The sequence below is a fragment of the Salinarimonas sp. NSM genome, assembly GCF_052380005.1.
Classification (GTDB): Bacteria; Pseudomonadota; Alphaproteobacteria; order Rhizobiales; family Beijerinckiaceae; genus Salinarimonas.
Genome location: NZ_JBQTCJ010000002.1, coordinates 1 through 110,243 on the forward strand (window position 1 = coordinate 1; position 110,243 = coordinate 110,243).

103 protein-coding genes, 2 tRNA genes and 1 pseudogene (1 of these 106 running past the window's edge) are annotated in these 110,243 nt (G+C 72.2%); 43 read left to right on the top strand and 63 right to left on the bottom strand.

Annotated features, from left to right (window positions below):
- Both ACTZWW_RS01315 and ACTZWW_RS01320 read right to left on the bottom strand, forming a co-directional pair.
- Positions 1-737 (bottom strand): annotated as a pseudogene (locus tag ACTZWW_RS01315) (DUF418 domain-containing protein); the annotation flags it as partial.
- A gap of 103 nt (positions 738-840) precedes the next feature.
- A complete protein-coding gene (locus tag ACTZWW_RS01320) occupies positions 841-1,473 on the bottom strand; it encodes a TetR/AcrR family transcriptional regulator (RefSeq protein WP_444779126.1) in 633 nt (210 codons plus the stop codon).
- A gap of 216 nt (positions 1,474-1,689) precedes the next feature.
- Here ACTZWW_RS01320 and ACTZWW_RS01325 point away from each other — a divergent pair, with 216 nt between their 5' ends.
- The gene (locus ACTZWW_RS01325; protein WP_444779127.1) at positions 1,690-3,075 is read left to right on the top strand and encodes a class II 3-deoxy-7-phosphoheptulonate synthase; all 1,386 of its coding nucleotides are present in this window, start codon (positions 1,690-1,692) and stop codon (positions 3,073-3,075) included.
- A gap of 75 nt (positions 3,076-3,150) precedes the next feature.
- Here ACTZWW_RS01325 and ACTZWW_RS01330 read toward each other — a convergent pair whose 3' ends face one another.
- The 3 genes from ACTZWW_RS01330 to htpX all read right to left on the bottom strand — a co-directional run bounded on the left by ACTZWW_RS01330 (position 3,151) and on the right by htpX (position 6,188).
- On the bottom strand, positions 3,151-3,498 hold the full coding sequence (locus ACTZWW_RS01330) for a phage tail protein (protein ID WP_444779128.1): 348 nt from the start codon (positions 3,496-3,498) through the stop codon (positions 3,151-3,153).
- Between the two features lie 368 nt (positions 3,499-3,866).
- Positions 3,867-5,255, bottom strand: a complete 1,389-nt coding sequence (locus ACTZWW_RS01335) for an RsmB/NOP family class I SAM-dependent RNA methyltransferase (RefSeq protein ID WP_444779129.1) — start codon at positions 5,253-5,255, stop codon at positions 3,867-3,869.
- A gap of 15 nt (positions 5,256-5,270) precedes the next feature.
- A complete protein-coding gene (htpX, locus tag ACTZWW_RS01340; protein WP_444779130.1) occupies positions 5,271-6,188 on the bottom strand; it encodes a zinc metalloprotease HtpX in 918 nt (305 codons plus the stop codon).
- A gap of 123 nt (positions 6,189-6,311) precedes the next feature.
- On the opposite strand from htpX, the gene ACTZWW_RS01345 reads away from it, so the two are divergent.
- Entirely contained in the window at positions 6,312-6,584 is a 273-nt protein-coding gene (locus ACTZWW_RS01345; RefSeq protein WP_444779131.1) for a DUF1674 domain-containing protein, read from the top strand.
- A gap of 94 nt (positions 6,585-6,678) precedes the next feature.
- A complete protein-coding gene (ubiG, locus tag ACTZWW_RS01350) occupies positions 6,679-7,455 on the top strand; it encodes a bifunctional 2-polyprenyl-6-hydroxyphenol methylase/3-demethylubiquinol 3-O-methyltransferase UbiG (protein ID WP_444779132.1) in 777 nt (258 codons plus the stop codon).
- A 69-nt stretch (positions 7,456-7,524) separates the two neighbouring features.
- Here ubiG and rpsU read toward each other — a convergent pair whose 3' ends face one another.
- From rpsU to ACTZWW_RS01395, 9 genes are all read right to left on the bottom strand, one after another.
- Entirely contained in the window at positions 7,525-7,767 is a 243-nt protein-coding gene (rpsU, locus tag ACTZWW_RS01355) for a 30S ribosomal protein S21 (RefSeq protein ID WP_444779133.1), read from the bottom strand.
- 265 nt (positions 7,768-8,032) lie between these two features.
- Positions 8,033-8,533: a DUF1178 family protein gene (locus ACTZWW_RS01360; protein ID WP_444779134.1), complete on the bottom strand. Its 501-nt coding sequence runs from the start codon at positions 8,531-8,533 to the stop codon at positions 8,033-8,035.
- A gap of 52 nt (positions 8,534-8,585) precedes the next feature.
- Entirely contained in the window at positions 8,586-9,425 is an 840-nt protein-coding gene (locus ACTZWW_RS01365; RefSeq protein ID WP_444779135.1) for a carbon-nitrogen hydrolase family protein, read from the bottom strand.
- A 10-nt stretch (positions 9,426-9,435) separates the two neighbouring features.
- Entirely contained in the window at positions 9,436-9,693 is a 258-nt protein-coding gene (gene grxC, locus ACTZWW_RS01370) for a glutaredoxin 3 (protein ID WP_444779136.1), read from the bottom strand.
- Positions 9,694-9,761: 68 nt separating this feature from the next.
- On the bottom strand, positions 9,762-11,087 hold the full coding sequence (locus ACTZWW_RS01375) for a branched-chain amino acid ABC transporter permease (RefSeq protein WP_444779137.1): 1,326 nt from the start codon (positions 11,085-11,087) through the stop codon (positions 9,762-9,764).
- Positions 11,084-12,097: a branched-chain amino acid ABC transporter permease gene (locus tag ACTZWW_RS01380; RefSeq protein ID WP_444779138.1), complete on the bottom strand. Its 1,014-nt coding sequence runs from the start codon at positions 12,095-12,097 to the stop codon at positions 11,084-11,086. The genes ACTZWW_RS01375 and ACTZWW_RS01380 overlap by 4 nt, the downstream gene beginning before the upstream one ends.
- A gap of 6 nt (positions 12,098-12,103) precedes the next feature.
- Positions 12,104-12,808 carry an ABC transporter ATP-binding protein gene (locus ACTZWW_RS01385; RefSeq protein WP_444779139.1) on the bottom strand — a complete coding sequence of 235 codons (705 nt, stop codon included), beginning with the start codon at positions 12,806-12,808 and terminating at the stop codon, positions 12,104-12,106.
- Positions 12,805-13,647, bottom strand: a complete 843-nt coding sequence (locus tag ACTZWW_RS01390) for an ABC transporter ATP-binding protein (protein WP_444779140.1) — start codon at positions 13,645-13,647, stop codon at positions 12,805-12,807. The genes ACTZWW_RS01385 and ACTZWW_RS01390 overlap by 4 nt, the downstream gene beginning before the upstream one ends.
- Positions 13,648-13,706: 59 nt before the next feature.
- Positions 13,707-14,900, bottom strand: a complete 1,194-nt coding sequence (locus tag ACTZWW_RS01395; RefSeq protein WP_444779141.1) for an ABC transporter substrate-binding protein — start codon at positions 14,898-14,900, stop codon at positions 13,707-13,709.
- 513 nt (positions 14,901-15,413) lie between these two features.
- On the opposite strand from ACTZWW_RS01395, the gene rpsA reads away from it, so the two are divergent.
- The gene (gene rpsA / locus ACTZWW_RS01400) at positions 15,414-17,114 is read left to right on the top strand and encodes a 30S ribosomal protein S1 (RefSeq protein ID WP_444779142.1); all 1,701 of its coding nucleotides are present in this window, start codon (positions 15,414-15,416) and stop codon (positions 17,112-17,114) included.
- Between the two features lie 106 nt (positions 17,115-17,220).
- On the opposite strand, the gene ACTZWW_RS01405 is transcribed toward rpsA, so the two are convergent.
- Positions 17,221-18,165, bottom strand: coding sequence for a LysR family transcriptional regulator (locus ACTZWW_RS01405; protein WP_444779143.1), 945 nt, complete (start codon positions 18,163-18,165; stop codon positions 17,221-17,223).
- 245 nt (positions 18,166-18,410) lie between these two features.
- On the opposite strand from ACTZWW_RS01405, the gene sppA reads away from it, so the two are divergent.
- From sppA to ACTZWW_RS01430, 5 genes are all read left to right on the top strand, one after another.
- Complete coding sequence (sppA, locus tag ACTZWW_RS01410) at positions 18,411-19,406, top strand: signal peptide peptidase SppA (protein WP_444779144.1); 996 nt, start codon at positions 18,411-18,413, stop codon at positions 19,404-19,406.
- 26 nt (positions 19,407-19,432) lie between these two features.
- Positions 19,433-19,792, top strand: coding sequence for an integration host factor subunit beta (gene ihfB / locus ACTZWW_RS01415; protein ID WP_444779145.1), 360 nt, complete (start codon positions 19,433-19,435; stop codon positions 19,790-19,792).
- Between the two features lie 82 nt (positions 19,793-19,874).
- Complete coding sequence (locus tag ACTZWW_RS01420) at positions 19,875-20,216, top strand: lipopolysaccharide assembly protein LapA domain-containing protein (RefSeq protein WP_444779146.1); 342 nt, start codon at positions 19,875-19,877, stop codon at positions 20,214-20,216.
- Positions 20,213-21,196: a bifunctional Delta(1)-pyrroline-2-carboxylate/Delta(1)-piperideine-2-carboxylate reductase gene (gene lhpI / locus ACTZWW_RS01425; protein WP_444779147.1), complete on the top strand. Its 984-nt coding sequence runs from the start codon at positions 20,213-20,215 to the stop codon at positions 21,194-21,196. The genes ACTZWW_RS01420 and lhpI overlap by 4 nt, the downstream gene beginning before the upstream one ends.
- 67 nt (positions 21,197-21,263) lie before the next feature.
- Positions 21,264-21,785 carry a DUF6650 family protein gene (locus ACTZWW_RS01430; protein ID WP_444779148.1) on the top strand — a complete coding sequence of 174 codons (522 nt, stop codon included), beginning with the start codon at positions 21,264-21,266 and terminating at the stop codon, positions 21,783-21,785.
- 83 nt (positions 21,786-21,868) lie between these two features.
- Here the strand turns inward: ACTZWW_RS01430 and ACTZWW_RS01435 are convergent, their stop codons facing one another.
- On the bottom strand, positions 21,869-23,113 hold the full coding sequence (locus ACTZWW_RS01435) for a flavin monoamine oxidase family protein (protein ID WP_444779149.1): 1,245 nt from the start codon (positions 23,111-23,113) through the stop codon (positions 21,869-21,871).
- Between the two features lie 479 nt (positions 23,114-23,592).
- Here ACTZWW_RS01435 and proV point away from each other — a divergent pair, with 479 nt between their 5' ends.
- The 3 genes from proV (at position 23,593) to proX (ending at position 27,008) form a co-directional block, all read left to right on the top strand.
- Positions 23,593-24,852, top strand: a complete 1,260-nt coding sequence (gene proV, locus ACTZWW_RS01440; protein WP_444779150.1) for a glycine betaine/L-proline ABC transporter ATP-binding protein ProV — start codon at positions 23,593-23,595, stop codon at positions 24,850-24,852.
- A gap of 4 nt (positions 24,853-24,856) precedes the next feature.
- On the top strand, positions 24,857-25,825 hold the full coding sequence (proW, locus tag ACTZWW_RS01445) for a glycine betaine/L-proline ABC transporter permease ProW (RefSeq protein ID WP_444779151.1): 969 nt from the start codon (positions 24,857-24,859) through the stop codon (positions 25,823-25,825).
- 154 nt (positions 25,826-25,979) lie between these two features.
- The gene (gene proX / locus ACTZWW_RS01450; protein ID WP_444779152.1) at positions 25,980-27,008 is read left to right on the top strand and encodes a glycine betaine/L-proline ABC transporter substrate-binding protein ProX; all 1,029 of its coding nucleotides are present in this window, start codon (positions 25,980-25,982) and stop codon (positions 27,006-27,008) included.
- A 198-nt stretch (positions 27,009-27,206) separates the two neighbouring features.
- Here the strand turns inward: proX and ACTZWW_RS01455 are convergent, their stop codons facing one another.
- Together ACTZWW_RS01455 and ACTZWW_RS01460 are read right to left on the bottom strand one after the other, a co-directional pair.
- The gene (locus ACTZWW_RS01455) at positions 27,207-27,707 is read right to left on the bottom strand and encodes a universal stress protein (protein ID WP_444779153.1); all 501 of its coding nucleotides are present in this window, start codon (positions 27,705-27,707) and stop codon (positions 27,207-27,209) included.
- A 105-nt stretch (positions 27,708-27,812) separates the two neighbouring features.
- A complete protein-coding gene (locus ACTZWW_RS01460) occupies positions 27,813-28,490 on the bottom strand; it encodes an HAD family hydrolase (protein ID WP_444779154.1) in 678 nt (225 codons plus the stop codon).
- Between the two features lie 172 nt (positions 28,491-28,662).
- Between ACTZWW_RS01460 and ACTZWW_RS01465 the strand changes: the two genes are divergently transcribed.
- Together ACTZWW_RS01465 and ACTZWW_RS01470 are read left to right on the top strand one after the other, a co-directional pair.
- Positions 28,663-29,157 carry a hypothetical protein gene (locus tag ACTZWW_RS01465; protein WP_444779155.1) on the top strand — a complete coding sequence of 165 codons (495 nt, stop codon included), beginning with the start codon at positions 28,663-28,665 and terminating at the stop codon, positions 29,155-29,157.
- A gap of 108 nt (positions 29,158-29,265) precedes the next feature.
- Complete coding sequence (locus ACTZWW_RS01470; protein ID WP_444779156.1) at positions 29,266-30,009, top strand: sulfite exporter TauE/SafE family protein; 744 nt, start codon at positions 29,266-29,268, stop codon at positions 30,007-30,009.
- A gap of 15 nt (positions 30,010-30,024) precedes the next feature.
- On the opposite strand, the gene ACTZWW_RS01475 is transcribed toward ACTZWW_RS01470, so the two are convergent.
- From ACTZWW_RS01475 to ACTZWW_RS01495, 5 genes are all read right to left on the bottom strand, one after another.
- Positions 30,025-30,804 (bottom strand): EAL domain-containing protein, encoded by a 780-nt coding sequence (locus tag ACTZWW_RS01475; RefSeq protein WP_444779157.1) that lies wholly within the window; start codon positions 30,802-30,804, stop codon positions 30,025-30,027.
- Between the two features lie 170 nt (positions 30,805-30,974).
- A complete protein-coding gene (dgcN, locus tag ACTZWW_RS01480) occupies positions 30,975-31,982 on the bottom strand; it encodes an N-acetyltransferase DgcN (protein ID WP_444779158.1) in 1,008 nt (335 codons plus the stop codon).
- Between the two features lie 59 nt (positions 31,983-32,041).
- Positions 32,042-32,878, bottom strand: coding sequence for a universal stress protein (locus tag ACTZWW_RS01485; protein ID WP_444779159.1), 837 nt, complete (start codon positions 32,876-32,878; stop codon positions 32,042-32,044).
- A 55-nt stretch (positions 32,879-32,933) separates the two neighbouring features.
- Positions 32,934-34,217, bottom strand: a complete 1,284-nt coding sequence (locus tag ACTZWW_RS01490; RefSeq protein ID WP_444779160.1) for a glycosyltransferase — start codon at positions 34,215-34,217, stop codon at positions 32,934-32,936.
- A 107-nt stretch (positions 34,218-34,324) separates the two neighbouring features.
- Positions 34,325-34,927, bottom strand: a complete 603-nt coding sequence (locus tag ACTZWW_RS01495; RefSeq protein ID WP_444779161.1) for a RecX family transcriptional regulator — start codon at positions 34,925-34,927, stop codon at positions 34,325-34,327.
- Positions 34,928-35,061: 134 nt separating this feature from the next.
- Here ACTZWW_RS01495 and ACTZWW_RS01500 point away from each other — a divergent pair, with 134 nt between their 5' ends.
- Entirely contained in the window at positions 35,062-35,637 is a 576-nt protein-coding gene (locus tag ACTZWW_RS01500; RefSeq protein ID WP_444779162.1) for a hypothetical protein, read from the top strand.
- A 124-nt stretch (positions 35,638-35,761) separates the two neighbouring features.
- Positions 35,762-37,399, top strand: a complete 1,638-nt coding sequence (locus ACTZWW_RS01505) for a CYTH and CHAD domain-containing protein (protein WP_444779163.1) — start codon at positions 35,762-35,764, stop codon at positions 37,397-37,399.
- A gap of 25 nt (positions 37,400-37,424) precedes the next feature.
- On the opposite strand, the gene ACTZWW_RS01510 is transcribed toward ACTZWW_RS01505, so the two are convergent.
- A complete protein-coding gene (locus tag ACTZWW_RS01510) occupies positions 37,425-37,973 on the bottom strand; it encodes an invasion associated locus B family protein (protein WP_444779164.1) in 549 nt (182 codons plus the stop codon).
- 226 nt (positions 37,974-38,199) lie between these two features.
- On the opposite strand from ACTZWW_RS01510, the gene ACTZWW_RS01515 reads away from it, so the two are divergent.
- From ACTZWW_RS01515 to ACTZWW_RS01555, 9 genes are all read left to right on the top strand, one after another.
- Positions 38,200-38,766, top strand: coding sequence for a sigma-70 family RNA polymerase sigma factor (locus ACTZWW_RS01515; RefSeq protein WP_444779165.1), 567 nt, complete (start codon positions 38,200-38,202; stop codon positions 38,764-38,766).
- 37 nt (positions 38,767-38,803) lie between these two features.
- Complete coding sequence (locus ACTZWW_RS01520) at positions 38,804-39,778, top strand: NADPH:quinone oxidoreductase family protein (protein ID WP_444779296.1); 975 nt, start codon at positions 38,804-38,806, stop codon at positions 39,776-39,778.
- Positions 39,779-40,051: 273 nt separating this feature from the next.
- Positions 40,052-40,963, top strand: coding sequence for a LysR substrate-binding domain-containing protein (locus ACTZWW_RS01525; RefSeq protein WP_444779166.1), 912 nt, complete (start codon positions 40,052-40,054; stop codon positions 40,961-40,963).
- A 100-nt stretch (positions 40,964-41,063) separates the two neighbouring features.
- Positions 41,064-42,302: an aspartate kinase gene (locus ACTZWW_RS01530; RefSeq protein WP_444779167.1), complete on the top strand. Its 1,239-nt coding sequence runs from the start codon at positions 41,064-41,066 to the stop codon at positions 42,300-42,302.
- A gap of 167 nt (positions 42,303-42,469) precedes the next feature.
- On the top strand, positions 42,470-44,686 hold the full coding sequence (ptsP, locus tag ACTZWW_RS01535) for a phosphoenolpyruvate--protein phosphotransferase (protein WP_444779168.1): 2,217 nt from the start codon (positions 42,470-42,472) through the stop codon (positions 44,684-44,686).
- A gap of 1 nt (position 44,687) precedes the next feature.
- The gene (prfA, locus tag ACTZWW_RS01540) at positions 44,688-45,770 is read left to right on the top strand and encodes a peptide chain release factor 1 (protein ID WP_444779169.1); all 1,083 of its coding nucleotides are present in this window, start codon (positions 44,688-44,690) and stop codon (positions 45,768-45,770) included.
- On the top strand, positions 45,767-46,654 hold the full coding sequence (gene prmC, locus ACTZWW_RS01545; protein ID WP_444779170.1) for a peptide chain release factor N(5)-glutamine methyltransferase: 888 nt from the start codon (positions 45,767-45,769) through the stop codon (positions 46,652-46,654). Before prfA ends, prmC begins: the two co-directional genes overlap by 4 nt.
- A 388-nt stretch (positions 46,655-47,042) precedes the next feature.
- Positions 47,043-48,062, top strand: a complete 1,020-nt coding sequence (locus ACTZWW_RS01550) for a DUF4167 domain-containing protein (protein WP_444779171.1) — start codon at positions 47,043-47,045, stop codon at positions 48,060-48,062.
- Between the two features lie 223 nt (positions 48,063-48,285).
- The gene (locus ACTZWW_RS01555) at positions 48,286-48,813 is read left to right on the top strand and encodes a hypothetical protein (protein ID WP_444779172.1); all 528 of its coding nucleotides are present in this window, start codon (positions 48,286-48,288) and stop codon (positions 48,811-48,813) included.
- Positions 48,814-49,020: 207 nt separating this feature from the next.
- Here the strand turns inward: ACTZWW_RS01555 and otsB are convergent, their stop codons facing one another.
- Together otsB and ACTZWW_RS01565 are read right to left on the bottom strand one after the other, a co-directional pair.
- Complete coding sequence (gene otsB / locus ACTZWW_RS01560) at positions 49,021-49,773, bottom strand: trehalose-phosphatase (protein WP_444779173.1); 753 nt, start codon at positions 49,771-49,773, stop codon at positions 49,021-49,023.
- Positions 49,770-52,019, bottom strand: coding sequence for an alpha,alpha-trehalose-phosphate synthase (UDP-forming) (locus ACTZWW_RS01565; protein WP_444779297.1), 2,250 nt, complete (start codon positions 52,017-52,019; stop codon positions 49,770-49,772). The genes otsB and ACTZWW_RS01565 overlap by 4 nt, the downstream gene beginning before the upstream one ends.
- Positions 52,020-52,303: 284 nt before the next feature.
- On the opposite strand from ACTZWW_RS01565, the gene ACTZWW_RS01570 reads away from it, so the two are divergent.
- The 6 genes from ACTZWW_RS01570 (at position 52,304) to clpX (ending at position 57,749) form a co-directional block, all read left to right on the top strand.
- Positions 52,304-53,542, top strand: a complete 1,239-nt coding sequence (locus ACTZWW_RS01570) for a flavin monoamine oxidase family protein (protein ID WP_444779174.1) — start codon at positions 52,304-52,306, stop codon at positions 53,540-53,542.
- Positions 53,543-53,618: 76 nt separating this feature from the next.
- A complete protein-coding gene (locus ACTZWW_RS01575) occupies positions 53,619-53,762 on the top strand; it encodes a hypothetical protein (protein WP_444779175.1) in 144 nt (47 codons plus the stop codon).
- 143 nt (positions 53,763-53,905) lie between these two features.
- Positions 53,906-53,990, top strand: a tRNA-Leu gene (locus ACTZWW_RS01580).
- Between the two features lie 125 nt (positions 53,991-54,115).
- Positions 54,116-55,510, top strand: coding sequence for a trigger factor (tig, locus tag ACTZWW_RS01585; protein ID WP_444779176.1), 1,395 nt, complete (start codon positions 54,116-54,118; stop codon positions 55,508-55,510).
- Positions 55,511-55,599: 89 nt separating this feature from the next.
- On the top strand, positions 55,600-56,226 hold the full coding sequence (locus tag ACTZWW_RS01590) for an ATP-dependent Clp protease proteolytic subunit (RefSeq protein WP_444779177.1): 627 nt from the start codon (positions 55,600-55,602) through the stop codon (positions 56,224-56,226).
- A gap of 257 nt (positions 56,227-56,483) precedes the next feature.
- Positions 56,484-57,749, top strand: a complete 1,266-nt coding sequence (gene clpX, locus ACTZWW_RS01595; RefSeq protein WP_029032747.1) for an ATP-dependent Clp protease ATP-binding subunit ClpX — start codon at positions 56,484-56,486, stop codon at positions 57,747-57,749.
- A 606-nt stretch (positions 57,750-58,355) separates the two neighbouring features.
- On the opposite strand, the gene coaA is transcribed toward clpX, so the two are convergent.
- From coaA to trxA, 4 genes are all read right to left on the bottom strand, one after another.
- The gene (coaA, locus tag ACTZWW_RS01600) at positions 58,356-59,348 is read right to left on the bottom strand and encodes a type I pantothenate kinase (RefSeq protein WP_444779178.1); all 993 of its coding nucleotides are present in this window, start codon (positions 59,346-59,348) and stop codon (positions 58,356-58,358) included.
- A complete protein-coding gene (locus ACTZWW_RS01605) occupies positions 59,345-59,713 on the bottom strand; it encodes a phosphoribosyl-ATP diphosphatase (RefSeq protein WP_444779179.1) in 369 nt (122 codons plus the stop codon). Before ACTZWW_RS01605 ends, coaA begins: the two co-directional genes overlap by 4 nt.
- A 25-nt stretch (positions 59,714-59,738) precedes the next feature.
- Positions 59,739-60,515 (bottom strand): imidazole glycerol phosphate synthase subunit HisF, encoded by a 777-nt coding sequence (gene hisF / locus ACTZWW_RS01610; RefSeq protein ID WP_444779180.1) that lies wholly within the window; start codon positions 60,513-60,515, stop codon positions 59,739-59,741.
- A 96-nt stretch (positions 60,516-60,611) separates the two neighbouring features.
- The gene (trxA, locus tag ACTZWW_RS01615) at positions 60,612-60,932 is read right to left on the bottom strand and encodes a thioredoxin (RefSeq protein ID WP_188913960.1); all 321 of its coding nucleotides are present in this window, start codon (positions 60,930-60,932) and stop codon (positions 60,612-60,614) included.
- Positions 60,933-61,183: 251 nt separating this feature from the next.
- On the opposite strand from trxA, the gene ACTZWW_RS01620 reads away from it, so the two are divergent.
- Together ACTZWW_RS01620 and ACTZWW_RS01625 are read left to right on the top strand one after the other, a co-directional pair.
- Positions 61,184-62,518, top strand: a complete 1,335-nt coding sequence (locus ACTZWW_RS01620) for a M16 family metallopeptidase (protein ID WP_444779181.1) — start codon at positions 61,184-61,186, stop codon at positions 62,516-62,518.
- Between the two features lie 39 nt (positions 62,519-62,557).
- Positions 62,558-63,832: a M16 family metallopeptidase gene (locus ACTZWW_RS01625; RefSeq protein ID WP_444779182.1), complete on the top strand. Its 1,275-nt coding sequence runs from the start codon at positions 62,558-62,560 to the stop codon at positions 63,830-63,832.
- 25 nt (positions 63,833-63,857) lie between these two features.
- On the opposite strand, the gene ACTZWW_RS01630 is transcribed toward ACTZWW_RS01625, so the two are convergent.
- Positions 63,858-64,682: a LysR family transcriptional regulator gene (locus tag ACTZWW_RS01630; RefSeq protein WP_444779183.1), complete on the bottom strand. Its 825-nt coding sequence runs from the start codon at positions 64,680-64,682 to the stop codon at positions 63,858-63,860.
- Positions 64,683-64,887: 205 nt separating this feature from the next.
- Between ACTZWW_RS01630 and ACTZWW_RS01635 the strand changes: the two genes are divergently transcribed.
- Entirely contained in the window at positions 64,888-65,940 is a 1,053-nt protein-coding gene (locus tag ACTZWW_RS01635; protein WP_444779184.1) for an aldo/keto reductase, read from the top strand.
- A gap of 9 nt (positions 65,941-65,949) precedes the next feature.
- Here ACTZWW_RS01635 and ACTZWW_RS01640 read toward each other — a convergent pair whose 3' ends face one another.
- Genes ACTZWW_RS01640 through ACTZWW_RS01675 form a run of 8 tightly spaced genes read right to left on the bottom strand, consistent with a single transcriptional unit; the run spans position 65,950 to position 73,839 of the window.
- Positions 65,950-66,369, bottom strand: a complete 420-nt coding sequence (locus tag ACTZWW_RS01640; RefSeq protein WP_444779185.1) for an RbsD/FucU domain-containing protein — start codon at positions 66,367-66,369, stop codon at positions 65,950-65,952.
- A gap of 39 nt (positions 66,370-66,408) precedes the next feature.
- The gene (locus ACTZWW_RS01645) at positions 66,409-67,059 is read right to left on the bottom strand and encodes an HAD-IA family hydrolase (RefSeq protein ID WP_444779186.1); all 651 of its coding nucleotides are present in this window, start codon (positions 67,057-67,059) and stop codon (positions 66,409-66,411) included.
- On the bottom strand, positions 67,056-67,739 hold the full coding sequence (locus ACTZWW_RS01650) for an HAD family hydrolase (protein ID WP_444779187.1): 684 nt from the start codon (positions 67,737-67,739) through the stop codon (positions 67,056-67,058). Before ACTZWW_RS01650 ends, ACTZWW_RS01645 begins: the two co-directional genes overlap by 4 nt.
- Positions 67,736-68,647 carry a carbohydrate kinase family protein gene (locus tag ACTZWW_RS01655; protein ID WP_444779188.1) on the bottom strand — a complete coding sequence of 304 codons (912 nt, stop codon included), beginning with the start codon at positions 68,645-68,647 and terminating at the stop codon, positions 67,736-67,738. Before ACTZWW_RS01655 ends, ACTZWW_RS01650 begins: the two co-directional genes overlap by 4 nt.
- On the bottom strand, positions 68,644-70,296 hold the full coding sequence (locus ACTZWW_RS01660) for an alpha-amylase family glycosyl hydrolase (protein WP_444779189.1): 1,653 nt from the start codon (positions 70,294-70,296) through the stop codon (positions 68,644-68,646). The genes ACTZWW_RS01655 and ACTZWW_RS01660 overlap by 4 nt, the downstream gene beginning before the upstream one ends.
- Entirely contained in the window at positions 70,293-71,531 is a 1,239-nt protein-coding gene (gene glgA, locus ACTZWW_RS01665; RefSeq protein ID WP_444779190.1) for a glycogen synthase, read from the bottom strand. Before glgA ends, ACTZWW_RS01660 begins: the two co-directional genes overlap by 4 nt.
- A complete protein-coding gene (locus ACTZWW_RS01670) occupies positions 71,528-72,586 on the bottom strand; it encodes a zinc-dependent alcohol dehydrogenase (protein ID WP_444779191.1) in 1,059 nt (352 codons plus the stop codon). The genes glgA and ACTZWW_RS01670 overlap by 4 nt, the downstream gene beginning before the upstream one ends.
- A complete protein-coding gene (locus ACTZWW_RS01675; RefSeq protein ID WP_444779192.1) occupies positions 72,583-73,839 on the bottom strand; it encodes an aspartate aminotransferase family protein in 1,257 nt (418 codons plus the stop codon). Before ACTZWW_RS01675 ends, ACTZWW_RS01670 begins: the two co-directional genes overlap by 4 nt.
- Before the next feature lie 146 nt (positions 73,840-73,985).
- Here ACTZWW_RS01675 and ACTZWW_RS01680 point away from each other — a divergent pair, with 146 nt between their 5' ends.
- Entirely contained in the window at positions 73,986-75,146 is a 1,161-nt protein-coding gene (locus ACTZWW_RS01680; RefSeq protein WP_444779193.1) for an MFS transporter, read from the top strand.
- A 10-nt stretch (positions 75,147-75,156) separates the two neighbouring features.
- Here the strand turns inward: ACTZWW_RS01680 and ACTZWW_RS01685 are convergent, their stop codons facing one another.
- From ACTZWW_RS01685 to ACTZWW_RS01715, 7 genes are all read right to left on the bottom strand, one after another.
- Positions 75,157-75,777 carry a GntR family transcriptional regulator gene (locus ACTZWW_RS01685; RefSeq protein ID WP_444779194.1) on the bottom strand — a complete coding sequence of 207 codons (621 nt, stop codon included), beginning with the start codon at positions 75,775-75,777 and terminating at the stop codon, positions 75,157-75,159.
- Positions 75,778-75,924: 147 nt separating this feature from the next.
- Entirely contained in the window at positions 75,925-77,085 is a 1,161-nt protein-coding gene (locus ACTZWW_RS01690; RefSeq protein ID WP_444779195.1) for a Gfo/Idh/MocA family protein, read from the bottom strand.
- Positions 77,082-77,876, bottom strand: a complete 795-nt coding sequence (locus tag ACTZWW_RS01695) for a sugar phosphate isomerase/epimerase family protein (protein ID WP_444779196.1) — start codon at positions 77,874-77,876, stop codon at positions 77,082-77,084. The genes ACTZWW_RS01690 and ACTZWW_RS01695 overlap by 4 nt, the downstream gene beginning before the upstream one ends.
- Before the next feature lie 30 nt (positions 77,877-77,906).
- Complete coding sequence (locus ACTZWW_RS01700; RefSeq protein ID WP_444779197.1) at positions 77,907-78,998, bottom strand: ABC transporter ATP-binding protein; 1,092 nt, start codon at positions 78,996-78,998, stop codon at positions 77,907-77,909.
- A gap of 9 nt (positions 78,999-79,007) precedes the next feature.
- On the bottom strand, positions 79,008-79,928 hold the full coding sequence (locus ACTZWW_RS01705; RefSeq protein ID WP_444779198.1) for a carbohydrate ABC transporter permease: 921 nt from the start codon (positions 79,926-79,928) through the stop codon (positions 79,008-79,010).
- Positions 79,925-80,758 (bottom strand): carbohydrate ABC transporter permease, encoded by an 834-nt coding sequence (locus ACTZWW_RS01710; protein ID WP_444779298.1) that lies wholly within the window; start codon positions 80,756-80,758, stop codon positions 79,925-79,927. Before ACTZWW_RS01710 ends, ACTZWW_RS01705 begins: the two co-directional genes overlap by 4 nt.
- A gap of 234 nt (positions 80,759-80,992) precedes the next feature.
- A complete protein-coding gene (locus tag ACTZWW_RS01715) occupies positions 80,993-82,249 on the bottom strand; it encodes an ABC transporter substrate-binding protein (RefSeq protein ID WP_444779199.1) in 1,257 nt (418 codons plus the stop codon).
- A 184-nt stretch (positions 82,250-82,433) separates the two neighbouring features.
- Between ACTZWW_RS01715 and ACTZWW_RS01720 the strand changes: the two genes are divergently transcribed.
- Together ACTZWW_RS01720 and ACTZWW_RS01725 are read left to right on the top strand one after the other, a co-directional pair.
- On the top strand, positions 82,434-83,459 hold the full coding sequence (locus ACTZWW_RS01720) for a LacI family transcriptional regulator (RefSeq protein ID WP_444779200.1): 1,026 nt from the start codon (positions 82,434-82,436) through the stop codon (positions 83,457-83,459).
- A complete protein-coding gene (locus ACTZWW_RS01725) occupies positions 83,456-84,475 on the top strand; it encodes a Gfo/Idh/MocA family protein (protein WP_444779201.1) in 1,020 nt (339 codons plus the stop codon). Before ACTZWW_RS01720 ends, ACTZWW_RS01725 begins: the two co-directional genes overlap by 4 nt.
- A 15-nt stretch (positions 84,476-84,490) precedes the next feature.
- On the opposite strand, the gene ACTZWW_RS01730 is transcribed toward ACTZWW_RS01725, so the two are convergent.
- From ACTZWW_RS01730 to ACTZWW_RS01790, 13 genes are all read right to left on the bottom strand, one after another.
- Complete coding sequence (locus ACTZWW_RS01730) at positions 84,491-84,814, bottom strand: hypothetical protein (RefSeq protein WP_444779202.1); 324 nt, start codon at positions 84,812-84,814, stop codon at positions 84,491-84,493.
- A 62-nt stretch (positions 84,815-84,876) separates the two neighbouring features.
- On the bottom strand, positions 84,877-85,917 hold the full coding sequence (locus ACTZWW_RS01735; protein WP_444779203.1) for a TerC family protein: 1,041 nt from the start codon (positions 85,915-85,917) through the stop codon (positions 84,877-84,879).
- 145 nt (positions 85,918-86,062) lie between these two features.
- Positions 86,063-86,839: a mechanosensitive ion channel domain-containing protein gene (locus tag ACTZWW_RS01740; RefSeq protein WP_444779204.1), complete on the bottom strand. Its 777-nt coding sequence runs from the start codon at positions 86,837-86,839 to the stop codon at positions 86,063-86,065.
- A 16-nt stretch (positions 86,840-86,855) separates the two neighbouring features.
- Complete coding sequence (locus ACTZWW_RS01745) at positions 86,856-87,275, bottom strand: VOC family protein (RefSeq protein WP_444779205.1); 420 nt, start codon at positions 87,273-87,275, stop codon at positions 86,856-86,858.
- On the bottom strand, positions 87,272-87,928 hold the full coding sequence (locus ACTZWW_RS01750; protein ID WP_444779206.1) for an HD domain-containing protein: 657 nt from the start codon (positions 87,926-87,928) through the stop codon (positions 87,272-87,274). Before ACTZWW_RS01750 ends, ACTZWW_RS01745 begins: the two co-directional genes overlap by 4 nt.
- 71 nt (positions 87,929-87,999) lie before the next feature.
- On the bottom strand, positions 88,000-89,778 hold the full coding sequence (locus tag ACTZWW_RS01755) for an AMP-binding protein (protein WP_444779207.1): 1,779 nt from the start codon (positions 89,776-89,778) through the stop codon (positions 88,000-88,002).
- Positions 89,779-89,788: 10 nt separating this feature from the next.
- Entirely contained in the window at positions 89,789-92,137 is a 2,349-nt protein-coding gene (locus ACTZWW_RS01760; protein WP_444779208.1) for an amidase, read from the bottom strand.
- Between the two features lie 2 nt (positions 92,138-92,139).
- Positions 92,140-92,853: an ABC transporter ATP-binding protein gene (locus ACTZWW_RS01765; RefSeq protein ID WP_444779209.1), complete on the bottom strand. Its 714-nt coding sequence runs from the start codon at positions 92,851-92,853 to the stop codon at positions 92,140-92,142.
- Positions 92,846-93,886 carry a branched-chain amino acid ABC transporter permease gene (locus ACTZWW_RS01770; RefSeq protein WP_444779210.1) on the bottom strand — a complete coding sequence of 347 codons (1,041 nt, stop codon included), beginning with the start codon at positions 93,884-93,886 and terminating at the stop codon, positions 92,846-92,848. Before ACTZWW_RS01770 ends, ACTZWW_RS01765 begins: the two co-directional genes overlap by 8 nt.
- A complete protein-coding gene (locus ACTZWW_RS01775; RefSeq protein WP_444779211.1) occupies positions 93,883-94,749 on the bottom strand; it encodes an ABC transporter permease subunit in 867 nt (288 codons plus the stop codon). Before ACTZWW_RS01775 ends, ACTZWW_RS01770 begins: the two co-directional genes overlap by 4 nt.
- A 40-nt stretch (positions 94,750-94,789) precedes the next feature.
- The gene (locus tag ACTZWW_RS01780) at positions 94,790-96,019 is read right to left on the bottom strand and encodes an urea ABC transporter substrate-binding protein (protein ID WP_444779212.1); all 1,230 of its coding nucleotides are present in this window, start codon (positions 96,017-96,019) and stop codon (positions 94,790-94,792) included.
- 79 nt (positions 96,020-96,098) lie between these two features.
- Positions 96,099-97,700, bottom strand: coding sequence for a flotillin family protein (locus ACTZWW_RS01785; RefSeq protein WP_444779213.1), 1,602 nt, complete (start codon positions 97,698-97,700; stop codon positions 96,099-96,101).
- A gap of 224 nt (positions 97,701-97,924) precedes the next feature.
- Positions 97,925-99,043 (bottom strand): substrate-binding domain-containing protein, encoded by a 1,119-nt coding sequence (locus ACTZWW_RS01790; protein WP_444779214.1) that lies wholly within the window; start codon positions 99,041-99,043, stop codon positions 97,925-97,927.
- A gap of 122 nt (positions 99,044-99,165) precedes the next feature.
- Here ACTZWW_RS01790 and ACTZWW_RS01795 point away from each other — a divergent pair, with 122 nt between their 5' ends.
- The 4 genes from ACTZWW_RS01795 (at position 99,166) to ACTZWW_RS01810 (ending at position 104,672) form a co-directional block, all read left to right on the top strand.
- Positions 99,166-99,609 (top strand): MarR family winged helix-turn-helix transcriptional regulator, encoded by a 444-nt coding sequence (locus ACTZWW_RS01795; RefSeq protein ID WP_444779215.1) that lies wholly within the window; start codon positions 99,166-99,168, stop codon positions 99,607-99,609.
- Positions 99,610-99,848: 239 nt separating this feature from the next.
- Complete coding sequence (locus ACTZWW_RS01800) at positions 99,849-101,837, top strand: flavin monoamine oxidase family protein (protein WP_444779216.1); 1,989 nt, start codon at positions 99,849-99,851, stop codon at positions 101,835-101,837.
- A gap of 7 nt (positions 101,838-101,844) precedes the next feature.
- Positions 101,845-103,593: a glycosyltransferase family 4 protein gene (locus ACTZWW_RS01805; RefSeq protein ID WP_444779217.1), complete on the top strand. Its 1,749-nt coding sequence runs from the start codon at positions 101,845-101,847 to the stop codon at positions 103,591-103,593.
- Complete coding sequence (locus ACTZWW_RS01810) at positions 103,587-104,672, top strand: glycosyltransferase family 4 protein (protein ID WP_444779218.1); 1,086 nt, start codon at positions 103,587-103,589, stop codon at positions 104,670-104,672. The genes ACTZWW_RS01805 and ACTZWW_RS01810 overlap by 7 nt, the downstream gene beginning before the upstream one ends.
- On the opposite strand, the gene ACTZWW_RS01815 is transcribed toward ACTZWW_RS01810, so the two are convergent.
- The 3 genes from ACTZWW_RS01815 to ACTZWW_RS01825 form a co-directional block, all read right to left on the bottom strand.
- Positions 104,659-105,678: a peptidoglycan -binding protein gene (locus ACTZWW_RS01815; protein WP_444779219.1), complete on the bottom strand. Its 1,020-nt coding sequence runs from the start codon at positions 105,676-105,678 to the stop codon at positions 104,659-104,661. The two genes, ACTZWW_RS01810 and ACTZWW_RS01815, sit on opposite strands and share 14 nt — an antisense overlap.
- 4 nt (positions 105,679-105,682) lie before the next feature.
- Positions 105,683-106,699, bottom strand: a complete 1,017-nt coding sequence (locus ACTZWW_RS01820; RefSeq protein ID WP_444779220.1) for a flagellar motor protein MotA — start codon at positions 106,697-106,699, stop codon at positions 105,683-105,685.
- A 107-nt stretch (positions 106,700-106,806) separates the two neighbouring features.
- On the bottom strand, positions 106,807-107,460 hold the full coding sequence (locus ACTZWW_RS01825; protein ID WP_444779221.1) for a class I SAM-dependent methyltransferase: 654 nt from the start codon (positions 107,458-107,460) through the stop codon (positions 106,807-106,809).
- Between the two features lie 104 nt (positions 107,461-107,564).
- On the opposite strand from ACTZWW_RS01825, the gene ACTZWW_RS01830 reads away from it, so the two are divergent.
- The gene (locus tag ACTZWW_RS01830) at positions 107,565-108,443 is read left to right on the top strand and encodes a LysR family transcriptional regulator (protein ID WP_444779222.1); all 879 of its coding nucleotides are present in this window, start codon (positions 107,565-107,567) and stop codon (positions 108,441-108,443) included.
- Positions 108,444-108,607: 164 nt separating this feature from the next.
- On the opposite strand, the gene ACTZWW_RS01835 is transcribed toward ACTZWW_RS01830, so the two are convergent.
- A tRNA-Arg gene (locus tag ACTZWW_RS01835) sits at positions 108,608-108,684 on the bottom strand.
- A 265-nt stretch (positions 108,685-108,949) separates the two neighbouring features.
- Between ACTZWW_RS01835 and glmM the strand changes: the two genes are divergently transcribed.
- Positions 108,950-110,243 carry the 5' portion of a phosphoglucosamine mutase gene (glmM, locus tag ACTZWW_RS01840; RefSeq protein WP_444779223.1) on the top strand. 47 nt of this gene lie beyond the right edge of the window, so only the first 1,294 of its 1,341 coding nucleotides appear in the window; it begins with the start codon at positions 108,950-108,952; its stop codon lies off the right edge, out of view.

Here is a 110,243-nt window from a genome sequence, read left to right on the forward strand (position 1 = left end):
AGCGCGAGCGGCGCGCGGCGTCGCCAGGCGGCGAGCCGCGCCGGGCTCGGCGGGAACGCGCCGGAGCGCGCGGCGAGCCGGCCGGCGAGCACCATGGCGAAGGCGGCCGGGCCGTTGAAGGCGAGCAGGAAGACGAGGGCGCTCGGCAGGTCCGCCAGCCGCACCGCCACCGTCTCGCCCAGCCCGCCGAGATAGCCGACGCCGGCGATCCGATCGATCGGCCCGAGGGGCGCGGTCTCGCCGAGCGCGAGCGCGATGATCCCCGCCTGGGCGCAGACCGCCAGCGCGAGGCTCCCCGCCGCCATCGCCGCCAGCCGCCGGGGGGATGCGTCCCGCAGGGCGACGAGCGCGACGCCGAGCAGCGCGTAGAGCATCAGGATGTCGCCGTAGAACAGGAGCGTCGCATGCGCCACGCCGATGGCGAGGAGCGCCACGAGCCGCCGGCGCAGCGGCGCGCCCGATCCGCCCGGGCGCGCCGCGCGGTCCAGCGCGACCGAGAGGCCGAAGCCGTACAGGAAGGAGAAGATCAGGAAGAACTTGCCCGCGCCGAAGGCGAGCGTCGCCCAGGCCGCGATCCGGTCGGCCGGCGTTGCGAGCGCGGGGCCCGCGTCGATCGGCATGGCGAAGATCGGCGCGTTGACCACGATGACGCCCATCAGCGCGAAGCCACGCAGGGCATCGATGCTGCGATCGCGATGAGCGGCGAGGGTCTCGGGTGTGGCGGCGGGCGGCGTCATCGAAGGCTCCAAGTCGGCTGCGGAAAGAGGGCGCGTGTCGATTTGTGTGTAAGCGAGGCCTCGCTCACAAAATTCTGGCTCGTGTGAGGTCGTGTCGAGCGGCTCACCGTCCCGGCGCGAGCGCACGGCCGAGGAGGAGTCGCGTGCGCCGCGCCGCGCGCGCGCCGTCGAGCAGGTCGAGGCCGCCGGCGGAATAGATCCCGTCGGCGAGCGCGAACAGGAGGATGCCGACGTCACGTGCGGTCATGCCGTCGGCGAGCGCGATCTCGCCGCGCGCCTGCGCGGCCGAGACCCGCTCGGAGAGCGCAGCCACGAGCCGCTCCTGCGAGGTCGCCAGCGCCTCGTGGACGCGCGGGTTGCGCAGGGCCTCGGCGAAGATCTCCGCCCGCAGGCCGAGCTCGCGGCGCTCGCGGCCCGCGTGCGCGAGCGCCGCGAGCGCGGCCTCGACGCAGGCGAGGAAATCGGCGCCGCGAAAGAGATCGGCGAAGAAGGCGAGGTCGGATTGCAGGTCCTCCTCCACCATCGCCAGCACGAGCTCCTCCTTCGAGGCGAAGTACTGGTAGAGGTTTGCGACGCTCACCCCCGCCTCGCGGCTGATGTCGGCGGTGCTCGCCCCGTGGAAGCCGCTGGACAGGAAGCGCCGCCGAGCCGCCGCGAGGATGTGGGCGCGGCGCTCGGCGCGCGCCCGCTCGTCGACCGGGCGGCCGCGGCGGCGGGAGGGTGACGGCGTGATCATGCACGTTTTATACATGAGCGATCGCTCGTGTAAAGAGGTGGTGTTCCATGCATGAAGAGCTCGCCCCTCGGTAGTATTCCGCAACAGCGCGACGAAGGCTCGCATCGGCTCCCCAAAGCGGCTATAACGCCGCGGCGTCCGGCCGGCCGGGCGCATCCCGTCACGAGGGACGACACGGCACGCGCGGGGACGCGCGGAATTCGAGGAGCGAGGACGATGAGCGAGCGCTGGACGCCCGACAGCTGGAGGGGCAAGCCCATTCGGCAGGTGCCGGCCTACGAGGACCAGGACCTGCTGCGCGAGGTCGAGGGTCAGCTCGCGGGGTTTCCGCCCCTCGTTTTTGCAGGTGAGGCGCGCAAGCTCAAGGCGAGCCTCGCGTCGGTCGCGCGCGGGGAGGCCTTCCTGCTCCAGGGCGGGGACTGCGCCGAGAGCTTCGCCGAGCATTCCGCCGACAACATCCGCGATTTCTTCCGCGTCTTCCTGCAGATGGCGGTCGTCCTCACCTTCGCCGGATCCTGCCCGGTGGTGAAGATCGGCCGCGTCGCCGGCCAGTTCGCCAAGCCGCGCTCGTCGGACGAGGAGACGGTCGACGGTGTGACGCTGCCGAGCTACCGCGGCGACATCGTCAACGACATCGCCTTCACGCCGGAGAGCCGCAGGCCGGACGCCCGGCGCCAGCTCGATGCCTACCGCCAGTCGGCGGCGACGCTCAACCTGCTGCGCGCCTTCGCCACCGGCGGCTTCGCCAACCTCGAGAACGCGCATCGCTGGATGCTCGGCTTCATCAAGGACAGCCCGCAGAGCTCGCGCTACGCCGACGTCGCCGAGCGCATCACCGAGGCGATCGCCTTCATGAAGGCGATCGGCATCGAGGCGGACCGGCATCCGGAGGTGAAGAACACCGAGTTCTACACGAGCCACGAAGCGCTGCTGCTCGGCTACGAGGAGGCTCTCACCCGCGTCGACTCCACCTCCGGCGACTACTACGCCACGTCCGGCCACATGATCTGGATCGGCGACCGCACGCGGCAGGCCGATCACGCCCACGTGGAATACGCGCGTGGCGTGAAGAACCCGATCGGCCTCAAGTGCGGCCCCTCGCTGGCGGCGGACGACCTGCTCCGGCTCATGGACGCCATCGACCCGAAGAACGAGCCCGGGCGTCTGACGCTGATCTGCCGCTTCGGCGCCGACAAGGTGTTCGACCACCTGCCGGCGCTGGTCCGCGCGGTGAAGAAGGCCGGTCGCACGCCGGTCTGGTCCTGCGACCCGATGCACGGCAACACGATCAAGGCGGGCTCCGGCTACAAGACACGGCCCTTCGACCGGATCATGCAGGAGGTGCGCAACTTCTTCGCCGTGCACCAGGCCGAGGGGACGCATGCCGGCGGCATCCACCTCGAGATGACGGGCAAGAACGTCACCGAATGCACCGGCGGCGCGCGCGGGCTCGGCGATGCGGACCTCTCGGACCGCTATCACACCTATTGCGACCCGCGGCTCAACGCCGAGCAGGCGCTCGAGATCGCTTTCCTGACTGCGGAGCTGATCAAGCGCGAGCGGCTCGGGCGCGAGCGGCCGCAGGTCGAGGCCGCAGAGTGACGTCTGCGACGTGACCTGATCGGGAGGGTGCGCCGCGACGGCGCGCCCGCCCGAGACGCGCTCGGGCGGGCGCGCTCAGGCCGGCTCCGGGAAACGGCCGTCGATGCAGATGACGTAGTTCACGGCCAGCGCACCACGCAGGAGCCCGCATCCGGGCGTCTGCCCGCCGCGCAGCACGGGGCTCGACGCGCCGAGCGCGATCTCCTCGCCGCTGCCGAGCAGCCCTGCTCCGACGGGGGTGCGGCCGACGAAGTCGGGCAGCCGAAAGCGCGTGTCGCCGTTTCCGCCGAAGGTCTCGCGGAGCATCACGAACAGCGCCCGGTGCTGGCGCCCGTCGAGGTCTTGGCCGTGGCAGAACGCCCAGCCGCGTGGCGCGTGATCCGCCGCCCACATCATGATCGTCCCGAGATACGGGCTGTCCATCGATCCGTTCTCCTGCCCCGAGACACCGTCGTCCGCCGTGCCATCCGCGAAGGTAGCTTGCGCAGCAGCGACTTTCCGTCAACCCTCGAATTCGGGACATAACTTTTACTTTCGTGTAGAATAAAGCAACAACTCTACCCGCGATCGATTTGTTGAAGTTCCCAGGCGGAGAGTACCGCGACAGCCTACGTCCGCGCTCATCGGAGCAGACCATCGGGCAGGGGCTCCTGGTCGGTCACTTCGGCAACGAACCGGCGCAGGATCGCTTCCACGATGTACGCGCAAGCCCGCCGCAGGTCCGGGTCACCACAGTGCGCACACTCGCCGATCAGCCTGGGGCGGCGCAGCAGGCGCCGCGACCTTTCGCCTCACGATGCGTCGGCGGGGGCCGTGCGCATGAAGCGCGCGGCGAAGAATCCGTCGAGCCCCGGCGCATCGGGAGCAACCCCAAGGTGTGGAAATACACGCAGGTTTCCCGCCGCATCGACGAGCGCCGCCGCGCCGCCGATCTCCTCGGCCCGCACGGGATCGCGCGCGAAGTCCGGGTTGCGCGCGAGGAAGGCGCTCGCCTGGGCCTCGCCCTCCTCGGGCTCGAGCGAGCACGTGCAGTAGACGAGGCGGCCGCCCGGGCGGGTGAGCGTCGCCGCCGCATCGAGGAGCTGCGCCTGCAACGAAGCGAGCTTCGCGACGTCCGCGTTGCCCTTGGTCCAGGCGACGTCCGGATGGCGGCGCAGCGTCCCGGTCGAGGAGCAGGGCGCATCGAGGAGGACGGCGTCGAACGGGGCGTCCGGCTCGAGCGCGAGCGCATCCACCGCCCTGGTCTCGGCGTCGAGCTCGAGGCGCGCGAGGTTCTCGGTGAGCCGCGCGAGCCGCTTGGCCGACCGGTCCACCGCGAGCACCCGGGCGCCGGTCGCCGCGAGCTGGGCGGTCTTGCCGCCGGGCGCCGCGCACAGGTCGACGACGCGCTCGCCGGCGCGGGCCCGGAGCAGACGCGCGGGAAGGGCGGCGGCGGCGTCCTGCACCCACCAGGCGCCTTCGTCGTAGCCCGGGAGCTCCGGCACCGGCGCGCGGGCGCGGACGCGCAGCGTCCCGGTGGGCAGGAGGCGGGCGTCGAGCCGCTCCGCCCAGATCGCGGGGTCGGCCTTGGGCGTCAGGTCGAGCGGCGCCTCGCTCCGGTGCGCCCGGGCGATCGCCGCCGCGGTCTCCTCGCCCCATGCGGCGCGCCAGCGTGCCGCGAGCCAGCCGGGCACGTCGCGCATCGCGTCCGCCTCGGCCTCGGCGAGGATCGTGTCGCGCTCGCGCACCACGCGGCGCAGCACGGCGTTGATGAGCCCGCCCGCCTTGGCGAGCCGCTTCTCCTCGCGCGCCAGATCGACCGCGGTGCCCACCGCGGCGTGGTCCGGGACGTCGAGGAACAGGACCTGCGCGGCGCCGACGACGAGGAGCGCCTCGAGCCGCGGATCGCTCACCGGCGCCGACAGCCGCTCGGCGAGCGCGACGCGGATCGTGCCGAGGCGCCGCAGCGCGGTCACCGCGATGGCGCGGGCGAGCCCGAGGTCGCGCGCATCGAGGGCCGCCGCGGGGGCGCGGGCGGCGAGCACGTCGTCGAGGGCGCGGCGCGCCCGCAGCGTCTCCTCGATCGATGAGAAAGCGAGCCGGCGTGCGCCGAGGCCCGGCTGGGTATCCGCCAAGATGGGTCCGTCTCCCGATCGGTTCGTGCGTCGCCCCCGCGCGTGGCGCGGAAGCGATCGCTCCATGCCGTCCCCTCTAGCTCATCCCCACGGCCCGCGCGAGCGCGCACCGCCCCACGGCCCCGCCGACGTCGGCGCCGCAGCCGTGGGCGCATCCGGGCCGATCCCCGCCTCGCGCGCCATGGCGACGAGAGCGGCGACGCGATTCGCCGTCGCCGGATGGGTCGAGAACAGGCCGTCGATGGCCCCGCCCTTCAGCGGGTTGACGATGAAGAGCGGCGCGGTCGCCGGGTGGTTCTCCGCGTCCGGGTTGACGGTACGCGCGACGCCGCCGGCGATCTTCTCCAGCGCCGAGGCGAGCCAGAGCGGGTTGCCGCAGATCTCCGCACCGATTCGGTCGGCGTCGTATTCCCTCGCCCGCGAGATCGCCATCTGCACGATCATCGCGCCGAGGGGGGCGAGGATGATCATCGCGATGAGCGCGAGCGGATTCTGGCGCTCGCGCCCGCCGAACAGGAAGCCGAACTGCGCGAGCGTGGCGAGCGCGCCGGCGAAGGTGGCGCTCACCGTCATGATCAGCGTGTCGCGGTTCCTCACGTGGGCGAGCTCGTGCGCCATCACGGCGGCGACCTCCTCGCGCGAGAGGGCTCGCAGGAGGCCCGTCGTCGCCGCGACGGCCGCGTTCGCGGGATTGCGGCCGGTGGCGAAGGCGTTCGGCTGGGGATTGTCGATCAGGTAGACCCGCGGCATCGGCAGACCGGCGCGGCGGGCGAGCTCCTCCACGAGCCCGACGAGCTCGGGCGCGGTACGCGCGTCGACCTCGCGGGCGCGGTGGGCCTTCAAGGCGAGACGGTCCGAGTTCCACCATGCGTAGAGGTTCGTCGCCGCCGCGAGGCCGAGCGCGATCAGCATGCCCCCCGAGCCGCCGATCCAATAGCCGACGACGCCGAAAAGCGCGGTCAGCGCGGCGAGGAGCAGGGCCGTCTTGACGACGTTCATCGCGGTGTACCTCCGGGCACGCACGCCTATATCTAGGCCAGACCCGAAATGTGGGATCGAGGCGTCGGTTCCGGCAAGGCCCCGCTCGACGGGCGCCGGCCCGGGCACGCGAGAGGGAGAGCGATGCAGGACGCGAAGGACGAGGCGGCGCGCGCCGCGGCGACGAACGGCGGCTCGGCGGGTGACGCCGCAGCGGCGCTGCCGGGCGCCGCGCCGGGCAAGGCACTCTCACCCGCCGCGCGCCGCGCGCTGGAGGAGGCTGCCGCGCGCCGCGCGGCGATAGACGCCCGTGCGGCCGAGATCGCCGCCGAGCCCGAGACGGCGGGGCGCGGCGGGCTCGAGCCCGTGCGCTACGCGGACTGGGAGATCAGGGGCATCGCCTGCGACTTCTCGTGAGCGAAGCAAATCCTGCAGGCCCATCCTGCACGCCCTTGACCGCGGGGGACGTGCGGGCGAGACGAGGCGCGGTCCCGTTCGAGGAGATCCCGCCATGAATTCCGCCGCGCACGACGCCGCCCGAGACGCCGAGCACGACGCCGCCGTCGACCCGCAGGAGGTGGCCCGCTTCGAGAAGATCGCGCGCACCTGGTGGGATCCGAAGGGGCCCATGCGCACCCTCCACAAGTTCAACCCTGTGCGCCTCGCCTACATCCGCGACCACGTCGCCGCCCATTTCGGGCGCGACCCGAAGGACGCCGCGCCGCTCGAGGGCCTGACGCTGCTCGACGTCGGCTGCGGCGGCGGGCTGCTGACCGAGCCGCTGGCCCGGCTCGGCGCCCGGGCACGGGGGCTCGACCCGGCGCCGACCAACGTCGAGGTCGCGCGCCTCCACGCCGAGCGCGCCGGCGTCGGCGTCTCCTACGCGCAGGAGACGGTGGAGGCGGTCGTCGCCCGGGGCGAGCGCTTCGACGTGGTGATCTCGATGGAGGTCGTGGAGCACGTGCCCGATCCCGACGCCTTCGTGCGCACGTGCGCGCAGGCGGTCGCCCCGGGCGGGCTCCTGTTCATGGCGACGCTCAACCGCACGCTCAAGGCGTGGGGACTCGCCATCGTCGGGGCGGAATACGTCCTCGGCTGGCTGCCCAAGGGCACCCACGAATGGGACAAGTTCGTCACGCCCGCCGAGCTCGAGGCGTCGATGCACGCGGGCGGTCTCGCCGTGCGCGAGGTCACCGGCGTGACGTACAATCCGCTCGCGGACGCCTGGCGCCTCTCCCGCGACACGGCGGTGAACTACATGGCGTACGCGGAGCGGCGGGCCGGGTGAAGCGCGCCGTCGCGCCGCCGGCCGGGCCGGCGGGGCGGACGCTCGATTGCGGGGCTCGGCCCGATCGCCTCAGCGGCGGCCGCCGACGGCCGCCTTCTTGCGCACGGGCAGGAGCCCCTCGCGCTGGGCCTGCTTGCGGGCGAGCTTGCGGGCGCGGCGAACGGCCTCCGCCTTCTCGCGGGCACGCTTCTCGGAGGGCTTCTCGAACGAGCGGCGCTTCTTCATCTCGCGGAAGACGCCTTCGCGCTGCATCTTCTTCTTGAGCACGCGCAGTGCCTGGTCGACGTTGTTGTCGCGAACGAGTACCTGCAAAAACTCTCTCCTCGGTTTGCGCGGCGCCGGGCGCCGACGGAATCGATGACGATCGCGCTCCCGGCGTCTGCCGGGCGGCCGGACTCGGATGAGCGAACGAGTCGAGGCGCGGGCGGGGTCCGACGGACCCGGATCGGAGCCGGTCACGGCTCCAGCCGGCGACGCGAGGCGAGCCGGCATTCGGCCCGCGCGACGAGAGGCCGTGCGGGAAACCTGGATTATGGCCCTTCGGGCGAGAAATGCAAGCCGCGCAGCAGGCCCGCCCTCAGTTCCGCTCGTCCGGCAGGATCGGCAGCGGAGCGATGGGTATGCCCTCCTCGATCAGCTCGGCGACCTCGTCGGGGTCCGCCTGGCCCAGGATCGGCCGGTCGGGGGCGTCGCCGGCGTGGATGCGGCGCGCCTCGTCTGGGAAGGCGCGCCCGACGTTCTCGGTCGTCGCCTCGATGTGGGCACGCAGGCGCCGGAGCGCCTCGCGCATCTCGCGCTGCGCCTCCGAGAGGAGGGCGACCGGCGGCGGTGGCGCCGTCGGCACGGGCGCCGGCGGCGGGGCGGGGAGCGCGTCCGGCTCCGCCGGAATCGCGGTCTCCCGCGGTCCGCGGTCGGTACGGGCGACGGAGGGGGCCATGATCTGCTTCTCGACGCGCGTCGCCCCGCAGACCGGGCACGCGACGAGCCCGCGCGCCGCCTGCTCCTCGAAGGACGCCGAGGAGGGGAACCAGCTCTCGAAGGGATGGCCGGACGAGCAGGCCAGCGCGTAGCGGATCATGTCCGGAGCATGCGCGACGTCGGCGAACAAATCCTGAAGCGGCGTGCGTGCCTCATGCCGGCGCCCCACCGGTCTCGACGAGCGGCGCCGCACGCCCGTGGCGCAGGCTCGGCACGCGTCGGCGCGCCTCCGTCACCGCCTCGCGGTCGATCTCGGCCAGGACGAGGCCCGGCTCGGTGTCGCCTTCGGCGAGGACGCGCCCCCACGGGTCGACGACGATCGAGTGACCGAAGGTCTCGCGCCCGTCCTCGTGCCGCCCGCCCTGCGCGGCGGCGACGAAGAAGGCGCCGTTCTCGATGGCGCGCGCCCGGGCGAGCGTGTGCCAGTGCGCCTCCCCCGTCTGCCGGGTGAAGGCGGCGGGCGCGGTGAGGATCTCGGCGCCGGCCTCGGCATAGGCCCGGTAGAGGTAGGGGAAGCGGATGTCGTAGCAGACCGACAGCCCGATGGCGCCCACCGGCGTGTGCGCCAGCACCGCGCGCTCGCCGCCGACGTAGGTCGCGCTCTCGCGCCAGGTCTCGCCGTTGGGGAGATCGACGTCGAAGAGGTGGATCTTGTCGTAGGTGGCGACGATCTCGCCGTCGGGCCCGATGAGCACGGCGCGGTTCGCCACCTTCTCGCCGACGCGGATCGCGAGCGAGCCGATGTGGACGGTGACCGCCCGGGCGCGGGCGACGGCGCGCAGCGCCGCGATGGTCTCGTCCTCGTCCTGCGTGCGGATCTTGTCGAACAGCGCGGCCTTGTCGCGCTCGAGCAGCCCGGTCATCTCCGGCGTCTGGACGTAGGCCGCACCGGCGTCCGCCGCCGCGACGACGCCGGCGATCGCGGCCTCGCGGTTCGCAACGGGATCGCGTCCGGAGCGCATCTGGACGCAGGCGACGACGAGACGGCTCATGCGGGCCTCCTCACGCGACGAGAAGCGGGTCGAGCCGCCCGGCGCGGTCGAGCGCGGAGAGGTCGTCGAAGCCGCCGACATGCGTCTCGCCGACGAAGACCTGCGGCACCGTCGTGCGGCCGCCGGCGCGATCGATCATCTCGCGCCGGCGCTCGGGCTCGCGTTCGATGTCGATGACGGTGTAGGCGGCGCCCTTCTCGTCGAGGAGCGCCCTCGCGGCGGTGCAGTAGGGGCACCAGGAGCGCAGGTAGATCTCGATCGGCTTCATCGCGGCCTCGTTCGTGCTCTCGGCCCCACCATATAGGCGGCCGCGGCCGCCACGCCAGCGTCGCCCGCTCAAGCCCGGGGCCGCGCGACCCCGGTCTTCTCCGGTAGGATGCCGCGCGGCGAGAAGCGCAGCACGGTGAGCAGGATCACGCCCATCAGGAACAGCCGCAGGTGCGGCGCGGAATCGAGCAGGTGCCGGCGCAGCGCGTCGCCCTGCTCCATGCCGGCGGTGAGCGTGTTCATCAGCCACAGGCCGGCGGGCTCCGCCTGGACCCAGACGAACCAGATCACGAAGGCGCCGAGGACCGAGCCCATGTTGTTGCCCGAGCCGCCGAGGATCACCATCACCCAGATCAGGAAGGTGAAGCGCAGCGGATTGTAGGTGCCCGGCGTGAACTGGCCGTCGAGCGTCACCAGCATGGCGCCGGCCAGCCCCACCACCGCCGAGCCGATGACGAAGATCTGCAGGTGGCGGCGGGTGACGTCCTTGCCCATGGCGGAGGCGGCGTCGCGGTTGTCGCGGATGGCGCGCATCATCCGCCCCCAGGGCGAGGCGAGCGCCCGCTCGGCGAGCACGACGAGGGCGATCAGCACGACCGCGAACAGCGCGGTGTAGACCAGCGACACGGCGATCGAGGAGAGCGTCGTCACCCGCATGCCGAAATCCGCGGCCAGATCGACGAACCAGGCCTGCTGCTGGAGGTCGATCTCGTAGGGCGCCGGACGCGGCAGGCCGCTGACGTTCTTCACGCCGCGGGTGAGCCAGGCCTCGTTCTTGAGAAGCGCGATGACGATCTCGGAGATGCCCAGCGTGGCGATCGCGAGGTAGTCCGAGCGAAGGCCGAGCGCGACCTTGCCGATCAGCCACGCGGCGCCCGCCGCGAACAGCGCGCCGACGATCCAGGCGAGCAGGATCGGCAGGCCGAGCCCGCCGAGATAGCCGGTCGCGGCGGCGTCGTAGCCCTCGATCGCGCTCGTCGCCTGGTCGCCGAAGAAGCGGACGACGAAGTAGCCCACCGCGACGACGAGGATCGTCGCCGCCATGCGCCCGCCCTTGGGAAGCACCCGCCGCACGGCGATCGCGGCGGCGATGGTGCCGAGCAGGGACAGCGCCGCGAAGAGCAGGTTCCACGAGCCCGCGGCCCAGGCACCCGGCACGGGGGGCATCGAGACCAGCACCGCGGCGATGCCGCCCAGCGCCGCGAAGCCCATCACGCCGACGTTGAAGAGGCCGGCGTAGCCCCATTGCATGTTCACGCCCAGCGCCATGATCGCCGAGATCAGCGACAGGTTGAGGATCGCGAGCGCCAGCGTCCAGCTCTGGAAGGCACCCACCGCGAGCAGCGCGGCGGCCATCACGGCGAAGCAGACGACGGTCTTGACGGACAGGCTCATATCACGCGCCCCCGCAGGATGCCGGTGGGTCGGATCAGGAGGACGAGGACGAGGATGATGAACGAGACGGCGAACTTGTAGTCCGTCGACAGCAGCTGCGCGAGCCCGCCGGGCATCCACTCGTCCGGCAGGACGTGGCCCAGCACCCGCCGGTAGGCGTAGGTGAGCCCGACCTCCGAGAAGGCGACGACGAAGCCGCCCACCACCGCCCCGAAGGGCTTCCCGATGCCGCCGACGATGGCCGCCGCGAAGATCGGCAGGAGCAGCTGGAAGTAGTTGAACGGCCGAAAGCTCTTGTCGAGGCCGTAGAGCACGCCCGCGAGCGTCGCGAGCGTCGCGGCGAGCACCCAGGTGATCAGCACCACGCGCTTGGGATCGATGCCCGAGAGCAGCGCCAGATCCTCGTTGTCCGAGAAGGCGCGCATGGCCTTGCCGGTGCGGGTGCGCTGCAGGAACCAGAACAGCGCGACCACGGCGATGAGCGTCACCACGACCGTGATCAGCTGGCTCGTGCGCAGCGCCAGGCCCTCGGAAAGCCCCGTGAGCGCCTCGAACTCGTTGGGCCGTATGATGAAGCGCTCGCCGTCCTCGAAGCGGATGTCCTCGACGCCGATGAAGAAGCGCACGAGCGCGTTGTAGATGAACATCACGCCGACGGAGACGATGACGAACACGACCGGCGCAGCCCGCCGCTGGCGGTAGAAGCGATAGACGACCCGGTCCGTGCCCAGCGCCAACAGCACCGCGGCGAGGATGCCGAGCGGCAGGACGAGCAGGGCGGTCGGCAGCGGCCCGAAGCCGACGCCCATCGACTGCAGCCACCAGGTGCCGAGGATCGTGGCCATCGTGCCGAAGGCCATCAGGTCGCCGTGGGCGAAGTTCGAGAAGCGCAGCACCGCGTAGATCAGGGTGACGCCGAGCGCGCCGAGCGCGAGCTGCGCGCCGTAGGCGAGCCCGGGGATCAGGACGAAGTTCGCCAGCACCACGAAGGCGTTGAGAAAGTTCTCCACGGGTCGTCAGCCTCCGAGGAAGGTGCGCCGGACCTCCGGGTCCGCGAGCAGCGCGGCGCCGGTGTCGGTATAGCGGTTGCGGCCCTGGACGAGGACGTAGCCCTTGTCGGCGATCTCGAGCGCCTGGCGGGCGTTCTGCTCGACCATGAGGATGGCGATGCCGGTGGCGGCGACGTCGAGGATCTTGTCGAACAGCTCGTCCATGACGATCGGCGAGACGCCGGCGGTGGGCTCGTCGAGCATCAGCACCTTGGGCTTCGTCATCAGCGCGCGGCCGACCGCGACCTGCTGGCGCTGGCCGCCGGAGAGCTCGCCCGCCGGCTGGCGGCGCTTCTCTGCGAGGATCGGGAACAGGGTGAAGACCTGCTCCAGCGTGTCGCGATAGTCGTCGGTGCGGATGTAGGCGCCCATCTCGAGGTTCTCCTCGACACTGAGCGCGCGGAAGACGTTGTTCGTCTGCGGCACGAAGCCCATGCCGGCGACGACCCGCTCCTGGGGCGAGAGCCCGCCGATGTCGCGGCCGTCGAGGGTCACCGTGCCCTGGCGCAGGCCGAGCATGCCGAAGATCGCCTTCATGGCGGTGGACTTGCCGGCGCCGTTGGGGCCGACGATCACCGCGATCTCGCCCTTCTCCACCCCGATCGTGCAATCGTGCAGGATGTCCGCGCCGCCGTAGCCGCCGGTCATGTTCGCCCCGGAGAGGAAGCTCATGCGGGCGCTCCCGGGTCGACGACGGGCGCTCCAGGCCGGGCGGCGGGCGCGTCGGGCCCGACCGGCTCCCGGCGCCGGTTCTTCAGCCCGCGGCCGAGATAGGCCTCGATGACGCGCTCGTCGGCGCGTACCACGTCGGGGTGGCCGCTCGTCAGCACCTGGCCCTCGGCCATCACGATGACGGGGTCGCACAGGCGCCCGATGAAGTCCATGTCGTGCTCGATCATGCAGAACGTGTAGCCGCGCTCGCGGTTGAGCCGCTCGATGGCGTGGCCGATCGTCTTGAGCAGCGTGCGGTTCACGCCCGCGCCGACCTCGTCGAGGAAGACGATCTTGGCGTCGACCATCATGGTGCGGCCGAGCTCGAGCAGCTTCTTCTGCCCGCCCGAAAGGTTGCCCGCCCGCTCGTCGGCGACGTGGTTGAGGTGGAGGAAGTGGAGGACCTCGTCCGCCTTCTCCCACAAGGCCCGCTCCTCGGCGGCGATCTGCTCGCGGCGGAAGAAGGTGTTCCAGAGCGTCTCGCCGGACTGCCGGTCCGGCACCATCATCAGGTTCTCGCGCACGGTGAGCGTCGAGAACTCGTGGGCGATCTGGAAGGTGCGCAGCAGCCCGCGGCGGAAGAGCTCGTGCGGGGGAAGGCCCGTGACGTCCTGCCCGTCGAGGAAGACGCGGCCCGCGGTCGGCTTGTAGTGCCCGGCGATGACGTTGAACAACGTCGTCTTGCCGGCGCCGTTGGGGCCGATCAGCCCCGTGATCGAGCCCTTGGCGATCTCCAGGCTCGCTCCGTTCACGGCCTTGATGCCGCCGAAGCTGAGATGCAGGTCGTCGACGCGAATCATGAATGCGTTGCTCCGAGCGACGCCGGCCCGGGCCTGCCCGGGCCGGCGCGCGGTCGCGATCAGCGGAAGCCGAGCGTGACGATCTCGCCGTTGTCGATCTCGAAGATGCGGTAGGAGCCGGCGGCCTCGCCGGGGCCGATCAGCTCGACGCCGGTGGCGCCGACATAATCGACGTCCCCGCCGCCCGCGAGGATCTCGAGCGCACGGCCGATCTCGCCGGGGCCGATCTGCTCGCCGGGCGCGTTGGCGACGTTCATCACCTGCTCGGCGATGCCGGCGCGCGTGGCGTCGCCCGCCGCCTGCATGGCGAGCACGAGCAGCGCCGCCGCGTCGTAGCTCTCGCCGGCGTAGGTGCCGGTGGAGTCGACGGACGTGCCCTCGGTCATCTGCGCGAAGGTCTGGGCGCCGTCGTTGTCGGTGCCGGCCACGGCGCCGACGACGCGGCCGTCGAGCTCGGAGCCGATCGCCTCGATGATGCTCTCGCCGAACATGCCGTCGCCGAAGACGAACTGGTCGAACGCGCCGGTGTCGAGCGAGGCCTGGACGATGCCGCGGCCGCCGCCGTCGGCGTAGCCGAACACGGCGAGCGTGTCGGCGCCCGACGCGGAGAGCGCGCCGACCTCGGCCGAGTAGTCGGCCCGGCCGTCCTCGTGCGCGGCGGAGATCAGCACCGACCCGCCCAGCGCCTCGAAGGCGGAGGTGAAGCTGTCGGCGAGGCCCTTGCCGTAGTCGTTGTTGGTGTAGGTGACCGCGATCTCCGACACGCCGCGCTCGTCGAGCAGCTCGGCGATCACCTGGCCCTGGCGGGCGTCGGACGGAGCCGTGCGGAAGAACAGGCCCTGGTCCTCGATCGTCGACAGCGCCGGCGAGGTCGCCGACGGCGAGATCGTGGGCACGCCGTTGGGGACGGACACGTTGTTGACGACCGCGGTGGTGACGCCCGAGCAGTCGGGACCCATCAGCGCGACGACGTCGTCCGACGTGATCAGGCGCTCCGCCGCCGCCGTGGCCGCGGCCGCGTCGATGCAGGTGGAATCGGCGCGGATCGCCTCGATCGTGCGCCCGCCGAGCAGCTGGCCGGACTCCGACGCCTCGGTGAAGGCGAGCTCGGCCGCATTGCCCATGTTCGGCATGATCGACTCGAGCGGCCCGGTGAAGCCGAGGATGATGCCGACGGGGATGGCGTCGTCCTGCGCCAGGGCCGGTGCGGTCATCAGCGCGGCGACGGCGGTCGCCGCAATGAGCTTCTTCATGTTGGCTCTCCCTTACGTTTCTCTCGCCCGCCGGGCATCGGCCGTTCCCGAGGCGCACCGCGAGCGGGCGAGGTCGGCAACAGTCCTAATGCAAGGCTTCGTCCGGCGCTACGGCGCAACGCCCGGATTCTCCCGGTTTTTCGCACCGCGCACCGACGGGACGGCCGGCGCTGCGCCCGGCCGCTGCCCGCCGCGCCCAAAAGCACGCCGGCGCCTTGCCTGTCCAGGTGTTTTCCGTTAAGACGCCGCGATCCGTGAGGACCTCCGCGAGGACCCGTCCGGCGTCCGCCCGCCCGCAGGGGCGCGCGTCCCGGCGCGAGACCCGTCCGGAACGCCCGCACGGACGAGAGATCGTCACCGCCCGCCGTCGTCGCGCCGGCCCGCTCCTCCGATGAATCGGGAGCGGCAGCCCGACGGGTTTCGCGAGAGCGCGCGCCCCCGGGTGCGGCGGTAGGTGGCGCAACGTGGCACGAGCCCGCCGGTGCACGCCCGACGAGGGCACTAGGAGATTGAATGTCCGCTTCCATGCAGAACGCGCCCAGCCGTGAGGATTTCGCGGCCCTGCTCGAGGAGTCCTTCCAGCAGAACGAGGTGGCCGAGGGCTCCGTCGTCAAGGGCAAGGTCGTCGCCATCGAGAAGGACGTCGCCGTCATCGACATCGGCGCCAAGACCGAGGGGCGCGTCGCCCTCAAGGAATTCATGGGCCCCGGCCGCGACGAGCCGATCTCGGTCGGCTCCGAGGTCGAGGTCTACGTCGACCGCGTCGAGAACGCGCTCGGCGAGGCCGTGATCTCGCGCGAGAAGGCTCGCCGCGAGGAGAGCTGGGTGAAGCTCGAGAAGGCCTTCGAGGCCAACGAGCGCGTCTCCGGCATGATCTTCAACCAGGTCAAGGGCGGCTACACGGTCGACCTCGACGGCGCCGTGGCGTTCCTGCCCCGCTCGCAGGTCGACATCCGCCCGGTGCGCGACGTCACCCCGCTCATGGGCGTGCCGCAGCCGTTCCAGATCCTGAAGATGGACCGCCGCCGCGGCAACATCGTGGTGTCGCGCCGCACCGTGCTCGAGGAGAGCCGCGCCGAGCAGCGTTCCGAGCTCGTCGCCAACCTCGAAGAGGGCCAGGTCATCGAGGGCGTCGTCAAGAACATCACCGAGTACGGTGCGTTCGTCGACCTCGGCGGCATCGACGGCCTCCTGCACGTCACCGACATGGCGTGGCGCCGCGTCAACCATCCCTCCGAGGTGGTGCAGATCGGCCAGTCCGTGAAGGTCAAGATCATCAAGATCAATCACGAGACGCACCGCATCTCGCTCGGCATCAAGCAGCTGCTCGCCGATCCGTGGGAGGGCATCGCCGCCCGCTATCCCGTGAACGCCCGCTTCAAGGGCCGCGTGACCAACATCACGGACTACGGCGCGTTCGTCGAGCTCGAGCCGGGCATCGAGGGGCTGATCCACGTCTCCGAGATGTCCTGGACGAAGAAGAACGTCCACCCCGGCAAGATCGTCTCCACCTCCCAGGAGGTCGAGGTCCAGATCCTCGAGGTCGATCCCGTCAAGCGCCGCATCTCGCTCGGCCTCAAGCAGACGCTCCAGAACCCCTGGGACGCCTTCGCCGAGGCCCATCCCCCGGGCACCGAGGTCGAGGGCGAGGTCAAGAACAAGACCGAGTTCGGCCTGTTCATCGGCCTCGAGGGCGACGTGGACGGCATGGTCCACCTCTCCGACCTCGACTGGAATCGTCCCGGCGAGCAGGTGATCGAGGAGTTCAAGAAGGGCGACATGGTCCGCGCCCAGGTCCTCGACGTCGACGTCGACAAGGAGCGCATCTCGCTCGGCATCAAGCAGCTCGCGGGCGATCCCTTCGCGGACGCCGGCGAGATCCGCAAGGGCCAGGTCGTCACCTGCGAGGTGACCGAGGTGAAGGACGCCGGCATCGAGGTGAAGATCGTCGATACCGATCTCGGCACCTTCATCCGCCGCGCCGAGCTCGCCCGCGATCGCGCCGACCAGCGTCCCGAGCGCTTCGCGCCGGGCGAGAAGCTCGACGCGCGCGTCACCCAGTTCGACCGCAAGGCGCGCCGGGTGCAGCTCTCGATCAAGGCGCTCGAGATGGCCGAGGAGAAGGAGGCGATCGCCCAGTTCGGCTCGACCGACTCGGGTGCCTCGCTCGGCGACATCCTCGGCGCGGCCCTCAAGGCCCGCGAGAAGAAGTGATCATGGGCCGCCGCGCTCCGGCGCGGCGGCACGCCGCGACGATGCACGAAGCCCCGCGCGAGCCACCCTCGCGCGGGGCTTTCGTCGTTCGTGACGCGCGGTGGCGCTAGACTGCCCGGTCCGGCGCGAGGCTCGGGGCGGCCGTCGCAGCGTGGCGGACGAGGCCGTTGCCGCGCTCCGGGAGCCTGCGCCCGCCGGCCCTGAGCGCACCGGGCAGGACCTCGCCCAGGAAGCTCGCGAGCTGGCGCACGCTGGTGCGCCGGCGCGCCTCCTCGCGCACCACGATCCAGACCTCCTGGTCCGGCAGCGGGCCGAAGCCGTCCACGCGAACGAGCTCGGGGTGCTCGCGGGCGACGACGTCCGGGAGCACACCCTGGCCGAGCCCGCCGCGCACCGCCTCGACGAAGCTCGCGAGCTCGTTCGTGACGAAGGCGATCCTCCGCCCGGGATGCTGCTCGCGCAGCACCGAATCGATCCGGCTCGCCCGGCCCGCGGCCGGCGCCCAGATCACCAGCGGCTGGTTCGCCGGCGCGTCGGCGAGCGCCCAGACCGAGAGCGGCAGCGACGCCACGCGCCGCACGGTGAAGCGGCCCTTCTTGGGTCGCGAGAGCCGCACCGCGATGTCGACCTCGCTCGTCTCGAAGTCGCTCACCTCCGGCGCGGCGTTGAGCACGACGCGCAGGTCCGGCCATCCTTCCGCGAAACGCGGCAGCGCCGGCACGATGAGCCGCGCCAGCGTCGGGATGCAGGTGAGGTGGACCTCCTGGTAGCGCGCCGCGGCGGGGTCCGGCCCGGCCGCGCGCCCGACGATGCGCTCGATCTCCTCGCAGCGCGTGAGCAGCGCCTCGCCGTCGCGGCTGAGCTCGAGCCCGCGGCTGCGGCGCAGGAACAGCGCCGTTCCGAGCTGGTTCTCGAGCGCCGCCACGTGGCGGCTGAGCGTCGCCGCGCTGACGCCGAGCGCGTCCGCGGAGGTGCGCAGGCTCGGCATGCGCGCGACGACGAGGAAGAGACGCAGATCGTCCCAGTTGATACGTGGGGTTTCGTCGGCCATGCGTCGGTCCGCTTCGCTGGAGCCCTGCCCGTGCGCAAGCTACCCGTCGCCCTGATTGCCGGTCAACTCGGTACATACCCCAAAGGTAGTGTCGGCTCGACGACGCACGAATGCGGCGGGCGCGACGTGTCGCGCCCGCCGCCGCCCTTGCCGCGGCAACCCCGCACCACTAGCTTGCCGATGGCCGGCGGCGGATCGCGCCGGCGCCCGGAGCGTCCGCTTTCGGATCGGGAGGCCGCCCACGCATGCCCATGACCACCTCCCCCGCCCCGCGGGACGCCGAGTACATCGCCGACCGCCGTCGCCTGCGGCGCAAGCTGACGTTCTGGCGGGTCGCCGGCGTGGTCGCGGCCATCGCCGCCGTCGTGACGATCGGCTGGCGCGTCGCGGGCCTCGACGCCGGGGCGATTCCCGCCGGGCGTGACCATGTCGCGCGGGTCTCGGTCGAAGGCCTCATCACCACCGACCGCGACGCGGCGGAGATGCTGCGCGAGCTCGCGCGCACCGACAGCGCCCGGGGCGTGATCCTGCGCATCAACAGCCCCGGCGGCACGACGACCGGCGCCGAGGAGCTGTTCGCGGCGCTGCGCGAGGTGGCCGAGGCGAAGCCGACGGTGGCCTTCGTGGACGGGCTCGCCGCGTCGGGCGGCTACATCGCCGCGCTCGGGGCCGATCACATCGTCTCGCGCCAGACCGCCATCGTCGGCTCCATCGGGGTCCTCATCCAGGTACCGAACGTCTCGGGGCTCCTCGACCGGCTCGGCATCGAGGTGCTCGAGATCAAGTCGACGCCGCTCAAGGCGGCGCCCTCGGCGGTCTCGCCGATCGACCCGGACGCGGTGGAGGCGATCGAGCTCGTCATCTCCGACACGTATCGGTGGTTCGTCGAGATCGTCGGCGAGCGCCGGCCCCTCACCGAGGCGGAGGTGGCGGGGGTCTCGGACGGGCGCGTGTGGAACGGCCGCCAGGCGCTGGCGCTGGGCCTCGTCGACGCGCTGGGCGACGAGGAGACGGCGCGCGACTGGCTCGCCGAGGCCGGGGTGGACGCGGACCTGCCGGTGCGCGACTGGGAGCCGCAGCGGGAGGACGATCCGTTCGACGTCTTCCTCGCCGCGTCGGTCCTCGCCGATCTCGCCGGCTTCGAGACCCTCTCGGCCACGCTCGGGCGCGCATCGGCGGGAGCCCGCGGCTTTCGGCTTGACGGGCTTCTCGCGCTCTGGCAGCCTCGTGTCGAAAACTAAAACATTTTCAACATGCTAGGCGAAAAATGATCAAATCCGAGCTGGTCATGCGCATCGCGGAGCAGAATCCGCACCTCTATCAGCGCGACGTCGAGAACATCGTCGGCGCGATCCTGGAGACGATCGCGGACGCTCTCGCCCGCGGTGACCGGGTCGAGCTGCGCGGCTTCGGGGCCTTCTCGGTGAAGCGGCGGGACGCGCGCATCGGGCGCAACCCGCGCACCGGCGAGACCGTTGCCGTGGCGGAGAAGGCGATCCCCGTCTTCAAGACCGGCAAGGAGATGCGCAACCGGCTCAACCGCGACGGCCTCGGCGATCACGACGACGATGCCGACGAGGACGCCCGCGAGGCGGGCGGCGTGGCGCCGATCGCCGCCGCGCGCTAGTCTGGCGCCGCACGCACCGATCCGCCGTCGCGACGCGCGGGGCCGCGCGCCCGGCCGGAGCCCGTATCCTGGAGGACCTCCCATGAGGCGCATCGTCTCGCTCCTGATCCTCGTTCCCTTCGCCCTCGTGGTGGCGCTGCTGGCCATGGCCAACCGGGTGCCGACGCGGATCTCGCTCGACCCGTTCACGCCGGACAATCCGGTCTGGTCGGTGACCGGGCCGCTCTGGATCGTGCTGTTCGTCACGTTCACGGTGGGCGTCGTCGTCGGCGGCTGCGCCGCCTGGCTCGTGCAGGGCAAGCACCGCAAGGCCGAGCGCACGTACAAGCGCGAGGCGACCCGGCTCGAGCGCGAGGTGGAGCGCGCCAAGGCGCAGGAGGCGCAGACCGGCCTGCCGGCGCTCGCCGGCCCGCGCGGGCGATGAGCGCGGATGCGCCGCTCGCCGTCGTCTCCGCGGCCGAGATCGACGCCGCGCTGACCTTTCCCGGGCTCGTCGACGCGCTGGACGCGGCGTTTCGCGGCGACCTCGTCGCGCCGGTGCGCCACCATCACGGCGTCGCGCGGCCCGACGGGGACGCGACTCTGCTGCTGATGCCCGCCTGGAGCGGCATCGGAGAGACCGCAGCGAGCGCGGACGGCGGTGCGCTCGGCGTCAAGATCGTCGCGGTCTTCCCCGGCAACGGCGCACGCGGCCTCGCCTCGGTGCAGGGCGTCTACTACCTCGCCGACGGCGCCACGGGCGTGCCGCGCGCCGTGCTCGACGGCGCCCGGCTGACCCTGTGGCGCACCGCCTGCGCCTCCGCGCTCGCCGCCCGCCGTCTCGCCCGGCCCGACGCCGCGCGCCTGACGATGGTCGGCGCCGGCGCGCTCGCGCCCTTCCTGATCCGCGCGCACACGAGCCAGCGCCCGATCGAGGCCGTGACGATCTGGAACCGTGATCCCGCCAAGGCGCAGGCGCTCGCCGCCGATCTCGCCACGCAGGGCCTGCCGACGACGGCGAGCGCGGATCTCGAGAGCGCGGTGCGCGCGGCCGACATCGTCTCCTGCGCCACGCTCTCCCGCGAGCCGCTGGTGCGCGGCGCCTGGCTTGCGCCGGGCGCCCATCTCGACCTCGTCGGCGCCTTCAACTCGTCGATGCGCGAGGCCGACGACGAGGCGCTGCGTCGCGCCGCGGTCTTCGTCGACACGCCCGCCGCGCTCACGGAGGGTGGCGACGTCGCTATTGCCCTGCGCGACGGCGTCATCGCCCGCGACCACGTGCGCGGGGACCTCTTCGGCCTGTGCCGCGGGGAGGTACCTGGACGGGAGGGCGCGGAGGCGATCACGCTGTTCAAGTCGGTGGGGGCGGCGATCGAGGATCTCGCCGCGGCGATGGCGGTGATGGCCGGGAGGGGGACTCGTTAAGTTATTCGGACTTGCTGCTCTCAACGCTTAGGTGCCATATTCTTCACGCGGACTGAGGAGGGTGGTGATGGGAAGCGGTGTTGAGCGAGCTAGGCGATACACGGCGGAAGCAGCGCGCCGCGTAACGGGAATAACAACGCCTCTGGGTGGCTTGCAATGGGCTGACCCCGGACCATCCGACCAGGTAATTATCCGCCAATTCCTCATCTTCCTTGAGGACCGGCGTGTTCTATACAACCCAATGCAGTTGGAAGTTCCTTGGCAGGTCGTGGAGTCGATAAAAGAGATCAGAATGGAGTGTACGCATACTCTTAAGCGTCTAGGTGCGGGAGTGTTCGCAGAGCGCCCGGTAAGAGCGATTAGAACCGCCGGGCGACGTTTTCACGACGATTGCAGTGAAGATTTCAGATACGTATCGCATCGGTGGGAGCAGCGGATGGGAGATGTTGAGCAATTTGGGCCGGGTTTCTTCACGGCACTGGGTGCACTTCGTGCGACTGTCGGAAATCAAGTGGCATTGCTTTCAGCATACTTCGATATCGATGTCGAAGGTGACTTGGCAAGTGTCATGCCGTCGATCGAAGCGTAACTGAACGCAGGGCGGAAAAAATCGATCCTTGGCCCACGACGGTCACGGCTCTTTCGCATCGATTGGCGCACTGCAACGTTCGCTCAGGTGGAGGCTGCCGACACGCCCGCCAGCAGCCCCGCGACGTCGCGTGCCGCACGCTCCCCCTCCGCCCAGGCGCCACCGATCGTCCCCCAGAGCGTCGAGGAGGTCGCCTCTCCCGCGAGCACGATGCGCCCGCCGATCGGCTCGCGCAACGCCGCGCGGGCGCCGTGCGCGCCGGGGGGCGCGATCGTCCAGGCGCAGGCCGAGAACGCGTCCTCGCCCCAGCCGCTCGCGTGCAGGACCCGCAGCCCCGCCACGGCGTCTCGGCCGAACCGGGCGGAGAGGCTCTCGCGCGCGAAGCCCGCGCGGGCCTCCGGCGAGCCGAGACGCCCCACCAGCGCCCCGCCGAGATCGGCGTAATGGAGCACGCCGCCGTCGAAGTTCGCCAGGAGCCCGAGGTTCTCGTCCGCGTCGCCGTCGAAGGCGACGGTGGTGTTCGCCGCCTCATGCAGCGGCCCGCCCGGCCACGAGAGGACGACATGCTCGTAGGACGCGGGGCGCAGCGCGCCCAGCGCATCGCGGGTCGCCGCCGGGAGCGGCGGATCGAAGACGATGTCGCCACGCGCGAGGACCGGCACCGGCACGGTGACGATCAGCCCGCGGGCGGTCAGCGTCCCGCGATCGGTCTCCACGCGCACCTCCGGGCCCGATCGATCGATGCGCGTCGCGCGGGTCGAGAGCGCGACGGGCAGCCCGTCGGCGAGGCGCGCCACCAGGGCGCCGTAGCCGCCGGCGACGAAGAGGTCGAGATCGTCCCGCGCCGCCGCGAAATCGGCCGCGCCGATGGTGTCCAGCGACACGCCGCAGGCGAAGGGGCCGTGGGCGAAGGCCAGCGTGTCGCGGTAGGGTCGCGCCTGCGGCGCGAGCCGCTCGAACGCGGCCGAGGCCGGCAGGAGGTCTCCGCCCGCGCCGATCTCGGAGATCGCCGCGTCGAGGTCCGCCCAGGCCTCGTGGAACCGGCGGGTCTCGATCGCGTCCGCCTCGCACGCGCCGAGGATCAGGCGCGGCTCCTGCGGGGCGTCGAAGAGCGGCAGGCCGAGGCGCCGCGCCTCGCCGACGAGGCCGTTGTCGTCCGCCGCGTGCAGCCAGTGCGCGCCGAGATCGACCGCCTGCCCGGCGATTCGCGCGGTGAGCGCACGCCCCCCGACACGGCCGCGCGCCTCGATCAGGACGACGGAGAGGCCGCGTGCGAGGAGCCGCCGCGCTGCGGCGATGCCGGCGGCGCCGGCACCGAGGATCGCCACGTCCGTTGATCGGGGCGGGGGCGACACGCGCGCGCGCCGCACCGGAGCGGGCTCCGGCGCCGCGGGCGCGACGGGTTTTCGAGAGGGCATGCGGATGTCGTCCGGGGTCCGCCGGCGGCGGGATCGGGCGGGAGATGCGCTGCTGCGGGCCGCTCCGCAAGCCGCCCCGGGCGCGGCGGTTGCGCGCAGGCCTCCGCGAGAGGTTGGTCCACGGTGGTGCCGCTCACCCGCCCGGGACGCCCCCGTGTCGTTTCCATACATCCCCCTGCGCGCGTCGCTTCGTATAGTGAAAGCTCAACGGTTGCCTTTCGGGCTCGGCTCCGTTAAGTTCTCATCGTATCGCGGGTTCCTCGATAGCACTCCGTTGGTTCGGAGTCGCATTTTGCATGCGCTAGTCGTATTGTGCCTCGGAACTCTGCTACTGCCACCTTCGTCGATGCTCTTATCGGCGCACCGCCGCGGCGCGTATTGGGAGAGGCATGAACGACAAGATCGTCGTCGAGAACCTTTACAAGATCTTCGGTCCCGACCCGGGGGACGCGCTCTCGCTGGTTCGTCGGGGGTTGGGCAAGGACGAGATCTTCGCGCGTACCGGCAACACGGTCGGCGTGTGTGATGCTTCCTTTACCGTTCGCGAGGGTGAGATCTTCGTGATCATGGGCCTGTCGGGATCCGGCAAGTCCACGATGGTGCGGATGTTCAACCGGCTGATCGAGCCCACCGCGGGCTCGATCACGATCGACGGGCGCGACATCACGAAGCTCGACGAGGCGGGCCTGCGCGAGCTGCGGCGCTCGACCATCTCGATGGTGTTCCAGTCCTTCGCGCTCCTGCCGCACATCAAGGTCGTAGACAACGTCGCCTTCGGGCTCGAGCTGGCCGGCATGAGCCGCGAGGATCGCCGCGAGCGGGCGCTGGCCGCACTCGCGCAGGTCGGGCTCGCCGCCAATGCCGAGAGCTATCCCGACGAGCTCTCCGGCGGCATGCAGCAGCGCGTCGGCCTCGCCCGCGCGCTCGCCGCCGACCCGCCGATCCTCCTGATGGACGAGGCCTTCTCCGCGCTCGACCCGCTGATCCGCTCCGAGATGCAGGACGAGCTCATCCGCCTGCAGGAGGAGAAGAAGCGCACTATCATCTTCATCAGCCACGATCTCGACGAGGCCATGCGCATCGGCGACCGCATCGCCATCATGCAGGGCGGCATCGTCGTCCAGGTCGGCACGCCCGACGAGATCCTCAAGAACCCGGCGAACGAGTACGTGCGCTCCTTCTTCCGAGGGGTGGACATCTCCAAGGTCCTGACCGCCGCGGACATCGCGACGAAGACGCAGGTGACGATCATCGACAAGCCCGAGCAGGGGCCGCGGGCGGCGCTGCGGCTGCTCGGCGACTTCGACCGCGAGTGGGGCTTCGTCATCGGCCGCGGCCGGCGCTTCACGGGCGTCGTCTCGGTGTCGTCGCTGGAGCAGGCTCGGCGCGACAACGCTCCGCTCGACGCGGCGCTGGTGCCGGAGATCGCGACCGTCCCGCCGGAGGCGCCGCTGGGCGAGCTGATGGGCCTCGTGGCGAGCTCCCCCTACCCGGTGCCGGTGGTCGACGCGGAGGGCCGCTACCGCGGCGCCGTCTCGCGCACGGCCCTCCTGCAGGCGCTCGACAGCCTCCCCAACGAGCCCGAGACCCCCGGGGTCGACGCGGCGGAGCCCGAGGCGGTCGTTCCGGTCGCCGCGGCAGGAGAGTGAGACGATGCAGACCTTCTCCTTCAACCCGCTCTATCCGTTCGAGACGCTCGAGATCCCCTTCGACGACTGGGTCGAGGTCGCCTTCGACTGGATCGCCGGCGCGCGGCCGGTGTTCCAGGCGATCCGCCAGCCGATCGACTGGGTGCTGGAGGGCATCACCGACCTGCTGCTGTTCCTGCCGCCGGGGCTGATGATCGTGCTGCTCGCGCTCGTCGCCTGGCAGATCGTCGGCGGGCGGCTCGCGCTCGGCACCGCGCTGTCGCTGTTCTTCGTGGGCCTGATCGGGGCCTACGAGCAATCCATGGTGACGCTCGCGCTGGTGCTGACGGCGGTGTTCTTCTGCGCGGTGATCGGCGTGCCCCTCGGCATTCTGGCCGCCCGCTCCGACCGGTTCGAGACGGGCCTGCGCCCGGTGCTCGACACGATGCAGACGACGCCGGCCTTCGTCTACCTGGTGCCGATCGTGGTGCTGTTCGGCATCGGCAACGTGCCGGGCGTGATCGTGACGATCATCTTCGCGGTCGCCCCGCTGATCCGGCTGACGAACCTCGGCATCCGCCAGGTGCCCAAGGACGTGATCGAGGCGGCCAACGCCTTCGGCGCCTCCGGCCGGCAGCTCCTGTTCAAGGTGCAACTGCCGCTCGCCACGAAGACGATCATGGCCGGCGTCAACCAGTCGCTGATGCTGGCGCTCTCGATGGTGGTCATCGCCTCGATGATCTCGGTGGGCGGGCTCGGCCAGATGGTGCTGCGCGGCATCGGCCGCCTCGACATGGGGCTGGCGGTGATCGGCGGCATCGGCATCGTGGTGCTCGCCATCGTGCTCGACCGGATGACCCAGGCGCTCGCCTCGTCCGAGCGCGAGCGCGGCGGGCGCCGCTTCGTCGAGCGCGGGCCGATCGGGCTGGTGCGCGGCCTGACCGCCGGGCGCAACGCCAGCGCGGCCGCGGCGGCGACGCAGCGCGGCGGCTGAGGCGCCAGAGAAGATCGCACGCGAGCGACGGCCCGCTTCTCGCGCGGCCGTCGCGCGTCGATGCGGCGCGCGCGGACCCGTCCGGGGCCGCGCGACCGCCGACCAAGGCAGGGCCCGACGGGCTCCGACCGAAATCAAGCGAGAGGAGAAACTCATGCGAACCACGACGACCGCAAGCGCGATCGCGCTGATCGCGGCGCTCGGGCTCATCGCCCAAGGCACGGCCCCCGCGTCGGCTCAGGACGCCCCCGCCATGCCCGGCGAGGGCAAGTCCGTCCAGCCGATGATGACGGGCATCGCCGAGGAGATCTTCCAGCACGAGATCCTGTTCGAGGGCCTGCGCCGGCTCGGCTACGAGGTCGAGGATCCGCTCGAGGGCGAGTACGCCGTCATGCACGTGGCGCTCGGCCAGGGCGACGCGGACTTCACCGGCGTGCACTGGAACCTGCTGCACCAGGAGTTCTTCGAGAATTCCGGCGGCGAGGACGCGATGGTCAAGCTAGGCACGTTCATCGACAACGTGCTGCAGGGCTACCTGATCGACAAGGCGACGGCCGACGAGTACGGCATCACCAACCTCGAGCAGCTGAAGGACCCCGAGATCGCCGCGCTCTTCGACGCGAACGGCGACGGCACCGCGGACCTGACCGGCTGCAACCCCGGCTGGGGCTGCGAGCTGGTCATCGAGCACCAGATCCCGGAGTACGAGCTCGGCGACACCGTCCGGCACAATCAGGGCAGCTACTTCGCCCTGATGGCGGATACGATCGCGCGCTTCGAGCGCGGCGAGCCGGTCCTGTACTACACCTGGACGCCGCTGTGGGTGTCGGGCGTGCTCGTCCCGGGTGAGGACGTCGAGTGGCTGGAGGTGCCCTACACCTCCCTGCCGAACAACGAGGACGCCACCGCCGAGGACACCTCGGCCGAGGGCAAGAACCTCGGCTTCGCGGTCGACGAGATCCGCGTTCTCGCCAATCGCGACTGGGCCGAGGAGAACCCGCAGGCGGCCCGCTTCCTCGAGCTCGCCGAGATCCCGATCAACGACGTCTCGGCCCAGAACCTGCGCATGCAGGAGGGCGAGGACTCGATGGAGGACATCGAGCGGCACGCCCAGGAGTGGATCGAGGAGAACAGCGAGGCGTTCGACGCCTGGCTCGACGAGGCGCGCGGCGTCGAGGGCTGATCGCCCCGATCGCGTGATCGCACGCACGAGGGAGGGCGGCGTCCGACGGGCGCCGCCCTCTTCGTCCCGCCCCCTCGGGGCGGGGACGATCCGCGCGAAGCGGATCAGGGGCGGGGTTCCGCGGCTCGACGTTGGCGGCATGTCCGGCGTCGCCGATGTCGGCGCTCCAGACGAGAATGGAGCAGCCCATCGTCTCGCTCACCCCGCGAGCGCGTCGATCTCCTCGTCGCTCAGGCTGCCCGGCACGATGACCACGGGGAGCGGGAAGGTGCTCGCGGCGATTCCCGCGAAGCTCGTCACCAGAGGGCCGGGACCCTCGCTCGAGGTGCCGGCGGCGAGCACGAGGAAGGCGATGTCCTCGTCCTCCTCGACGAGCTTCAGGATCTCGTCCTGCTTCTTGCCGACGCGGACCACCCGCTCGGGCTCGACGCCCGCCGCCTCGCGGGCGCGCTCCGCCGCCTTGTCGAGCTGCTCGTTCGCCGCGTCCTCGGCCTCCGCACGCATCACGTCGCCGACCCCGAGCCATTCGAAGCTCTCCGGTGGAGCGGAGACGGCGAGCATCACGAGCTTGGCGCCGAGCCGCGCGACACGGCGCGCGGCGAATCGCACCGCTCGGGCGCATTCGGGCGTGTCGTCGACGAAGACGAGGAATTTCGGGCGATGGCCCTGCTCGTAGGAGCGACGTCTCGAGATGGGCATGGCTCGCCTCCGCAACCGGTCCGCATCCGGCTCCCTCCGCCGCGGAGCCGACGAGGCCGATGCTGCCCGCCCGCGCCCCGCGACGCAAGCGGCGCGCGCGGCGCCTCAGCGCGGCGGCAAGAGCCGCAGGATCGCGGCCGCCATGCCGTCGAAGTGCGGGACGACGAGATCGGGGTCGAGCTCGGCGACGGGCACGTCCGTGTAGCCGAAGGGCACTGCGATCACCGGCACGCCGGCGGCCTTGGCGGTGGCGATGTCGGTGATCGAATCGCCGATCATGATGGCGCGGGACGGCTCGCCCCCCGCGCGCGCGATCGTGTGCTCGAGGTGGCGCGGGTCCGGCTTGCAGAAGGGGAACGTGTCGCGGCCGCAGATGGCGGCGAAGCGCGGCGCGATGCCGAGCGCGTCCATCAGCAGGAGCGAGTGCCGCTCGGGCTTGTTGGTGCACACCGCGAAGGCGTAGCCCTCCGCCTCCAGGCGGTCGAGCGTCGCCTCGACGCCGGGATAGAGCCGGGTCTCGACGCAGACCTCGTCCGCGTAGCGGGCGAGGAAGCTCTCGAACAGCGCCTCGAGCCGCTCCGGCACGAGCTCGCGGCCGGCAGCGGCGAAGCCCCGCGAGATCAGCGCCCGTGCGCCGGCGCCGATCAGCGAGCCCGCCTGCTCGACCGGCATGCCGGGCAGGCCGTCCTCGGCCAGCAGCCCGTTGAGGATCGCGATCAGGTCTGCCGCCGTGTCGGCGAGGGTGCCGTCGAGGTCGAAGACGACGAGGGGACGCGCGGGCATGATTCGCTCCGGTCTGCCAAAGATCTTCAAAGGGTCTGCCATGCGAGGCTTCGTCATAGACCCTAGCCGCACGCCCGTTAACCGCACGCTAACCATGCCGGCGCGATTCTCCCGCCCGGGGCGCGACGCGGACGGGATGCGCGCGCCCGGCGGGTACCGGGAGACGCGAGCCATGAGAACGACGACCAATGCGACGGGCGAGGCCGGTATCGCGACGCGCGCTCGGGCGCTCGGGGGCGCGCTGGTCGCGGCGGTGCTCGGCGGGGTGCTCGGCGGGGGCCTCCTGGCGAGCCCGCAGGCAATGGCCGCGGGCGCCTTCGAGTTCATGCCCGCCCCGCAGACCGACCTCAACCGCCTCTATCGCATCGACCGCGTCACGGGCGCCGTCTCCTCGTGCCAGTACGCGCTCAAGGAGGGCACGGTGGGCGTGACGCTGTGCTTCGGCCCCGGCGAGGGGGCCGAGGCGCAGGAGCCCGGCGAGTACGGCCTCGTGGCCTCCAACCACGAGCGCGAGGGTGGCGTCTTCCGTGTCGACTACCGCACCGGCGAGATGAGCGTCTGCTACGTCTTCGAGGAGAAGGTCGTCTGCACGCCGCCGGAGACCGTATCCCCGATCGCCGCCGCCGAGGGCGCCGGCACGCCGGACACGACCGGGGCCACCCGCTGAGGATCTCCGGTCGCGCCGTGCACGGGGCGAAGGGCGGATGCGCGCGAGCGCCCCTTCCGGCGCCGCCGCCGTGCGCCTAGAGGAGAGGCTCACGGGAGCGGTCCGAAAGTGAGCCTCGAGTTCTTCCTCGTCGTCTTTCTCGCGCTCGGCCTCGGCGGCGTCGTCAAGGGCGCCATCGGGCTCGGGCTTCCGATCGTCTCGATCCCGGTGCTCGCCGCCTTCCTCGGGGTGCCGCACGCGCTCGCCGTGATCATGGTGCCGCTCGTCGTCACCAACGCCTGGCAGATCAGGCAGTACCGCGCCGAGCGGCCGGACGCGCCGTTCCTCGTGCCGCTCGTCGTCTCGGGCCTGGTGGGGATCGTGCTCGGCACCTGGGCGCTCACGACGCTGCCGGTCGACGTCCTCTCGCTGACGCTCGCGAGCATCGTGACGCTCTACATCGCGACGATCCTGCTCAAGCCGAGCGTGACGCTCTCGCCGCGGGCGGGGCTGCGGATCGCCCCCGTCGCGGGGCTCGTCGGCGGAGCGCTGCAGGGCGCGACGGGGATCTCCGCGCCGGTGACGGTGACCTTCATCCACGCGATGCGCCTCACCCGCGGGCCGTTCATCTTCGCGGTGTCGGTGATGTTCCTCGCCTTCGCGCTGGTGCAGGCGGTCGCGCTCGCGGTGGCGGGCGTGCTCACGCCGGTGCGGCTCGTCGAGGGCGTCCTCGCCCTCGTGCCGATCGCGCTCGGCATGCCGCTCGGCAACGCGCTCGCCAGGCGCCTTTCGCGGCGGGCCTTCGAGCGGCTGATCGTCGCGATCCTCGCGGTGATGGCGCTGCGCCTGTTCCAGACCGGGCTCGGGCTGTAGCGGCTCCCGTGCCGCTCAGGCGGCGATCGCCGGGAGCGCCGCGACCGCGGGCCGCGCGAAGCGGTAGCCCTGCTGCAGCGTCACGCCGAGCGTGGCCAACGCCTCGCTCTCCGCGCGTGTCTCGATCCCCTCGGCGACGACGCGCACGCCGAGCTCGCGCATCATCGAGACGACGCCGCGCACGATGGCGCGCCGGGCCGGATCGCCGTCGATGTCGCGCACGAGCTGCATGTCGAGCTTGACGAGGTCCGGCCGGAAGCGCGCCAGCAGCGCCAGCCCGGAATGGCCGGCGCCGAAATCGTCGATCGCGGTGGTGAAGCCCATCGAGCGATATTCGCGCACGATGCGGGCGAGATGGTCGTCGTCCGCGAGCCGCTCCGCCTCGCTCAGCTCGAACATCAGCCGATCGAGGGGGAAGTCGTGGCGTCGCGCGGCGACGAGCGTGCGCCGGATGCAGGCGCGCGGCTCGTAGACGGCATTGGGCAGGAAGTTGATCGACAGGAGCGCGCCGGTGTCGGCGAGGCCGAGCTCGGCGGCGAGCGTGATCGCCTTCACCCGGCAGGCCTGGTCGAACGCGTAGATCGCGTCGCACCCGATGCCGGCGATGACCGCGCCGGCGCCGGAGCCGTCGAGGCCGCGCACCAGCGCCTCGTAGGCGAAGGGGCGGCCGGTGGCGACGTCGACGATGGGCTGGAAGGCCATGGTGATGGCGAAGTCGCGGGCGGGAGACGTTGCGCACGCGGCGCAGCCCGCCGGCTCGAGCACCTGCGGATCGGGCAGGGGCATGTGGGACATGAGAACTCCTCGGCGATCCGTCGTCGGCTCCTGCGACACGGCGTCCGCGGAGCTTCGGCCGAGAAGATTGCCACCTCCTTAAGTCGTCGACCGAACCGGCCTGCAAATGCGCAAGCGTGCATGCGTCCCAGCGCCCGAATTCAGGTGGCGTTACGGTCGCCGCGCGCGTCTCAGCGGAAGCGCTTCGCCACCTCGGCCACGATCGGCTCGACGCCGAAGCGCACCGGGTCGGTGGCCGGCAGCGCGTGGGTGCGCGCCAGCCGGTCGAGCTCGGCGCGCGCCGCGTCCTCGGCGAGCTTCTCGGTGTTGACCGCGATACCGACGCAGCGGATCGCCGGGTTCGTCAGCCGGCCGAGCGAGAGCGTCATGTGGATGACGTCGCCGATCGTCGGCAAGGGCGTGTTCACCCCGCGCATGGTGGTGCGCGTCGGCTCGTGGCAGACGACGAACGCGTCGGGCTGGGCGCCGTGCAGGAGGCCCAGAGAGACACCGGCGAAGGAGGGATGGAACAGCGAGCCCTGGCCTTCGATCAGGTCCCAGTGGTCGGGGGCGGAGGCGGGGGAGATCCACTCGACCGCGCCGGAGATGAAGTCCGCCACCACGGCGTCGATGGCGACGCCGCGCCCGGATATGAAGACGCCGGTCTGGCCGGTGGCCTTGAAGTCCGCGTCGAAGCCGGCCGCGCGCATGCCGCTCTCGAGCGCGAGCGCGGTGTACTTCTTGCCGACGGAACAGTCGGTGCCGACCGTGAGAAGGCGCATCCCGGAGCGCTTGTCGCCCTTGCCCGTGGCGAATCGCTCGCTCGAGTGGCGAACGTCGTGGAGCTTGCGACCGTTGCGTGCCGCCGCCTCGGCGATGGCGGGGACGGAGCCGAGCTTCGTGTGCAGGCCCGCGGCGACGTCCATGCCGGCGTCGAGCGCCGCGACGATCTCGTCGACCCAATGGTCGGGCAGGACGCCGCCGGCGTTGACGACGCCGACGACGAGCGTCCTCGCGCCCGCCGCGGCGCCCTCCGCGATGGTCATGTCGGGCAGCTTCGCATCGGCGTTGCAGCCGGGGAGCCGCAATTGGCCCACGACCCAGTCGCGGCGCCAGTCGACGATGCCGAGGCCGGTCTTGGCCGCGAGCGCGTCGCGTGCGTCGCCGAGGAACAGGAGGTAGGGGCGGGCGATCTCCATCGGGGGTCCTTCTCGCGGGTGGTTCTCGAGGTCTCGGCCGAAGCGGCGCGGCGCTCCGGTCAGTGCGCCATGAAGACGGGAATGGTCGCGTTGGCGAGGATATGACTCGTCGCGCCGCCGAAGATCATCTGACGAATTCGGCTCTGCGTGTAGGCACCCTTGAACAGGAGGTCGCAGCCCACGCCCTCGGCGTAGTCGAGGATCGCCTCGCCGGCGTTGCGCTTCTCCGGGCCGAGATGCACCTGCTCGACGGGCAGGCCGTGGCGCTGGAGCGCGCGCGCCAGCGCCTCGCCGCTCGGGCCCGGCACCATGCCACTCTCCACGGTCAGCACGTGCACGCGCTTGGCGCGGGCGAGCAGCTCCATTCCCATGCCGATGACGTGGGCGGTCTCGGTCGAGCCGTTCCACGCGATGACGATCGTCTCGCCGATCGTGTCGCGTGCCCGCGGCGGCGCGATCAGCGCGGGCCGGCCCCCCTCGAACAGGACGGCTTCCAGCGTCGCCATCCGCGGCCCGGTCGCGCTCTGGGTCGGGCGGCCGACGACGGTGACGTCGAAGATGCGCGAGTAGGCGCCGACGAACTCGTCGCCCGCGGGTGCGTCCGCGTGCCAACGCCAACGCGGCCCGTCGGCCGGGCCCGCGTCGCGGGCGATGCCGGCCGCGTCCATGAAGCGCTGGAACGTGTCGCGGGCCTGGACCTCGGCCTCCTCGTCCGCCCGCTCGTCGGCGGCCCAGGTGAGGCCCATGACCATGTCGACGGAGACGATCTCCGCCAGCGGCGGGCGCAGCGAGAAACCCTCGACGTAGCCGCCGAATCGCCGGGCGAGCGCGATCGCGGTCTGCAGCGTCGCGTCCATCAGCTCGTGCGGTGCGGTGGGTACGAGCACGGTCTTCATCGCGAGGGCCCCCTCTCGCGAGCCTCGGCGGCCCGCCTCGGCGCCATTCTTCGCCTCAACCGGCCTTCGCCGCAACCGCCCTTTCGCGCGCGGCGCGCCTGCGCGCGCCCGCGCCGGCCTGCGCGGCGGCGGCGCTCTCGTAGACCGCCTCCAGCGCGGCGACGTGCGCGGCGCGGCTCGGCGGGTCGGCGCGGAAGGCCGCCTGCGCCGCCAGCCCGAGCCGTGCCGCGAGGTCCGGATCCGCGGTGAGCCGTACCAGGCGCGCCGCGAGCGCCTGGACGTCGCCGGCGGGGACGTGCAGGCCGGTCTCGCCGTCGCGCACGAACTCGCGCGCCGCGCAGCCGTCCGAGACGATCACCGGCGTGCCCGCCGCCTGGGCCTCGAGCGCCACGAGCCCCTGCGTCTCGTACCAGAGCGAGGGGAAGACGAGGGCGCGCGCCTCGCGCATCAGGGCGGCGACGCGCGCGGGCGGCTGCCAGCCGAGGAGCCGCGCGGCCGGGTTCTCCGCGCGGATCGCGTCCGCTTCCGGTCCGTCGCCGACGAAGACCGCCGGCACGCCCGCCGTGGCGGCGGCGCGGGCGAAGAGCAAAGCGCCCTTCTCCGGCGTGAGCCTGCCGACGAACAGGAACGGCGCGTCCGCCGCGCGGGAGGCGGGCTCCGCGTCGGGCGCGTCGATCTCCACCGGGTTCGCCACCCGGTGGAGGCGCACGCCCGCGGGCAAATGCGGGGCGATCACCGCGCGATGGAGCGCACTGAGCACGATCGCGTCCGGGCACGCGTCGAACGGGCGCCCGAGCCGCGCGGTCGCCGCGTGGCGGGCCAGGCGCATCAGCTTGAACGGGTAGGGCTTCGCGTCGCAGGCCCGGGAAATGCAGGCGCCCGAGAGCGGCGCGCGGGTGCAGATCGCCGCCTCGCCGAAGTCGAAGAACGTGCCGTTGGGGCACACCGACAGGAAGTCGTGCAGCGTGACGACACCCGGCGCCCCGGCATCGCGAATCGCCGCGAAGGCCGCTCCCGACATCTCCTGGCCCCAGGAATGCACGTGGGCGATCGCGCCCGGTCCCGCCTGTGCCAGCGTCTCGGCCACCGCCCGGCCGGCCTCCCCGTTCCAGATCACCCGCGCGAGCGCCGCGGCGCGGCCGCCGGGGCGCCGGTTCGGCTCGACGATGCGCACCGGGACGCCGGCTTCCGCGAGCCGCGGATCGGGCGCTCCCGCCCCGCCGACGCAGAGCACGCGGTGCCCCGCCGCCGCGAGCCCGAGCGCGCTCTCCACCGCCACGCGCGCGGAGCCGCCGTTGACGGCGAGGTGGTCGGCGACGACGACGATCGGGCGGGGCATGGGACCGGCTTTCCGGGCGGGCGACGGGAGACGACGCGGGGACGATGCGCACAGCCTCGCACGCCGGCCTTGAAGATTGGGTTTCGCGCGCGCCGTCCGGCGCGCGGTCACGGCTCCTCGCCGTCGACGACCGCCCGGGCCACGCCGTAGGAGAAGCCCGCCCGGGCGAGCCGGGCGAGGTCGCGCTCGCGGTTCTCGGCGCGCCCCGTCGTGCGGAACGGCCCGAGCCGGCGCCGGCGCGCCAGCGCGGTCGCGGCGTCCAGCTCCGGATCGGCGTCGGGATCGTCCTCGACGCGGGCGTCGGCGTGGCGGGCGAGCGCCTCGTCGATCGCCTCGCCCGCGATCCCCTTGGCGGAGAGGCGCGCGGCGATCGCCCGCCGCGAGCCGCCCCGGCGCCGGAGGCTCGCGACCCGCGCCTCGGCATAGGCCTCGTCGTCGACGAGCCCCGACCGCAAGGCCCGCGCCACCGCCTCGTCCACCAGCCCGAGCGCGGCCTCCGGCGCCTCCCCCCGCAGCCGGCAGCGCCGCTCGACCTTGCGCGCGAGCACGCGCCGCAGGTTCTCGGCCGACGACGCCCAGCGCTCGAGATAGGCGAGCGCCATGCGGTCGAGGACGGCGGGGGTGACCGGGCGCGGGGGCTTGCGGGTGGGGGGATGGGTCGGCAGGGCGGCCTCTCGGTCGGAGATTTCGGACGCCGTCACGAGTGCCATTGGCGACGGGCCGCCTGCAAGGGCCGCGAGCGAGGCTCGTGCGCGTTCGCGCGGGTCGACCCGAGACGGTGGCGATGCTATTCTGCGTCGCGACGTGCCGGGAGCCGTCTTCGGCAGCATGGGGACATGAGGGCATGAAGACCGCGATAGCCGAGCGCAGCCCGCGTGGGAGCCGGTGCGCCGCCGCCGTCCTCGCCGCGGCTCTCGCCGTCCTCGTATCCGTGCCGCCCGCCGCGGCCACGCAGCACACGGACCTCGACCGGATCGTCGAGGACCAGCGGGCCTACTGCGAGGTCCGCACGGCGGCGAAGATGGGATTCGAAGGCCTGCCCAGCCAGTTCCGGCAGATCATCGTCGGATACGCGACCGCTTCGTTCGAGCTGTGGTCCATTCGTCAGCTCGACGACGCCTACGTCGCCTACGTCGAGCGGACGGAGGGATCGCTCGAGGCGATCCGAGTTCGCGCGCTGCTCGCGGCGTCCGCGGAGGGCGACACGTCGGTCAGCCTCCTGGGCTCGACGCTCGGCGGCATGATCGGCGGCCTGCGCATGGCTGATCGTTCGAGCATGACGGACCTCCTGCAGCGCATCCTCGGCGACGCCATCTCCGCGGGGGCGGAATCGCAGATGCGCCGCCTCGCCGCAGAACGGCTCTCGGGACCCTACGATCCCTCGATCGCGCCCGACTTCTGCTTTGAACTGTACGAGTAGATTAGCCGGCTCCCGTGCTCCTCGAGAAGCGGTGCGGGAACGCTTTCCCACGAAAAGCTTTGCATCGTCTCCGGGCCTGCGCTTGCTTGGCCGGATGCAGGACGATCCTTCTCCTGAGGCAGACATGACCTCCCCCGTTGCGGACCCGGAGGCGCCGCCTTCCGCTTCACCCGCCCCCGACCCGGCGCTCCCGCCCCGCGAGGTCGAGCTCAAGCTCGAGCTCGCCCCGGCGGACTGGAAGCGGCTCGCGCGCCATCCGATGCTCGCCGCCGCGCTCGCCGCCGCGCCCAAGGCGAAGCGGATGGAGGCCACCTATTTCGACACGCCGGACGGGCGGCTGCGGGCGAAGGGCGTGAGCCTGCGCATCCGGCGCACGGGCGCCGCGCGTGTGCAGACCGCGAAGGCAGCGAGCGGTCCCTCCGGCGGGCTGTTCGATCGCGTCGAGATCGAGGCCCCCGTCGCGGGCGACGCGCCGAATCTCGCGCTCATCGAGGGTACGCCGCTCGCGCCGCTCTTCGCCAAGCGCAAGGTGCGCGCGGGGCTGGAGCCCGTCTTCGCGGTCTCGGTGCGGCGGCGCACGCTGGCGATCACCGACGGCGGCTTCGTCGCCGAGATGGTGGTCGACGAGGGCACCGTGAACGCCGGCGAGCGCACCGAGCCCGTCTGCGAGGTCGAGCTCGAGCTGCGCGCCGGCGGCGGCGCCGACCTGTTCGCCTTCGCGCGCCGCATCGCCGAGGCGGTCCCCGCGCGGCTGGGCTTTCGCACCAAGGCCGATCGCGGCTTCGCGCTCGCCGCCGGCGAGGGGCCGCGCGTCGTCAAGAAGATCGAGGTCGCGCTCGCGCCCGCGGTGACCGCGGGCGAGGCGTTCCAGCGCATCGCCCGCGCCTGCCTCGCCCAGCTCGTCGCAAACGAGCAGGCGCTGCGCGAGCTCGGCGCGCCCGGCGCGGTCCACCAGTCGCGGGTGGCGCTGCGGCGCCTGCGCGCGGCGATCGCGCTGTTCAAGCCGGTGGTGGAGGACGAGCGTCGCCGCGCCGTCTCCGCCGAGCTCAAGTGGATGGCGAACGCGCTCGGCGACGCCCGCGATCTCGACGTGCAGATCGCGACCGTGGTCGAGCCGATGCACGCCGCGCATCCGGACGACGCCGACCTCGCCCGCCTCGCCGCCGCCTTCGCCGCGCGGCGCGATGCGGCGAGCGCACAGGCGCGGGAGGCGTCGACGAGCGCGCGCTATCGGCTGATGCTGATCGACACCGCGGCCTGGATCGAGGCCGGCGCTTGGCGCGCCGGCGAGAACCCGGTGCGCGACGCGTCGGTGTCCGCGTTCGCGGCGCGGCTCCTGAAGAAGCGCCGCAAACGCATCGTGCGCGAGGGCGCGGACCTCGCGGCGCTCGACCCCGAATCACGCCACGAGCTGCGAATCGAGGTCAAGAAGCTGCGCTACGCGGTGGAGTTCTTCGAGACCGCCTTCGGCGGCGAGGACGAGGGAAAGAAGGCGTCCCGCAAGCGCGTGCGGCGGCACGCCGAGATGCTGAGCCGGCTGGAGGCTCTCCAGGAGGACCTCGGCGCGCTCAACGACCTCGCCGTCGCCCATCGCATGGAGGCGCTGTTCGACACGTCCGACGAATCGCTCGCCCGTGGCTTCGCCAAGCTCGAGCGACCGGACGCCGCGGAGGCCGGCCCGGAGCACATCGCGTCGGCCCGGAAGGCGCTCGCCGGGCTGGCGAAGGCGAGGCCGTTCTGGGCCTCGCCCGAGGAAGGGTGAGGACGACGGGGGTACGGCGTCCCGATCAGACGCCGCACTCCTGCTTCGCGCGGTTGAGCGCCGCGGTGAAGCCGGAGAGGGAATAGACGTCGGTCGTGTCGTTGCCCCGCCCGGAGCGGACGTTGAGCTCGAACGAGCGGCCTCGGATGAAGCTCTGGACGACGTCGCCCTCCTGCGCCGGGTTCTGGACCCAGACGTTCTCGCCGCGGGTAACGAAGTTGAACGTCGTACCGTCGATCACGCCCGTGGCGGTCTGCCCGTCCTGCGTCGGGAAGCCCATCACGGCGGCGATCTCGTTCGTCACGTTCTCGGACGGACGGAAGGAGACGAAGAGGTATCCGGGGTCGCGGTTGAGCCCTTCGGGGCGGCGGGTCTTGGGCTGCGACAACGCGTAGCACATCTTCGTGCCGCTCGCCTCGGTGACGAAGGCGGACCAGTCGTTGAACTGGCCGAGCGGCGTGGCCTCCGCCTGCTGGGCCGTGGCGGGACCGGTCGTCAGCGCGAGGGCGGCCGCGCAAGCGCCGATCAGCGCGAGCGTGGGCGCGAAGCGGCGGATCGATCGGGAAGTTCTCATGACGCTCACCTTGGATCGCGGGGTTTCACCGCCTGCCGGCGGGCTCGGCTTTCGCTGAGCACTAGATTGGCCTGAAATGGGCAAAAATACGTTAACCTTGCCTGAATGCCAGGGACACCTGCGATCTCCGGCGCGGCGGATTGCCGGACCCGTCCCGAAGGCTTAACACTGCATGGTGTCCGGTGCGCCGATCGTCGCCGCGTCGGCGCCGAGAATCGAGGACGCCTTGCCCTCTCCCATCGAGCACGAGGCGCTGATCGCCGCCGTCGCGCAGGAGCGCGACCGCGACGCCTTCGCACGCCTGTTCGACTGGTACGCCCCCAGGCTGACGGCCTACCTGCTGCGCCAGGGGGCCGAGCAGGCGCTCGCGGAGGAGATCGTGCAGGACGCGATGGTCACGCTCTGGCGCAAGGCGGAGATGTTCGACCCGGCGAAGTCCTCGCTCACCACCTGGCTCTACCGAATCGCCCGCAATCGCCGAATCGACCTGATGCGAAGGGACCGCTCCACGCCGGTGGAGCCGGACAGCCCGCTCTTCGAGGTGGTCGACGACACGGACCTCGAGGGCGAGCTCGACGCGAGCCAGCGCGAGGCCGCCGTGCGCGAGGCGATGCGCAGCCTGCCGGAGGAGCAACTCGCGCTGGTGCGCCTCGCCTTCTTCGAGGCCCTGTCGCATTCCGAGATCGCGGAGCGCACGGGCCTGCCGCTCGGCACGGTGAAGTCGCGCATCCGCCTCGCCTTCACCCGGCTGCGCCGCACGCTGGAGAGCGGCGGGGTGGTGGAAGCGCAGTAGGGTCGTCGAGGGGAAGGGCGCGGTCATGGCGGGGACGATGCGGGTGGTCCTGTGCGAGCGGCTCGGGCCGCCGGAGACGCTGACGCTCGCCGAGATCGCCGTGCCCGAGCCGGGGCCCGGCGAGGTGCTGCTGCGCATGCGCGCGGTGGGGCTCAACTTCTTCGACACGCTGATCGTCCAGGGCCGCTACCAGGTCCGCCCCGACCCGCCGTTCTCGCCGGGTGGCGAGCTGTGCGGCGAGATCGCCGCGCTCGGCGAGGGCGTGGCCGGCTGGTCGCTCGGGCAGCGGGTCGTCGCCTATGTCGGCCACGGCGCGGCGCGCGAATGGGTCACGGTTCCCGCCGACCGGCTGACGCCGGTGCCGGATGCGCTCGACGATGCGCGCGCGGCGGGCCTGTCCATCACCTACGGCACGACGCTGCACGCGCTCGCCGACCGTGCGGCGATCCGCCCCGGCGAGACGCTCTGCGTGCTCGGGGCCGCCGGCGGGACGGGGCTCGCGGCGGTCGATGTCGGACGTGCGCTCGGCGCGCGGGTGATCGCCTGCGCCTCCTCCGCGGACAAGCTCGCGCTCGCCCGCGAGGCGGGGGCGGACGAGACGATCGACTACGCGCGCGAGGACCTGAAGGCGCGCCTCAAGGCGCTGACGGGCGGGCGCGGCGTCGACGTCGTCTACGATCCCGTCGGCGGCGATCTCGCGGAGGCGGCGCTGCGCGCCACGGCCTGGGAGGGGCGCTACCTCGTCATCGGCTTCGCCGCGGGGGAGATCCCGAGGATCCCGCTCAATCTCGTGCTGCTCAAGGGCTGCGACATCCGCGGCGTCTACTGGGGCGCCTTCCTGGAGCGCGAGCCCGCGCGCCATGCGGCGAACATGGAGCGGCTCCTCGCCTGGGCCGCGGACGGCACCATTGCGGCGCGGGTCGAGGAGACCTACCCGCTCACGCAGGCCGCCGCGGCGATCGGTCGTATCGCCCGTCGCGAGGCGCGGGGGAAGCTCGTGCTGGTGCCCTGACGCGACGCCGTCCGCGGCGCCGGCGTGCGCGTGACCGCGCCGCGCGCGACCGGAGCCGGCGCCGGCGGACGCGGCAGCGGCAGGTCGGCGAGCTCGGCCGGGCTCATCGCGGCGATCGCCGGGTGGGAGAACGGGTCGTGCGGGTCCGGCTCGGGCTCGGCGGTCGCGAGCGCTTGCCGGAGGATCTGGACGAGGTTTAGCATGGCTGCATCATGGCGCTTCGACGCCGCTGGCGAAATCCCGTTCTTCTCGAAGAGCCTATAGGGGAGCTATATGCGCAACCTCGCCCGTGTCCATCTCGGGGCCTTGAGGGCGGTGGAGGCGGCGGGGCGGCTCGGGACGCTGCGCGCGGCCGCCGAGGAGCTCGGCGTCACGGTCGGCGCGGTGAGCCAGCAGATCCTCAAGTGCGAGGCCGAGCTCGGCCGCACCCTGTTCGAGCGCCGGCCCCGTGGGCTCGTCCCCACGGATGTCGGCGCGGCGGTGCTGGAGCGGCTCTCCGCCGGCTTCGCCGAGCTCTCCGCCGCGGTGGCGCTCGCCGACCGGCGCCGCGAGGACGTGCTCACCGTCTCGGTCGCTCCGGTCCTCGCCTCGAAGTGGCTGGTCTGGCGGCTCGACCGCTTCACCCGCGATCACCCCGGCATCCGGGTGCGCATCGACGCCGCGCTCGATCTCGTCGACCCCAACGTCTCGGACGTCGACGTGTGCATCCGCGTCGGGCGCGGCGGCTGGCCCGGCGTGCGCGCCGAGCGCATCGTGGCGCAGCTCGTCTTCCCCGTCTGCGCGCCGACGCTCGCCGTGCGGCTGGCCACGCCCGCCGATCTCGCGCGCGTGCCGATCGTCACCGAGCCGCACGCCATGTTCTCCTGGGACGTCTGGCTCGCCCCCAACGGGCTCGACGCGGCGATCCTGCCGGACGGGCCGGTCTATTCCGACGCGGCCTTGTGCTTCGACGCGGCGATCGCCGGGCAGGGCGTGTTCCTCGCCTGGGAGACGCTGGCCGCCGACGCGCTCGCCATGGGCCGCCTCGTCGCGCCCTTCCCCGACCGCTACCCGACCGGCATCTCCTACTGGTTCGTCACCGCCCGCGACCGTGCCCCGACGCGGGCGATCACCGCGTTTCGGGAGTGGATCGCAGCGGAGCTGCGGGAGAGCTGCCCCGGGGGTGCGGCGGCCGTGCTCGCCTAACGGCGCGTTGACACGCTCCGCGCGCGCGGTCATTGGAGTGGCGCCCCGCGCCGGCGGCGGGGCGGCAACCCTGCGCGTACGGACAGCGAGGCGACACCCCATGCCCCGGTTGGTGATGAAGTTCGGCGGCACCTCGGTCGCGGACCTCGAGCGCATCCGCAACGTGGCGCGGCACGTCGAGCGCGAGGTGAAGGCGGGCTACGACGTCGCCGTCGTCGTCTCGGCCATGGCGGGCAAGACGAACGAGCTCGTCGGCTGGTGCCGCGAGGCCTCGACGATCCACGACGCGCGCGAGTACGACGCCGTCGTCGCCTCCGGCGAGCAGGTGACGTCCGGGCTCCTCGCCATCGCGCTGCAGGCGATCGGCATCCCCGCGCGCTCCTGGCAGGGCTGGCAGATCCCCATCGAGACGTCGGGCACCCACGGCTCGGCGCGGATCACGCGGGTCGACGGGTCGAAGATCCTCTCCCATTTCGCCGAGCGCGGCGAGGTCGCGGTGGTCGCCGGCTTCCAGGGCGTGCACGCGCCGACGGGACGCATCGCGACGCTCGGCCGCGGCGGCTCGGACACGAGCGCGGTGGCGCTCGCCGCGGCGCTCGAGGCGGAGCGCTGCGACATCTACACCGACGTCGACGGCGTCTACACGACGGATCCGCGGATCGTCGCCAAGGCGAAGCGCCTGGACAAGGTCTCCTACGAGGAAATGCTCGAGATGGCGAGCCTCGGCGCAAAGGTGCTGCAGGTGCGCTCGGTCGAGCTCGCCATGCTCTACGGCGTGCGCACGATCGTGCGCTCGAGCTTCGATCCGCCCGAGGACCCGCGGCCGGGCACGCTGATCTGTGACGAGGAGGACATCGTGGAACAGCAGACCGTCACCGGCATCGCCTATTCCAAGGACGAGGCCCAGATCACGCTGCGGCGGGTGGCGGACACGCCGGGCGTCGCGGCCTCGATCTTCGTGCCGCTGGCCGACGCCGCGATCAACGTCGACATGATCATCCAGGTGGTCTCCCGCGATTCGGCGACGACGGACATCACCTTCACGGTGCCGGCGAGCGACTATGCCCGCGCGCGGACGCTGCTCGAGGAGCTGCAACCGAAGATCGGGTACGAGAAGCTCGAGGGTGCCACCGACGTGGTCAAGGTCTCGGCCATCGGGGTGGGCATGCGCAGCCATGCCGGCGTCGCCGCGAAGGCCTTCAAGGCCTTGGCCGAGAAGGGCGTCAACATCCGCGCCATCACCACCTCCGAGATCAAGTTCTCGATGCTGATCGACGCGGCCTATACCGAGCTTGCCGTGCGCACGCTCCACTCGCTATACGGGTTGGACGCGGCCTGAGCCGGCCGCGGGACGACGAGCGGCGTGCGCCGACCCGCGCGCCCGACACCGGCGCCGGGCGCGAGAGCCCCGGCGTGACGAAGACGCGGCGTGAAGGAGACCCGGCCCTGCCGACGAGAGCCCATCCCGGCGGTCCGCGCGTTCTGCTCCGCAGGCTCCGCGAGATCATGGCGGAGCCGATCTCGACGCAGGACCGGCTCGACAGGATCGTGGTGCTGATCGCGGCCAACATGGTGGCCGAGGTCTGCTCGGTCTATGTCCTGCGCGCCGACCAGACCCTCGAGCTCTACGCCACCGAGGGCCTCAAGCGCGAGGCCGTCCACCACACGACCATGCGCGCCGACGAGGGCCTGGTGGGCCTCATCGCCCGCGAGGCGCAGCCGCTCGCGCTCTCGGACGCGCAGACGCACCCGTCCTTCTCCTACAAGCCGGAGACGGGCGAGGAGATCTACCACGGCTTCCTCGGCGTGCCGGTGCTGCGCGCGGGCAACACGCTCGGCGTGCTCGTCGTGCAGAACCGCACGATGCGCACCTATACCGAGGAGGAGGTCGAGGCGCTCCAGACCACCGCGATGGTGCTCGCCGAGATGGTCGCCTCCGGCGAGCTCCAGGCGCTGGTCCAGCCGGGCGCCGACATCGCCGTGCGCCGGCCGCTCTACCTCCAGGGCGTGTCGCTGGCCGACGGCGTCGGGCTCGGTCACGTGGTGCTGCACGAGCCCCGCGTCGTCGTGAAGAACCTCATCGCCGAGAGCCCGGAGGCCGAGGTCGCGCGGCTCGAGACCGCGATCAAGGCGGTGCGCGTCTCGATCGACAAGCTGATCGAGCGCGGCGACGTCGGAGACGGCGGAGAGCACCGCGAGGTGCTCGAGACCGTGCGGATGTTCGCCCACGACCAGGGTTGGCTCAGGCGCATGCGCGAGGTGGTGCTCACCGGCCTCACCGCCGAGGCGGCGGTGGAGCGCGTGCAGTCCGACACCCGCGCGCGGCTCCTGCGCCAGACCGACCCTTACCTGCGCGAGCGCCTGCACGACCTCGACGACCTCGCCAACCGCCTGCTCCACCAGCTCGTCGGGCGCGACTTCGTCGCCGCCGCCGAGGCGCTGCCGGACAACGCGATCCTCGTCGCGCGCTCGATGGGGCCGGCCGCGCTGCTCGACTACCAGCGCGCCAACCTGCGCGGCGTGGTGCTCGAGGAGGGGGGGCCGACGAGCCACGTCGCCATCGTCGCCCGCGCGCTCGGGCTCCCCGCCGTGGGCGAGGTCGAGAACGTCACCTCGCTGGTCGAGCCCGGCGACGCGATCATCGTCGACGGCGTGGCGGGCGAGATCCAGGTGCGCCCGCGCCCGGACATCGAGGCGGCGTACGCCGAGAAGGCGCGGCTGCGCGCCAAGCGCCAGGAGCAGTACCGGGCGCTGCGCGACGTGCCGAGCGTGACGAAGGACGGCGCGGCCATCGAGCTCCAGCTCAACGCCGGGCTCCTCGTCGACCTGCCGCATCTCGAGGAGACGGGCGCGGCGGGCATCGGGCTGTTCCGCACCGAGATCCAGTTCATGGTCGCCGAGCGCATGCCCTCGACGGCCGAGCAGCAGAAGCTCTACCAGGCGGTGCTCGAGCAGATCGGGCCCGCGACGCCCGTCGTCTTCCGCACGCTCGACATCGGGGGCGACAAGATCCTGCCCTACATGTCGCAGATCGAGGAGGAGAACCCGGCGCTCGGCTGGCGGGCGATCCGCATCGGGCTCGACCGGCCGGGGCTCCTGCGCAGCCAGATCCGCGCGTTGCTCAAGGCGAGCGCGGGCCGGCCGTGCGCGATCATGTTCCCGATGGTCGCGACGGTGGACGAGTTCGTGCGCGGGCGCGCCATCGTCGACCGCGAGACCGCCCATCTCACCCGCCACGGCCACCCGCTGCCGACGCGAATCGAGGTCGGCGTCATGATCGAGGTGCCCTCGCTTCTCTTCCAGCTCGACGAGATCTGCCGTCGCGCGGACTTCGTCTCGGTGGGATCCAACGACCTCCTCCAGTTCCTCTTCGCGGCGGACCGCGAGAACCGCCAGGTGGCGAGCCGATACGACGCGCTCTCGGTCAACGCCCTGCGCGCGTTCCGCACCATCGTCGAGGCGGCGAAGGGAACGGCCTGCCGCGTCTCCGTCTGCGGCGAGGTGGCGAGCCGGCCGCTCGAGGCGCTCGCCCTCGTCGGGCTCGGCTATCGCACGCTGTCGATGTCGCCCGCGGCGGTGGGGCCTGTGAAGGCGGCGCTGATCGCCGCCGAGGCCGGGGCGCTCGCCGAGGTCCTGGCGCGCGAGCTCGCCCGCGCCGACGGCGACGCGTCGCTGCGCGCGACCCTTTCGGCCTTCGCGGAGGCGCGCCATATCCCGGTCTGACATGACGCTCTCGCCCCCGACCGAGCGCCTCGACGCCATCGTCCAGCGCCACGCCGTCATCACCGACATGCTCGCCGCCGGTCCCGATTCGGAGACCGTCGTGGCGCTCTCGCGCGAGCTCTCCGAGCTCGACGACGTGGTGGCGGCGATCCGCGCCTGGCGCGCGGCGCAGGAGAACCTCGCGGGCATCGAGGCGCTGATCGCCGACCCCGCGACGGACGCCGAGATGCGCACCCTCGCCCGTGAGGAGCGCGAGGAGGCGCAGGCCGCGGCCGAGGAGGCGGCGCGCGCGCTCCAGCTGATGCTGCTGCCCAGGGACGCCGCCGACGAGGGCAGCGCCATCCTCGAGGTCCGCGCCGGCACCGGCGGAGACGAGGCGGCCTTGTTCGCGGGCGATCTCTTCCGGATGTATTCCCGCTACGCCGAGATCCACGGCTGGCGCGTCTCGGCGATCTCCGCGAGCGAGGGCGCGATGGGCGGCTTCAAGGAGGTCGTCGCCGAGATCGTCGGGCGCGGCGTGTTCGCGCGGCTCAAGTTCGAGAGCGGCGTGCACCGCGTCCAGCGCGTGCCGGAGACGGAGGGTGGCGGGCGCATCCACACCTCCGCGGCGACGGTCGCCGTCCTGCCGGAAGCCGCCGACGTCGATCTCGCGCTGGACGAGGGCGACCTGCGCATCGACACGATGCGCTCGGGCGGCGCCGGCGGGCAGCACGTCAACAAGACCGAATCGGCGGTGCGAATCACCCACCTGCCGAGCGGCATCGCCGTGGTGGTCCAGGAGGAGCGCTCACAGCACAAGAACAAGGCCCGCGCCCTCCAGCTCCTGCGCGCCAGGCTCTACGACCTCGAGCGCACCCGCGCCGACGCGGCCCGCGCCGCCGATCGGAAGGCGCAGGTCGGCTCGGGGGACCGCTCGGAGCGCATCCGCACCTACAACTTCCCCCAGGGGCGCGTCACCGACCATCGCATCGGGCTCACCCTCTACAAGCTCGATGCGGTGCTCGCGGGCGAGGCCCTCGACGAGATCGTCGACGCGCTCGTCGCCGAGCACCGGGCGGCGCTGCTCGCGGAGCAGGAGGCGTGACGAGGTTCCCGGGTCCGCAGCCCGTCCTTCTCGATCCGGCCGGCACGTGCGGCGCGGCGCTCGCGGCCGTGCGGGGCGCCTTCGCGCGCGCGGGGCTCGACGAGCCGGCGCTCGACGCGCGCATCCTCGTCGCGGAGGCCGCCGGCGTGCGCCCGGGCGCGCTGCTGGCCGATCTCGAGCGCCCGCTCGGCGCGGACGCCACCGCCCGCCTCGCCGACTTCGCCGCGCGGCGGCTCGCGCGCGAGCCGGTCTGGCGCATCCTCGGCGAGGCGGAATTCTGGGGCCTGCGCTTTCGGCTCGCGCCCCAGACGCTGGTGCCGCGGCCCGACACGGAGACGCTCGTGGAGACCGCGCTCGCGCTCGCGCCGGGACCGGCACCGCGGATTCTCGACCTCGGGACGGGCTCGGGCTGCATCCTCGTCGCGCTCCTCGCCGAGCGTCGGGACGCCTTCGGCATCGGCCTCGATCGCTCGGAGGAGGCCTGCCGAACCGCGCGGGAGAACGCGTGCGCGAACGGCGTCGGGGACCGCGCGGCGTTCGTGGTGGGGGACTGGGCGCGGGGGCTGGCGCAGAGGCCGGGCTTCGACCTCGTCGTGTCGAACCCGCCCTACATCCCCGCTGCCGACATCCCGGGGCTCGCGCGTGAGGTGCGCGCCCACGATCCGCTCCGCGCCCTCGACGGCGGGGCCGACGGGCTCGACGCCTATCGCGCCATCCTCGCGCGCGGGCGCGACATGCTGGCGCCCGGGGGCGTTCTCGCCGTGGAGGTCGGGATCGGGCAGGCGGAGCCGGTGGCGCGGCTCGGGGAGACGCACGGGCTCGTGTTCCTGCGGCTCGCCCGGGACCTCGCCGGCATCGCCCGCGTCGTCGCCTTCGGTCGCTGAACGGCCGGCGGCGTTGCGCTTTTTCGCTTGCATTCGCGCCGTGGCGGCCCAAATAACGCTTGGCGGCGCGCACCGAAGCGTCTAGGGTGCGACCGCAATCGAGCAGATCCCAGAGCGCTGGATTCGCCGGTCCCTCGGACGGGCGACATCGAACAGGCGGCGAAGGGGCGACACGATCACCGCCAGGACGGGGCGCCAGACGGTCCAGCGGTCACCGAACCCGACATCGAGGACGACGCGCGGCGAGAGCCGGCGGGTCGACCAGGAAGATGACGGAGGCGCGCGCCGACGACGGCTGATCCTCGTCCGCGCGCATCGCGCTCGCGTCGACGACGAGAGGCCAGGCAAGGGTCGAAGCACATCCATGAGACCGAACCAGAACAGGCGCATGCGGGGCCGTAGCCGCAACAAGGGCCCCAACCCGCTCACGCGCAGCTACGAGTCCAACGGCCCCGACGTGAAGGTCCGTGGCACCGCCCAGACCGTCGCCGACAAGTACAGCCAGCTCGCCCGCGATGCGCTGGCGAGCGGCGACCCGGTGATGGCGGAGAACTACTTCCAGCACGCCGAGCACTACTACCGCATCATCGCCGCCGCTCAGGAGCAGCTGCGCCAGCAGTACGGCTTCCCGCAGCGCGGCTACGACGACGACGGCGACGAGGGCGACGACGACGGCGACTACCGCGGCGGCGAGCGCCTCGAGGACCTCGACCCCGCACAGCAGCCGCAGCCGAGCTTCGGCCGTGGCCCGAACCGCGACGACCGAGTTCCGCGCGATGATCGTGGCCCCCGCGATGATCGTGGCCCCCGCGATGATCGGGCTGCGCGCGACGACCGTGGCCCGCGCCAGGAGCGCCGCGACGATCGCCGCGAGCGCTTCCAGCCGCGCGACCGCCGTCCCCAGGACGGGCGAGCGCCGCAGGAGGGCCGCGGCCAGGAAGGTCGCCAGGACTTCCGCAACCAGGACTTCCGCAACCAGGGCTTCCGCGGCCAGGAGGGACGTTCCCAGGAGGGGCGTTCCCAGGAGGGGCGTCAGCAGGACTTCCGCGGCCAGGAGCCGCGCGCTCACGAGCCGCGCCAGGAGACCTTCGGCCAGGATGCCGGCGAGGCGCCGCGGGACGAGGCCCGCGACGAGGGGCGCCGTGAGCGTCCTCGCCGCGAGCGTCGCCGCCCGGAGGCCGAGGACGAGAGCGCCGCGCAGAGCCTGCCCGCCTTCGTGACGCGTCCGTCGACCCCGCCCGCGGCGCCCGTCGCCGACGAGGCGCCGGCCCCGAAGCGTACCCGCAAGGCCGCGGCGCCCATCGCGAGCGAGGTCGAGGACGCCGCGAAAGCGGACGAGAAGCCCCGCCGCCGCACGCGCCGCAAGGCGCCTGAGCCCGGCGCCGGGGATGCGGAGGCCGCGGAGTAGATCCGCGCATTCCGTCTCGTCCGGGATCGATGGGGGGCCGCGCGAGCGGCCCTTCTTCTTTTTGCGCCTGCAGCCGGCGCGGCCCGCGCAGCGACTCGCGGCGCGACGGCGTCGTTGCATCCGCCGCGCGTTCGGGCGAGCTTCGTGGCGGATGCACCGGCACCTTTCGCCTCGCGCGGCGTTCGCGCCCGCGGGGTGGGGTGCCGAACGGAAAGGACGACGCATGCGCGGCTCAACGCTCTGGCTCGCGGGGCTCTTCGCGAGTACCGCTGTCGCCACCCTGGCGACCCTTCCCCTCGCCGGGCCCGCCGAGGCCGGTCCGGCCTTCAACCAGCGCTTCGAGGGAACCTGGGTGGGCGCGGGCACCGTCAAGCGTGACAGCGATCCGTCCCCGCGCCGGGTCACCTGCCGGGTGGACGGCGCCGCGGACGAGACGCGCCTCGCGCTCGACGGCAGCTGCCGGGCGATGCTGATCTTCACGCGCGCCATCGGGGCGGACCTCGCCGTCGACGGCAGCGGCACCTACCGCGGCGTCTACACCGGCTCGCGGGTCGGCCCGGCCCAGCTGTCCGGCAGGCTCGATGGCGACCGGATCGTGCTCGCCGTGCGCTTCCCCGAGGGTGTCGGCGGCGGGCGCCAGGAGATGACGATCGAGAACCCCGAGGGCTCCGACCGCTTCACCCTGCGCGTCACCGACGTGATCGACGGCACCCGCACCGAGATCACGAACCTCGTGTTCGAGCGCCGGTGACCTGCTGCCTTGTCACCCCGGATCGCGAAGCGGGTCCGGGGGCCAGATCCACAGGTGGTTCTCTCAGCGTGCGCGGGAGCGGGAGCGCGCGCGTCCACGAACGCTGCCGGAGGCGTCTCACGCCGCGGCGTCGGCACGCCGCTCTTCGAGGACCTGTGGCTCTGGGTCCCGGACTGCCTTCGGCATCCGGGATGACGACCCCCGGGATCACGCCTCCGGCACGTCGCTGAAGTCGAGGCCGCCGGCGTCCGCCCAGCGGGCGAGCGTGGCGTAGAGCGCGGGGACCGACGGCAGGCGGTGGCGGGCGCAGGTATCGCCGTCGCCGATGCGCACGGCGACGCCGCCCAGCCGGTTCACCGTGGCGAAGCCGTTCTCGTCTGTGAGGTCGTCGCCGATGAAGACCGGCTTGCGCCCGGCATAGGGCGCCTCCTCCATGAAGCGCGCGATGACCGGCCCCTTGCCCGAGACCGCGGGGAGGATCTCGCAGACCATCTTGCCGTGCTGGATGCGGTAGTCCGCCCCCAGCCGCGCCGCGAGGTCCTCGACGAGCCCCTTGGCGCGGCCCTCCTCGGCGGGGGCCATCCGCCAGTGCACGGCGACCGAGCAGCCCTTGTCCTCGACGACGATGTTCGCGACGGGGTCGAGCGCCGCGTGCAACTGGGCGATGCCGCGGCGCAGCTCCGGATGCTCCTCGGGGCGGCAGGGATGCAGCACGCCGGCGAGCCGCCGCTCGACCCCGTGCAGGCCCGCCGCGTCGCCCTCGAAGGGCGCGAGCTTCGCGTCGAGGAAGGCGATCGGCCGGCCCGAGACGATGGCGAGCGCGCCGCCGAGCGTCCTCGCCAGCCGCTCCAGCGTGAAGGGCACGTCCGGCGCCACCGCGACGGCGTCGGGACGGTCGACGATCTCGACGAGGGTGCCGTCGAAGTCGAGGAAGAGGGCGTGGCGGTCGGGGTCGGTCATGCGGCGGGCTTCCTCCTGCGCTCGTTCGGGCGTCCGTTGCGGCGCTCCTTGGCCTCGATGAGGCGCATGATCCGCTCCTTCTTGCGCAGGCGCGCGGCGCCGAGCAGCATCTGCCCCGCCCAGCGGTAGACGTTGCGCGCCTCCACCTGCTCGCGCATCACCTTCATGCGCTCGCGCTGCTCGGCCGCGTCCATCGTCAGCGCCCGGTGGATCACCCGGCCCATCTCGTCGGCGTCGTAGGGATTGACGATCAGCGCCTCGGAGAGCTCGCGGGAGGCGCCGGCGAAGGCGGAGAGCACCAGCACGCCCTGCTCGTCGTCGCGCGCCGCGACGAACTCCTTGGCGACGAGGTTCATGCCGTCGTGCAGCGAGGAGACGATGCAGAGGTCCGACGCCCGGAACAGCTCGAACACCTCGTCGGGCTCGTGGTGGCGCGCCAAGAGCTTGATCGGCTCCCAGCCGTCGACGCCGTGGCGGGCGTTGATCTGCGCGGCGAGCTCCTCCGCCTCGGCCTGGAGGTTGCGGTAGCTCGCGAGCTTCGCGCGGGTGGGCGCCGCGACCTGGGCGAAGCAGAAGCGCCCCTTCCAGTCCGGAAAGGCCTCCAGGAAGGCGTCGACGCCGCGCATGCGATCCAGGATGCCCTTGGTGTAGTCGAAGCGCTCGATGCCGACCCCGAGCTTGATGTCGGGGGCGAGGCCCAGCCGCTCGCGCACGGTGGCGCGGGTCTCCGGCACGGGCGGCTGCCCCTCGAGCGCCGCCGGCGGCCAGTCGATCGAGATCGGGTAGGGGCGCACGAAGGTCTCGTGCCCGGCGAGCGAGATCGAGTCGCTCTCGCGGTCGATGCGGCTCTCCATGAAGCGGTCGACCGTGTCGAGGAAGTTGTTGCAGTGGAACTGGGTGTGGAAGCCCAGGATCGACGAGCCGAGCATCCCGTCCACGATCTCCTCCCGCCAGGGGCAGATCCCGAACGTCTCCGAATTGGGCCAGGGGATGTGCCAGAAGGTGATGATGGTCGCGTTCGGCAGCCGGTCGCGGATCATCCGCGGGGCGAGCGCCAGGTGGTAGTCCTGGATGAGCACGATCGGATCGGGGCGTCTCGCCTCGGCCACCACCGCCTCGGCGAAGCGCTCGTTCACCGAGCGGTAGAAACGCCAGTCGCTCTCGCGGAAGATCGGCCGCACGAAGGCGATGTGGCACAGCGGCCAGAGGCCCTCGTTGGCGAAGCCGTAATAGTAGCCGTCCTGCTCCTCCTCGGAGAGCCAGAGCCGGCGCAGCGTGTAGCTCGGCTTCGACGGCGGCACGCCGACACGATCGTGCTCGTCCACCGCCTCGCGGTCGGCCGAGCCGGAGCCGTGGGCGATCCAGGTGCCGCCGCAGGCGCGGGTGACGGGCTCGAGCGCCGAGACGAGGCCCGAGGCCGGCCGCTGGACCTGGATCGTGCCGTCGTCCTTGCGGTTGTGGATGTAGGGCTCGCGGTTCGAGACCACGATCACCTCCGAGCCGGGCAGCTCGTTCGCGAGCGCGACCTGGAGCGTGTCCGGGTTCCAGATCGTGTGGACGGTGTCGATCTGGCGGCGCGCCAGCTCCAGCTCGCCGAGCGCGCTCTTGATCTCCTCGCCGATCTGCGTGTCGGAGGGCGCGTCGTCCTCGGTGCGTCCTTCGCGCACGTCCTCGATCGCCTGACGCACCGAGTGGCGCCAGCGCGAGAGCACGATGATGGACAAGGCCGACGCCAGCGCCGCCCCGCCGAAGCCGACGCCGACGAGGGCCAGGATGAGCGCCATGCGCGTCTCGCCGGCGCGCTCCTCGATGAAGGCGAGGTCGTGCAGCACGACGAGCCGCGCGTCGCCCTCTCCCGGCGCCGACAGGAGATGGGCGGTGACGAGCGCCGTCTCGCCGTTCAGCGTGACCGGGCGCGGCCCGGCGGCACCGTCCGCCGGCGCGGCGTCGCAGCCGAAGCCCGCCGGCATGCCGCCCGTCGCGAGCGTCAGCGCGCCGCCCTCGCACAGGCCGATCGCGGCGATGCGCGCGTCGGTGGCGATGCGGCCGAACAGCGCCTCGAGCGCGGCGGCGTCGCCGCGGGCCCAGGCGTCCTCGATCTGCGCGCGCGCGGCGTTGAAGACGAGCTGCGAGCGCAGGTCGACGTCGCGCCGCGACCAGCTCTCGACGAAGGAGGTGGCGACGGGCAGCAGGGTGACGATGACGAGCGCCGCGATCAGGACGGCGATACCGCCATAGCGGATCATGGTGCGCAAGCGACGGTCCCCCTGGGCGTGCCGGTTCGCCGTCCGCCGCCGGGCGTCCGGCGGTGCGAACGTGACCTCCTCCGGGTTATCGGAAATCTCGCCCCCGGAGGCAAGAAAGCGGCCGGCGCACGCCGCGTGCCGACCGCTCCTCCTGCCGCGGCATCAACGCGGCACGAGGCGCGACGGTTTCGCGGCCATGCGCGCCGGACGCTTTGCCGGCGCGCCCGGCGCTGCTACTTCAGGACGGATGTCGACGGGCGGGCGACGGCCCGGAGGGAGGCGGGATGCGGGAGGTCGACGTCGCCGTCGTCGGAGCCGGGGCCGCGGGCCTCGCGGCGGCGGACGCGCTCGCGGGCGCACCGTTGGAGACGCTCGTGCTCGAGGCCGGCCCGCGCGTCGGCGGGCGGGCGCGCACGCTCGTGCGCGAGGGTCGTCCGCTCGACCTCGGCTGCGGCTGGCTGCATTCGGCGGATCGCAACCCCTTCACCCGCATCGCCGGCGAGCTCGGCTTCACCGTCGACCGCACGCCGCCGCGCTGGGGCGAGCAGACGGAGGGGGAGGGCTTCGACGAAGCCGACCAGGCCGCGTTCGACGCCGCCTGGCAGGCCTTCGACGCCGCCCTGCGCGAGGGCGCCCGCAGGCGCGTCGACCTGCCGGCGAGCGCCTTCCTGCCGGGCGGGCGCTTCGACCCGCTCTTCGACGCGATCTCGACCTGGGTCAGCGGCGTCGAGCTCGCCGGCGTCTCGACCTTCGACTACGCCGCCTACTCCGAGGCGGACACCGGCGAGAACTGGCGGGTGCGCGAGGGCTACGGCGCGCTGATCGCGGCCTTCGGCGCGAGCGCGCCCGTCGTGCTCGACTGCCCGGTGACGCGCATCGACCACGGCGGCCGGCGCATCCGGCTCGAGACGGGCAGGGGCGCGATCTCGGCGCGGGCGGTGATCGTCACGGTGTCGACCGCCGTGCTGGCGCGGCGCGGCATCCGCTTCGACCCGCCGCTGCCGGAGAAGGAGGTCGCGGCGGCGGGCCTCCCGCTCGGGCTCGCCGACAAGCTCTACCTCGCGCTCGACGAGCCGGAGGCCTTCGCGCCGAACGGTCACGTCTTCGGCCGGCTCGACGACGCGCGCACCGGCTCCTACCTGCTGCGCCCTCTCGGCCTGCCGCTGATCGAGGTCTTCGTCGGCGGGCGCCTCGCCCGCGACCTCTCCCGCGCGGGGGAGGGCGCGCTCGCGGCCTTCGCGCTCGACGAGCTCGCCGGCCTGCTCGGCGCCGGCGTGCGTCGCACGATCCGGCCGCTGGCGGAAAGCGACTGGCTCGCCGAGCCCTTCGTGCACGGCTCCTATTCCTGCGCGCTGCCCGGCCACGCGGGCGATCGCGGCGCGCTGGCGACCCCCGTCGACGGGCGCCTCCACTTCGCCGGAGAGGCGACCTCGGCGCGGGACTTCTCGACCGCGCACGGCGCCTTCGAGACCGGCCGCGCGGCGGGGCTCGCGGTGCGTGCGAGCCTGACGCGACTGCCCTAGCATCGCGGCACGCGGCTTGCGCGGGCGACCGCTCCAGGCGGCCGAAGGTCGGTCGCACGCGGAGGATCGTGCCGAAATGAGACACGTCCTGATGATCGGCGCCGCCGGCGGCGGCGGCTGGTGGCTCGCCAACGCGAACCCGTCCGAGGCGGTGACGACGCTCGCCGTGGGCGGGATCTTCGTCGCGGGGGTGATCTGGGCGCTCCTCAAGGACGCCTGACCGGCGGCCGGGATCGCGAGCGCCGACGTCCGAGGCCCGGCGGGCGCCGTCCCCCGATTTTTTTGGTGCGCGGGCGAGCGGGCGTGATATAGAGCCGCCAACCGGTGCGGGGTGGCGGCTCCTGATCGAGCTCGCCCCGCGGCGCGGGCGTGGCGGAATTGGTAGACGCGCCGGATTTAGGTTCCGGTGGCGAAAGTCGTGGGGGTTCGAGTCCCTCCGCCCGCACCAAGCCGCCGGATCGGGGTTTCCGGAGCTTTCCGGTCGATGGGGCGGCGCGGCCCGTGCCGTGTGCCGATCGGCGGGATCGTTCGGCGGCCGAATCTCAATTCGAGGATCGAGAACGGATAGACGCGATGCAGGTGACGGAGACGCTGTCGGACGGGTTGAAGCGGGAATTCCAGGTGGTCCTGCCGGCCTCCGAGCTCGAGAAGCGGCTCGGCGACGAGCTCGCCACCCTGAAGGACCGCGTGAAGATCAACGGCTTCCGGCCGGGCAAGGTGCCGGTCGCGCACCTGCGCCGGCTCTACGGCCGGTCGGTCATGGCCGAGGTCGTGCAGAACGCGGTGGCCGAGGCCGAGCGCAAGATCGTCGACGAGAACGCGCTGAAGCTGGCCAACCAGCCGCGCTACGACTTCCCCGAGGACAAGGACGAGATGGAGAAGGCGCTCGACGCCAAGGCCGATCTCGCCTTCAAGGTCGCGCTCGAGGTGCTGCCCACCTTCGAGCTCGTCGACCTCTCGGACGTGTCGGTGACGAAGCCCGTCGCCGCGGTCTCGGACGCGGAGGTGGACGACGCGCTCGGGCGCATGGCCGCCCAGCAGAAGCCGTTCTCGGCCAAGGCCGAGGGCGAGGCAGCCGCGACCGGCGACCGCGTCGTGGTCGATTTCGTCGGCTCGATCGACGGCGAGGAGTTCGAGGGCGGCAAGGGTGACGGCGTCACGGTCGAGATCGGCTCGAACACCTTCATCCCCGGATTCGAGGACCAGCTCGTCGGCGCGAAGGCCGGCGAGGAGCGCACCATCGTCGTGACCTTCCCCGAGGCCTATCCGGCCGCACACCTCGCGGGCAAGGAGGCCTCCTTCGCCACCAAGGTGACCGAGGTCCAGGCGCCGGGCGAGGTGAGCTTCGACGACGAGTTCGCCAAGGGCTTCGGCATGGACAGCCTCGACGCGCTCAAGGACGCGCTGCGCGAGGCGGTCCAGAAGGACTACGACCAGCGCTCGCGCGCCAAGGTCAAGAAGGAGCTGCTCGACCGGCTGGACGAGAAGTACTCGTTCGATCTGCCGCCGACGCTCGTCGAGCAGGAATTCCAGAGCGTCTGGCAGCAGGTGATGACCGACATGCAGCGCTCGGGCCGCACCTTCGCCGACGAGAAGACGACGGAGGAGGAGGCCAAGGCCGAGTACCGCACGATCGCCGAGCGGCGCGTTCGGCTCGGGCTGGTGCTCGCCCAGATCGGCGAGACCAACGAGATCAAGGTCACCGACGACGAGGTGACGCAGGGCCTCGTCGCCCGCGCCCGGCAGTATCCCGGCCAGGAGCGGCAGGTGTGGGAGTTCTACCAGAAGAACCCCCAGGCGCTCGCCGAGATCCGCGCGCCGCTGTTCGAGGAGAAGGTCGTCGACCACATCCTCGGCCAGGTGACGGTCGCCGAGGAGACGGTCACCCGCGAGCAGCTCTTCGCCGACGACGACGAGGGCGAATCGGCGGGCGAGGCCGAGGCCGCGAGCAAGACCGAAGAGGCTTGATCCCGGGGCGCCACCCTCCCACCTTCGACAGAACCGACGAGGCCGCGCCCGGAAAGGGCGCGGCCCGCTTCACCGGGAGCCGTGAGACGATGAGAGATCCGCTCGAGGTCTACAACAGCACGCTCGTGCCCATGGTGGTCGAGCAGTCGAGCCGCGGAGAGCGCGCCTTCGACATCTACTCGCGCCTCCTGCGCGAGAACATCATCTTCATGACCGGCCCCGTCGAGGACTATTCCGCGTCGCTGATCGTCGCGCAGCTCCTCTATCTCGAGGCCGAGAACCCGAAGAAGGAGATCTCCTTCTACATCAACTCGCCGGGCGGCGTGGTGACCTCGGGCCTGTCGATCTACGACACGATGCAGTTCATCCGCAATCCGGTGTCGACGCTGTGCGTCGGCCAGGCGGCGTCGATGGGCTCGCTGCTGCTCTGCGCCGGCGCGACCGGCCATCGCTTCGCGCTGCCCAACGCGCGAATCATGGTCCACCAGCCCTCCGGCGGCTTCCAGGGCCAGGCGACGGACATCCTCATCCATGCCCGCGAGATCGAGGCGCTCAAGCGGCGCCTGAACGAGATCTACGTGAAGCACACGGGCAAGGATCTCGCCGCCATCGAGAACGCGCTGGAGCGCGACTACTTCATGACCGCCGACGCGGCCAAGGAGTTCGGCCTCATCGACGAGGTGCTGAGCCAGCGCCCCGAGCAGGCCCCGGCCTGATCCGTACGGCACCTCTCTACCGGCGGGCGTGTGCGATCGATGTCGCACGCGCCCGCCGGCCTATTGATCGCGGCGCGCGCGCGTGTTTGCATGGTGCCGGTACCGCCGATCGAGAGCGTCGTGAGACCCTGGCGGAGGCCGGCCCGCGAGACCGCCCGGGCCGGTCCGGCAACGGGGCTACCGTTTGTTAGCCCACCGCCTATATGTATGAAAACGGCCCGCGCTGCGGCGGCGCGGGCTCGGATTGGAGATCGGACATGAGCAAGACCGGCGGCAACGATTCGAAGAGCACGCTGTACTGCTCCTTCTGCGGCAAGAGCCAGCACGAGGTGCGCAAGCTCATCGCCGGACCCACGGTGTTCATCTGCGACGAGTGCGTCGAGCTGTGCATGGACATCATCCGCGAGGAGTCGAAGACGTCGCTGGTGAAGTCCCGCGACGGCGTGCCGACGCCCAAGGAGATTCGCGCGGTCCTGGACGACTACGTGATCGGGCAGAACCACGCCAAGAAGGTCCTCTCCGTCGCGGTGCACAACCACTACAAGCGGCTCGCCCATGCCTCTAAGCACTCGGACGTCGAGCTGAACAAGTCCAACATCCTGCTCATCGGCCCGACCGGCTCGGGCAAGACGCTGCTGGCGCAGACGCTCGCGCGCATCCTCGACGTGCCCTTCACGATGGCGGACGCGACCACGCTCACCGAGGCCGGCTACGTCGGCGAGGACGTCGAGAACATCATCCTCAAGCTGCTTCAGGCGTCCGACTACAACGTCGAACGCGCCCAGCGCGGCATCGTCTACATCGACGAGATCGACAAGATCTCCCGCAAGTCCGACAATCCGTCGATCACCCGCGACGTGTCGGGCGAGGGCGTCCAGCAGGCGCTGCTCAAGATCATGGAGGGCACGGTCGCCTCCGTGCCGCCGCAGGGCGGACGCAAGCATCCCCAGCAGGAGTTCCTGCAGGTCGACACGACGAACATCCTGTTCATCTGCGGCGGCGCCTTCGCCGGGCTGGAGAAGATCATCTCCCAGCGCGGCAAGGGCTCCTCCATCGGCTTCGGCGCCAAGGTCTCGGCGCCCGACGACCGGCGCACCGGCGAGGTGTTCCGGGAGGTGGAGCCGGAGGACCTGCTCAAGTTCGGCCTCATTCCCGAGTTCGTCGGCCGCCTCCCGGTTCTGGCCACGCTCGAGGATCTCGACGAGGAGGCGCTCGTCCAGATCCTGCGCGAGCCGAAGAACGCCCTCGTCAAGCAGTACGCCCGCCTCTTCGACATGGAGAACGTGGCGCTCACCTTCCAGGACGAGGCGCTCAAGCTGGTCGCCCGCAAGGCGATCGAGCGCAAGACCGGCGCCCGCGGCCTGCGCTCGATCCTGGAGGCGATCCTGCTCGACACGATGTACGACCTGCCGGGCATGGATTCGGTCGAGCAGGTGGTGATCAGCCCCGAGACGATCGAGGGCAAGTCCGGCCCGCTGCTGATCCACTCCGAGCGCGACGAGAAGACCAGCGCCAGCGCCTGAGGCGCCGCCGAGGCGATCGGGAGCTCCCCTCTCCCTCGTGGCTCGTCGATGCACCCATCTCCTGCGCCGGTCTCGGCTCTGGATGACGTGTGCCGGGGAGGTGGTCGGGAGATGCCGGCGAACCCTGTCCTTCCTCTACAGGGAAGGAGAAGGCCTGCATCCTGCGTCGCGAGGTCCGTCGTTCACCGTGACGTGCCGCAGATGTGTGGATCTACTCGCCTTCGTGGAGAGGGGCGGGGGGCCTTCGGGATAGGGCTCGGCGTCGATGCCGGAGGGCGTCGCGAGCGCGCTGCATCCGCCGTGAACAAGATCCTTCACGCCCCACACCCCCGGCCCCTCTCCACGAGGGAGAGGGGAGACCGTCGGCGGACTGCATGGGCGGTCTCGCGATCGCGTCGGAGGGAAACAATCGAAGGACGAGCCGCGCCGCCGCCGACGGGCGATCGGGAACTCCCCTCTCCCTCGTGGAGAGGGGTGGGGGGTGTGGGGCCTTCGGGATAGGGCTCGGCGTCGATGCCGGCGGGCGTCGCCAGCGCGTTGCATCGGCCGAAAACCAGATCCTGCACGCCCCACACCCCCGGCCCCTCTCCATCAGGGAGAAGGGAGCTACAGCCGCCGCAGCTGCACCTCCTCGATGCGGTGGCTCGCGCCCTTCTTGAGGATCAGGCTCGCGCGCTGGCGGGTGGGCACGATGTTCTCGCGCAGGTTGGGCAGGTTGATGCGGTTCCAGAGACCGTCGGCGATCTCGATCGCCTTCGCCTCGTCGAGCTCGGCGTAGCGGCGGAAGAACGAGCGCGGGTCCCGGAAGGCGGTATGGCGCAGCCGCAGGAACCGGTTGACGTACCAGCGGTGCAGGTCCGCCTCGTCGGCGTCGAGATAGATCGAGAAGTCGAAGAAGTCCGAGACGAACGGGATCGCCGTGCCGTCCTTCGGCAGCCGCGCCGGCTGGAGCACGTTGAGGCCCTCGACGATGAGGATGTCGGGCCGCTCGATCACCACCTCCTGGCCGGGCACGACGTCGTAGACGAGGTGCGAGTAGAGCGGCGCGCGCACTGTGCTCTCGCCGGACTTGATGGCGTTGAGGAAGCGCAGCAGGGCGGCCGTGTCGTAGCTCTCCGGGAAGCCCTTGCGCTCCATCAGCCCGAGGCGATTCAATTCGGCATTGGGCAGGAGGAAGCCGTCGGTCGTGACGAGCGTCACCTTCGGCGTGTTGGGCCAGCGCGCCAGCAGTGCCTCCAGCACGCGCGCGGTCGTGGACTTCCCCACCGCCACAGAGCCCGCGACGCCGATGATGTAGGGCGACTTCACCTCGTTCTCGGCGAGAAGGAAGCGCTGCGTCGCCTTGAACAACCCTTGAGTCGCCGCGACGTAGAGCGAGAGCAGCCGCGAGAGCGGCAGGTAGATCGCGATGACCTCGTCGAGCGAGATGGGGTCGTTGAGCGACTGCAGGCGGTCCACCTCCTCCGCCGATAGGGTGAGCGGCGTGTCGGCGCGCAGGCTCGCCCATTCGTCCCGCGAGAACCGCCGGTAGGGGGAGATCGTCCCCTCGCGCGCGGCTTCCGCGAGCGTCTGGCGTTGGGCCGGATCGGTCGGCGTCACGGGCGGCCTCCCTGCGCTGACGTGTCCTCCCGCGGGGCACGCACCCCCTCCGCCGTCCGCGCCGCCTTCTCCGCGAGGCCCGAGCGTCCGGTACGGGCCTTGAGCTCGGCCATCACCTCGGCGAGCGGGACGCCGCGGGCCGCGAGCAGCGCCATGAGATGGTAGAGCACGTCGGCGCTCTCGGAGACGAGCGCCGCGCGATCGCCGGTCGCGCCGGCGATCACGGCCTCCACCGCCTCCTCCCCGAGCTTCTTGGCCGCACGTTGCGGGTCGGCGACGAGGCGGGCGGTGTAGCTCTCCTCCGGCGCGGCCTGAGCTCGCGCGGATAGGTTGCGTTCCAGGTCGTCGAGGGTGAAGCCGGTCATCGCGCGCGCCTCCGCATCGGCCGGCTCACGCGTCGAGCCGCACGGCGAGCCCGGCATCGGCCATGGCGCGCTTGGCCTCGCCGATCGTGTGCTCGCCGAAATGGAAGATCGATGCGGCGAGAACGGCGCTCGCGTGCCCCTCTCGCACGCCGGCGACGAGGTGCTCCAGGCTGCCGACGCCGCCGGACGCGATCACGGGCACGCTCACGGCGTCGGCGATGGCGCGCATGAGCGCGACGTCGTAGCCGGACTTCGTGCCGTCCTTGTCCATCGAGGTGACCAGCAGCTCGCCGGCGCCGAACGCGACGACCTCGCGGGCGTAGGCGACGGCGTCGAGGCCGGTCGCCTTGCGTCCGCCATGGGTGAAGATCTCCCAAGCCGCGGGCTCGCCCTCGCTGGAAACGCGCTTGGCGTCGATGGCGACGACGATGCACTGCGCCCCGAACTTCTCGGCGGCGCGGCGCACGAAGTCGCGGTCGGCGACGGCGGCGGTGTTGATCGAGACCTTGTCGGCGCCCGCCAGCAGCAGGGCGCGGATGTCGTCGACCGTCCGCACGCCCCCGCCGACGGTCAGGGGCATGAAGCAGGCCTCGGCCGTGCGGGTGACGACGTCGAGCAGGATGCCGCGGTCCTCGTGGCTCGCGGTGATGTCGAGGAAGCACAGCTCGTCGGCGCCGGCGCGGTCGTAGGCCACGGCGCATTCGACGGGGTCGCCCGCGTCGCGCAGGTCGACGAACTGGACGCCCTTGACGACGCGGCCGTCCTTCACGTCGAGGCAGGGGATCAGGCGGGTCTTGAGCATCGCGCGGCCGGGGTCTCTCGATCGCGGCCCGCCCGGGCGGGCGGGCCGCGATCAGTCATGCGCGAGGGCCGCGCGGGCCGTCAAGCGCCGGCGCGATCAGACGTTCGACTGGATCCAGCGCTGCAGATCGCCCTTGGGCGCGGCGCCGACCTTCTGCGAGGCGAGCTCGCCGCCCTTGAAGATCATCAGCGTGGGGATCGAGCGGATGCCGAGCTGGCCGGCGATTCCCGGGTTCTCGTCCACGTTGATCTTGGCGATCTTGACCTTGCCGGCCATCTCGCCGGCGATCTCCTCGAGCGCCGGGCCGATCATGCGGCAGGGGCCGCACCACTCGGCCCAGAAATCCACGACCACGGGCTCGCCGGACTTCAGCACGTCCGCCTCGAAGCTCTGGTCGGTCACCTTCACCGTCGCCATCACGTGTCCCTTTCCATAGGAGGGCGCCGTGCGCCCTCGACCTCGTCGTATGGCGCGAAGGTAGGTGTCGCGCGCATGTCGATCAAGCGGGCGGAAATACGGCTCCCGGGACCGTGATCGCGCGCTGGCGGACCGCGGCCGGCCGGCCGCGGCATCGGCGACGCGGCGGCCCGGCCGGCTTCTCGTGGGCGGGCTCGCCCCCTATATTGCACACGAGACGCCCGTCTCACGCACCCCTCGAGAGGATGCCCATGCCCCGCACGCCCGCCGCGCCGAGCCTCATCCACGCCACCGGCGGCGCCCGGCCCGACTTCTCCGCCGACGGCCCGCAGGTCCATTCCTACACGCTCGACAACGGCATGGACGTCGTCGTCGTGCCGGACGGGCGCGTTCCGGTCGCGACGCACATGGTCTGGTACCGCAACGGCTCCGCCGACGATCCGATCGGCGTCTCCGGCATCGCCCACTTCCTGGAGCACCTGATGTTCAAGGGCACCGAGAAGCACCCGGCCGGCGCGTTCTCCAAGGTGGTCTCCGAGCTCGGCGGGCAGGAGAACGCCTTCACCTCCTACGACTACACGGCCTATTTCCAGCGCGTCGCCAAGGAGCATCTGGGCACGATGATGGGCTTCGAGGCCGACCGGATGGCGAACCTGCGCCTGTCGGACGAGGTCGTCGCACCCGAGCGCGACGTGGTGCTGGAGGAGCGGCGCATGCGCGTCGAGACCGATCCCGCCGCGCAGCTCTCCGAGGCGATGGCGGCCTCGCTCTTCGTGCACCATCCCTACGGCATCCCGATCATCGGCTGGATGCACGAGATCGAGGCGCTCGATCGCGGCCACGCGCTCGACTATTACGGCCGCTTCTACACGCCGGAGAACGCCATCCTGGTGGTGGCGGGCGACGTCGTGCCGGACGAGGTGCTGCGCCTCGCCGACGGCACCTACGGGCGGGTCGCGCCCCGCGGCGCCCGGCCGGTGCGGGTGCGCCCGCGCGAGCCGGAGCCGCGTGCGATGCGCCGCGTGGCGGTGGCCGACCCACGGGTCGAGCAGCCCACGCTCCAGCGGCTCTACCTCGCCCCCTCCGCGCTCACCGGGCCGGCGCGGGAGAGCGCGGCGCTGGAGGTGCTGGCGGAGCTCCTCGGCGGCGGGCCCACCTCCTACCTCTACCGCACGCTGGTACTCGACAAGGCCGTCGCGGTGAACGCGGGCGCCTGGTACATGGCGTCCGCCATCGACGACACCCGCTTCGCCCTCTACCTCGTGCCCGCCCACGGCACGAGCCTCGAGGTGGCGGAGGAGGCGCTCGACGCCGCCATCCGCGCGATCCCCGACGCGGCGCTGGAGGAGGCGGCGATCGCCCGTGCCAAGACGCGGCTCGTCGCCGAGACGGTCTACGCCGCCGACAGCCAGACGTCGCTCGCGCGCATCTACGGCGCGGCGCTCGCCATCGGCGAGACGATCGAGGACGTGAAGCGCTGGCCCTCGGACGTCGAGGCCGTGACGCGCGAGGACCTCGTCGCCGCGGCCGCGCGCGTGCTCGCCCCGCACCGCTCCGTCACCGGCGAGCTCCGCAAGGCCGGCTGAGGCGTCACGCATTCGGGAAGACCCGAGGAAGGATCATCCATGTCCGTCGCCGTCACGCCCGTGACCGCCCCTCCCGCGAAGGTGGGGCGCGTGATCACGCCCGCCGGCATCGAGGTCTGGCACGTCGAATCGCACGTCGTCCCGCTCGTCGCGGTCTCGTTCCTGTTCGAGGGTGGCGCCGCGCAGGACCCGCAGGGCAAGGCCGGCCTCGCACAGACCACCGCGCGCCTCCTCGACGAGGGCGCGGGCCCCCACCCCTCCGCGGCCTTCCACGAGCGCCTGGCGGACCGGGCGATCGAGCTGTCGTTCAACGCCGGTCCCGATTCGCTCGGCGGCTCGCTGAAGACGCTGACCCGCCACGCCGACGAGGCGTTCGACCTGCTGCGCCTGGCGCTGCTCGAGCCGCGCTTCGACGAGGAGGACGTCGAGCGCGTGCGCGCGCAGTCGATGGCCGGCCTGCGCTACCAGATGAAGGACCCCGGCACCGTCGCCTCTCGCCGGTTCTTCGCGGAGGCCTTCCCGGGCCATCCCTACGGCACGCCGACCTCCGGCACGCTCGACAGCCTGCCCGCGATCGGCCGCGATGACGTCGTCGCGCTCCATCGGGGGCAGGCCGCGCGGGCGCGCCTGAAGGTGGCGGTCGTCGGCGCCATCGGCGCCGACGAGGTCGCGCGGCGGGTCGACCACGCCTTCGGCGCGCTCCCCGCGGAGCCCACCCTCGCCCCCGTGGCGCCCACCGCGATCGCGGACGTCGGCGCGCGCCACGTCGTCGAGATCGAGGTGCCTCAGTCGGTGATCCGCTTCGCGATGAACGGCCTGCCCTGGTCGGACCCCGACTTCGTGCCGGCCTACGTGCTCAACCACGTGCTCGGCGGCGGCGCCTTCACCTCGCGCCTCTTCCAGGAAGTGCGCGAGAAGCGCGGGCTCGCCTACTCGGTGGGCACCTCGCTCGCGACCTTCCGCGCGGCATCGATGACTTGGGGCTTCACCGCGACCAAGAACGAGCGCGTGCCCGAGGCGCTGTCCGTGATCGCGGGCGAGATCGACCGGCTGCGTGAGGAGGGACCCTCCGCCGAGGAGCTGGAGAAGGCGAAGGCCTACCTCACCGGCTCCTATCCGCTGGGCTTCGACACCTCGACGAAGATCGCGAGCCAGCTCGTGCAGATCGCCTTCAACGATCTCGGCATCGACTACGTCGCCCGCCGCAACGCGCTGGTCTCGGCGGTGACGCTCGACGACGTCCGTCGCGCCGGCGCGCGCATGCTCGGCGACGGGCGCATGCTCACGGTGATCGCCGGCAAGCCGGAGCTGTGAGACCCGTGGCGGCGCCTGCGCGCCGTCAGCCTCCGCGCCGCGCGAGCACGGCGCACATCCGGTCGATGGTCCGGCGGACCTCGGGGAGGTGGCGGTCGTCCTGGTGGGTGACGAGCCATTGCTCGTGGGCGAGCTCGGGAACGGTCTCGCCGACGCGCGCGAGCCCCGGCTCCTCGTCGCCGACGAAGGTCGGCAGCAGGGCGACGCCCTTGCCGGCCAGCGCGAGGTCGAGGCTGTTGCGCGGCGCGACGACCTCGCAGAGCGCATGCGCGCCGATCGTGCGGTCGAGCCAGCGGGCCGAAGGCGTGTCGGCGGCGACCTTGATCCAGAGATCCGGCGCGCCCGGCGCGGCGTAGGGCGCGAACTCGACGCGCGCCAGCTTCCGCCCCGCCAGCCCGTCCTCCGCCGGAGGCCGGTTGCGAAAGCCGATGACCGCCTCGCGCCGCGAGATGTGCAGGATGTTCTCCGCCGCGATGAAGCGCAACCGCACGTCGGCGGGGTTCCCGGTGATCTCGTCGAGCCGTGCGAGCAGCGCGCGCGTCGTCCAGGTGCCGGCCGAGACCTTCACCAGCGGGCGCGCGCCCGGGTCGGGGCGCGCGATCAGCCGCTGGATGCGCGTCTCGACGTCGGCGAGGTCCGCCATCAGCGCGCGCCCGTCGGCGGTGGGCTCGTAGCCGCGCTCGTGGCGCACGAACAGCTCGCGGCCGAGCGCGCGCTCGAGCGCGTACATCCGCCGGCCAAGCGTCGCCGGGCTCGTCCCGGTCAGCCGCGCCGCCGGCGAGAGGCCGCCCGCGCGCGCCACCGCCAGGAAGAGGTGGAGGTCGCTCCAGCCGGGGTCCCCGTCGGCCATTCCGTTCCGCTCCGCCCTCGCGCGGGCTTTTCACCCATGAAAAGCCCGCTTCAAACCATCGCGTTCAGATACCGGGAAGAGGACGCTAGCTTGGGTGGCGGGTCAAGGGTGGGCGCACGCGGCGACGGGCGAATCGCGGCGCCGCTCGTGGTGCAGGGATGCCCTCCGCCCCGATGGTCCGGCCACCCGCAAGAGGAGAACCATCATGACGCAACGATCGGACGCCACGGCACCCATGCCCACGGCTCCCCTCGGACGGGGCGGCCCCATCGTCTCGCGCATGGCGCTGGGCACGATGACCTTCGGCGTCGAGACCGACGAGGCCGAGGCCCATCGCCAGCTCGACATGTTCGTCGACCACGGCGGCACCTTCATCGACACGGCCGACGTCTATGCCGGTGGTGGTTCGGAGGAGATCATCGGCCGCTGGGGCAAGAAGCGCGGCGGCATGGACGATCTCGTCGTCGCCACGAAGGGCCGCTTCGGCCCGCCCGCCGGCAGCACCGGCGCCTCGCGCCGCGCACTCACGCGCTGCGTCGACGCCAGCCTGAAGCGCCTGCAGGTCGAGGCGATCGACCTCTACTTCGTGCACGGCTGGGACAAGGACGTCGAGGTCGCCGAGACGCTCGCGACGCTGCGCGACCTCGTCGCCGCCGGCAAGATCCACCACGTCGCCTGGTCGAACCTGTCGGGCTGGCAGCTCGAGCGGATCGTCACCACGGCGAGGCTCGGCGGCTACCCGTCGCCCGTCTGCATCCAGCCGCACTACAACATGCTGGAGCGCGGGGCCGAGCTCGAGCTGATCCCCTGCGCGCTGGAGGCGGGAATCGGCCTCACCCCCTGGTCGCCGCTCGGCGGAGGCTGGCTCACCGGCAAGTACGGCGCGCAGAGCCGCCCGAGCGGCGCGACGCGGCTCGGCGAGGACCCGAACCGCGGCGTCGAGGCCTACGACCTGCGCAACACCGAGCGGACCTACGCGGTCCTCGACGTTCTGCGCTCCGTCGCCGAGCGCCACGGGCGGCCGATGTCGCACGTGGCGCTGGCCTGGCTCCTGTCGCGGCCCGGCGTCGCCTCGATCCTGCTCGGTGCGCGCACCACGACGCAGCTGAAGGAGAACCTCGACGCCGCCGACCTCGTGCTCGCGCCCGAGGACGTCCAGGCGCTCACCGAGGTCTCCGCCCGCGGCGTGCCGGCCTATCCCTACCAGTTCCTCCAGGACTGGGCGAAGGTGGACCACTGGGCGCGCCTCGGCACCTGAGCGCCCGCGTCAGGCCGGCGGCACGACGCCGATCGTGACGAGCAGGTTCGCGAACAGCCGCTGGTCGCCGGTGGCGATGGCGAGCGAGACGTGCGGATCGGCCGCTTCCTCGTAGAAGGGGAAGCGGCCGAACGCGTCGAGGGCGATGCCGGGCATCAGTTCGCGGAAGCGCGCGAAGATCTCGGGCTCGGGCCCCTCCTCGGGCACCATCACGGCGGCGGCCTCGATCGGGATCGTCTCGACGAGGACCGCGAGCACGTCCGTCACCGAGACGAGGCCCGGCGCGAGGTTGAGGCACACCAGGCTCGAGCCCGGCCCGCGTTTCGTCTTGAACGGGTAGTTCCCGTCGCAGATCAGGACCTTCGAGCCGTGGCCGGAACGGGCGAGCTCGGCGAGGATGTCGGGGTGCTGCAGGCGTCCGTTGAGCATGGGGTGTTCCTTTCGTGCGGTGCGGGTTCGGCGGCGGCCTCAGAGCCAGCGCGGGAGATCGGCGAGGTCGCGGCAGACGCCGCAGGCGCCTTCCCGGAGCAGGGTATCTTCGTCTTCCGGCAGCGCATGGCCGCCGCCGAGGAAGGCGAGGACACGCATGCCGGCGGCACGCGCCGCGCGGACGCCGCGCCGATTGTCCTCGACGACGAGGCAGGCGTCGGGCGCCACGCCGAGCGCCCGTGCCGCGTGGCGGTAGAGGTCCGGCGCGGGCTTGGGCCGCGCCACCATCTCGGCCGCGTAGACGTGCGGCGCGAAGAGGTCGAGGAGGTCGGCGCGCGCGAGCGAGCGCCGCAGCCGTGCGAGCGGGCTGTTGGAGGCCACCGCGCGGGGCAGGGCGATGCCGGCCACGGCCGCGCGCACGCCGGGCATCGGCGCGGCGCGGGCGACGGCGGCGTCGACGGCGGCGATCACCCGCGCGTCGAGATCCTCGGGAAAGGTCGTGCCCCGCTCGGCAGCGAGCGTCGCCGCGCCGTCGCGGTGGCTCCAGCCGCGAAACCGCGCGACGTAATCCTCGACCTCGAGCCCCGGGCAGGAGGCGGCGAGCACCCGCGCCACCGCACGGTCGGCCGGATGCTCGCTGTCGACGAGCACGCCGTCGCAGTCGAAGATCACCGCCCGCGTGCGGCTCATGCCCGCCTCCGGTCGCGCGCCGCCTCCGCGAGGAAGGGCACCTCGTCGAGGCGCGATATGCGGGCGGTGGCGCCGGGGAAATCGAGCCGCGCGGTCAGCGCGTGCGGCCAGGCGAGGACGGGGACGCCTGCCGCCCGCGCGGCGGCGACGCCGACCGGCGTGTCCTCGATCGCGAGGCAGTCCCCCGGCGCGAGGCCGAGCCGCGCGCAGGCGTGCAGGTAGGGATCCGGCGCGGGCTTCGTGCGCGTGACGTCCTCGCGCGAGACGGTGAAGGCGAGCGCGGTGCCGATGCCGAGCGCGGCGACGTTGGCGTCCAGGATGCGGCGCTCCGCGGTCGAGACGCAGGCCTGCGGCACGCCGCGCGCCGCGAGCGCGCCGACGGTGTCGATCACGCCCTCGCGCGCCATGCCGGCGTGCACGCCGTCGAGGTAGTGCGCCTCCACCGCGGCGATCCAGTCCTCGCGCGGGGTGTCGAGCCCCCGCTCGCCGAGGTGGAGCCAGACCTCCGGCAGGCTGCGGCCGAGCAGCGCGACGTTCTCCTCCGGCGCGAGCACGACGGGGGAGCGCGCGAGCGCGTGCCGCGCGGCCTCGTAATGCAGGGGCTCGCTGTCGATGAGGACGCCGTCGACGTCCCAGATCACGGCACGCGGGGCGAGGTCGGCGAGGAATGCGAGGCTCATGTGGTCCTCCGGGTGGCGAGGGGAGCGAGCGCCGCGGCGGGCGCCTGCGGGCCGGGATGGGCGCACTTCACGGCGGCGACGGCGGCGGCCCGGGCCATGCGATCGGCGAGATCGCGGCCCTCCCGCAGCGCCGCGACCCAGCCCGCGTGGAAGGCGTCGCCCGCCCCCGTCGTGTCGACGACGGTGCAGGGCGCGGCGGGCGTGCGCACGATCCGCTCGCCCTCCGCACCGACGGCGCCCGCGGCGCCCATCGTGGCGACGACGACCCGCGGCCCGCGGGCGGCGAGCGCGCGCACGGCGCCCTCGGGATCGTCGATCCCCGCCATCGCGCACAGGACCGCCGCGGGCGCGATCAGGTCTGTGACGAGCTCGAGGAGCCGCGCGTCCGCGGGATCGCGGGTCTCGAGATCGCACACGACGGCGAGGCCGCGGGCGCGGGCGAGGGTGGCGAGGCGCACGAAGGCGTCGCGCTCGTAGCCGTCGCCGTAGAGGATCGCGACGCCCGCCAGCAGGTCCTCGCCCGTCGGCAGCGGCGTGGCGAGGAGCGCGGGATCGCGGCGCATCACGATCGTGCGCTGGCCGCTCACACGGTCGACGATCACCGAGGCGGCGATGGTGCGCGCGGGGAGGGTGGGGGAGGCGCGCGTGTCGATGCCGTCCGCCGCCATCGCCGCGCGGGTGAAGCGGCCCGCCTCGTCGTCGCCGAAGCGGCCGAGGAAGCGGGCGGGGACGCGAAGCCGCGCGAGCGTCGCCGCCGCGTTCGCGGCCTGGCCGCCGGCGTGGAGGCTCCACTCCTCGCAGAAGACCTTCTCGTCGAGCGCGAGCCCGTCCACGACGAGGACCTCGTCGGCGATGTTGTTGCCGACGACGAGGACGCCGTCGGCGAAGAGGTTTTCGGTCTCGCTCATGCGGCGGCTCCGAAGAAGGCGCCCCAGCGGGGCAGGAGGACGCGGCTCTCGCCGACGTCGCTGTCGAAGCCGTGACCCTCGGTGGCGACGAAGCGGCCGGGGAGAACGCCGCCCTCGCCGGTCAGGTCGAAGGCGCAGACCATCGCCGCGGCGCCGAGCCGGCGCTCGAAGGCGAGCACGCCCTCGGGCGCCTCGATGAAGCGCATCTCGCCCCGGCGCAGCACGTCGTTCCTCTTGCGCCAAAGCAGGAAGCGCCGCACGCCGGCGAGGGCGGAGGCGGGATCGGCGCGCTGCGCGTCGACCGCGAGCGCGCGGTGCGCGTCGGGCACGGGCAGCCACGGCGTGCCGGCGGTGAAGCCCGCGTGCGGCGCCCGCGCCTCCCAGGGCATCGGCGTGCGCGAGCCGTCGCGGCCCTTGTAGCTCGGCCAGAAGCGCCGGCCGTAGGGGTCCTGGAGATCCGCGAAGGCGACCTCGGCCTCGGGCAGCCCGAGTTCCTCCCCCTGGTAGAGGCACGACGAGCCGCGCAGGCTCGTGAGCAGCGCCACCAGCATGCGGGCGAAGGCGGGATCTCGACCCTGCGCGCCCCAGCGCGACTGGGCGCGCACCACGTCGTGGTTGGAGAAGGCCCAGCAGGGCCAGCCGCCGCGCACGGTCTTCGCCGCATCCTCGAGGAGCGCGCGCAGGGTCGGCGTCTCGAAGGGGGCCGAGAGGAGCTCGAACGTGTAGCCCATGTGCAGGCGGTCCTCGCCCGCGGTGTAGAGCTCGAGCAGCGCGTGCGAGCCGTCCGCCGCGATCTCCGCCATCGTCGCGACGCCGGGCCGGTCGCCGATCGCCGCGCGGTAGGCGCGCAGGAAGTCGACGGTTTCGGGCCGGGTCTTGTCGTTCTCGTGGATCTGCATGTTGTAGGGGTTCGCCCGCGGGATGCCGTCGTCGCCCTTGGGCCGGGCGAGAAGCGCGCGCAGCTCCGCTTCGGGCCGGGGCGGGTTGTCGTGCAGCTGCGGGTCGTGGTGGAAGAAGTTGACGCTGTCGAGCCGGAAGCCGTCGACGCCCCGGTCGAGCCAGAAGCGCGACACGTCGCACACCGCCGCCTGCACCTGCGGGTGGAACAGGTCGAGCGCCGGCTGCTCCGGCAGGAACTTGTGCAGGTAGTACTGTCGGCGCTCGGGCGACCAGGTCCAGGCGATGCCGCCGAACAGCGAGAGCCAGTTGTTCGGCGGCCCGCCGTCCGGGCGCGCGTCCGCCCAGACGTACCAGTCCGCCTTCTCGTTCTCGCGCGAGGCCCGGCTCTCCAGGAACCAGGGATGCGCATCCGAGGTGTGGCAGAGGATCTGGTCGATCAGGACCTTCAGCCCGAGCGCGTGGGCGCGCGCCACCACGCGGTCGAAGTCGGCGAGCGTGCCGAAGCGCGGGTCGACCGCGCACATGTCGGAGACGTCGTAGCCGAAGTCGCGCATGGGGGAGGTGAAGAAAGGCGCGATCCAGATCGCGTCGACGCCGAGATCCGCGACGTGGTCGAGCCGCTCGGCGATGCCGGCGAGATCACCGAGCCCGTCGCCGTCGGCGTCCATGAAGCTGCGGGGGTAGATCTGGTAGACGACGGCGCCGCGCCACCAGTCGCCGTCGCCGTCGCGTGCGAGCTGCGTGTTCATCGGAAGCTCTCCGTGCTGCCGCGGGCCTGGGCCGCGAGTGTCGCGTAGAGGTCGGCGGTGCGCCGGGCGATCGTCGGCCAGGCGCAGGCGCCCTCGACGAAGCGGCGCCCGGCGGCGCCGAGCGCGCGTGCGCGGGCGGGGTCGCCGAGCGCCTCGCCGAGCGCCCGCGCGAGGTCGCGGGCGAAGCCGTCCGGATCGGCGGGTGCCGCGCCGGCGGCGTCGAGGACGAGGGGGACGAGCCAGCCGGTCTCGCCGGTGCGCACCTGCTCGGGATTGCCGCCCACCGCCCCGGCGACGACGGGCGTGCCGCAGGCCATCGCCTCGAGGTTCACGATCGAGAAGGTCTCGTAGACCGACGGGCAGCAGACCACCGCGGCGCGGGCGTAGAGCGGCGCCAGCGCCGCGCCCGAGAGGCCCTCGATCCAGGCGACGCCGCCGCGCTCCACCCGCAGGCGATCCGCCGCGTCGTGGTAGCGCGCCCGCAGCGCCGGCGTGTCGGCGCGGCCCGCGCAGATCGCGAGCTGGACGTCGGCGGAGAGGTGCCGCATCGCGGCGAGCAGGTGCTCGAGGCCCTTCTGCTCGGTGAGCCGGCCGACGAAGAGAACGAAGGGACGCGCCGGATCGAGCCCGTCGAGATCGCCCGCGAGCGCCGCCCCGGCGCCCGGGTGGAAGACGTCCGCGTCGACGCCGTTGTGGATCACGTGGACGCGCTCGGGGGCGATGCGGACGTGGCGCAGCACGTCGCGCCGCGCCGCCTCGGAGACGGCGACGACGGCGTCCGCGGCCTCGAGCGCCGTGCGCTCCATGTGCCCGGAGAGCGCGTAGGGACCCGGCCCGAGCTGGTCGGCCTTCCAGGGCCGCATGGGCTCGAGCGAATGCGCGGTCGCGACGAGCGGGCGGCGCCACAGGAGCTTCGCCCACAGCCCCGCCTGGAGCACGTACCAATCGTGCGCGTGCACCACCGCGCCCTCCGGCGGCGCGGCCACCATCGCCGCGCAGCGCGCCAGCGCGTCGAGCGCGCGGCCGGGCGGGCTTCCGAGGTCGACCTCCGGCGGTAGCAGCGGGCCGATGCCGCGCACGCGCAAGCCCTCCTCCGCGATGTCCTGCGCGCCGAAGCAGCGCAGCTCGATCGGCGCGATCGCGGCGAGCGCGGCGGCGAGGTGCGTGACGTGGACGCCCGCGCCGCAATAGACGTCCGGCGGGTAGGTGCGTGAGAGGATCGTCGCGGCCGTCATCGGGCGTCCTCCCCGGCGCTCGGGTCGATCATCACCTTGAGCGCCGCGCCGGGCGGCGCGAGGCGCCGGTCGGCGATGTCGCAGCCGAGCAGGGCCACGGCTTCGGGCAGCCGCGAGAGCGGCAGGCGATGGGTGACGAGCGCCTCGGCGGGAACGGCGCCCGAGGCGAGGAGGGCGAGCGCCTGGGCGAAGGCGTTCTCGAGCGTGTCGATCGAGCCGAGCACGGCGAGCGAGCGGTCCGCGACCGCACCAGCGTCGATTGCGACGGCGTGCGGCCGCAGGCCGATGGCGAGCACCTGGCCGCCGCGCGCCATCAGCGCCACGAGCGGCTCGACCATGACGCTCGTCGTGTCGACCGCGACGTCGATCGGCGTCGGGTCCGGCGCATAGGCGGCGGCGATTTCGTCGAGCGACGCGGCGAGGCGCCACCCGGCGGGGAGGACGTCGGCGGCGAGCGCGCGTCGCGCGTCCGACCGCTCGACGAGCCGGCCGCGCACGCCGCGGGAGGCGAGGGCGTGGGCGTAGAGCACGCCGAGCGGTCCGGCGCCCACGACCACCACGCGGTGGCCGAGGTGCAGGTCGAGCCGCGCCACACCGGTGAGCGCGCAGCCGAGCGGCTCGGTGAGCGCCCCGGCCTCGTAGGAGAGCCCGTCCGGCAGGCGGTGCACGAAGCGCTCGTCGCAGGCGTAGAGCTCGGCGAAGGTGCCGTCGCGGCTCACCCCCGCCTCGGTGCCGTGCTTGCGCTCGCAGTGATTCTGCCGGTTCGTGCGGCACATGCGGCAGAAGCCGCAATGGAAGGTGGGATCGATCACCACGCGGTCGCCCACGGCGACCGAGCCGACGCCCTCGCCGGCGGCGACGACGTCGCCGGTCGATTCGTGCCCGAGCACGACGCCCGCCTGCGCGGCGTAGGCGCCCGAGAGGATGCCGATATCGGTGCCGCAGATGCCGGTGGCGCGCACGCGCACCATCACCTCGCCCGGCCCGGGCGCGGCGGGATCGGGGACGTCGCCGAGGGCGAGCGTCCAGGGGGCGAGGAAGCGGGCCGCCTTCATCGCGCCGCCTCCCCGGTGGCCGCGATCGCGGCCGACAGCGTGTCGACGATCTCCACGAGGTCGTCGGCCGTCGCGACCAGGGGCGGGCGCACCTTCACCACGTTCCCACGGCCGTAGCGCGAGCTGCGCACGATCAGCCGCCGCCGCTCCGCCTCCGCCAGGATGGCGTTGGTGCGGTCGGGGTCGGGGGCGCCGTCCGGCGTCTCGATCTCGACGCCCCACATGTAGCCGAGCCCGCGCACGTCGCCGACGCAGGCGTGGCGCTCGGCCAGCGGCGCGAGCAGCTCGCCGAGCAGCTCGCCGTTCTCGCGCACGCGGGCGAGCAGGCGCCCGTCGGCGAGGACGTCGAGCGTGGCGTTGGCGGCGGCGAGCGCGACCGGGTTCGCGCCCGAGGTGTAGGAGTGCTCGTAGGGCGCGAGCACGTCGAGCCGCGCCTCCATCAGCACCGCCGCGACGGGGATGCCGATGCCGCCGAGCCCCTTGGCGAGCGTCACCATCGCCGGCTCGAAGCCGAGCGCGTCGCAGGCGAACATGTGGCCCGTGCGGCCGATGCCGGTCTGGACCTCGTCGGCGACGAGCAGGATGTCGTGGGCGTCGCACACCCGCTTCAATGCCTCGAAGTAGCCCGGCGGGGGGACGATGTTGCCGCCGTTGCCGAGGATCGGCTCGACGATCATGCAGGCGGTGCGCCCATTGCCGCCGAACTCGAGGAAGTCGTGGATGCGCTCGACGCACATCAGCCCGCAGGACGGGTAGGTCGCACCGTAGAAGCAGCGGTGGCAGTAGGGGGCGGGCACCTTCAGCGAGACGTCCGCCGTCGAGACCGGGAAGCTCTCCTTGCGAAAGGCGTTGCCGGAGATCGCGGTGGTGAACAGCGTCTGGCCGTGATGCGACAGGAAGAGGCTGAGCACGCCGCCCTTCTGCGTCGCCTTCTGGGCGATGCGCACGGCGCACTCGTTCGCGGTCGATCCGGTGAGGTCGCGCAGCCAGCCGCGGGTCATGCCCTCGGGCGCGAGCGCGACGAGGCGCTCCACGAGCCGCGCGCTCTCCGCGCGCGAGAACGACGAGCTCAGGTGCGAGACCCGCGCGAGCTGGTCGAGGACTGGGGTGACGACCGACTCGTTGTCGTAGCCGAGGGGGACGTTGAACGTCCCCGAGGCGGCGTCGATGAAGCGTGCGCCGTCGGCGCGGACGAGCCGGATCCCCTCGCCGTGGGTGAAGCCGAGCGTGGCGTGTTCGATCGGAGCGGTCATGCGGCCTCCTCGTGCCTCGCGGGTGATCCGCGGTGGTGCGTGGAGTCGAAAATCGATTCAATCTCTGACATATTCCAGCTTATATTGTAGAAAATATCATACTGCCCGCCGAAGGTGCGAATCTCCCTCTCTGCGAGACCTTTCCCATGCGCATCGAGCGACCCTACCTGGCCGTCATCGCCGTCTTCTTCTTCGAGGCCCTGGCCTTCTCCTCCTGGCTGCCGCGGCTGCCGGAGATGCGCGCTGCGCTCGGGCTCGACGAGGCGGCGCTCGGCGTCGTGCTTATGGGCATGCCCGCCGGCGCGCTCGCGATGATGCCGCTCGCCGGCTGGCTCTCGACGCGGCTCGACGTACGCAGCCTGAACGCGGTGGGCATGGCGATCCTGCTCCTCGCCACCGCGGCGATCCCGCTCGCCGGCAGCGCGCCGGCGCTGTTCGCAGTCCTGGTGGCGGTGGGGCTCGGCACGGGCTCGATGGGTGTGGCCATGAACGCCGCCGGGCTCGCGGTGGAGAAGGCGCTCGGCCGCTCCATCCTGGCGCGCTGCCACGCCTTCTTCAGCATCGGCGTCGCCGCCGGCGGGGCGCTCGGCGGGCTGGCGGCGGCGCAGGGCGTTCCGCTCGCGGTGCAGATGCCGGCGCTCTCGGTCGCCATCGCCGCCTGCCTGCTCGTGCTGGCGCGCCCGCTGCCGCGCGACCGCGAGGCGAAGGAGAGCGAGGGGCCGCGCTTTGCGCTTCCCACCCGCGCGCTGCTGCCGCCGGCGCTGATCGCGTTCTTCTGCCTGCTCTCGGAGGGCGCGGCGCTCGATTGGAGCGCGATCCACCTGCGCGACGGGCTCGGCGCGCAGGCGCTGGTCGGCGCCGGCGTCGTCGCCTTCGGCGGCGCGATGGCACTCGCGCGCTTCTTCGGCGACGCGATCTCGAGCCGCCTCGGCGCCGTCGCCACGGTCGCGTGGGGCGCCGTGCTCGCGGGCTGCGGCTTCGCTTCGGTGGCGCTCGCCACGAGCGCGCCGGTCGCGATCGCCGGCTTCGCGCTCGCCGGGCTCGGGATCGCCGGCATCGTGCCGATCGCCTTCCGAACGGCGGGCGCCACGCCGGGGCTCGCGCCCGGCGTCAGCGTCGCCGCGGTCTCCACGATCGGCTACGTGGGCTTCCTCGCCGGTCCCTCGGTCATGGGCTTCATCGGCGAGCTGATCGGGCTGGCCGCCGCCTTCGGCGCCGTCGCCGGGGCGATGGCGGTCGTCGCGATCCTGTCCGCGCGCCTGCGCGTGCGCGAGGTCGGCGGGCAGGCCTCGCGCACCGGCCCCTGAGCCGCGCGCATCAGCGCACCGTCGAGAGCGCGAACAGGATCTCCTTGTAGGCGCCCTCGATCCGCGCCAGCCCGATGCGCAACTCCTCCGCGACGAGCGCCTCGACGCGCGCGCCGTCGCGGGCGGCGACGCAGGCGCGCAGCGCGCGCATGCGTGCGACCAGCGCCCGGCGCTCGGCGAAGCTGCGGGCGCGCACGTCGATGCGCCGGCAGGTGCGGCTGCGCTCGAGGCTCGCCGTCGCCGCCCGGGCGATGCCGCGCGATGGGGCGTACGCCATCAATGCGTCCAGTCTGCGCGCCGCCTCGGGGGGCGGGTCGACGCGCTCGGCTCCGCCGTCGAGGACACCGTCGGCCAGATGCGCCAGCGTCAGCCAGGCCGCGCACGCGATGGTGACGTAGTCGTCCTCGAGCTCGTCGAGCCGCACCTCGCCGACGAAGAAGCCGCCGTTGCGCCGATGCGTCACGACGCCCTCCGCCGCGAGCCGCGAGAGCGCCTCGCGAATGGGGACGGGGCTCATCGCCAGCTCCTCGGCGAGGACGGGCAGCGGCAGCCGCGCGCCCGGCGGCCAACGCAGGTCGCCGATCGCCGCGCGCAGCGCCCGATAGGCTGTCTCGGATCGTGATGGAGGCATTGTGCACCTGATCTGCGAAACCACCCGGAGTTGGGCGGCAAGATCAGGCGTCTATCTACCTTCAGGCGTATATTGGGCTCCCCGCACGCTGAAATACGATCACCTCACGTAGAGGCGGGCGAGCAGACGCGTGTGGGAATGGGCGGCTCACGCCGCCGAGGCGTCGGCGGCCGCGCGCCAGCGCAGGTCCTGCGGGCCGAGCGCCTGCGGCCGCTCGCAGGTTGAGGCGATCTCCACCTGCCGGCCCTCGCGGGCCGCGCGGTCGAAGGCGAGGAGCACCTCGAGCACGTGCAGCGCGAGCTGCCCCGAGCAGCGGTGCCCGCGCCCCTCGGCGATGGCGCGGGCGAGGTCGACGACGCCGAGCATGCGGTAGTCCGCGACCTCCTCGCCGCGGCCCGTGCGGCGGTTGGGGCGCGCGTGTGCCATGGCGGAGGGCTCGATGCGCTCGAACGGCTCGCCCCGGCGCGACAGCCGCGTCGCGCCGCCGAAGAAGTTCGGGTCGGGCAGGAGCATCGTGCCCTCCGAGCCGTAGAGCTCGAGCCGGAACGGGGTTTCCGCCCAGACGTCCCAGGTGGCGGTGAGGGAGACGACGGCGCCGCAGGCGAACTCGAGCGCGCCGACGACGAGCGTGTCGACCTCCACCGGCAGGCGCGCGCCCTGGTGCGGCCCCTCGCTCGTGACGACGCGCTCGGCGAAGCCGCGCGCGCCGATGCCGACGACCCGCCGCACCGGCCCGATCAGGTTGACGAGCGCGGTGACGTAGTAGGCGCCGATGTCGAGGATCGGCCCGCCGCCGGCCTGGAAGAAGAAGGCGGGGTCGGGGTGCCAGTGCTCCATGCCCCGCGTGGCGAACCAGATCGCGCCGGAGATCGGCCGGCCGATCGCGCCCTCGTCGACGAGCTTGCGGGCGAGCTGATGGCCGCCGCCGAGGATCGTGTCCGGCGCGCAGCCCAGGCGCACGCCCGCCCGCTCGGCCGCCGCGACCAGGGCGCGTCCCTCCTCGAGGCTCACCCCCAGCGGCTTCTCGGAATAGAGGTGCTTGCCCGCCGCGATCACCCCCGCGCCGACCGCGGCGTGCGCCTTGGGTGGGGTGAGGTTGATCACGATGTCGACGCCGGGGTCGGCGAGCAGCGCCTCCGGCGCGAGCGCGCGGACCCCGTAGCGCTCCGCCTGTGCCGACGCGCGCCCGGCGTCCGTGTCGGCGCAGGCGACGATCTCCACGCCTTCGAAGGCGCGCGCGCGGGAGAGATAGGTGTCGGAGATGTTGCCGCAGCCGAGCACGCCGGCGCGGAGGGTCGTCGGGCTCATCGGGTCTCCTCCTCGGCGCGCTGCGCCGTTTCCTGGGCGAGCCGGCGCATGGCGGCGAAGCTGCGGCTCGCGAAACGCGCGGCGTCGCGCGGCGCGTCGTGCTCGGCGATCATGAGGTCGGCGCCCGCCTCGCGGGCGCGGCGCCAGAGGTCGGTCCAGTCGAGGACGCCGTGGCCGACGTCTGCCCAGCCGTCCTCGTCCAGCGCCTCTCCCGCTGGGGCGATGTCCTTGACGTGGACGCTCGCGAGCCGGCCCGCGTGGCGGGCGAGGCGCGCGGCCGGGTCGTCGCCGCCACGCACGAGCCAGGCGACGTCCGCCTGCCAGAGCAGGCCGTCCGCGGCGCCGGCGTCGAGGAGGAGGTCGAGCGGCATCGTCCCGTCCGCCAGCGGCTCGACCTCCCAGTGATGGTTGTGGAAGGCGAGCGTCAGGCCCTCGTCCGCCAGGCGCTTCGCGTGCCCGCCGAGCTCGGCGCCGACGGCGCGCCAGCCCTGCGCATCGCCCGGGCGATCCGGCGGGTGCAGCGCGGGCACCGCGAGACGGCGTATGCCGATCGTGCGCGCGGCGCGCACCGTCTCGTCGAGCCGCTCGCGCAGCGCGGTCAGCGGAACGTGCGTGCTCGGCGCGGAGAGCCCGCGGGCATCGAGCGCATCGCGGAAGGCGGCGGGCTCGTCGAGAAGGCTCGCCACCGCCTCGACGTGCCGGAAGCCGGCGGCGCGGGCGACGTCGAGACGATCGAGCAGCCCGCCGTGCGCGCGCAGCGAGTAGAGCTGGATGGAGAGGGTGGCAGGCATGAGAGGCTTTCCTTGTGGCGAGGCGGGCTCTCAGAGCCGCTCGCCGCTCCTGGGATCGAAGAGGCCGACGCGGGCGGAATCGGCGACGAGGCGAACCGGCGCGCCCGGCGCGATCGGCTTCTCGCCCGCCATGCGCACCGCGAGCGTCGTCTCGCCGTCGCGGCACCAGACGAGGCTGTCGGCGCCCATCGGCTCGACGATGTCGACGTGAAGGCCGGTCCAGGCGTGGGGATGCGCGCCCGCTTCGAGCACGCCGATGTGCTCGGGACGCAGGCCGAGCGTCGCCGGCGCGCCCGGCTCGGGCCGCCGCGCGAAGTCGTAGGCGTCGAGCGGCAGGAAGTGGCGCCCCGCGCGGAAGACGAGAGCGCCGTCCGCGGCCTCGATCCGGCCGTCGACGAAGTTCATCCGCGGCGAGCCGACGAACCCCGCCACGAACAGGTTCGCCGGGCGGTTGTAGATCTCGGCGGGCGGGGCGAGCTGCTGGATGCGCCGGTCCTTCATCACGGCGACGCGGTCGGCCAGCGTCAGCGCCTCGATCTGGTCGTGGGTGACGTAGATCATCGTCGTGCCGGAAAGGCGCTGGTGCAGGCGCTTGATCTCGACGCGCAGCTCGTTGCGCAGCTGCGCGTCGAGGTTGGAGAGCGGCTCGTCGAAGAGGAAGATGTCCGCGTCGCGTACGAGCGCGCGGCCGATGGCGACGCGCTGGCGCTGCCCGCCGGAGAGCTCGCTCGGTCGCCGATCCAGCAGATGCTCGATCTGCAGCATCGACGCGGCGCGGGCGACGCGGGTCTCGATCTCGGCCTTGGGCGTGCGCGCCATGCGCAGGCCGAAGCTCAGGTTCTCGCGCACGCTCATGCGCGGGTAGAGCGCGTAGGACTGGAACACCATGGCGACGCCGCGGTCCTTGGGCTCCTCCCAGGTGACGTTACGCGCGCCGAAATGGATCTCACCGTCCTCCACGTCGATGAGCCCGGCCATGGCGTTGAGCAGCGTGGACTTGCCGCAGCCGGAGGGGCCGAGCAGGACGAGGAACTCGCCCGCCGCGACCTCGATGGAGAGCCGATCGAGCACCGGCATCGAGCCGAAGGCGATGCTCACGTCCCGCACGGACACTGCCGCCATGACGTCCTCCTATCCCTTGACTGCGCCGGCCGCGATGCCGCGGACGAACCAGCGCCCCGTGACGAAGTAGATTGCGAGCGGAACGAGACCCGTGAGGATGGTCGCCGCCATGTCGACGTTGTAGAGCCGCACGCCGTGGGTGGAGTTGACGATGTTGTTGAGCTGCACCGTCATGGGCAGGTTCTCGCGGCCCGCGAAGGTCAGACCGAGGATGAAGTCGTTCCATACGCCCGTGACCTGCAGGATCACCGCGACGACGAGGATCGGTGTCGACATCGGCAGCATCACGCGCAGGAAGATCGTGAAGAACCCGCCGCCGTCGACCCGCGCCGCGTTGAACAGCTCGCGCGGCAGCGAGGCGTAGAAGTTGCGAAACAGGAGCGTCATGATCGGCATGCCGAAGATCACGTGCACGAGCACGATGCCGGCGAGCGAATTGTAGATGCCGACGCTCGAGAACATCCGCACGAGCGGATAGAGGAAGACCTGGTAGGGCACGAAGGCGCCCGCGAGCAGGATCGCGAAGAGCACGTTCGCCCCGCGCACCGGCCAGAACGAGAGGGCGTAGCCGTTGAGCGCACCGAGCAGGACCGAGAGCACGACGGACGGCACCAGGATTCGCACCGAGTTCCAGAAGCCGACGCTGATCCCCTCGCAGGTGAGACCCGTGCAGGCGCTGCTCCAGGCGGCGACCCAGGGCTCGAGCGTGGGGGCGAGCGGCAGCGCGAAGATCGTGCCCGCGCGGATCTCCTCCATCGGCTTGAGCGAGGTCAGCAGCATGATCCACGCCGGCAGCAGGAAGAAGAGCGCGGCGCTGGCCAGGAAGGCGTAGAGCCCGATGCGTCCCGCGGAGAGCCGGCGAGGCTTGCGGCCGCGGGCCGCGATCGTGCCGCGGGCGCGGTCGGCGGCGGATGCGACGGCGCTCGTCATGCGGGCCTCCCCGAGGTGCGGCCGTAGCGGGCGTAGAGCCAGGGGGTGAGGACGCACAGCACGGTCAACAGCATCACGGTGGCCGCGGCGGTGCCCAGCCCGACGTTGGCGCGCTCGAAGAGGTGGTCCATCACGAACTTCGCCGGGACCTCGGTGGCGATGCCGGGCCCGCCCTTCGTCATGGCGACGACGAGGTCGTAGAGCTTCACCACCGCGATCGCGAGCAGCACGGTCGCCGTCACGATCATCGGCCCGATCAAGGGGAGCACGATGGAGAGGTAGTACCGCCAGGCCGGGATGCCGTCGACGCGCGCGGCCTTCCACAGGTCGGGGTCGACGCCGCGCAGGCCCGCGAGCAGGATCACCATGACGAGGCCGGAGGATTGCCAGACGCCCGCCAGCACGAGGGCGTAGAGGGCGGTATCGCCGTCCGCGAGCCAGGCGAACTCGAAGCCGGTGAAGCCCGCTTCCCGCACGGCGCGTTGGAGGCCGAGCTCGGGGTTCAGGAACCATTGCCAGGCGAGCCCGGTGACGATGAAGGAGAGCGCGTGGGGGTAGAGGTAGATCGTGCGCAGCACGCCCTCCGCCTTCACCCGCTGGTCGATGAGCACCGCGAGGAGGAAGCCCAGCAGGAGGCAGGCCGCGATGAACAGCACGCCGAACACGACCATGTTCTGCAGCGACATCAGGAAGCGCGCGTTGGCGAAGAGACGCTCGTACTGCTCGAGACCGACGAAGTCGTAGGTCGGCAGCAGCTTCGAGCTCGTCATCGAGAGCCGGACCGTCCACGCCATGGCGCCGAGATAGACGATGCCGACGACGACCGCCATCGGCGCGAGCGCCAGGAGGGTGGAGGGGCGGATGCGCCGGCGTCCGCGCCGGGCGGAGCCGGCGGGGGTGGCGACATCCACGCGAGCGGGCAGCCGCTCGCGCTCCTTCGTGAGCAGGGTGTGCATGACCTCGTCTCCCGGGGCGCGGCTCGCGCGGCGCCGATCCGTGGGGAAGGCGGGCCGCCCCGGAGGAACCTCGTGCGGAGGTTTTGGGGCGACCCGGTGGGCCGAGGGTCAGCCGGCGACCTCCATCGCCTCGCGGAAGCGCGCGACGAACGTGTCGGCGTCCATGGACCGGTCGTTCCAGTACTGCGTGATCACGTCGTCGACGGCGCCGACGAGATCGGAGGAGGCGACGAGGTTGACCTGCGGCACCTGCTTGGCAGGGTCCGACATGACCTCGGCGCCGCGCTGGGCGCAGGCGTCCATGCCCGACACGTCGACGTCCGAGCGCACGGGGATCGAGCCCTTCACCGTGTTGAAGGCGATCTGCGCCTCGGGGCTGAACATCACCTGCGCGAGCAGCTCCTGCGCGGCGCGCTGCGCCTCGTCGTCGGTGCGCGGGAAGACGAAGACGTCGCCCCCGATGATCAGCGCCTCGTGCGCGCCCACCAGCGTGCAGCCGTACTCCTCGCCGGGCGTCTGTCCGGCGGCGAGGAACTCGCCCTTGGCCCAGTCGCCCATCAGCTGCATGGCGGCGCGACCGGTGACGACGAGGTTCGTCGTCTCGTTCCAGCTCCGGCCGGGGCTGCCCTCGTCGACGATGTCGCGCAGGCGCCCGAACACGTCCGCGACGGCGCGGAACTCGTCGGTGTCCAGCGCCGCGACGTCGTTTCGCGCATAGAGCCTGTCGTAGAGCTCCGGGCCGCCGTGACCGGCGAGGACGGCGTTGAAGAGCGTGCGCTCCTGCCAGGGCTCGCCGCCCTGGGCGAAGGCGATCTTGCCCGTGGCCTCGATCGCCTCGGCGGCGGCGAGCACGTCGTCCCACGTCTGCGGCGGGGCGACGCCCGCCTCCTCGAGGACGGCATTGCTGTAGAACATCCAGTTCTGGCCGTGGATGTTGACCGGCACGGCGTAGATCTCGCCCTCGTAGCTGATCGCCTCGACGAAGGAAGCGGGAATGAGGTCGCGCCAGCCGCCCTGCGACGCCACGCTCTCGATGTCGTTGAGGAGCCCGCCGGCGGCGACTTCCTCGAACTGGCGACCCGTGTTGAACTGCATGGCGGTCGGCGCGTCGCCGCCGACGATGCGGTTGATGCCCGCGGTTCGGGCGTTGGTGCCGCCGGCGATGGCGGTGTCCACCCAGGTGCCCCCGGCCGCCTCGAAGCGGGAGACGAATTCCTGGAGCGCGGCGGATTCGCCGCCGGAGGTCCACCAATGGATGACCTCGGCCTCCTGGGCGGCGGCGGGCATGGTGACGGAGGCTGAGGCGGCGAGCGCGATGGCGGAGGCCGCGCAGGCGGCGAGCGCCGCCCTCTTCAAAGAGCGCATGGTCGTTCCCTTTCCCTGGTGACGCGACCGTTGGCCGGCCGTCGATTTGCAACGTTACGATACGCCGCTTACAGTGTGCGTCAATGGCTTGGGGAGAAAAATCGTAACGTTACGATTTTGCAGTGCACAATCTGAGGTGAACAATGACGGAACGATGCGAAGGCGCGCGCCACCGGAGGGCGCCATGACGCGTCATGCCTCGAAGGCCACGCTGAAGACGCTGGCGCAGGAGCTCGAGCTCTCGATCACCACCGTCTCGCGGGCGCTCAAGGACGGGCCGGAGGTGCGCCCCGAGACGATCGCTCGGGTCAAGCAGGCGGCGGCGCGCCTCGGCTATGCGCCCGATCGCAGCGCGGTGAACCTGCGCACCGGTCGCACCGGCACGATCGCCGTCCTGTTCTTCGTGCCTCACGCCTACGACGACGTCGGCGACGGCAGCATCACGGCCATCATCGAAGGCGTCTGCCGGCGGCTCGACGGGCTCGACTACACGCCCGTGGTCCAGCTGCTGACGCTCGAGGTCGACGGGCTCGCGCGCGTGCGGCGCATCGTCGAGGGCAAGCTCGCCGACGGCATCATCCTCTCGGGCACGACGCCGCAGGACGAGCGCGTACGCTGGATGCTCGAGCGGCGCTTCCCCTTCGTCACGTTCGGCCGAACCGAGCTGTTCACGCCCCATCCCTGGTACGACGTCGACAACGAGCTCGCGGCGCACCAGGCGACGGCGCACGCCCTCGCGGGAGGCCGGCGCAGGATCGCGCTTCTCAATCCGCCCGAGGCCCTCACCTTCGCCCGTCAGCGATTAGCCGGCTATCAGCGTGCGTTGGCGGAGGTGGGGATCGCCTACGATCCCGCCCTCGTCGTCCATGGCGGCCTCGGCGCCGGCGAGAGCCGCGCGGCGACCCGCGCGCTGTGCGCCACGGACGAGCCGCCGACCGCCATCGTCTGCGCCACCGGCGTCGTGGCCATCGGCGCCTGCGCGGGCTTGCGCGACCTCGGCCTCGAGCCCGGCCGCGACGTCCTCGTGGTGAGCCGCGACGGCACGCGCATGGCGAGCTACCTGGAGCCGCCGCTGCCCACCTGCTTCGCCTCGCTCTCGGACACGGGCTGGCATCTCGCCGACTTCCTGCTGCGGGCCCTCGACGGCGCCCCCCCGGAGGACCTACAGATGCTCGTCGAGACGACGCTCGTGCCCGGAGACCGCCGATGACGACCGACGATGCCGCCCTCGCACCCGTGCGCTTCGGCGTGCTCGGCGCCTCCAAGATCGGGCGGGAGAAGGTGATCCCCGCGATGCGTGCGAGCCCGCTGTGCGAGGTCGTCGCCATCGCCTCGCGCGACGAGGCCCGGGCGCGGGCGGAGGCCGATGCGCTCGGGATCGCGCACGCCTACGGCTCCTACGAAGCCCTGATCGCGGACGACGACGTCGAGGCGGTCTACATCCCGCTGCCGAACCACCTGCACGTGCCCTACACCCTCGCCGCTGCGCAAGCGGGCAAGCACGTGCTGTGCGAGAAGCCGATCGCCTGCACGGCGGCGGAGGCACGGGCGCTGCGCGACCTGCCGCCCGGCCCGGTCGTGGCCGAGGCCTACATGATCCGCCATCATCCGCAATGGCGGCGTGCCCGCGCGCTGATCGCGGAGGGGGCGATCGGCGCGCCGACGCACGTGCACGTCTCCTTCTCGTTCTTCAACCGCGATCCCGCGAACATCCGCAACCGGCTCGCGTACGGCGGCGGCGCGCTCCTCGACATCGGCGGCTACGCCATCATGTCGGCGCGCCTCCTCCTCGACGCCGACCCGGTGCGCGCGCTCGCGGTGATCGACCGCGACCCGGACACCGGTGTCGACCGCGAGGTCGGCGGCCTCGTCGATCTCGGCGCCGGCCGGCGGCTCACCTTCGCGGTGGGGACGCAGCGCGCGCCCGGCCAATGGGTGCGGGTCGAGGGGAAGGAGGGCGACCTCGTCCTCGACGCGTTCCCGTTCAACGCGCGCGCCGACGTCGGCAACCGGATCAGGGTGGTGAGGGCCGGCGAAGAGTGCATCGAGGAGGTCGCACCAGCGGACCAGTACCGCCTCCAGGCGGAGGCCTTCTGCCGCGCCGTGCGGGGCGAGCCCGCCGCACGCGATGCGCTCACGGGCGTCGACAGCGCGCTCGTGACTCTGCGTACGGTCGACGCGCTCTTCCGCTCGGAGCGAACGGGGGCGTTCGAGACGGTCGGGTGAGGCATCGCCGTGCGCTCAGGCGCGCGGCCCCGGCTCGCGCCCGCGTCCGACGAGCCGCCGCAGCCCCCGCCAGATCCCGACGAGGACCGGCAGGGCGAGGGCGAGCCAGACCTCGGCGACCACGAGGCCCGCCAGCGCTCCGAGCACCAGGAGCACGAGCGCCTCGCCGAGCGGCGCGCCGAGTGCCGAGAGCGCGGACAGCGCCAGCGCGACGAGCGCGGTTCCGAGCCGCACGACCAGGCGCCGGCCGCTCGCCAGCGCCAGGACGAGGGGGGCGATCAGCACGATGGGGCTCGTGGCGACGTCGAGCCAATGGGCGAAGAGCGGGAGCGCGGGCACGTCCGGGGCCCTCGATGGAAACGGGAGAGCCCCCGCGGCAGGGCCGCGGGGGCTCGGAGGCGTCAGCCGATGCGCTCGGCGGGCGGGACCTCGACGGCGACGGGCACCGGAACCGGCAGGGGCTCGGGCACGGTGCGCGTCTTCCACAGGCTGAACAGGAAACCCGCGGCGAGGAGCCCGAAGGTCACGCCGAGCGAGACCGGCGGAGGGAACTTCTCCCAGCCCATCAGGTCGGCGACGAAGATCTTCGAGCCGATGAACACCAGCACGGCCGAGAGCGCATACTTGAGGTACTCGAACCTGTGCACCAGCGCCGAGAGCATGAAGAACATCGCCCGAAGCCCCAGGATCGCGAAGATGTTGGAGGTGAAGACGATGAACGGGTCCGTGGTGATCGTGAAGATCGCGGGGATCGAATCCACCGCGAAGATCACGTCCGCGAGCTCGACGCAGACCAGCGCCAGGAAGAGCGGCGTCGCGTGCCAGGCGAGGCGGCCCGTCTTCGCGGCCGGCAGCTTGAGCCAGAACCGGTCCTGGTCCACGCGGTCCGTGACGTGGAAGCGCTGGCGCATGAACTTCAGGACGGCGTTATTCTCGACGTCGTGGTGTTCGTCGCCGCCCGCCGACATCAGCATCTTGATGCCGGTGAAGATCAGGAAGGCGGCGAAGAGGTAGAGGATCCAGTGGAACTGGGCGACGAGACCGGCGCCGAGCCCGATCATGATGCCGCGCAGCACGATCACGCCCAGGATGCCCCAGAACAGGATCCTGTGCTGGTAGGCGCGCGGGATGCCGAAATAAGCCAGGATGACGCCGATGACGAAGACGTTGTCCATCGAGAGGCTCTTCTCGACGGCGTAGCCCGTCAGGTACTGCATGCCCGAATCGGGGCCGAGATACCACCAGACGAAGCCGCCGTACGAGAGGCCGAGGCCGATGTAGAACAGCGAGAGGAGGATGCTCTCGCGCAGCTCGATCTCGTGGGCCTTCCGGTGGAGAACGCCGAGATCGAAGGCTAGGACGAGGCCGACGACGCCGATGAAGGCGAGCCAAAGCCAAGCGGGCTTGCCGAGAAGCTCGGCAGCCAGGAACGTGAGCTCCATATGCGGGGGTGACCGGCGCCGACGAGCCGATGCGAGGATCCGACATCGCGGGATGGTCGGCACGGTCCCGCCAGAGGGGCCCGGATCCTGGTTGCACGCTCTTCTCTCACGAAACCCCATTTCCCACAAGGGAAATGCGGGTGCGTCACGCGGGGCGCGGCCGCAGCGCCGCGAGCACCGCGAGGGTCACCGCGCTGCCGGCCGCCTCCGCACCGTCCGTCGGCGCCGTCAGCGTGACATCGACCCTCAGCCGCCCGAGGTCGGTCGTCGAGAACCGGACGCCGGGCTCACCCTCCCACAGCGCTCCGTCGGCGCGCGCCTCGACGAGCGCGGCGTCCACGGCGGCGCGCAGAGCGCCCGGCGCGAGATCGGGCGGATCGACGACCACGGACGTCGTGGCGACGATCCGCGCGCGCAGGGCGGAGAGCCGCCGGATCGGCGTCGACAGGAAGACGCTGTTCGGCACGGTCACCACCTCGCCCGTGCGCTGGAATGCGCCCGAGCCCGCGGCGAAGGCGTCGATGCGCGTCGCCAGCATGTCGTGGTCGACCACCTCGCCGCGGATCTCGCCGATCTCGACCCAGTCCCCCACCGAGAAGGGCCGGCTCGAGGCACGCAGCAGCGCGCCGGAGAGGCACGCGATCAGCTCCTTCGTCGCCACCGCGAGCGCCACCGCGACGGCGGTGAGCGAAAGGGCGAATGTGCGCAGCTGCGGCGCCCAGATCAGCGCGAGCCCGACGAGGAGCAGAATCAGCGTCCCGTTCTTCACCGCCGAGATCGAGCGCCGCCGCACGTGATCGGGCATCCCCTCCCGCGTCCGCACGAAGCGGATCGCGAGCACGCGCGCGACGAGGAGGCCCGCGAGGAGCAGCGCCGAGGCGACGACGTCGAGGGAGAGGAGCTGGACGAGCCCTGGGGGCATGGACGCTGCGCCTCCCTCAGGCGGTGATCTCGATCGCGTTGCCGTCAGGATCGGCGATAATCGCCTCGTAGAACCCGTCGCCGGTCCGGCGCGGTGGCGCGAGGAGGCGATCCTCCCGAGCGAGGCGCTCCGCGAGGGCGTCGACGGCCTCGGTCGAGCCGAGCGAGACGGCGATGTGGGCGAGGCCGATGCGCTCCGCGTCCGCCGGCGGCCGGGCCGAGTCGATCCAGGGTGCGCTCATCAGCTCGACCGTGACGTCGCCGCCGAGCCGCAGGAAGCGCGAGCGGAAGCCGGGGCGCCGCGCGCTCTCGTAGGGCGGGCCGACCTCGGCGCCGAGCACGTCTGCCCAGAAGGCGGCGAGGCGATCGAGATCCGCGGTCCAGAAGGCGACGTGCGCGATGCGTGCGCGCGGGCGGGCCGTTGCGTCACCGCTCACGGCCGGGCTCCCGGTTTCGCGTGCTCCGCCCGCAACGCGGCGACGTCGTGCCCCGCGGCGGCGAGCTTCGCCTCGGCGCGCGCGCGAATCGCGGCGGCGACGGCGCGGAGCGTCGCGTCGTGGGCGCAGGGGCCGTCCATCTTCGTCCAGACGAGGCCGAGCTCGACGGGCTCCCAGGTCTCGATGTCCGCGAGGTTGTGCTGAAACTGCACCTCGAGGTGGTCGAGTGCGCGGGCGAAGAGCGCCTCCGGCGTCGCCCCGTCCTCGAACTCGCGCCAGGCGGCCCCGATCCGCGCGCCGAGATCCGCGGGCAGCCGCGCGCAGATCCGCTCCATCGCGGCGGCCTCGGCCTGCATCTTCGCGTCCTTGCGCGCGCTCTTCTCGAAGGAGGGGATGTCGCCGACCTCGGTCTCGGCGATGTCGTGGACGACGACGAGCTCCAGGGCGCGCGCGACGTCCACCGGATGCTCGAGCCGCGATCCGAGGGAGAGCGCCATCAGCGCCATCATCCAGGTGTGCTCGGCGACGCTCTCCCGGCGGCCGTCGGAGAGCCAGGAATGGCGCAGCTCCGTCTTCAGCCGCTCGGCGAGGGCGAGGAAGTCGAGGATGGCGGCGAGGTCGCGGTCGGTCGGCGTGGCGGGGGCGGCGTCCATGGATTCTCCATCGGCGTGCCGCGAGCCTATGGCCTTCGCGCCCGCCGATCCAGCCCCGGGAGCGCGCCCGCTCACCCCCGCCCCAGCTCGGCCTCCATCGCCTCGCGCATGACGAACTTCTGCGGCTTGCCGGTGACGGTCATCGGCAGGGCGTCCACGAAGCGGATGTGGCGGGGGATCTTGTAGTGGGCGATCTGGCCCGCGCAGAAGGCGCGGATCTCCTCCTCGGTCGCGGCCTGGCCCGGCTGGAGCACGATCCAGGCGGCGAGCTCCTCGCCGTATCGCGCGTCCGCCACGCCGAAGACCTGCACCTGCGCGACCTTCGGATGGCGGTAGAGGAATTCCTCCACCTCGCGGGGATAGATGTTCTCGCCCCCGCGGATGACCATGTCCTTCACACGGCCGACGATCTCGCAATAGCCGCGCGCGTCGATCGTGGCGAGGTCGCCGGTGTGCATCCAGCCGCCCGGGTCGATCGCCTCGCGCGTGCGCGCCTCGTCGTTCCAGTAGCCGCGCATCACCGAGTAGCCGCGCGTGCACAGCTCGCCGCGCTCGCCGACGCCCACCGTGCGGCCCTCGGCGTCGACGATCTTGACCTCGACGTGGGGGTGGACGCGCCCCACCGTCGAGACGCGCTCCTCGAGCCCGTCGTCGACGCTCGACTGAAAGGAGATCGGGCTCGTCTCGGTCATGCCGTAGCCGATCGTCACCTGCGGCATGTTGAGGTCGCGCACGACGCGGCGCATCACCTCGATGGGGCAGGGCGCGCCGGCCATCATGCCGGTGCGCAGGCTGCGGTAGTCGAAGCGCGCGAATTCCGGGTGGTCCAGCATGGCGACGAACATGGTCGGCACGCCGTAGCAGGCCGTGCAGCGCTCCTCGGAGAGCGCGCGCAGGGTGGCCAGCGGCTCGAACGCCTCGGAGGGGAAGACCATCGACGCGCCGACGCTCGCGCAGGCGAGCGTGCCGAGCACCATGCCGAAGCAATGGTAGAGCGGTACCGGGATGCACAGCCGGTCGGTCTCGTCGAGCCGCATGGTCCGGGCGGTGAAGCCGGCGTTGTTGACGATGTTGTAGTGTGTGAGCGTCGCGCCCTTGGGCGACCCGGTGGTGCCGCTGGTGAACTGGATGTTGATCGGCTCGTCCGGGTCGAGGTCGCGGCTGAGCGCGTCGAGACGCAGGCGGTGGCCGGGCCCGCCCAGCGCGCAGGCCTCCTCGAAGCCGAGCATGCCGGGCGTGCGCGCCTCTCCCGGTTCCGACCCGCCCATCCGGATGACGACGCGCAGCTGCGGCAGGCGTCCCGCGCGCAGCGCGCCTGGCGGGCAGGTCTCGAGCTCCGGCACGAGCGAGCGGATCATCGCCAGGTAGTCCGACGACTTGAACCGCGACGCCGTGATCAGCGCCTTGCAGCCCGCCGTCTCCAGCGCGTATTCCAGCTCGGCGACGCGGTAGGCCGGGTTGATCGTCACGAGCACGACGCCGATCCGGGCGGTCGCGAACTGCGTGATCAGCCATTCCGGGCGGTTGGGCGACCAGATCGCCAGGCGGTCGCCGCGCTCGAGGCCGAGCGCGAGGAGCCCGCTCGCCAGCCGGTCCACCGCTTCGCCGAATGCGGACCAGGTGAGGCGCGTCCCGTGCTCGCGGAACACGGCGGCCTCGCGCGACCCGTGGCGGGCGATCGTCTCGGCGAGGACCTGCGGGATCGTCGCGCGGCGCAGCGGCACCGAGCGGTCTCCCGAGACGTAGGCGCGCCCGTCGACGGGGGCGATCACGGCTCCCGCCGTCTCCCGCGGCGCGCCGCGCAGCGATGCGCCCAGCGCGCTGGCCATCGATATGCTCAAGGATGACATCGGTGCCTCCTCACATCGCGCGCCAGTCGCCGAGCGCCTCGAAGGCTCCGGCCGCGCGGTAGATCGTGCTCTCCTCGAAATGGCGCCCGACGAGCATCATGCCCACCGGCAGCCCCTGGACGAGCCCGCACGGCACGCTCATCGCCGGATGCCCGCTGGCGTCGAAGGGGGCGGTGTTGGCGATCGCCTCGAAGGCCCGCTGGGTGACGACCGCGAGCGGATCGTCCGGCGCCGGGATGGGCCGGGCGGTGATCGGCACCGTCGGCATCACGAGGAGGTCCCAGCGCGAGAGCGCCTCGTCGTAGTCCGCCCGCAGCTTGCGGCTGAGGTTCTGCGCCTTGGCGTAGAAGTGCCCGCGATAGCGCTCGAGCATCCATTGCCCCACGAACATCGAGATCTTGAGGGTCTTGGAGAGCTCGTCGGCGCGGCTGCGCCAGTTGGCATGGTAGTCGAGCAGGCTCGTCGTGTAGAGCCCCTTCCAGCCTGTGGCGAAGCCGTTGCCGTGCATCATGATGTCGACGAGCCCCTCCAGCGCGATCGGCGTCCAGATCGCCGGGCCCAGGCGATGCGCGGGCACGCGCACGTCCTCCACCATGGCGCCGAGCGCGCGGAAGCGCTCGGCGGCGCGGCGCACCGTCGCGTCCACCTCCGGGTCGGAATTGGCGTGGCCGAACCCCTCCTCGACGATGCCGATGCGCAGGCCCGAGACGCCCTGGCGCACGGCCTGGGTGTAGCGGTCGACCCGCGGCGCGGCCTGGCGCGGGTCGAGCCCGTCGGCGCCGGCGATGACCTCGAGCAGCAGCGCGTTGTCGCGCACGGTCGCCGTCATCGGCCCGGCGTGGTCGATCGTCGGCTCGATCGGCATGATGCCGGTATAGGGCACGAGGCCGTGCGTCGGCTTCATGCCGTAGCAGCCGCAATACGCGGCGGGGATGCGGATCGAGCCGCCCTGATCGCCGCCGATCGCCATCTCGACCTCGCCCGCCCCGACGAGCGCGCCCGATCCCGAGGAGGAGCCGCCGGCCATGTGGCCGATCCGGTAGGGGTTGTGCACCGGCCCCGTCGCGTTGGTGTGGCTTCCCGCCGAGAGGCAGAAGTACTCGCAATGCGCCTTGCCGACGATGGTGCCGCCCGCGTCGAGGATGCGGGTGACGACGGTCGCGTCGATGTCGGGCGTGTAGCCCTCGAGCGTCGAGGCGCCGTTCATCATCGGCACGCCGGCGAGGCAGACGTTGTCCTTGAGCACGACGCGGCGCCCCTCGAGCGGCCCGGTCGCGGCGCCGCGTACCTCGCTCTTGTAGTACCAGGCGTTGAGCGGGTTTTCCGCCCCGGTGGGGCGGTAGCCCGGGGTGCGGGGATACTTGACCTTCGGCAGATGGTCGGGGAGCCGGTCGATCTCGTCGTAGGCCTTGAACGTGCCCTCCATGATCGCGAGGTAGTCCATGAGCTCGCGGTCGCTCATGGACATGTGCAGGCCGGCGACGAGGTCGCGCATCTGCTCCAAGGTCGGGCGTCTGACGGTCATGAAGGCCTCCGAGGGCCGTGCGAGGGCCGGCGCGATTGCCGGCGGTGCCTGGTGGGAGCGGGCGCCGCCGGCGCGGGCGAGATCCGCGGGCGCGCCGGCCCGGGTGCGCCGCGGGCCGCCGAAGCCGAGGAACGCCTCGATGCGGGCGGGGTCCTGGAGGGCGGCGGCGTCGAGCTCGGCGGTGATGCGGCCGCGCTCCAGGATCAGCACCCGGTCCGAGAGCGTGGTGATGAACTCGAAGTTCTGCTCGATCAGCAGGATCGTGAGCCCGCGCTCCGTCCGCAGCCGGCCGAGCGTCTCCTCGATCTCCTCGATGATGCTCGGCTGGATGCCCTCCGTCGGCTCGTCGAGGAGCAGCAGCCACGGCTCGGCGACGAGCCCGCGCGCGAGCGCCAGCAGCTGCTGCTCGCCGCCCGAGAGCGCGCCGCCCATCCGGTCGAGGAGCCGCGCGAGGCGCGGGAACAGGGCGAGCGCCGCCTCCAGTGCCCCTTCCTCCGTGCGCTCGCCGTCGGCGTGGAAGGCGAGCCGCAGGTTGTCGCGCACGGTGAGCTGCGGGAAGATCCCGCGCCCCTGAGGGATGTAGCCGAGCCCGCGCTGCGCGCGGTCGTGCGGGCGCAGCCGCTCGATCGGCTCGCCGTCGAGCACGATCGTCCCCGCCCGCGCCGGCAGGTAGCCCATGATCGTCTTGAGGAGCGTCGACTTGCCCATGCCGTTGTGGCCGAGGATGCCGACGATCTCGCCGTGGCCGACCGTGAGGTCGATCCCGTGCAGCACCGGGATGCGGCCATAGCCGGCGGCGAGCGACGTGACGGCGAGCGCGTTGGGATCGTCCATCGTCAGCCCTTGCGCCCGAGGTAGACGTCGCGCACGCGCGCGTCCTGCATCACGGCCTCCACCGGCCCCTCCACCAGGATGCGCCCCTGCGAGAAGACGGTGACGCCGCTCGCGATGGCGCGGATGAACTGCATGTCGTGCTCGACGATGACGATCGCCGCCTCCCGGTTCAGCGCGACGATGATCTCGGCGAGCCGCCCGACCTCGTCCGAGGTGAGGCCCGCCGCCGGCTCGTCGAGCAGGATGAGCGTCGGCGCGGCGGCGACGACGATGGCGAGCTCGACGCGCTGGCGCTCGCCGTGGGAGAGCCGGCCGACCGGCGTGCGCGCGATGTCGCCGAGCGCGAGGCGCTCGAGCGCCGCGTCGACGGCCGCACGCGCCGCCTCCCGGCCGCGGCTGCGGTAGGCGGAGAGCCAGACGTTCTCGCGCACGTCGAGCCCGTCCATCACGCTCGGCACCTGGGTCTTGATGCCGACGCCGAGCCGCGCGACGGCGTGCGGGTCCCAGCCCGTCGTCTCCTCCTCGCCGATGCGCACCTCGCCGGCGGTGGGCTTGATCTGGCCGGTGAGGCACTTGAAGAATGTGCTCTTGCCGGCGCCGTTGGGCCCGATCAGGCAGCGCAACTCGCGCCGGCCGAGCTTGAAGTCGACGCCGACGACGGCGGCCACGCCGCCCCAGCACAACGTCAGCCCGCGGGTCTCGAGAACGCTAGGCACGGTCGGGGCTCCGCAGCCGGCGCGCCGCGCCCGGACGTCCCCGCGCCCGGCGGGCGCGTCGCGGCGCGCGCGCCCAGGCGTCGGCGAGGACGCCGGCGATGCCGCGCGGCATCAGCAGGACGGAGAGGACCAGGATGGCGCCGAGGATCAGCGTGTTGTCGATGACCGATTGCTGGCCGAGCAGGAACTTGGCATAGCCCAGCACCACGGCGCCGATGATCGGCCCCACCAGCGTGCCGAGCCCGCCGACGATGCACCAGACGATGATCTCCGCCGATTGCGCGAGCGAGAACAGGCCGGGCGTGACGATCTCCGCCCAGCAGGCGTAGAGCACGCCGGCGAGCCCCGCGATCCCGCCGCCGACGGCGAACAGCACCGTCTTGCGCAGGCGCGCGTCGTAGCCCATCAGCTCGGCCCGCCCCTCGTTCTCGCGGATCGCCACGGCGACGCGGCCGAAGGGGCTCGCGAGCAGCCAGCGCACGAGGCCGTACACGAGGAGCAGCGCGCCCGCGCAGACGGCGTAGAAGGCGCCGTCGTAGATCTCCCAGCGCGGCTCTCCCGGCACGTTGAGGATCGGGAAGCCGGGAATGCCGTTGAATCCGCCGAGCCGCGCCTCCCCGATGGCGAAGGCCGGCCCCGCCGTCGCGTTCATGAAGCGGAAGAGGATCAGCGTCACCACCAACGTCACCACGCCGAGATAGACGTCCGAGAGCCGGCCGTAGAACATCACGGCGCCGAGCACGAAGGCGAAGGCGAAGGGCACGGCGATGCCCAGCAGCACCGGCAGCGTGCTCTCGCCGATGTTGATGGCGGCCACCGCATAGGTGTAGGCGCCCAGCCCGTAGAAGGCCGCCTGGCCGAAGCAGAGGATGCCGCCGAAACCCCAGATCAGCCCGAGGCTGAGCGCCAGGATGGCGTAGATCACCAGAACCGAGAGCGTGTAGGTCTCAGCGACGAGCGGGGCCAGCGCGAGGATGGCCGCGCCGGCCGCCAGCGCGACGAGCGTGCCGCGCAACTGCGGGCGTGCGCTCACGTCGCCCTCCGGAAGAAGCGTCCGGTGATGCCCTGCGGCAGGAGCCGCAGCAGGACGAGGGCGGTCACGAGGAGCGCGACCTCGCCGACGACGGGGCGCGTGGCGAAGGTGAAGGCCTGGGAGACGACGCCGAGGATCGTCGCGCTCGACACGATGCCGACGATGAGCGAGGCGCCGCCGGTGATCACGGTGATGAAGGCCTCGGCGACGTAGCCCGCCCCCGTCGTCGGCACGAGGCCGACGAGCGGGGCGAGCACGCCGCCCGCGAGCCCCGTGAGCGCCGAGCCGGCGAAGAAGGTCGCCATGTAGACGCGATCGGGATCGTAGCCCAGTGCCGCCGCCATGTCGGCGCGCTGCATCGTGCCGCGCGCGACGAGGCCGAGGCGCGTGAGCCGCAGCACCGCCCACATCGATGCGAGCAGCACCACGGTGACGACCACGACGAAGAGGTTGTAGCCGTTGACCTGGTAGGCGCCCAGCGCGAAGCCGGAGATCGGCGGTGAGATGCCCGCGGTCGTGTTGCCGAAGATCATCGTGGCGAGCCCGACGAGGACGAGGCTCAAGCCCCAGGTCGCCAGCATCGTGTCGACGAGCCGCCCGTAGAGGACGCGGATCACGAGCCGCTCGATCACGAGCCCGACGAGCCCGACCGTCAGGGGCGCGACGACGAGCATCGCGACCCAGACGTTCACCCCCGCGTTGGTGGAGACGATGGTGGCGTAGCCGCCGATCATCATGAACTCGCCGTGAGCGAGGTTGATCACCCGCATCATGCCGAAGATCACCGCGAGCCCGGCGCTGATCAGGATCAGCGAAGCCACCGAATACACCACCTCGATCGCGATCACGCCCGCCAGATCCAAGGTCACCTCTCCCCACGACGCCGCGCAGAAGCGGACGGTTCTAGATCTCGATCTCGTACTGCGTGACGTCGTCGGGGTTCGCTTCGAGGTCGCACACGGACTGCGTGTCGATCGGCGGGCGCTGCTCGAACGTCTCGAGGATCACCGCGCCGCCGTCGCGGAACTCCATCAGGTGGACGTCGAGGACGGCGTGGTGCGTCTTCGGGTCGATCACCACGGTGCCGCCCGGGCCCTCGATCGACATGCCGCTCTCGATCGCCTCGATCAGCGGCATGCGCGCGACGGTGCCGGCGCGGCGGACCGCCTCTGCCCAGAGCTTGACGCCCTGGTAATTCGAGACCGCGAGCTCGTTGACGAGGCCCGTGTCGCCGTAGGCCTCGGCCCACGCTCCTAGGAAGGCGCGATTCGTCGGCGAGTCGATCTCCGGCGCGTAGTTGTAAGCGACGAGGATGCCGTCGGCCTCCGGCCCGAGGATGCGGTGCTCGTTGCCGACGCCCAGCGTCGTCGAGGCCATCGGGATACGGTCCTTCATCCCCGCCGCCGCCCACTGCCGGTAGAAGGACAGATGCGCCCCGCCGACCAGCGCCGAGAGCACGATGTCCGGCGCCGCGGTCTGGATCTTGGCGATGGTCGAGCCGAAGTCGGACACGTCGAGGGGGAAGAAGTCCGTCTCGACCACCTCGCCGCCCGCCTCCTCGGCGAACTTGCGCATCCAGCGCGCGGTGTTCTGACCGTAATTGTAGTCGGCCGCGAGGATGTAGATCCGCCTGCCCCAGCGCTCGATCGCGGCGGGCACGAGCACGGCGACCTGCTGGGCCGGCGTCACGCCGGTGACGACGACGTTGCGGTCGCAGACGCCGCCCTCGTAGAGCACGTTGTAGAAGTAGGGGATCTCGGCGCGGCGCAGGATCGGCCGGATCGCCTCGCGCGAGGCGGACAGGATGCCGCCGTGCACGACGTCGACGCGGTCGCGCCGCGCGAGCTGCTGGGCGTACTGCGTGTAGAGCGCGATGTCGGACTGCGTGTCGTAGCCCGTGATCTCGACGGGACGGTCGAGCAGGCCGCCGCTCTCGTTGATCTCGGCGACCGCGAGCCGCAGCGCCATGTCCATGGGCCTGCCGTAGCCGTCGAAGATGCCCGAGACGTCGAGCACCGAGCCGAGCCTGATCGGGTCGGCCGCGGCGGCGCGGCCGACGAGCGCCGGGCTCGCGAGCGCGCCGAGCGCCAGGGCCGAACTCCCTTTGAGAAAGTCGCGCTTGTTCAGGGCCATCACGTCCTCCCGTCCCATCGAGCCAGGTTCATCCGCTTTTCGTTCTCGGCCGCTCTCGGTCCTCAGCCGCTCTCGGTCCTCAGCCGCTCTTGCCCGTCCGCGAGGCGGCGGCGGCGCGGCCGGCGGCGTCGGCCGTGCGGCCGGCGAGCTGGGCGTCGAAGTCGAGGCCGATCTCGTCGCCGATCTTCTTCATCAGCGGCAGCTGCACCGACATGCCGAGGATCGAGTCGAGCGCCTGGCTGAACGGCGAGGCCGCGCCGCCGTCCCCGTGGCCGCCGCCCTGGCCCAGGCCCGCGATCTGATTGATGCGGATCGACTCGATCTTCTCCACCGGCTTCATCATCTGCGCCATGATCTCGGGGAGGCGGTCGAGCTTGTGGGTGTCGAGGCGCGCGCGCAGCAGCGGCTCGCTCTGCAGGTTCTCCGCCTCGATCTGCGCCTTGCGGCCGGCGGCCTCGGCGACGAGCCGGTCGCGCTCGGCGGCGCCCTTGACCGCTGTCGCCTCCGCGTCCGCCTTGGCGAGCGACAGCATCGAGGCGACCTGGGCCTTCACCTTCGTGTCGTCGATCTCGGCCTCGCGCAGCGCCTGGAGCGCGGCGAGGCGGCGGGTACGCTCCGCGACGGCGAGGTCGCGCGCGGTCTGCACGGCCTCCTGCGCCTCGACCACGGCGGCGCGGGCCGCCTCTGCCTTGGCCTGCTCGGCGGTCTCGACGCCCTTCTTGCCGGCGACCGCGATGGCGTTGTCGAGCTTGTGGATCTCGAGCTCGGCGAGCGCTTCCGATTCGCGCTTGCGCAGATGCAGGTCGCGCTCGATCTCGGCCTGCTTGACCTCCCGGTCGGCCTCGATCTTCGCTTCCTCCTCGATGCGTCCCGCCTGCAGGCGCCCGGCGGTGATGTCCGTCTCGGCGCGCATGCGCTGGCGCTCGAGCTCGACACGCTTGGCGATCTCGGCCTCCTCCTGCTCGCGCTCGATGGCGAGGCGCTCCTTGGCCTGCTCGAGCTGGCGCCGGCGGATGGCGATGTCGGTCTGGGCCTCGACCTCGATGCGGGCCCGCCGGTTCTCGGCGACGACCTCGGCGAGGCGGCGCATGCCGACCGCGTCGAAGGCGTTGCCGTCGTCGAGCGCCGAGAACGGCGTCTGGTCGAGGCGCACCAGCGAGACCGATTCGACGAGGAGGCCGGAACGGCCGAGCACCGTGCCGAGGCGCTCGGACACGGCGGCGGAGAGCCCGGCGCGGTCCTCGTGCAGCGCGTCGAGCGTGCGCCGCGCGACCTCCGCCTGAACGGCGTCGATCAGCTTGCCCTCGACCAGCAGCTGCAGCTCGTCGTCCCGGAAGGCCTTGGCGCCCAGCGACTGCGCCGCGGTGGCGATGCCGTCGGGCGTGGGGTCGACGCGGACGTGGAACTCCATGGCGAGGTCGACGCGCAGGCGATCCCCCGAGATCAGCGCCCGCGCACCGGTCCGCTCCACCGTCAGGCGGGTCGAGCGCATGCTGACGCGATCGACGCGGTGGAGGATCGGCAGCGCCAGCGCGCCGCCGTCGATCACCACCCGCCGTCCGCCGGCGCCGGTGCGCACCAGGGCGACGTCGCGCGAGGACTTCACGTACCAGCGGCCGAGCACGAGCACGGCGAGCGCCGCGACGACGAGGGCGACGACGAGAGCGAGGAACCAGCCCACGCGGATCTCCCGGACGTTCGGGACGGCCCACGTCGGACGGGCCCCTCCCAGGCGGAAAGCGTCCGAACGTGGTAACCCAGGCTATTTTCCGTTTCAAGCAATAATTTTCCAATTCAAAGAATGAGGCCACCCGCCCCATTGGGGCGGGGACGATCCGCGCAGCGGATCAGGGGCGGGGTCCCGCGGTCGACTTGCGGGATCTCCGCCCCGCCACTCCTCGCCGCTCAGGTCAACCGGGCGACGACCGAAAAGCGCAGGCCGTCGGCGCGGGCGAGGTAGGTGGGGTTCTCCTTGCGCTCGTTGGAGTGGAACACCCCGCCCCGGGCGCTCTCGTAGCGCACCGGCGTGCGCGGGCCGCGCTGGCGCATGTTCGCGAGCGCGGCGAAGAAGCTCAGCCCCTCGTACATCGATTGCCCGAGCGAATTCAGCGCCGGGGCGACGTCGTGGTGGAGTGAGTGGTAGCGCTCGCGGAAGGACTGGTTGCGCTCGGTCTCGAGCCCGGCGAAGTAGGCGGCGGAGACGAAGAGGCGCTCGGTGTGCTCGGCCCCCGTCGCCATCAGCACGTTCTCCTCGACGGCGGTGGAGAAGCGGAACATGCGCCGGTGCAGGTCGTGCGCGCCGAAGGCGCGGTTGAACTCGACCGAATCCTGCCCGACGAGGGACATGAGCACGATGTCGGGCTTCGTCGCGACGATCCGCTCGACGAGCCAGCCGGGCTCCTCCAGCCCGAAGGGCACGTAGCCCTCGAAGGTCACGGTGCCGCCGGCCTGCGCGATGCAGCGCTTGGCGAGCGCGTTCGACGCGCGGGGCCAGACGTAGTCGTTGCCGACGAGCGCCCAGCGGCGCACCCGCAGCCGCTCCGTCAGGTGGCGGATCGCCGGGACCAGCTGGTCGCGCGGCGTCTCGCCGATGGTGAAGACGTTGGGCGTGCGCTCGTTGCCCTCGAAGAGCGGGGTGTAGACGTGCGGCACGCGCCCGGCCACGAGGTGGTTGAGGCGCCGGCGCACGGAGCTGACGCTCATGCCGACGATGCCGCAGATCGCTTCCGCGCCGATCAGCTCTTCGAGTTCGGCCTCGAGCGAGTCCGTCGCGGCCACGTCGGAATCGAGGAAGATCGTCTCCACCGGCAGGCCGCGTATCCCGCCGCGCCGGTTGATCTCGGCGGCCGCGAGCTGCGTGCAGGAGATGCAGGAAGGACCCCAGATTCCGGCGGAGCCGTTCATGGGCACGAGGACGGCGACGCGACAGGTCCGCTCCCCGCCGAGCCGGAGCGCCTCGTGGTCGATCGTCGGTCGGGCGAGCCCGTGCGTACGCGAGCCCCTCAGAAGGATGCCTTCCGGCACGCCGAACCCCCTGTCGCGATGGGCACTTCATTTTCCGGGTAAAATAGAATAGGACGGGCGCGGAAGCAAATCGCGATTGGCCGCCGGCGCGCGGCCGAGCAGCACCGAAGAGACACGTCCCGTTGAGCAGCCCCTCGATCCGCAGCCATCTGAGCTACCACCTGGCGCGTGCGCACCGGCAGCTGCACGCGGATCTCGAGGCCCGCCTGCAGAAGGAGGGCGCGAGCGTCGAGCAGTGGCGGGTGCTCGAGGTCCTGGCCGATCGTCAGGGCCGCGCCATGGGCGAGCTGGCGGAGGAGGTTCTGATGAACCACCCCGCGCTGACGAAGCTCGCGGACAGGATGGTCGCGAGCGGCCTCGTGCATCGCGTCGCCGATCCGCAGGACCAGCGCCGGGTGCTGCTCCACGCGACCGCCCGCGGCGCGGCGATGCAGGCGCGGCTGCGCCGCCTCGTCGCCGAGCACGACCGGCACGTCGAGCGGCTGTTCGGCGCCTCCAAGACCGCGGCGCTCAAGGCGCTGCTGGAAGATCTCGCGGAAGGCCCGCGCGTCCTGCAGGAGCCGTGAGCGCGGCGGCGAATCGCGCGGCCTCCTCCCGCTTCGTCCCGCCTCCGCCCGGGGCCGTCCCCGCCAGCACGCGCGACGACGCGTGAGCGACGATCCGCGCGCGAGAGATCGCGCTCACCATTCGGTGGCAACGCAACTTCCCGTTTGACAGCTTGGCCATTCTCGGTATTATTTTCCAAATCAAGCAAATTCGCCCGGCTCCGAGGCCGGGCGCGCGGCGTGAACGAGGAGGCTTCGCCATGCGACAGGGCTTCGAGAGGTCGGTCCCCTACGTGCGGAACGCATCCGCCAATCCCTGGCTGCCGGACTTCCCAAACCCGCCGGACATGCGCTTCAACTACTTCAAGCTGCTCAACGATTCCTGGGCCTCGGGCCAGCCGGTCGCCCGCGCCCCGTCGGCCAAGTCCGTGGCGGTGGTCGGCGCCGGCGCCGCCGGCATGACGGTCGCACGCGAGCTGTGGCGCTCGGGCTACCAGGTGCGCATCTTCGAGGCGACGAACCGGCTCGGCGGGCGCCTCTACACCGAGCGCAAGACCTACGGCACCACCGCCTACGAGCTCGGCGCCATGCGCATGCCGTTCTTCAACGACGTCAAGGGCGGCGAGCCGCCGGGCAGCTCGACGAACTGCCTGCTCGCCTACTTCCTCAACCAGGACCAGCGCTGGTCCGGCAACCCGAACCCGACCTTCGCCAACCTCTCGGACTTCCCCAATCCCGGGCAGACCAGGGGCGGCACCGGCATCTACATGAACAACGGGCTCGGGCCCAACGACGTCTACGACCAGCCGACGATGATCGACTGGCCGGACGGCGGCCAGCCCGACAACCCGGACCTGCAGGAGGTCGCGCGCAAGGTCGATGCGCTCATCGACCTGTTCACCGCGATCGTCGCGCCGGTCTACGCGCAGGACGGGCCGGCGTGGGACACGCTCTGGCAGCAGATCGCCAACAACTACGACAAGATGTCCTTCTCGGACCTCGTCTTCACCGACGCGATCACGCCGTCGCAATACGCCGGCGACGGCTGGTTCGGCGGCTTCGGCATGACGCCCTACGAATCGGATCTGTTCTACACGATCGGCTCCGGCGACGGCTCCTGGGGCGCGTTCTACGCGATCAGCGCCATGTGGTTCATCCGCTGCGTGATGTTCGGCTACAGCTCCGACCTGCAGACCGTGAGCGGGCTGAACAATGCCTATGCCCTGCCGATGTACAACTCGACCCCGTTCGACACCAACGGCACGCCGCTCGAGGCCCCGTTCTATCGCGGCATCCAGTCGCTCGTGGAGATGCTGTTCTACCTGCGCGCGCCCGGCAGCACCCGCTCGCTCTACTCGGCCGCGCGGGACGGGAACGACATGTCCGCGGCGTTCTTCGTCAACACGTCGGTCTCGGCGCTCGAGCGCAACACGGACGGGACGATCTCGGTGTACGTCGACACGCGCACGACGCCCGCGCTCGTCGCCGACTACGTGGTGATCACCTCCCCGATCTGGGCGACGCAGCTCTCCATCGACTTCCGGGGCTTCGACACCACGACGATGCTGCCCTGGCAGGTGCCCGAGGCGCTCCACCAGCAGCACCTCATCGCCAGCGCGAAGGTGTTCTATCCCCTCTACAAGGCCTACTGGAACGAGGGCTCGAAGATCCCGCAGCTGATCGTCACCGACACCTTCGTCCAGGATGCTTATTCGGTGCAGTGGAGCACCGACAACAACGATGCGGCAATCCTCGCCAGCTACACGTGGGAGGACGACGCGCTCAAGGTCCTCGCGGACACGAACGACACGATCCTCGGCGCGAAGGTCCTGGCCGAGCTCGACCGGATCACGCAATCGACGCTGGGCGAGAGCATCCTCAAGTGGGTCGACACGCGGCAGGCGCCGACGGTGATCCACTGGCTGCTGCAGCCGACCTATCGGGGCTGCGCCAAGCTCTACCGCCAGCGCGCCTGGGAGCAGTGCTACGATCTCCTGGCCTACAACCAGACCTACTCCTACGCCTCCAACTTGTACTTCGCAGGCGAATCCTACGGCGTCGAGGGCGGCTGGACGGAGCCGGCGCTGCGCACCGCGCTCGATGCGGTGATCCACCTCGTCTACAACTCGGGCGGCACGTTCAACAACGGCTTCACCTTCAACGACTACCCGGGCTACGACACCACGTTCCAGCCCAGCGAGACCTATCCGCAGACGTCGGGCGCCGCTGCGCCGCGCGCGGCGGAGTGAGGCGGCCGTGGCGCTCGCCTCGCCCGCCCCGCTCGAGCCCGGCGTCGGGAGCGATCCCGCCGCCGGTTGCGCCATCCTCTACGTGCCGGAGGCCTACGAGGGCGACAAGGCGAACGTCGTCGGCCGCCAGTCCGCCGGCGCCGGCTTCCTCGACGCCCTCGCCCGCTATGGCGGCGCCGCGCACCTGTCCTGCCTCGCCGAGGACCCGCAGGTCTTCGAGGCCTTCCGGCGGCGCGTCTCCACGCATGCCGACGCCGCGCGCGCCCGCTGGGTCCGGCCCTTCGACGCCGCGGCGCTGGAGGAAGTCGGCAGCGTCTTCCTGCCCGGCCCGATCATCTCGGAGGGGGCGTGGATGCGCCGCTTCGTCGGCGAGCGGCGCTACAGCCTGTGCGGGATCACGCACTCGGTCGCGACGGAGCGGGTGATCCGCTCGATCCGCGACCTCGTCGTCGCGCCGACCCAGCCCTGGGACGCCCTGATCTGCACCTCGACCTGCGCGCAGCAGGCGATCCGCCACGTCCTCGACGGCTGGCGCGACTATCTCGGCGCCCGCGGCTTTCGCGTGCCGGACACGCCGGTGCGCTTCCCCGTGATCCCGCTCGGCGTGCATCTCGACCGCTTCGCCCGCACGGCCGAGCGCGAGGCGGCGGGGCGGAGCCTTCGCGCCGAGCTCGGGATCGCCGAGGACGCCGTGGTCGCTCTCGGCTTCGGACGCCTCGACCACCGCTCGAAGGCGCATCCCGTGCCGCTGTTTCGCGCGATCGAGCTGGCGGCGCGCCGTGCCGGAGAGGGGGCCGACCTGCACCTCGTCCTGGTGGGGCAGTTCGCCGACGAGGAAACCGAGCGGAACTTCCGCTCCGCGAGCCGTCTGTTCTGCCCCTCAGTCCCCGTTCACTGGCTCGACGGGCGCGAGACGCCGCGTGCCCACGCGAGCTGGGCCGCCGCAGACCTGTTCGTCTCGCTGCCCGACAACGTCCAGGAGACGTTCGGCCTCACCCCCGTCGAGGCGATGGCGGCGGGGCTGCCCTGCGTCGTCGCGGACTGGAACGGCTACCGCGAGACCGTCGTCGAAGGCGAGACGGGCTTTCGCGTGCCCACCCTGATGGCGCCGGCGGGGGCGGGGATCGACATGGCGGACGAGCACGCGCGCGCGAGCTTCGACCATTTCGCCCACATCGCCTTCGCGGCCCAGTGCATCGCGGTCGACGTCGATGCCGCGGCCCGGGCCATCGCGCGGCTCGCGGGGGACGTGCAGCTGCGCCGCACGATGGGCGCGGCCGGGCGGCGGCGGGCCGAGGACGTCTACGACTGGCGCCGCGTCGTGCGGCTCTACGAGGATCTCTGGGCGGAGCTCGCCGCCCTGCGCGCCGAGGCGCCCGTCCTGGGTGGGCGCGAGCCGGAGCGCACGACGGTGCACCCGGACTTCCCGGACCTGTTCGCCATGTTCGCGGGCCACCCCACCCGCGCGCTGACGCCCGAATCGCGGGTGAGCCTCGCCGATCCCGACCCGCGCTTCGCGCTGGCCCAGCTGCGCCGACTGCCGATCGCGGTGCTCGCCCGCCCGATCCTGCTCGACGACTTCCAGCTCGACCGTCTCGTGGCGCACCTGGAGGGCGCGGCGGCGACCGTCGAGGCGCTGCTCGAGACGCTGCCGCAGGGGAGCCGTGCGGCGGGGCTGCGCAGCCTCGCCTGGCTGGCGAAGTACGGCGTCGTCGCCGTCGGCGGGCCGCCGCAGGACGAAGTCCTCGGATGGTGAGCGGGGAGGGCGCGGCGCGGGTTGACGCGGGACCCGTCTCGGTTTGCTACCGCGTCGGCCGCTACCGCAGCCATCGCCGCGCCGGGGCGGAGGCGCGCGCCGCGCTCGCCGCCGCCGGGGTGCGCCTCGTCGCCGAGCCCGAGGCGGCGGACGTCGTCGTGCTGCACGACGAGCCGTGGTCCTATCCCACCTGGCTGCGGGCGCTGCCCGGCATCGCCGGCCGGCCGGTCGTCGGCTACGCCGTCTGGGAGCCCGACCGGTTGCCCGCGCAGATGCTGCGCTGGCTGGGGATGGTCGACGAGATCTGGACGGCCTCGCGCTTCTGCCGCGACATCCTCGCGTCGGCCGGGCGGCCTGTGCGGATCGTGCCGCACGTGGTGGCGCCGCCCGAGGCGAGCGCGAACGAGGCGGCGGCGCTGGCGCACCGTCTCGGCCTCGCGCCGGGTCGCTTCGTGTTCTATCTCGTCGCCCGGCTCGAGCCCCGAAAGAACGTCGAGGCCGCCATCGCCGCCTTCGCGTCCGCGTTCCCGGACGGCGAGCCCGCCTTGGTCGTCAAGACGCCGACGCCGCTGCCGCCCGCCCTCGCCGCCGTGCCCGGGGTCGTATCGTGGCACGGCCCGGCACGCGACGCCGAGATCGCGGCGCTGCATCGGCTCGGCGATTGCTGCGTCAGCGCCCACCGCGCCGAGGGCTGGGGCCTGTGCCTGAGCGACGCCATGGCCGCCGGAACGATCGTCGTCGCCACCGGCTACGGCGGCAACATGGACTACATGGACGACGGCTGCGCGCTGCCCGTGCCCTTCACGGGCGTCCCGATCGCGGACGTGCAGACCCGCGAGCGCTTCCGCTTCGCGCCCCACGAGCCGCCCGCGTCCTGGGCCGAGGTCGACACCGGCGCCCTCGCCGACACGCTGCGCGAGGTCCGCCGCCGCTTTCGCGACGACCCCCGCGCCTTCGAGGCGCTGCGCCGGCACGGGCGCGAGAGCGTGGCGCGCTTCTCGCCCGAGGCGGTCGGCGCGACGATGCGCGCGGCGATCGCGGAGCTGCTCGCCCGGCCCGGCGCACTCAGCGCTCGGTGAGCTTGAACTCGATGCGCCGGTTGCGCGCGAGGTCCTCCTCCGTCTCGCCCTCGGCGATCGGCTGGAACTCGCCGAAGCCGGCCGCCAGCAGGTGCTCGGAGGGCACGCCGGCCTCCTCGAGGTAGTTCACGACCGCGATCGCGCGCGCGGCGGAGAGATACCAGTTCGAGGGGAACTGCGCCGTGTTGATCGGGCGCACGTCGGTGTGGCCGTCCACCCGCAGCACCCACTCGATGTCCGGCGGGATCTCCTCGGCGAGCTCGAGGATCGCCTGTGCCATGGACTCGAGCTCGGGCTGCGGCCCGGCGCGCAGGGCCGACTGGCCCGGCGGGAACAGCACCTCGGACTGGAAGACGAAGCGGTCGCCGACGATGCGGATGTCGGGCCGCGTGCCGATGATCTGCCGCAGCCGGCCGAAGAAGTCCGAGCGGAAGCGCGCCAGCTCCTGGACGCGCTGGGCGAGCGCCACGTTGAGCCGAGAGCCCAGATCGGCGATGCGCGCCTGGCTCTCCCGGTCGCGCCGCTCGGAGGCCTCGAGCGCCGCCTCGAGCGCGCCGATCTGGCGGCGCAGCGCGGCGAGCTGCTGGTTGAGGAGGGCGACCTGGTCGAGGGCGCGGTCGGTCTCCTGCCGCTCGGCGTCGAGCTCGCGGGCGAGCGCGGACTCGCGCTCGCCGGCTCCGAGCCCCTCGGTGAGCAGCGCCTGGAGACGCGCCTGCTCCTCCTCGGTGGCGACGAGGGTCGATTGCAGCGCGGCGAGCTCGTCCTCGCTCTCCCGGCGCTGGGCGCGCTCGAGCGCGAGGAGGTCCGTCAGCTCGGCGATCTGGCGATTGAGCCGATCGAGCGCCGTGTCGCGCCCGGCGATCTCCTGGGTGAGGAAGAACTGGCCCAGCACGAAGATCGACAGGAGGAAGACGATGACGAGGAGCAGCGTGGAGAGCGCGTCGACGTAGCTCGGCCAGTAGTTCAGGCCGCGCTCGCGTCTCGTGCGGCGGGTCGCGAGCGCCATGGCGTCAGGCCTTCTCGCCGGCGATCCGCTCGAGGACCTGCTTGAGCTCCTTCTCGCGCTGGGCCTGCGCCTCCACCCAGTCGCGGATCATCTGCTGCTCGGCGCGCATGTGCTGCACGAGGCCCTGGATGCCCTCGGCCAGGTTCGCCATCGCCTGCGAGGTCTGGCGCCCGCCGCCGCCGCTCTCGACGACCTGCGAGAGCCGCGCGATCGCCGCGGCGAGCTCCGGCGGCACGCCCGCGGGGCCGGCCTTGGCGAGGCTCGGCGGGGGCGCGTCCTCGACCGCGTGGGCGGAGAGGTGATCCTCGAGCTCGGTGAAGAAGCGGTTCTGCGCCTGGCCCGCCTGCAGGTCGAGGAAGCCGACGACGAGCGAGGAGCCCAGCCCGAACAGCGAGGACGAGAAGGCGATGCCGATGCCCGTCAGCGGCGCGGCGAGGCTCGACTTCAGCTCGTCGAAGAGCACGGCGGCGTCACCGCCCGAGCGCAGCGCGGCGATGTTCTCGCCCACCGCCCCCACCGTCTCGATCAGGCCCCAGAACGTGCCGAGCAGGCCCAGCAGGATGAGGAGGCCCGCGAGGTAGCGCACGATCTCGCGGCTCTCGTCGAGGCGCGCCGCGACCGAATCGAGGAGCGAGCGCAGCGTCGCGACCGGGATGCCGATCGGCCCGCCGCCGTTGGCACGCGCGTTGACCACCTGCGCCACCGGCGCGAGCAGGACCGGGTGGCGCGTCGCGACGCTCTCGCCGGTCTCGAGGTCGACGGAGTTGACCCAGCGCGTCTCCCGGAAGAGGCGCACCACCTGCCGCACGGCCAGCACGATGCCGATGAGCAGCACGCCGACGATGATGCCGTTCAGCCCGGGATTGGCGAGGAACGCCTCCCAGATCGGCTCGTAGAGGATGAAGGCGAGGAAGCCCGCCAGCACCAGGAACACGCCCATGCGGATCAGGTAGATCCGCGGGGCGCTCAAGGGGGCGCTGGAGGATCGCTTGCTCGTCTGGATTCTGGACGCGGCCGCCATCGTGCTCCCACTCACCCCGTTCACGCATAGGTGACCACCCGAGGACGCCCCGTCAAGCCGAATGCGCGCCCGTGCGGGACTTCCGCGGGGGCGCCGCGGGCGTGCGTCTAGGCACGACGCGCCACGAGATAGACCCGCGGGTCCTTGCGCCCGGAACCGTGGCGCGCCCGCTCGACGATCTCGAAGCCGGCGGCACGCATCGCCGCCTCCAGATCCTCCGCCGTCACGAAGGCGACGGCGGACGGGGCCATGCGCACCAGCCGCATGGCCGGCACGACGAGGCGCAGGACCGGGTTCATCTCGCGCAGGCACGGCGTCTTCGAGATCAGGAGCCCGCCGGGCGCGAGCGCGTCGCGCAGGCGCGCCAGCGTCGCCGGCAGGTCGGCGACGAGGTGGAGCACGTTGAAGGCGAGCACCGCGTCGAAGCCGCCCTCCGGCGGGGCTGCGTATGCGGAGACGTCCTCCGCCCCGCCCACGACGAGGTCGAGGTTGGTGCAGCCCGCCGCGCGCGCCTTCTCCCGCGCGATGGCGATCATCGCCCCCGACACGTCGCTCGCGACGTAGCGCGCGACGCCGGGCGCCAGGCGCAACGCCGCCGTCCCGGTGCCGCAGCCGATCTCGAGCACATGGGCAGCGGCCGCGAGCCGCGCCGCGGTGGCCGCGAGCGTGCGCTCGAACCCTTCCGGGTCGCCGATCTTCGATCTGGCGTAGCGCGGCGCGATCCGGTCCCAGAACCGCGCGTCCGTCCTCACGGCGTGCATGACGATCCTCCTTCCTCGATCCCTGTCGTGTCGCGGCCCCGCTTAGCGGTCATGCACCTTCGTTGGGAATTGCGGAAATTCGGCGATCGCTCATACATTGGCGTATGGATGGGCTCGACTGGAACCTCGTGCGCGCCTTCCGCGCCACCGCGGAAGCCGGCTCGCTCTCCGCCGCAGCGCGGCGCATCGGGGCGACGCAGCCGACGCTGTCGCGCCAGGTGGCGGCGCTCGAGGCCATGCTCGGCGCGACGCTGTTCGATCGCGTCGGCAAGCGCCTCGTCCTCACCGACCTGGGCCGCGTGCTGCTCGAGCACGCGCGGGCGATGGGGACCGCGGCCGACGCGATGGCGCTCGCGGCGGCGGGCCGGGCGGCCGACGTCTCGGGCCGCGTGACGATCTCGGCGACCGACGCCGTGTGCGCGCATCTCCTGCCCGACGTCGTCGCGCGCCTGCGCCGCGAGGCGCCGCGGGTCACCCTCGTCCTCCTCGCCTCGAACGCGCTCTCCGACCTGCGCCGGCGCGAGGCCGACATCGCGGTGCGCCACGTGCGCCCGACCGAGCCCGAGCTGATCGGCCGGAAGGTCGGGGAGACGACCGCCCACTTCTACGCCGCCGAGGGCTGGATCGCCCGCAACGGCCGCCCGCGCACGTTGGCCGAGGTCCCGCCGGGCGAGATCCTCGGCTTCGAGCCGCTCGCGCGCTTCGTCGAGCACCTGGCGGCGCAGGGCCACGCGTGCGCCGAGGAGGACGTCCGCGTCGTCTCCGAGAACGCGGTCGTGATCTGGGAGCTCGTCCGCCGCGGGCTGGGTGTCGGCATCGTCCTCGAAGGCATCGCCGAGCGCCTCGGCGGCCTCGTACGCCTCTTCCCCGACACGCCCGGCACCCCGGTGCCGCTCTGGCTCGTGACGCATGGGGAGATGCGCACGAGCCGGCGGGTGCGGGTGGTGTTCGAGGCGCTGGCGGAGGGGTTGGGGGGTGGGTGAGGGGGGGTGGAGAGCGGTGGTGTCCGCTGTCCCGGGACGGGGGACGGGATTCGGCGGGCTCACCCCCGCAGGCTCGGGCCGGCGATGGCGTCGAGACGCTCACGCACTCCGCCGTCAATCCCCTTCGGTGGGGCCGGCGTCAGATCGAAGAGGATGCCGTGAGATGGCGCGCCCGACAGGATTCGAACCTGTGACCTTTGGAATCGGAATCCAACGCTCTATCCAGCTGAGCTACGGGCGCCTGCCGTGCGGTGTTGGTAGCCCAAAGGCGGCGGGGCGGCAAGGGGGATGACGCGGGGATCGCGCGCCGACATCTCCCCGCCACCGGTCCTCTCTCCCCGCGCTCCCGCCGCCCGCAAGCCCCTCCGTAACAATCGCTTACCGAATTTGAAGGCTGCCGTGCCACCCTGCGCTTGACGGCGCGCGCCGTGCGGGTGTTCTGGACCACCCCGGTCGGTCCGCGCCGCCGCACGACCGACCTCGGATCACGACCGGAGCACGCCCCCTTGCGCAAGCATTTCGGAACCGACGGCATCCGCGGCCGCGCCAACGTCACCATCACGCCCGAGCTCGCGCTCAGGGTCGGGCAGGCCGCCGGCCTCGCCTTCCGGCGGGGCGATCACCGCCACCGGGTCGTCATCGGCAAGGACACGCGGCTGTCCGGCTACATGATCGAGAACGCGCTCGTCGCCGGCTTCACCTCGGTGGGCATGGACACGCTCCTGCTCGGCCCGATGCCGACGCCGGCGGTGGCCATGCTCACACGCTCCATGCGCGCGGATCTCGGCGTGATGATCTCCGCCTCGCACAACCCGTTCGAGGACAACGGCATCAAGCTGTTCGGGCCGGACGGCTACAAGCTCTCCGACGGCGTCGAGCGCGAGATCGAGGCGCTGATCGACGGCGACCTGACGCGCCGGCTCGCGCCCTCCGCCGGGCTCGGGCGCGCCAAGCGCGTCGAGGGCGTGCACGCCCGCTACATCGAGTTCGCCAAGCGCACGCTGCCGCGCCTCCTCGACCTCGAGGGCCTGCGCATCGTGCTCGACTGCGCCAACGGCGCCGCCTACCGCGTCGCGCCCGAGGCCCTGTGGGAGCTCGGCGCCGAGGTCATCGCCATCGGCGTCGAGCCCAACGGGTTCAACATCAACCGCGACGTCGGCTCCACCGCGCCCGAGGCGCTCGTCCAGAAGGTGCGCGAGCTGCGCGCCGACGTCGGCATCGCGCTCGACGGCGACGCCGACCGGGTGATCGTCGTCGACGAGAAGGGCCGCGTCGTCGACGGCGACCAGCTGATGGCGGCGATCGCCCGCAGCTGGCACGAGGACGGGCGGCTCTCGCGCCCCGGCATCGTCGCGACCGTGATGTCGAACCTCGGCCTCGAGCGCTACCTGGAGAGCCTCGGCCTCTCGCTCGAGCGCACGGCGGTGGGCGATCGCTACGTGCTCGAGCGCATGCGCGAGGGCGGCTACAACCTCGGCGGCGAGCAGTCCGGCCACGTCATCCTCTCCGACTACGCCACGACGGGCGACGGCCTCATCGCGGCGCTGCAGCTGCTCGCGGTGGTCAAGCGCTCCGAGCGGCCGGTGTCGGAGGTCTGCCACTGCTTCGAGCCGCTGCCGCAGATCCTCAAGAACGTACGCTACGCCGGCGGGCGCCCGCTGGAGGACGTCGCCGTCGCCTCCGCCATCGAGGCGGCGCGCTCGCGGCTCGGCGACGGCGGGCGCCTCGTCATCCGCCCGTCCGGCACCGAGCCGGTGATTCGTGTCATGGCGGAGGGCGACGACCGCGCCCTCGTGCTCG

What these genes read in the sequence shown, in the direction of transcription:
- proV (WP_444779150.1), top strand. Translation starts at nt 23,593, where the DNA reads ATGAACGACAAGATCGTCGTCGAGAACCTTTACAAGATCTTCGGTCCC.
- ACTZWW_RS01420 (WP_444779146.1), top strand. Translation starts at nt 19,875, where the DNA reads ATGAGGCGCATCGTCTCGCTCCTGATCCTCGTTCCCTTCGCCCTCGTG.
- ihfB (WP_444779145.1), top strand. Translation starts at nt 19,433, where the DNA reads ATGATCAAATCCGAGCTGGTCATGCGCATCGCGGAGCAGAATCCGCAC.
- ACTZWW_RS01680 (WP_444779193.1), top strand. Translation starts at nt 73,986, where the DNA reads ATGCGCATCGAGCGACCCTACCTGGCCGTCATCGCCGTCTTCTTCTTC.
- ACTZWW_RS01500 (WP_444779162.1), top strand. Translation starts at nt 35,062, where the DNA reads ATGAAGACCGCGATAGCCGAGCGCAGCCCGCGTGGGAGCCGGTGCGCC.
- ACTZWW_RS01320 (WP_444779126.1), bottom strand. Translation starts at nt 1,473, where the DNA reads ATGATCACGCCGTCACCCTCCCGCCGCCGCGGCCGCCCGGTCGACGAG.
- proW (WP_444779151.1), top strand. Translation starts at nt 24,857, where the DNA reads ATGCAGACCTTCTCCTTCAACCCGCTCTATCCGTTCGAGACGCTCGAG.
- rpsA (WP_444779142.1), top strand. Translation starts at nt 15,414, where the DNA reads ATGTCCGCTTCCATGCAGAACGCGCCCAGCCGTGAGGATTTCGCGGCC.
- ACTZWW_RS01360 (WP_444779134.1), bottom strand. Translation starts at nt 8,533, where the DNA reads ATGATCCGCTACGCGCTGGCCTGCTCGTCCGGCCATCCCTTCGAGAGC.
- ACTZWW_RS01495 (WP_444779161.1), bottom strand. Translation starts at nt 34,927, where the DNA reads ATGGCACTCGTGACGGCGTCCGAAATCTCCGACCGAGAGGCCGCCCTG.
- ACTZWW_RS01825 (WP_444779221.1), bottom strand. Translation starts at nt 107,460, where the DNA reads ATGCACGCCGTGAGGACGGACGCGCGGTTCTGGGACCGGATCGCGCCG.
- ACTZWW_RS01390 (WP_444779140.1), bottom strand. Translation starts at nt 13,647, where the DNA reads ATGATTCGCGTCGACGACCTGCATCTCAGCTTCGGCGGCATCAAGGCC.
- ACTZWW_RS01685 (WP_444779194.1), bottom strand. Translation starts at nt 75,777, where the DNA reads ATGCCTCCATCACGATCCGAGACAGCCTATCGGGCGCTGCGCGCGGCG.
- prfA (WP_444779169.1), top strand. Translation starts at nt 44,688, where the DNA reads ATGACGCTCTCGCCCCCGACCGAGCGCCTCGACGCCATCGTCCAGCGC.
- ACTZWW_RS01810 (WP_444779218.1), top strand. Translation starts at nt 103,587, where the DNA reads ATGGTGAGCGGGGAGGGCGCGGCGCGGGTTGACGCGGGACCCGTCTCG.
- ACTZWW_RS01590 (WP_444779177.1), top strand. Translation starts at nt 55,600, where the DNA reads ATGAGAGATCCGCTCGAGGTCTACAACAGCACGCTCGTGCCCATGGTG.
- ACTZWW_RS01700 (WP_444779197.1), bottom strand. Translation starts at nt 78,998, where the DNA reads ATGGCGGCAGTGTCCGTGCGGGACGTGAGCATCGCCTTCGGCTCGATG.
- ACTZWW_RS01475 (WP_444779157.1), bottom strand. Translation starts at nt 30,804, where the DNA reads ATGTCCCACATGCCCCTGCCCGATCCGCAGGTGCTCGAGCCGGCGGGC.
- ACTZWW_RS01830 (WP_444779222.1), top strand. Translation starts at nt 107,565, where the DNA reads ATGGATGGGCTCGACTGGAACCTCGTGCGCGCCTTCCGCGCCACCGCG.
- ACTZWW_RS01720 (WP_444779200.1), top strand. Translation starts at nt 82,434, where the DNA reads ATGACGCGTCATGCCTCGAAGGCCACGCTGAAGACGCTGGCGCAGGAG.
- grxC (WP_444779136.1), bottom strand. Translation starts at nt 9,693, where the DNA reads ATGAAGCCGATCGAGATCTACCTGCGCTCCTGGTGCCCCTACTGCACC.
- ACTZWW_RS01645 (WP_444779186.1), bottom strand. Translation starts at nt 67,059, where the DNA reads ATGAGCCGCACGCGGGCGGTGATCTTCGACTGCGACGGCGTGCTCGTC.
- ACTZWW_RS01635 (WP_444779184.1), top strand. Translation starts at nt 64,888, where the DNA reads ATGACGCAACGATCGGACGCCACGGCACCCATGCCCACGGCTCCCCTC.
- htpX (WP_444779130.1), bottom strand. Translation starts at nt 6,188, where the DNA reads ATGAACGTCGTCAAGACGGCCCTGCTCCTCGCCGCGCTGACCGCGCTT.
- sppA (WP_444779144.1), top strand. Translation starts at nt 18,411, where the DNA reads ATGCCCATGACCACCTCCCCCGCCCCGCGGGACGCCGAGTACATCGCC.
- ACTZWW_RS01655 (WP_444779188.1), bottom strand. Translation starts at nt 68,647, where the DNA reads ATGAGCGAGACCGAAAACCTCTTCGCCGACGGCGTCCTCGTCGTCGGC.
- ACTZWW_RS01725 (WP_444779201.1), top strand. Translation starts at nt 83,456, where the DNA reads ATGACGACCGACGATGCCGCCCTCGCACCCGTGCGCTTCGGCGTGCTC.
- ACTZWW_RS01715 (WP_444779199.1), bottom strand. Translation starts at nt 82,249, where the DNA reads ATGCGCTCTTTGAAGAGGGCGGCGCTCGCCGCCTGCGCGGCCTCCGCC.
- ACTZWW_RS01460 (WP_444779154.1), bottom strand. Translation starts at nt 28,490, where the DNA reads ATGCCCGCGCGTCCCCTCGTCGTCTTCGACCTCGACGGCACCCTCGCC.
- ACTZWW_RS01690 (WP_444779195.1), bottom strand. Translation starts at nt 77,085, where the DNA reads ATGAGCCCGACGACCCTCCGCGCCGGCGTGCTCGGCTGCGGCAACATC.
- hisF (WP_444779180.1), bottom strand. Translation starts at nt 60,515, where the DNA reads ATGCTCAAGACCCGCCTGATCCCCTGCCTCGACGTGAAGGACGGCCGC.
- ACTZWW_RS01520 (WP_444779296.1), top strand. Translation starts at nt 38,804, where the DNA reads ATGCGGGTGGTCCTGTGCGAGCGGCTCGGGCCGCCGGAGACGCTGACG.
- ACTZWW_RS01395 (WP_444779141.1), bottom strand. Translation starts at nt 14,900, where the DNA reads ATGAAGAAGCTCATTGCGGCGACCGCCGTCGCCGCGCTGATGACCGCA.
- ACTZWW_RS01630 (WP_444779183.1), bottom strand. Translation starts at nt 64,682, where the DNA reads ATGGCCGACGGGGACCCCGGCTGGAGCGACCTCCACCTCTTCCTGGCG.
- ACTZWW_RS01750 (WP_444779206.1), bottom strand. Translation starts at nt 87,928, where the DNA reads ATGGACGCCGCCCCCGCCACGCCGACCGACCGCGACCTCGCCGCCATC.
- ACTZWW_RS01405 (WP_444779143.1), bottom strand. Translation starts at nt 18,165, where the DNA reads ATGGCCGACGAAACCCCACGTATCAACTGGGACGATCTGCGTCTCTTC.
- ACTZWW_RS01675 (WP_444779192.1), bottom strand. Translation starts at nt 73,839, where the DNA reads ATGACCGCTCCGATCGAACACGCCACGCTCGGCTTCACCCACGGCGAG.
- ACTZWW_RS01490 (WP_444779160.1), bottom strand. Translation starts at nt 34,217, where the DNA reads ATGCCCCGCCCGATCGTCGTCGTCGCCGACCACCTCGCCGTCAACGGC.
- ACTZWW_RS01455 (WP_444779153.1), bottom strand. Translation starts at nt 27,707, where the DNA reads ATGCCCATCTCGAGACGTCGCTCCTACGAGCAGGGCCATCGCCCGAAA.
- ACTZWW_RS01375 (WP_444779137.1), bottom strand. Translation starts at nt 11,087, where the DNA reads ATGAGCCTGTCCGTCAAGACCGTCGTCTGCTTCGCCGTGATGGCCGCC.
- ACTZWW_RS01345 (WP_444779131.1), top strand. Translation starts at nt 6,312, where the DNA reads ATGCAGGACGCGAAGGACGAGGCGGCGCGCGCCGCGGCGACGAACGGC.
- lhpI (WP_444779147.1), top strand. Translation starts at nt 20,213, where the DNA reads ATGAGCGCGGATGCGCCGCTCGCCGTCGTCTCCGCGGCCGAGATCGAC.
- ACTZWW_RS01505 (WP_444779163.1), top strand. Translation starts at nt 35,762, where the DNA reads ATGACCTCCCCCGTTGCGGACCCGGAGGCGCCGCCTTCCGCTTCACCC.
- tig (WP_444779176.1), top strand. Translation starts at nt 54,116, where the DNA reads ATGCAGGTGACGGAGACGCTGTCGGACGGGTTGAAGCGGGAATTCCAG.
- ACTZWW_RS01670 (WP_444779191.1), bottom strand. Translation starts at nt 72,586, where the DNA reads ATGAAGGCGGCCCGCTTCCTCGCCCCCTGGACGCTCGCCCTCGGCGAC.
- ACTZWW_RS01780 (WP_444779212.1), bottom strand. Translation starts at nt 96,019, where the DNA reads ATGGCCCTGAACAAGCGCGACTTTCTCAAAGGGAGTTCGGCCCTGGCG.
- ACTZWW_RS01800 (WP_444779216.1), top strand. Translation starts at nt 99,849, where the DNA reads ATGCGACAGGGCTTCGAGAGGTCGGTCCCCTACGTGCGGAACGCATCC.
- ACTZWW_RS01625 (WP_444779182.1), top strand. Translation starts at nt 62,558, where the DNA reads ATGTCCGTCGCCGTCACGCCCGTGACCGCCCCTCCCGCGAAGGTGGGG.
- ACTZWW_RS01705 (WP_444779198.1), bottom strand. Translation starts at nt 79,928, where the DNA reads ATGACGAGCGCCGTCGCATCCGCCGCCGACCGCGCCCGCGGCACGATC.
- ACTZWW_RS01430 (WP_444779148.1), top strand. Translation starts at nt 21,264, where the DNA reads ATGGGAAGCGGTGTTGAGCGAGCTAGGCGATACACGGCGGAAGCAGCG.
- ACTZWW_RS01465 (WP_444779155.1), top strand. Translation starts at nt 28,663, where the DNA reads ATGAGAACGACGACCAATGCGACGGGCGAGGCCGGTATCGCGACGCGC.
- ACTZWW_RS01335 (WP_444779129.1), bottom strand. Translation starts at nt 5,255, where the DNA reads ATGGAGCGATCGCTTCCGCGCCACGCGCGGGGGCGACGCACGAACCGA.
- ACTZWW_RS01710 (WP_444779298.1), bottom strand. Translation starts at nt 80,758, where the DNA reads ATGGCGGTCGTCGTCGGCATCGTCTATCTCGGCGCCATGGCGTGGACG.
- ACTZWW_RS01620 (WP_444779181.1), top strand. Translation starts at nt 61,184, where the DNA reads ATGCCCCGCACGCCCGCCGCGCCGAGCCTCATCCACGCCACCGGCGGC.
- ACTZWW_RS01565 (WP_444779297.1), bottom strand. Translation starts at nt 52,019, where the DNA reads ATGATCCGCTATGGCGGTATCGCCGTCCTGATCGCGGCGCTCGTCATC.
- ACTZWW_RS01575 (WP_444779175.1), top strand. Translation starts at nt 53,619, where the DNA reads ATGAGACACGTCCTGATGATCGGCGCCGCCGGCGGCGGCGGCTGGTGG.
- ACTZWW_RS01760 (WP_444779208.1), bottom strand. Translation starts at nt 92,137, where the DNA reads ATGGACGATCCCAACGCGCTCGCCGTCACGTCGCTCGCCGCCGGCTAT.
- proX (WP_444779152.1), top strand. Translation starts at nt 25,980, where the DNA reads ATGCGAACCACGACGACCGCAAGCGCGATCGCGCTGATCGCGGCGCTC.
- otsB (WP_444779173.1), bottom strand. Translation starts at nt 49,773, where the DNA reads ATGACCGACCCCGACCGCCACGCCCTCTTCCTCGACTTCGACGGCACC.
- ACTZWW_RS01530 (WP_444779167.1), top strand. Translation starts at nt 41,064, where the DNA reads ATGCCCCGGTTGGTGATGAAGTTCGGCGGCACCTCGGTCGCGGACCTC.
- ACTZWW_RS01735 (WP_444779203.1), bottom strand. Translation starts at nt 85,917, where the DNA reads ATGGAGCTCACGTTCCTGGCTGCCGAGCTTCTCGGCAAGCCCGCTTGG.
- dgcN (WP_444779158.1), bottom strand. Translation starts at nt 31,982, where the DNA reads ATGGAGATCGCCCGCCCCTACCTCCTGTTCCTCGGCGACGCACGCGAC.
- ACTZWW_RS01695 (WP_444779196.1), bottom strand. Translation starts at nt 77,876, where the DNA reads ATGCCTGCCACCCTCTCCATCCAGCTCTACTCGCTGCGCGCGCACGGC.
- ACTZWW_RS01755 (WP_444779207.1), bottom strand. Translation starts at nt 89,778, where the DNA reads ATGTCATCCTTGAGCATATCGATGGCCAGCGCGCTGGGCGCATCGCTG.
- ACTZWW_RS01650 (WP_444779187.1), bottom strand. Translation starts at nt 67,739, where the DNA reads ATGAGCCTCGCATTCCTCGCCGACCTCGCCCCGCGTGCCGTGATCTGG.
- ACTZWW_RS01815 (WP_444779219.1), bottom strand. Translation starts at nt 105,678, where the DNA reads ATGGCGCTCGCGACCCGCCGCACGAGACGCGAGCGCGGCCTGAACTAC.
- ACTZWW_RS01820 (WP_444779220.1), bottom strand. Translation starts at nt 106,699, where the DNA reads ATGGCGGCCGCGTCCAGAATCCAGACGAGCAAGCGATCCTCCAGCGCC.
- ACTZWW_RS01550 (WP_444779171.1), top strand. Translation starts at nt 47,043, where the DNA reads ATGCGGGGCCGTAGCCGCAACAAGGGCCCCAACCCGCTCACGCGCAGC.
- ACTZWW_RS01605 (WP_444779179.1), bottom strand. Translation starts at nt 59,713, where the DNA reads ATGACCGGCTTCACCCTCGACGACCTGGAACGCAACCTATCCGCGCGA.
- glgA (WP_444779190.1), bottom strand. Translation starts at nt 71,531, where the DNA reads ATGACGGCCGCGACGATCCTCTCACGCACCTACCCGCCGGACGTCTAT.
- ptsP (WP_444779168.1), top strand. Translation starts at nt 42,470, where the DNA reads ATGGCGGAGCCGATCTCGACGCAGGACCGGCTCGACAGGATCGTGGTG.
- ACTZWW_RS01365 (WP_444779135.1), bottom strand. Translation starts at nt 9,425, where the DNA reads ATGAGCCGTCTCGTCGTCGCCTGCGTCCAGATGCGCTCCGGACGCGAT.
- clpX (WP_029032747.1), top strand. Translation starts at nt 56,484, where the DNA reads ATGAGCAAGACCGGCGGCAACGATTCGAAGAGCACGCTGTACTGCTCC.
- ACTZWW_RS01660 (WP_444779189.1), bottom strand. Translation starts at nt 70,296, where the DNA reads ATGAACACGCAGCTCGCACGCGACGGCGACGGCGACTGGTGGCGCGGC.
- ACTZWW_RS01640 (WP_444779185.1), bottom strand. Translation starts at nt 66,369, where the DNA reads ATGCTCAACGGACGCCTGCAGCACCCCGACATCCTCGCCGAGCTCGCC.
- ACTZWW_RS01525 (WP_444779166.1), top strand. Translation starts at nt 40,052, where the DNA reads ATGCGCAACCTCGCCCGTGTCCATCTCGGGGCCTTGAGGGCGGTGGAG.
- ubiG (WP_444779132.1), top strand. Translation starts at nt 6,679, where the DNA reads ATGAATTCCGCCGCGCACGACGCCGCCCGAGACGCCGAGCACGACGCC.
- ACTZWW_RS01555 (WP_444779172.1), top strand. Translation starts at nt 48,286, where the DNA reads ATGCGCGGCTCAACGCTCTGGCTCGCGGGGCTCTTCGCGAGTACCGCT.
- ACTZWW_RS01485 (WP_444779159.1), bottom strand. Translation starts at nt 32,878, where the DNA reads ATGAAGACCGTGCTCGTACCCACCGCACCGCACGAGCTGATGGACGCG.
- ACTZWW_RS01740 (WP_444779204.1), bottom strand. Translation starts at nt 86,839, where the DNA reads ATGCCCCCAGGGCTCGTCCAGCTCCTCTCCCTCGACGTCGTCGCCTCG.
- ACTZWW_RS01330 (WP_444779128.1), bottom strand. Translation starts at nt 3,498, where the DNA reads ATGGACAGCCCGTATCTCGGGACGATCATGATGTGGGCGGCGGATCAC.
- ACTZWW_RS01385 (WP_444779139.1), bottom strand. Translation starts at nt 12,808, where the DNA reads ATGAGCTTCCTCTCCGGGGCGAACATGACCGGCGGCTACGGCGGCGCG.
- ACTZWW_RS01325 (WP_444779127.1), top strand. Translation starts at nt 1,690, where the DNA reads ATGAGCGAGCGCTGGACGCCCGACAGCTGGAGGGGCAAGCCCATTCGG.
- trxA (WP_188913960.1), bottom strand. Translation starts at nt 60,932, where the DNA reads ATGGCGACGGTGAAGGTGACCGACCAGAGCTTCGAGGCGGACGTGCTG.
- ACTZWW_RS01510 (WP_444779164.1), bottom strand. Translation starts at nt 37,973, where the DNA reads ATGAGAACTTCCCGATCGATCCGCCGCTTCGCGCCCACGCTCGCGCTG.
- ACTZWW_RS01570 (WP_444779174.1), top strand. Translation starts at nt 52,304, where the DNA reads ATGCGGGAGGTCGACGTCGCCGTCGTCGGAGCCGGGGCCGCGGGCCTC.